General features: G+C 60.6%; 71 protein-coding genes and 1 pseudogene. 21 read left to right on the top strand and 51 right to left on the bottom strand.

The window, feature by feature from the left end:
- Positions 1 to 699 precede the first annotated feature (699 nt).
- From CR152_RS34615 to CR152_RS33550, 4 genes are read left to right on the top strand one after another with little or no spacing between them, the layout of a single operon-like run.
- Positions 700 to 1,071, top strand: coding sequence for a PAS domain-containing protein (locus CR152_RS34615; protein ID WP_229413883.1), 372 nt, complete (start codon positions 700 to 702; stop codon positions 1,069 to 1,071).
- Positions 1,044 to 1,550, top strand: a complete 507-nt coding sequence (locus CR152_RS32575) for a PAS domain-containing sensor histidine kinase (protein ID WP_229413882.1) — start codon at positions 1,044 to 1,046, stop codon at positions 1,548 to 1,550. The genes CR152_RS34615 and CR152_RS32575 overlap by 28 nt, the downstream gene beginning before the upstream one ends.
- A complete protein-coding gene (locus CR152_RS35150; protein ID WP_099883152.1) occupies positions 1,531 to 2,022 on the top strand; it encodes a sensor histidine kinase in 492 nt (163 codons plus the stop codon). Before CR152_RS32575 ends, CR152_RS35150 begins: the two co-directional genes overlap by 20 nt.
- The gene (locus CR152_RS33550; protein ID WP_157778908.1) at positions 2,000 to 2,365 is read left to right on the top strand and encodes a response regulator; all 366 of its coding nucleotides are present in this window, start codon (positions 2,000 to 2,002) and stop codon (positions 2,363 to 2,365) included. Before CR152_RS35150 ends, CR152_RS33550 begins: the two co-directional genes overlap by 23 nt.
- Before the next feature lie 260 nt (positions 2,366 to 2,625).
- Here the strand turns inward: CR152_RS33550 and CR152_RS32560 are convergent, their stop codons facing one another.
- The 4 genes from CR152_RS32560 to CR152_RS32550 form a co-directional block, all read right to left on the bottom strand.
- Positions 2,626 to 3,825 carry a sensor histidine kinase gene (locus CR152_RS32560; protein ID WP_099883144.1) on the bottom strand — a complete coding sequence of 400 codons (1,200 nt, stop codon included), beginning with the start codon at positions 3,823 to 3,825 and terminating at the stop codon, positions 2,626 to 2,628.
- Positions 3,826 to 5,711: 1,886 nt separating this feature from the next.
- Positions 5,712 to 6,776: a tyrosine-type recombinase/integrase gene (locus CR152_RS32555; RefSeq protein ID WP_157778907.1), complete on the bottom strand. Its 1,065-nt coding sequence runs from the start codon at positions 6,774 to 6,776 to the stop codon at positions 5,712 to 5,714.
- Between the two features lie 11 nt (positions 6,777 to 6,787).
- Positions 6,788 to 7,249, bottom strand: a complete 462-nt coding sequence (locus tag CR152_RS33545) for a hypothetical protein (protein ID WP_157778906.1) — start codon at positions 7,247 to 7,249, stop codon at positions 6,788 to 6,790.
- A gap of 455 nt (positions 7,250 to 7,704) precedes the next feature.
- Positions 7,705 to 8,649, bottom strand: coding sequence for an alpha/beta fold hydrolase (locus tag CR152_RS32550; protein ID WP_099883140.1), 945 nt, complete (start codon positions 8,647 to 8,649; stop codon positions 7,705 to 7,707).
- 172 nt (positions 8,650 to 8,821) lie between these two features.
- Between CR152_RS32550 and CR152_RS32545 the strand changes: the two genes are divergently transcribed.
- Positions 8,822 to 9,541, top strand: coding sequence for a helix-turn-helix transcriptional regulator (locus CR152_RS32545; protein WP_099883138.1), 720 nt, complete (start codon positions 8,822 to 8,824; stop codon positions 9,539 to 9,541).
- Between the two features lie 141 nt (positions 9,542 to 9,682).
- On the opposite strand, the gene CR152_RS32540 is transcribed toward CR152_RS32545, so the two are convergent.
- The 8 genes from CR152_RS32540 to CR152_RS32500 all read right to left on the bottom strand — a co-directional run bounded on the left by CR152_RS32540 (position 9,683) and on the right by CR152_RS32500 (position 13,479).
- On the bottom strand, positions 9,683 to 10,036 hold the full coding sequence (locus tag CR152_RS32540) for a hypothetical protein (RefSeq protein ID WP_099883136.1): 354 nt from the start codon (positions 10,034 to 10,036) through the stop codon (positions 9,683 to 9,685).
- Positions 10,023 to 10,583: a hypothetical protein gene (locus CR152_RS32535; protein WP_099883134.1), complete on the bottom strand. Its 561-nt coding sequence runs from the start codon at positions 10,581 to 10,583 to the stop codon at positions 10,023 to 10,025. Before CR152_RS32535 ends, CR152_RS32540 begins: the two co-directional genes overlap by 14 nt.
- Positions 10,583 to 10,846 carry a hypothetical protein gene (locus tag CR152_RS32530; RefSeq protein WP_208640328.1) on the bottom strand — a complete coding sequence of 88 codons (264 nt, stop codon included), beginning with the start codon at positions 10,844 to 10,846 and terminating at the stop codon, positions 10,583 to 10,585. The genes CR152_RS32535 and CR152_RS32530 overlap by 1 nt, the downstream gene beginning before the upstream one ends.
- A gap of 89 nt (positions 10,847 to 10,935) precedes the next feature.
- Positions 10,936 to 11,208, bottom strand: a complete 273-nt coding sequence (locus tag CR152_RS32525; RefSeq protein WP_099883130.1) for a helix-turn-helix domain-containing protein — start codon at positions 11,206 to 11,208, stop codon at positions 10,936 to 10,938.
- On the bottom strand, positions 11,205 to 12,152 hold the full coding sequence (locus CR152_RS32520) for a helix-turn-helix domain-containing protein (protein ID WP_099883128.1): 948 nt from the start codon (positions 12,150 to 12,152) through the stop codon (positions 11,205 to 11,207). Before CR152_RS32520 ends, CR152_RS32525 begins: the two co-directional genes overlap by 4 nt.
- Positions 12,153 to 12,471: 319 nt before the next feature.
- A complete protein-coding gene (locus CR152_RS32510; RefSeq protein ID WP_099883124.1) occupies positions 12,472 to 12,750 on the bottom strand; it encodes a hypothetical protein in 279 nt (92 codons plus the stop codon).
- Between the two features lie 142 nt (positions 12,751 to 12,892).
- Positions 12,893 to 13,186, bottom strand: a complete 294-nt coding sequence (locus tag CR152_RS32505; RefSeq protein WP_099883122.1) for a hypothetical protein — start codon at positions 13,184 to 13,186, stop codon at positions 12,893 to 12,895.
- Between the two features lie 65 nt (positions 13,187 to 13,251).
- On the bottom strand, positions 13,252 to 13,479 hold the full coding sequence (locus tag CR152_RS32500) for a YdaS family helix-turn-helix protein (RefSeq protein WP_099883120.1): 228 nt from the start codon (positions 13,477 to 13,479) through the stop codon (positions 13,252 to 13,254).
- Positions 13,480 to 13,585: 106 nt separating this feature from the next.
- On the opposite strand from CR152_RS32500, the gene CR152_RS32495 reads away from it, so the two are divergent.
- Positions 13,586 to 13,996: a helix-turn-helix domain-containing protein gene (locus tag CR152_RS32495; RefSeq protein ID WP_099883118.1), complete on the top strand. Its 411-nt coding sequence runs from the start codon at positions 13,586 to 13,588 to the stop codon at positions 13,994 to 13,996.
- On the opposite strand, the gene CR152_RS33540 is transcribed toward CR152_RS32495, so the two are convergent.
- Positions 13,967 to 14,215 (bottom strand): hypothetical protein, encoded by a 249-nt coding sequence (locus tag CR152_RS33540; RefSeq protein ID WP_157778903.1) that lies wholly within the window; start codon positions 14,213 to 14,215, stop codon positions 13,967 to 13,969. The two genes, CR152_RS32495 and CR152_RS33540, sit on opposite strands and share 30 nt — an antisense overlap.
- A gap of 395 nt (positions 14,216 to 14,610) precedes the next feature.
- Here CR152_RS33540 and CR152_RS32485 point away from each other — a divergent pair, with 395 nt between their 5' ends.
- Positions 14,611 to 15,747: a DUF4902 domain-containing protein gene (locus tag CR152_RS32485; RefSeq protein ID WP_167400017.1), complete on the top strand. Its 1,137-nt coding sequence runs from the start codon at positions 14,611 to 14,613 to the stop codon at positions 15,745 to 15,747.
- On the opposite strand, the gene CR152_RS32480 is transcribed toward CR152_RS32485, so the two are convergent.
- A complete protein-coding gene (locus tag CR152_RS32480) occupies positions 15,748 to 16,749 on the bottom strand; it encodes a response regulator (RefSeq protein WP_157778902.1) in 1,002 nt (333 codons plus the stop codon).
- A gap of 202 nt (positions 16,750 to 16,951) precedes the next feature.
- On the opposite strand from CR152_RS32480, the gene CR152_RS32475 reads away from it, so the two are divergent.
- The 6 genes from CR152_RS32475 to CR152_RS33530 all read left to right on the top strand — a co-directional run bounded on the left by CR152_RS32475 (position 16,952) and on the right by CR152_RS33530 (position 21,776).
- Positions 16,952 to 17,137: a hypothetical protein gene (locus CR152_RS32475; RefSeq protein ID WP_099883110.1), complete on the top strand. Its 186-nt coding sequence runs from the start codon at positions 16,952 to 16,954 to the stop codon at positions 17,135 to 17,137.
- Positions 17,138 to 17,496: 359 nt separating this feature from the next.
- Positions 17,497 to 17,733 carry a hypothetical protein gene (locus CR152_RS33535; RefSeq protein ID WP_157778901.1) on the top strand — a complete coding sequence of 79 codons (237 nt, stop codon included), beginning with the start codon at positions 17,497 to 17,499 and terminating at the stop codon, positions 17,731 to 17,733.
- Positions 17,696 to 18,241 (top strand): hypothetical protein, encoded by a 546-nt coding sequence (locus CR152_RS32465; RefSeq protein WP_157778900.1) that lies wholly within the window; start codon positions 17,696 to 17,698, stop codon positions 18,239 to 18,241. The genes CR152_RS33535 and CR152_RS32465 overlap by 38 nt, the downstream gene beginning before the upstream one ends.
- Before the next feature lie 111 nt (positions 18,242 to 18,352).
- Complete coding sequence (locus CR152_RS32460) at positions 18,353 to 19,411, top strand: ParA family protein (RefSeq protein ID WP_157778899.1); 1,059 nt, start codon at positions 18,353 to 18,355, stop codon at positions 19,409 to 19,411.
- Positions 19,408 to 20,469, top strand: coding sequence for a ParB/RepB/Spo0J family partition protein (locus CR152_RS32455; RefSeq protein WP_099883102.1), 1,062 nt, complete (start codon positions 19,408 to 19,410; stop codon positions 20,467 to 20,469). Before CR152_RS32460 ends, CR152_RS32455 begins: the two co-directional genes overlap by 4 nt.
- A gap of 482 nt (positions 20,470 to 20,951) precedes the next feature.
- Positions 20,952 to 21,776, top strand: coding sequence for a hypothetical protein (locus CR152_RS33530; RefSeq protein WP_208640327.1), 825 nt, complete (start codon positions 20,952 to 20,954; stop codon positions 21,774 to 21,776).
- A 20-nt stretch (positions 21,777 to 21,796) separates the two neighbouring features.
- Here CR152_RS33530 and CR152_RS32445 read toward each other — a convergent pair whose 3' ends face one another.
- Together CR152_RS32445 and CR152_RS32440 are read right to left on the bottom strand one after the other, a co-directional pair.
- Positions 21,797 to 22,831 carry a tyrosine-type recombinase/integrase gene (locus tag CR152_RS32445; protein WP_099883098.1) on the bottom strand — a complete coding sequence of 345 codons (1,035 nt, stop codon included), beginning with the start codon at positions 22,829 to 22,831 and terminating at the stop codon, positions 21,797 to 21,799.
- A gap of 150 nt (positions 22,832 to 22,981) precedes the next feature.
- Positions 22,982 to 23,941, bottom strand: a complete 960-nt coding sequence (locus CR152_RS32440) for a DNA-binding protein (RefSeq protein ID WP_099883096.1) — start codon at positions 23,939 to 23,941, stop codon at positions 22,982 to 22,984.
- Positions 23,942 to 24,212: 271 nt separating this feature from the next.
- Here CR152_RS32440 and CR152_RS33950 point away from each other — a divergent pair, with 271 nt between their 5' ends.
- Positions 24,213 to 24,929, top strand: coding sequence for a PEP-CTERM sorting domain-containing protein (locus tag CR152_RS33950; protein ID WP_208640326.1), 717 nt, complete (start codon positions 24,213 to 24,215; stop codon positions 24,927 to 24,929).
- A 349-nt stretch (positions 24,930 to 25,278) separates the two neighbouring features.
- On the opposite strand, the gene CR152_RS32430 is transcribed toward CR152_RS33950, so the two are convergent.
- The 7 genes from CR152_RS32430 to CR152_RS32400 form a co-directional block, all read right to left on the bottom strand.
- Entirely contained in the window at positions 25,279 to 25,710 is a 432-nt protein-coding gene (locus tag CR152_RS32430) for a hypothetical protein (protein WP_099883094.1), read from the bottom strand.
- A 253-nt stretch (positions 25,711 to 25,963) separates the two neighbouring features.
- Positions 25,964 to 27,484, bottom strand: a complete 1,521-nt coding sequence (gene tnpC / locus CR152_RS32425; protein ID WP_099880179.1) for an IS66 family transposase — start codon at positions 27,482 to 27,484, stop codon at positions 25,964 to 25,966.
- Between the two features lie 55 nt (positions 27,485 to 27,539).
- Complete coding sequence (gene tnpB, locus CR152_RS32420) at positions 27,540 to 27,881, bottom strand: IS66 family insertion sequence element accessory protein TnpB (RefSeq protein ID WP_099873748.1); 342 nt, start codon at positions 27,879 to 27,881, stop codon at positions 27,540 to 27,542.
- A complete protein-coding gene (gene tnpA / locus CR152_RS32415; protein ID WP_099873747.1) occupies positions 27,881 to 28,174 on the bottom strand; it encodes an IS66 family insertion sequence element accessory protein TnpA in 294 nt (97 codons plus the stop codon). The genes tnpB and tnpA overlap by 1 nt, the downstream gene beginning before the upstream one ends.
- A gap of 560 nt (positions 28,175 to 28,734) precedes the next feature.
- Positions 28,735 to 29,427, bottom strand: a complete 693-nt coding sequence (locus CR152_RS32410) for an IS6 family transposase (RefSeq protein WP_099883092.1) — start codon at positions 29,425 to 29,427, stop codon at positions 28,735 to 28,737.
- A 238-nt stretch (positions 29,428 to 29,665) separates the two neighbouring features.
- Positions 29,666 to 32,065 carry an RHS repeat-associated core domain-containing protein gene (locus CR152_RS32405; protein ID WP_099883090.1) on the bottom strand — a complete coding sequence of 800 codons (2,400 nt, stop codon included), beginning with the start codon at positions 32,063 to 32,065 and terminating at the stop codon, positions 29,666 to 29,668.
- Positions 32,062 to 34,770, bottom strand: a complete 2,709-nt coding sequence (locus CR152_RS32400) for a DUF6531 domain-containing protein (RefSeq protein ID WP_099883088.1) — start codon at positions 34,768 to 34,770, stop codon at positions 32,062 to 32,064. Before CR152_RS32400 ends, CR152_RS32405 begins: the two co-directional genes overlap by 4 nt.
- Positions 34,771 to 36,157: 1,387 nt before the next feature.
- Between CR152_RS32400 and CR152_RS32395 the strand changes: the two genes are divergently transcribed.
- Positions 36,158 to 37,210 (top strand): PDDEXK nuclease domain-containing protein, encoded by a 1,053-nt coding sequence (locus CR152_RS32395; protein ID WP_099883086.1) that lies wholly within the window; start codon positions 36,158 to 36,160, stop codon positions 37,208 to 37,210.
- 599 nt (positions 37,211 to 37,809) lie between these two features.
- Positions 37,810 to 38,118: an H-NS histone family protein gene (locus CR152_RS32390; protein WP_099883084.1), complete on the top strand. Its 309-nt coding sequence runs from the start codon at positions 37,810 to 37,812 to the stop codon at positions 38,116 to 38,118.
- A gap of 256 nt (positions 38,119 to 38,374) precedes the next feature.
- Here the strand turns inward: CR152_RS32390 and CR152_RS32385 are convergent, their stop codons facing one another.
- The 13 genes from CR152_RS32385 to CR152_RS32330 form a co-directional block, all read right to left on the bottom strand.
- Entirely contained in the window at positions 38,375 to 55,042 is a 16,668-nt protein-coding gene (locus tag CR152_RS32385) for a PLxRFG domain-containing protein (protein WP_099883082.1), read from the bottom strand.
- A 23-nt stretch (positions 55,043 to 55,065) separates the two neighbouring features.
- Positions 55,066 to 56,769: a hypothetical protein gene (locus tag CR152_RS32380; protein ID WP_157778897.1), complete on the bottom strand. Its 1,704-nt coding sequence runs from the start codon at positions 56,767 to 56,769 to the stop codon at positions 55,066 to 55,068.
- A gap of 11 nt (positions 56,770 to 56,780) precedes the next feature.
- Positions 56,781 to 57,359: a hypothetical protein gene (locus tag CR152_RS32375; RefSeq protein ID WP_099883078.1), complete on the bottom strand. Its 579-nt coding sequence runs from the start codon at positions 57,357 to 57,359 to the stop codon at positions 56,781 to 56,783.
- Between the two features lie 133 nt (positions 57,360 to 57,492).
- Positions 57,493 to 57,801 (bottom strand): AraC family ligand binding domain-containing protein, encoded by a 309-nt coding sequence (locus tag CR152_RS32370; protein WP_099883076.1) that lies wholly within the window; start codon positions 57,799 to 57,801, stop codon positions 57,493 to 57,495.
- Entirely contained in the window at positions 57,782 to 58,360 is a 579-nt protein-coding gene (locus CR152_RS32365; RefSeq protein ID WP_157778896.1) for an aspartyl/asparaginyl beta-hydroxylase domain-containing protein, read from the bottom strand. Before CR152_RS32365 ends, CR152_RS32370 begins: the two co-directional genes overlap by 20 nt.
- A gap of 143 nt (positions 58,361 to 58,503) precedes the next feature.
- Entirely contained in the window at positions 58,504 to 58,803 is a 300-nt protein-coding gene (locus tag CR152_RS32360; RefSeq protein WP_099883072.1) for a hypothetical protein, read from the bottom strand.
- Between the two features lie 234 nt (positions 58,804 to 59,037).
- The gene (locus CR152_RS33520; RefSeq protein WP_157778895.1) at positions 59,038 to 59,205 is read right to left on the bottom strand and encodes a hypothetical protein; all 168 of its coding nucleotides are present in this window, start codon (positions 59,203 to 59,205) and stop codon (positions 59,038 to 59,040) included.
- Positions 59,202 to 59,546: a hypothetical protein gene (locus CR152_RS32355; protein ID WP_099883071.1), complete on the bottom strand. Its 345-nt coding sequence runs from the start codon at positions 59,544 to 59,546 to the stop codon at positions 59,202 to 59,204. The genes CR152_RS33520 and CR152_RS32355 overlap by 4 nt, the downstream gene beginning before the upstream one ends.
- Positions 59,543 to 61,093 carry a phage tail tip fiber protein gene (locus CR152_RS32350; protein WP_099883069.1) on the bottom strand — a complete coding sequence of 517 codons (1,551 nt, stop codon included), beginning with the start codon at positions 61,091 to 61,093 and terminating at the stop codon, positions 59,543 to 59,545. The genes CR152_RS32355 and CR152_RS32350 overlap by 4 nt, the downstream gene beginning before the upstream one ends.
- Positions 61,094 to 62,854, bottom strand: coding sequence for a hypothetical protein (locus CR152_RS32345; protein WP_099883067.1), 1,761 nt, complete (start codon positions 62,852 to 62,854; stop codon positions 61,094 to 61,096).
- Positions 62,851 to 63,390: a hypothetical protein gene (locus CR152_RS32340; protein ID WP_099883065.1), complete on the bottom strand. Its 540-nt coding sequence runs from the start codon at positions 63,388 to 63,390 to the stop codon at positions 62,851 to 62,853. The genes CR152_RS32345 and CR152_RS32340 overlap by 4 nt, the downstream gene beginning before the upstream one ends.
- Entirely contained in the window at positions 63,387 to 63,917 is a 531-nt protein-coding gene (locus CR152_RS32335; protein ID WP_099883063.1) for a glycoside hydrolase family 19 protein, read from the bottom strand. Before CR152_RS32335 ends, CR152_RS32340 begins: the two co-directional genes overlap by 4 nt.
- Positions 63,914 to 64,342: a hypothetical protein gene (locus CR152_RS32330; protein WP_099883061.1), complete on the bottom strand. Its 429-nt coding sequence runs from the start codon at positions 64,340 to 64,342 to the stop codon at positions 63,914 to 63,916. The genes CR152_RS32335 and CR152_RS32330 overlap by 4 nt, the downstream gene beginning before the upstream one ends.
- 309 nt (positions 64,343 to 64,651) lie before the next feature.
- Between CR152_RS32330 and CR152_RS33515 the strand changes: the two genes are divergently transcribed.
- Entirely contained in the window at positions 64,652 to 66,364 is a 1,713-nt protein-coding gene (locus CR152_RS33515; protein WP_157778894.1) for a hypothetical protein, read from the top strand.
- 408 nt (positions 66,365 to 66,772) lie between these two features.
- Here the strand turns inward: CR152_RS33515 and CR152_RS32315 are convergent, their stop codons facing one another.
- Genes CR152_RS32315 through CR152_RS32290 form a run of 6 tightly spaced genes read right to left on the bottom strand, consistent with a single transcriptional unit; the run spans position 66,773 to position 71,682 of the window.
- The gene (locus CR152_RS32315) at positions 66,773 to 67,234 is read right to left on the bottom strand and encodes a hypothetical protein (RefSeq protein WP_099883055.1); all 462 of its coding nucleotides are present in this window, start codon (positions 67,232 to 67,234) and stop codon (positions 66,773 to 66,775) included.
- 7 nt (positions 67,235 to 67,241) lie between these two features.
- A complete protein-coding gene (locus CR152_RS32310) occupies positions 67,242 to 69,158 on the bottom strand; it encodes a WD40 repeat domain-containing protein (protein ID WP_099883053.1) in 1,917 nt (638 codons plus the stop codon).
- Positions 69,158 to 69,436 carry a phage fiber-tail adaptor protein gene (locus CR152_RS32305; protein ID WP_099883051.1) on the bottom strand — a complete coding sequence of 93 codons (279 nt, stop codon included), beginning with the start codon at positions 69,434 to 69,436 and terminating at the stop codon, positions 69,158 to 69,160. The genes CR152_RS32310 and CR152_RS32305 overlap by 1 nt, the downstream gene beginning before the upstream one ends.
- A complete protein-coding gene (locus tag CR152_RS32300; RefSeq protein ID WP_157778893.1) occupies positions 69,433 to 70,611 on the bottom strand; it encodes a hypothetical protein in 1,179 nt (392 codons plus the stop codon). Before CR152_RS32300 ends, CR152_RS32305 begins: the two co-directional genes overlap by 4 nt.
- Positions 70,612 to 70,620: 9 nt before the next feature.
- The gene (locus CR152_RS32295) at positions 70,621 to 71,031 is read right to left on the bottom strand and encodes a phage tail fiber protein (protein WP_099883047.1); all 411 of its coding nucleotides are present in this window, start codon (positions 71,029 to 71,031) and stop codon (positions 70,621 to 70,623) included.
- Positions 71,032 to 71,061: 30 nt separating this feature from the next.
- Positions 71,062 to 71,682, bottom strand: coding sequence for a phage adaptor protein (locus tag CR152_RS32290; RefSeq protein WP_307718612.1), 621 nt, complete (start codon positions 71,680 to 71,682; stop codon positions 71,062 to 71,064).
- Positions 71,683 to 72,045: 363 nt separating this feature from the next.
- On the opposite strand from CR152_RS32290, the gene CR152_RS32285 reads away from it, so the two are divergent.
- Positions 72,046 to 72,435 carry a response regulator gene (locus CR152_RS32285; RefSeq protein WP_099883043.1) on the top strand — a complete coding sequence of 130 codons (390 nt, stop codon included), beginning with the start codon at positions 72,046 to 72,048 and terminating at the stop codon, positions 72,433 to 72,435.
- 208 nt (positions 72,436 to 72,643) lie between these two features.
- Here the strand turns inward: CR152_RS32285 and CR152_RS32280 are convergent, their stop codons facing one another.
- From CR152_RS32280 to CR152_RS32235, 9 genes are all read right to left on the bottom strand, one after another.
- The gene (locus tag CR152_RS32280; protein ID WP_099883041.1) at positions 72,644 to 73,273 is read right to left on the bottom strand and encodes a hypothetical protein; all 630 of its coding nucleotides are present in this window, start codon (positions 73,271 to 73,273) and stop codon (positions 72,644 to 72,646) included.
- A 9-nt stretch (positions 73,274 to 73,282) separates the two neighbouring features.
- The gene (locus CR152_RS32275) at positions 73,283 to 73,636 is read right to left on the bottom strand and encodes a hypothetical protein (RefSeq protein WP_099883039.1); all 354 of its coding nucleotides are present in this window, start codon (positions 73,634 to 73,636) and stop codon (positions 73,283 to 73,285) included.
- A 73-nt stretch (positions 73,637 to 73,709) separates the two neighbouring features.
- Positions 73,710 to 74,711, bottom strand: coding sequence for a N4-gp56 family major capsid protein (locus CR152_RS32270; RefSeq protein ID WP_099883037.1), 1,002 nt, complete (start codon positions 74,709 to 74,711; stop codon positions 73,710 to 73,712).
- A 117-nt stretch (positions 74,712 to 74,828) separates the two neighbouring features.
- On the bottom strand, positions 74,829 to 75,632 hold the full coding sequence (locus CR152_RS32265) for a hypothetical protein (RefSeq protein ID WP_157778892.1): 804 nt from the start codon (positions 75,630 to 75,632) through the stop codon (positions 74,829 to 74,831).
- A 77-nt stretch (positions 75,633 to 75,709) separates the two neighbouring features.
- Complete coding sequence (locus tag CR152_RS32255) at positions 75,710 to 75,958, bottom strand: hypothetical protein (protein ID WP_157778891.1); 249 nt, start codon at positions 75,956 to 75,958, stop codon at positions 75,710 to 75,712.
- Entirely contained in the window at positions 75,955 to 78,207 is a 2,253-nt protein-coding gene (locus CR152_RS32250) for a portal protein (RefSeq protein ID WP_157778890.1), read from the bottom strand. The genes CR152_RS32255 and CR152_RS32250 overlap by 4 nt, the downstream gene beginning before the upstream one ends.
- Positions 78,208 to 78,662: 455 nt before the next feature.
- A complete protein-coding gene (locus tag CR152_RS32245; RefSeq protein ID WP_099883029.1) occupies positions 78,663 to 80,195 on the bottom strand; it encodes a terminase large subunit in 1,533 nt (510 codons plus the stop codon).
- Entirely contained in the window at positions 80,182 to 80,805 is a 624-nt protein-coding gene (locus CR152_RS32240) for a hypothetical protein (RefSeq protein WP_157778889.1), read from the bottom strand. Before CR152_RS32240 ends, CR152_RS32245 begins: the two co-directional genes overlap by 14 nt.
- A 5-nt stretch (positions 80,806 to 80,810) precedes the next feature.
- Positions 80,811 to 81,023 (bottom strand): hypothetical protein, encoded by a 213-nt coding sequence (locus CR152_RS32235; protein WP_157778888.1) that lies wholly within the window; start codon positions 81,021 to 81,023, stop codon positions 80,811 to 80,813.
- Between the two features lie 685 nt (positions 81,024 to 81,708).
- On the opposite strand from CR152_RS32235, the pseudogene CR152_RS34935 reads away from it, so the two are divergent.
- The 3 genes and pseudogenes from CR152_RS34935 to CR152_RS32220 all read left to right on the top strand — a co-directional run.
- Positions 81,709 to 82,497, top strand: a pseudogene (locus CR152_RS34935) (Calx-beta domain-containing protein); the annotation flags it as partial.
- Between the two features lie 1,834 nt (positions 82,498 to 84,331).
- Positions 84,332 to 86,152 carry an Ig-like domain-containing protein gene (locus tag CR152_RS33730; RefSeq protein ID WP_307718611.1) on the top strand — a complete coding sequence of 607 codons (1,821 nt, stop codon included), beginning with the start codon at positions 84,332 to 84,334 and terminating at the stop codon, positions 86,150 to 86,152.
- A gap of 6 nt (positions 86,153 to 86,158) precedes the next feature.
- A complete protein-coding gene (locus tag CR152_RS32220; RefSeq protein WP_099883023.1) occupies positions 86,159 to 86,836 on the top strand; it encodes an outer membrane protein in 678 nt (225 codons plus the stop codon).
- Positions 86,837 to 87,120: the final 284 nt, after the last annotated feature.

Raw genomic sequence — 87,120 nt, 5'->3', positions numbered from 1 at the left:
CGGCCGATTAACTGCCGCCAATTCTCCCCTGTCGCGTTGGGGGATCCGGCGGCGTGGCCGCCTGTGCTCAACACGGCCATGCGCATGGCCCTAGCTTCCCACCATCCCACTGTCATCTGGTGGGGCGCGGGCCTCATTCAGCTGCACAACCATGCCTATGGGCAATTGGCATCGCTCGTCCATTGGGCCGGGCCACCGTCAGGGAAGGTCGCGGCGCAAGTCGATGCGATCATGGCCGGCAGGGAGATGTCGGGCTGCGCGGACCGAACGGAGCTGTCCTCGGAAGATGACGTTCCCCATACCATCGTCTGGTCATACGCCTGCGCTGCCTTGCTCGATGAGCGGGCGTTGCGGGCGTTATGGCGGTTTGCGAGGACGTCACGGAGGCGCGCGCCGCCTCCGCCGCTAAAGCCATCCAGTACCTGCACTTGGCCGAAGACGCGGCGAGGGCGCGACGTGGCGCCGATGAGCTCAAAACGGCCCAGCTGCAGCGGCTGCAGATGATGTTCGGGCAGGCCCCGGGCTTCATGTGTATCCTCGATGGACCGGACCACGTTTTCGAGTTCGCCAACGCCGAGTTCTCACGCTTGGTGGGCGGGCGCGATCTGCGTTGGAAGTCGGCGCGCGAGGCGCTATCGGACTTGGAGGGACAAGGATTCTTTGAGAAGCTTGACGAGGTGTACCGATGGGAAATCCTTTGTGGCTCGCGACGTGCCGTTGTCAATCCGGCGCGAAGCCGGCGCACCACCCGAGGCCCTGTTTGTCGACTTCGTGTATCAGCCTCTGTTCGGCGCCGACGGTAGAACCACGGGCATTTTTGTCGAGGGTTTCGATGTCACTGAACGCCGCACCGCGATATCCGCCCGCGAGGCCAGCGAGGCCCGCTTGAAGCAGGGGATGCTCGCTGCGCGTATGGTCGTTTGGGACTGGGACTTGTTGACGGACAGGACGGTCTTTTCGACAACGCCGTCGCAGTGCTGGGCGGCGACTGGACGGATGTGGGTGCCGTTTGGCGCTCGGTCCACCCAGACGACTTGGCAAGTATGGCCGTCCGTCGAGACGCAGCCCTAGCCTCCTTGGGGACCTACGAGGATGTGATCCGTGTCAACCGCCTCGACAACGGAAACCTGATCTGGCTACAAGTACGCGGCACGGTGGTGGCGGGGAACGACGGCCGCCCGGCCCGCATCCAAGGCGTGTCGATCGACGTGACCGAGCGCAAGCGCGCCGAGGAGGCGTTGCGCTTCGCCGACCGCCGCAAAGACCAGTTCGTGGCGATGGTCGCTCACGAGTTGCGAAATCCCTTGGCGCCGATCATCTCGGCCGCCCAAATCTTAAAGGTCCGCAGCGCTGGTGACGCAAGCGCCCGCAAGGCTGCGGCAATCGTCGCGCGCCAAGCCGAGCACATGGCCAGCCTGATCAACGACGTGCTCGACGTCTCTCGCTTCAACACGGGCCTGATCGCCCTCGAATCCAGCCGATCGACCTGCGTCAAGTCTTGGCCGACGCCGTCGAGCAGGCCGCCCAACTATGGCCGCGCGCGGGCATAGCTTCGCCTTCGGGACCGAAGACGCGCCAGTTGTGGCGCGCGGCGACGCAAATCGGCTGGTGCAGGCAGTAGCGAATCTGCTTCAAAACGCGGCCAAGTTCACTCCACCGGGGGGGAGCGTGGAGCTTTCGATGGCATGTGATGGCGTCGCGGCGACGATAAGCGTGCGGGACAATGGCGTTGGCATCGAGCCGGCCCTGCTGCCGCATGTCTTCGAACTGTTTACGCAGGGCGAACGCTCGTCGGAGCGCGCGCATGGCGGCTTGGGGTGGGGCTTTCGCTCGTCAAGAGCTTGGTCAGCCTTCACGGAGGAACGGTGTCCGCCACAGCGCGGGGTCGCGCGCTGGGTCCACTTTCGTCATCGAACTGCCCTTGGCGGGTCCGCAGGACGTCGCTCCCGAGCCTCTCCCGGCATTCGCTCCGGCGGCCGCGGCCCGCGCGCTGGACATCTTGGTTATCGACGACCATTTTGACGCGGCGCGCATGCTGCGCATGGTGTTGGAGGAAGGCGGACATCGCGTGCGGGTCGAGTGGGATCCTTTCCGCGTTCTCGCGCGCGCCGCAGAGGAGGACATCGACGTTTTTCTGCTGGACATCGGGCTGCCGGGGATGGACGGCAATGAGCTAGCCCAGACGATCAGGGCCATTCCGCGCGCCGCGTCGGCCACCTTGGTGGCGGTGACCGGCCGAGGGAAGGAATACGGACGTGCAGCAGCCTTGGCGGCAGGCTTCGATCATTATTTCGTGAAGCCCGCCAATCTCGGGGAGCTCTTGGCGCTGCTCTCCGAGATCGCCCCGCGCTCTCGGCCGGGGTGAGCAGCCCCCTAGGCCCTCCCGCCTTTGTCCAAAGGCTGCGGGGCCAGCGCGGACTTGCGTCAGGCTGAGGATCCTTTTTTTGCGCCTCTCGAATGGTTAGGCTGAATAATTTGATTTTATAGTACCCGACAAAGGATCGGATGAAGTCCTGGTTTCCGCGCGTAATCCCACAGCGCCCTGACTCCGATTCAATTGGACGACGGCAAAGCAGCGGGTTGCACTAATGGCAAAACAATGAGAAAGACGGTGCAGGTGGCAGCTTAATCCTCATCCCGGACGATTGGGAGGATGAGGCGGAACCGACTGCCTTGGCCGGTTCCGCCGCTTGTAGCAATGATCAGACCGCCGTGCCTTTCGCAAATGTCCTTGGCGATAGCTAGGCCCAACCCAGCTCCAGCCCGTAGCCTATCCCTGTGGGTGGCGAACTGGGTGTAGGGCTTGAAGATCGTCTCGAGTTGTCCAGGCGCGATGCCGATGCCGCTGTCCTCGACCTCCGCCTCCATCAGCGTGCCGTCCACCTTTATTCGCAGTGCAATGCTGCCCCGCTTATCGGTGAACTCACTGGCGTTGAGAAGGACGTTGGCGAGCGCCTGCGAAACGCGCTCCGGGTCACAAAAGACCGTCTTGTCCCGCGCTTCGAAATCAACGCTGACATTTTGCCCTCGGGACTGGGCCTTTGCCGAAAGGGCGTCCAACGCCGTGTCGACTACTTTGGATAGAGGCACCGGTTTGAGGCGTAGCAAGATTCCGTTCTCGGCAAGGTTAGAAGCGTCCAAGAGATCACCGACAAATCGCGAAAGCAGTTTAACTTGGCGCTCGACGACTTCTGCCATCTTACAAATCTGCGAGTCGGTGGAAACCATTTTCATGGCGCCCGCAGCACTCAGGATGGGCGAAAGGGGATTGCGCAGCTCGTGGGCCAGCAAGGACAGAAAGGCATTCCGGTCATCGTCGGCGCGTCTGAGCTCCTCGGCCAGGCGCTCGCGTTCGGTAGTATCGATCAAAAAGCACAGCGCGCCCCCAACGCTGCCTTGGGGGCCCCGCGCAAGTTTGGGATGGGCCTCGACGCGCCGCCGCGACCCGTCTGGACGCTCCAGCCAAAGCTCCATGGCTTCTAGGTCGCGACCGCAGGCTACAGCTTGTGCCGCAGGGTAACTGGACCGAGACAATATACGCCCTTCGAGATCAAACATTGCATGAGCCCCACCCCATTGGCCAATTTCGTCCGGATTGGGAAGTCGGCCCCACAGCTCGGCGGCAGCGTCGTTATAACTGATCACTGCCCCCTGCAAGTCGCAACAAAACGCAGCAACCGGCAAACGCTTGATTAGGGGAATGCGAAGAGCCGCTCGCCGATCAGCGAATCTCCAAGGAAATATTTCACCCTTTTGCGGTGTCAAATTGAGAGGGTTGACGTTAGTCGAATCGTTCGCTGCCTCTAATGACTTGTGAGAAATCATAGTTTCCTCCTTGTATTCTTATAGTCCGCAGCGTTGATGTGCCAATGTAATCTAATCTAGAAATAATGCATGCCATTAATGGAAATTTATTCTAAATATTAAACTACAAAAAACTATGATCAACTGTCAGCGTCTTTCCTCCGTGCGTGTAGGTAATTGCCCACATAGTAATACTTACATTCATTATTTACGGACACTCAATGTCCTTGCGACATGTTGGCGAATATTCTGGTAAATTTCCTTTTCAGATTTCATTGAAGGCGATATAAGGGGAGGTTTAGCTGCTATCACTGTCACTTTTATAAGCTCTGTAGGTATCGCTCAAGCGTGGCCGTCGATATAGCGGCAAGAGAGAGTGAGCTTGGCGAATCGGCCCTTCGATCCCCGAGAATGCCGGCACGGGAGGGTCTTACAAGTGTTTGTTGGCGACGAAGCAGCGCTGGCTTCGTTCACAAGCCACAAAGCATCCGCATAACGTTAAATTATGCCCATGAAAAATATTTTTCCCAATTGCAAAACCACCAAAAAGTACTCTTATGAATTTTACGGGCACGTCAAACACTCTCGGGGCCACCCACTACGCGCAATTGCTCGCGGCGTTATTCAGGTCTGCGGGCGGGAAACCACATTTCGAGCGAATGCAGATGCTCCAAGGCGTTGTCTGGAGCATTGCGCAAAATCCCGAGCCCGAGCGATCAACAATTACAAATTTCGTGATGCTCGAGCTTTCGCAGGCTCAAGGGCGTGAGTTGGTATTTCTTATGGGGGGAGTCCGGCGGGAACGGCGCGCTCCCCCTTCCACCTATATTTGGTCACGTCGTTTAGCCGTTACGCGAAGAGCACCGACCAGCGAACGCCGGGCGACGGACCGTCACTAGCGACTTTGCGATACACAAGTTATTTGTTGCCAAGAATTAGCTTTTCAAATGATAACGTTTCAAAAATAATACTATTTAGCTGCGCGAATAGGTCCGCATCATTCACTGCTATTGGTTCGACTAATTCAACAATTTCTTGTATTTCGTAACTAACTATTGTCCCTGGCATCACTAGCGCTATTTGATGAAGGTTGTTTGCATTGACCTCGATGTAGTGGCTACTTGAACCCTTGAAAATACATATTACGCATCGTATTGTCATTTTTACTCCTTCTGTCAGCATTGCGCATGTGGCCCACCCAAGACTTATACGTAAAAACGAGTCGTTCGGATGACCCTGATGAGGCTGATCGTGTGCGGGAACGCCTACCAACGGCCGACCCCGCCGCCGCGTCAATGATCTAACGTGGAGGCATTTCTAGATCGATCAGCGGATTCCTCGCGCGAACGCCTCCAGTCGGGCCACGCAGGGTGCGGGGTCGAGCACGCCACCTGGGTCTGCCAGAGTTGGTAGTAACGGTTCGCCTCGCTAGCCTCTGCTGCGAGCTGTTGGGGAAGGCGGGCGATGGCGGCTTGCGCTGTCGAATAGTCGAGGTGAACGCCGTGAAGGTCTGGTACTTGCATAAGGGCAACACTTACATGAATCGGGGTGAGGTTACACAAAAAGGCCGGCGCAACTTTTCTGGTAACCTGCTTGTGTGTAACTTTTGGGGACCCTCAACAGGGCCTGAATTTTGGCCGAATGGCCTAGTCGCGAGCTGGTTCCGCAGCTACTCGGCGCGGCGTGGCGATGCGCGTGTAACTCGTTGATTTTTATAAGGATATTTGGCACTCGTGGCGCTGCGGAATGAACGACTGCGCACCCGTGGAACATGCCGGCCGGTGGCGCCGATCCGGTTGCATTTCGACGCTGGCCAGCCGTCGCAACCGGGCGCGAAACCGGCGATATGTCTTCGAGGCGACGAAGGGCCGCAGATTGATACTGAGGATTGGGTGTTGTCACGAGAGTCAAGCGCCGCTAGGGCCGGTTTTACGCCCGTCGCCCATTTTCCGCCCGCCATAGATCTTGTCCTCGATCCGGTCCTGCGCGCGGCTTGCGATGTCCATGTTCACTTCTAGGTAGCCCATCGTGGTCTTGGGGTCCTTGTGGCGCATGATGGCCTGTATGGTCTGAATGGGCGTGCCTTCCTCCGACATGAGCGTGGCACAGGTGCCGCGCAGGCGGTGGGGCGTGATGCCGGTGAGAGAGGTGGCGGCGTTGGCGCGACGCATCGCGTATCGGGCGAACCCATCCGGCAGCTCCCTGCCCTGCTTACCTGGCGCGATAAGGCCCTGCGGTCGTCGTTCGGGCGCCAGGTATGCAACCAGCCAGCGCGGCATCGGCACTGGGACCGCCTCTTTCCCCTTGGTGATGCCGGGCGTGAAAGTTCGCCGCTCCCAGTCGATCCACTCCCAGCAGGCGCTGGCCGCTTCCGACTCGCGCAGGCCCAGGCCGTACATTAGACGCACAGCGATGGCGACAGACGGCGAGCGCATGGTCGCCTTGTCGATTTCGGCCAGCCAGTCGTCGGTGGACGTGGTGGGCAAGGTGGCGCGCGGGATCTTCTGGACCGACAGCATGGGCACGTCCCACGGCAGCTTGGGAATGATCTTGCGCTTGACGGCCCAGTTCACCAGCAGCTTGAGCTTGCGCAGCCAGTGGTTCGCGGTGGCCGACTTGCGCGTGGCCAAGTGCGCGTTACGCGCTTTCTCGATGATCTCCGTGCCGAGATCGCTAATCAGCAGCTGGCCCAGCCCGTGAAGGTGCCGGCGCTTGAAAACGTCGATCCCGCGGCGATGCGACTTGCTGGCGATCGGCGCGCGCAGGTCCTCCCATTGCTCGATCAATTCCTCCAGCGTCGGGACCGGCTGCATGCCGCTCGCGAGCAGGACGGCATCGGCGTACGCCTTGGACATGATCGCGTGGGCGCGCTTGTGGTTCACCTCGTGGGTGGTGCGCTGGCGCCGCGCGCCACCGGCGAGCCGGAAGCGGTAGTGGTAATACTTGCCAACCTTGAACAGGGTGCTGGACATGCTGCCCCCGGTCAGGCTGGGGGGATGAACGAACCGAGCTTGTGCAGCATCGGCGCCGGCGGCGGTTCCGGTGACAGCGCCGGCGCCGGCGCGGCCATCGCTTCGTGGGCCTTCTTGATGCTGTGGCTCATGCTGTAGGCGGCGTGCCCAAAGCTTTTCACGTGGTAATAATAGGTACGCTCGCTGATGCCGAGCACGGCGGCCGCCTGCTTGGCCAGCGCGGCGTCGCCGACGTAATACGCCTTGAAAGCCAGGAACTTGCCCTTCCATTTCTTCATGTCGGCAAGCGTATGGATCGCCATGTTGAAATACTGCATGTCAGGGTGGTTGCGAGCGTTCGGCTCCTTCCCCACCTTGGCCGGCTGCAGGCGCCCAAGGGTCCCGCTGGTCGCCGGCCGCATGTAAAAACTGCGCGTCTCGCACCAGCGCACCCACTCGTCACAATATTCCGCTACTACATCCCGATTTTTCATCTGCCCTGCCTCCGTGGTCAATTCGCGGGGCAGTCTAAAGCCGGTTAATGATTAACTTAGATTTTTATCTTCAAGGGGCAAACACAAAATTTGGAAAAGTAGTACACCGAGCTCAAAAATTACAGCTGAGCATCTTGGGAGGTGAAGGAAATGGTCTAAAATACCCTTTCCGACAAACTGCTTTCGGCCAAGAGCCGCCATTCGCCAATAGCGGCCACTTGGGATGTGGAATGGTTAGTTCGCAAAGTGAAGGGAGACTGGCGATATGACTGACGCTGCGAAAAAGAGATGGTTTTGGCGGCGGCATTTGCGTTGATTTTAGTCGCCGCATACGCTCGTGGATTTCCTCAGCATAGGTATTCGTGCGCTTGACGGCGTACCGGTCACTGGTAGCTTTCGGCGTGCCATTTCGCCCTCCGGCTAGGCCAGAGAGCACCCTTGAACCGGCCCTACGATCAGGTTAAACTCTGCCGTGCCAGCCAATTCAATATCGCCTGGTTGGTTTCGTTTGGCTTTTCCTGCTGGATCCAGTGACCGCAATCCAGACTGATCACGTCCACGTTGGGCACGAACTCCGCCAGTCTTTCTGATTTAGGGACCACATCACGGTCCCCATAAATCATGAGCGTAGGTTGTTGGATGACAGGGTCCACATCCGCCAATAGGTGCCAGTTGCGGTCGAGATTCCTGTACCAGTTAATACTGCCCGTGAACCCAGTTTTTTCGAAGGCGGAGACGAAAACGGCTAACTCGCTATCGCTCATCAAAGGCTCGCCAAGTGGCGTTTCTGCTCTGGCCAGATTGATCATTGCCATGCCCGGCTCGGCCTCTTTCAGTGGCATGCTTTTCCGGTACAGATTGCGCAGGAACCGGAACGTATTCTCGTCCAATATAGCGTCCGCGACACCCGGCTTTCGATTGAAATGGACAAGGTAATAGTCGCTGCCCAAGATTTGCTCCAAGGCCTCGATCCAGGGTCTTTCGCCACGCTCCTGGTAAGGCAGGCTCAGATTTATCACTTTGTTTACGCGGTCCGGATAGAGCAGGGTCAAGCCCCAAACGACCATTGCACCCCAGTCATGACCAACGAAGGTCGCATTCTGGTATCCATAGTGATCGAGAAGAGCGACAAGATCGCCCGACAGATTTCGGATGTCGTAGTCCATCACTTCGGTCGGACAGGACGAGTTGCCGTAGCCCCGCTGGTTGGGGATGATGACATGGTAGCCCGCCGCGAGAAGGGCCGGAATTTGATGGCGCCAAGTGAAGGCGTGCTCTGGCCAGCCATGACAGAGAACAATGGGATCGCCACCGTTTTCGCGGCCTGCTTCAAAGACTTCCAGTACCACGCCATTGAGTGGAATAAACGTAGGCTTGGGAAAATTGTTTGTGGTTGACATTGGTATTTCCTTTATGTGATCGTCGCGGGTGAACAAGCGACTCATTCCGTTTTGGAGTGCCCGCTCTTCCCGCTCTAAAATTTAATGGGTGTGCGCGGCAATTTCGACGGCCATTGACATATTAAAATCCAATGGTGCCAAATACTGGCACCATTAAAAGGTAGGATGAGACATGAATCTTCGCCTTAGACATGACGCCATCGTACGCAGCCTTCGCCGCAACAGTACTTCGACAGTCGGAGCCTTGGCGGAGGAGATTGGCGTATCTAGGCGTACGGTGTTGCGTGACATCAGCGCGCTGCGCGATGAGGGCTTCGTCATATATTCCGAACCGGGTCGCGGCGGTGGCCTGCAACTTAATCTGCAATCGGTTCAGACCACGCCGCGCCTCTCGGTCGCCGAGGTGTTTGCGCTGCTGATCAGCGTCGCATCTATGCGAGCCGCCATGAATATACCTTTTTCAGGTCTTGCAGATGCCGGGCTGGCTAAGATTGAGCAGGCTCTGCCGTCCGACAACGTGCGCGACCTGCGCAGGTTTCTGGATTGCCTGTATGTCGGGCAGCTTTCACCACTGGTGGATATATCAAATATGGAAGCGATGGAGCCTGCCCTGCTGCCCGCGTTTGAGCAAGCTTTTCTCCAGCGGCTGCACCTAGGTTTCCAATATCGCGACGCAAAAGGGGGCGTAACCAGCCGCCTTGTCGAACCGCAAGCCATGCTAATCTTGCCTCCGCTCTGGTATTTAGTGGCTTGGGATCCCGCGCGCGAGGACTTCCGTCATTTTCGAATGGACCGGATCAGCAAACCGGAATGCATCTTGGGCACACCGTTTCGCCGACGGCGTGTGCTATTCGAAGATGGCGTCTCCCCGATTCGTGATTTTCCTCGTTGACCTAGTTCTGAGCACTGCTAGCTAGAGCAACAGTAGCCTAGCGTTTTCATTCACCAATGGCGGCTTTGGGGCGAAACCGGACGGTCGGACGGCGGTGCTGTCACCTTAACATGCTATTTTTTCGAATGCTGAGCTCGGCCCTTAAAGCGCGCGGCGCCAAGGAAACGCCGGCGAATAGCCGAGGAACAGGGGCTTGGCGAAGAAGTTGCGCACGCGCGGCGGGACGATCGAGCGCGGCGCTTCCGGTGCGTTCTCCTTTTCGAGCTGATGCCGGGCGCGTGTCGTCAGTTTGTACTTGATCCCCTCGCGGATCAGACAGCCGCGTTCGACTAGATCGCAGTAAAGCTCGACCATCTTGCAGTGGTCGATGCCGGCCGGGAGCTTGCGCGTGACGAAATCGCCATGCACCTCGGCGCCCTGGTAGATCGTCATTGGCCCCTTGAGGAATGCTTTCAGGATCTGCTCGCTGCGTGAATTTTTCTCAGGAAATTTCATGCCCAGCTCCTGCAGGCGCTCGCCGGTGGGTTTTGGCCGGTGTCTGGTGGACCTGGCCAGCGGCGATCCTTGCGGCGATCATCGTTTCGGCGGCGAACAGGTCTTCTCGAGTCGCAACGGCGCACTGCGCCTCGTGAATCGCCAGCGCATTGCTCACCGCGTCCATGCCCGGCCCGTCGAGCCGGTACTGGCCGGTCCTGGCGCCGCGTTTCGCCGCCCGCGCCATCGCCTCCAGGGCGGGTATCATTTCCGGAACGTACTCTTCGCCAATGCCCGTTTCGGCGAGACAGAGCGTTATGTTCATAGCCGTGCAGAGATAGACATACGACGTCTCGGTTGCATCGCCCAGCTTGATATCCTCGAATGCACGCCAATATTTTACGCAAACGAGGGTCGCCTCTTCCCCCTCGATCGGCAACGCATTCATCATGCGCATGTCATGCCGGGATACGCCGGCGGCGATCACCTGCAGGCCGCCGCCGACAGCACACTTTTTCTCGCGATACGCCTTGACGCGACGCTTCGGCGATCCGTGTTTGCTGGCCATTATGCGTGCTCCAGCAAAAATTCCTGCCGGCGTGCATTCGCGCGCTCAAGCGGTGCTACGTTCATTTTTTCGTCTTTCATTTTCGTAAGCAGTGCTGTTGCGGCCGCCCGCCCTATGGCCGCCTCCTGGTTGAGACGGTTTTCCATTTGCGCATAGGCCAGCTCGCGCTGACGCTGCACTTCCGCACGCAGTTTCGCCTTGAGTCCGGCCAGCGCCGTTTCGCCGTCCTCGCGCCTGACCTGGTCGTAAGCGACCTGGCGCACATGCTGCGGGGTGCCCGCCAAAAGGCGGACTCGGCAGCATTCCCGGTGGGCATTGAAGCGGCCCGACGGCGCCGCGCAGAACTCGCAGCTCACTTGGGCGGGGCGATGAGGAAGCTGCGAATCGTGGTGATCGACATGTCCGCTACGTCGTGGATGCGGATCATCATCGCCGCGCTCAACGCGACCTTGACGTTCCGGATATTGCTCACGATCGTCGGGGAGACGCCCAGTTCGCGCGACAGGGCGGCGTCGTTCTTGACGGCGAGCTTCGCCATGACAGTGTCGAGCAGCTCGCCAACGTTGTAGGCCGGGTTGTTGACGTCGATCGTCACGAATTTTCTATCGGTGGTGGTGGTGCTCATACGTCGTCCTCATCGGTGGTAGGTTGGTTTTTTCGTGCTCGTGATGCTTTCAAAATCGCTTTCATGCCGGCCACGGCACCGGCCGGCATTCCTTTTTTGGCGCGGGGAGGCGCCACGGTCGGATCGATGATTCCCACGCGGCTCTGGCGCGGTGGTGCCGGCGGGACCCCGCCGTTGTCGATCGCAGCCTGCACCCGGCCCTTGAACGCCAGGGAGGACTCGCCGGCTTGCGCCGGTTGCAGTCCCAGCCGCGCAGCTTCGGCCGCGACGCTGGCGTCCGACGCCCACCAAGCTTGGCTGGCCCGCGCGCCAGTCGCGCGTTCCGGACCTCGGGCATTGCGACACCAGTTGCGCCACGGGCCTTCCCATTCGAGCTTGACGCCACGGGAACCTGCCATCGGCACCCAGTGGTCCCGGAACGTCGCAGCCACCTCGCGAACATGGTCTTCGGTCCAATCTGGAAACTTCGCCAGCGCCCAGTCACCCCATGATTTCGGAAGTGCAAAATCTTTGGGCAAACGGGTACCGGTTGCCGTGTTCCGGTTAACTGATGATTCAATTGATGGTTTACTGGTGGTTATGGGTGCGAGATCTGCGGGGGTTTTTGGCAGAATCTGCGGGGGTGGGGGTGCAGATTTTGCGGGGGTTGGGTGCGGATTCTGCGGGGGTGCGGATTCTGCGGGGGCGTCGAAATGGGCCGAATAGATGTGGTAATTCGTGCTGCGGCCACGCCGCATTTCGCGCCGAAGGATGCCGAGCGCTTCCAAGGCCGTGATGTGGCCCTGAACGGTACGCTCGCCCATGCTGCATTTGTACGCTATCGTCGCGATCGACGGATAACACTCGCCCTGGTCGTTGGCGTTATCGCATAGCGCGATCAACACAAATTTCTGCCCCGACGGCAACGGCGACTTCCATGCTGCTGTCATTAAACTAATACTCATTTGAATCCTATGTGCTGCATCAGAACGGCGCGCCGCCCGCCATGGGTTCGATACGGTGTTGGCCACGCAGTCTCTGCTGGGCGACCTGGGCGACAAGTGCCGCCAAGAAGTCTGGGTTCACTCATCGGATGTCATTCGGCGCTACCGCCCGCCTGGGCCGCGCGAACGCACTGGACGCATTTGCCGTATTGGGCCAACTGCTTGGCAAACGCGTTCTTCCCGCAGGCGCATTTCTTCGGCCGCAGTACCGGCGCGGGCTTGGACGCCCGCGTACGCTCGCTGAACATGTCGGAGCCGATCCGACTTCCGACCGTCCACGTCACGCCGCTCTCCAGGTAATGGCGCCGCTTGTGCCGTTTGGCTTGATATGGCCAAGTGTTTTCAAGCGCTGCAGGGGCGCATACAGCTCGGGCGATTTGACGCCGAGTGCGTTGGCGATCTCGGCCACAGTGCGGCCGCCATGCGCGCGTACGTGCTCAAACGTCTTGCGCTCGATGTCGCTGGGCGGGCGCCGTCCCGCGCGCCGCGCAGGTTCATCAAGCACATGCCTGGCGTGCAGCGCAGCGTGCTGGGCCGCAAAGTGTTGAAATGCATTCATTCGGTCTTCTTTATTGGAGATCATGTTTCCAGTCACGCGGACAGACAGTAGGGGCGGCACAACGCCGCCCGCTCAAAATGCAGACTTGCGTACTTCTTGCCGGCGGACTCGATTAGGAGGTCAAATGCGGGGCACTAGGTTTTCATCGGTACTCGTCCGGTTGCAAGTAGACGATGGCGTCGACCGGCACGACCTTGAGTCCCGCGGCTGCGAGCAAGCGCGCGCAGTAATTGAGTTGCCCGCCCGATTTCGCACGAGAAATAGACGATTCGTGCATACCCATTCGTTCCGCGATAGCGGTAGCCGTTGCGTTATTGATAAAATGCAAGATTGTTGTGAAATTCTTGCGTGACTGGTCGGCAATTTCCGGGGATACTTGGGCCAGGTCGGAAAGTAAGCTCTTGCTGAACTCGGCATCGGACGGGTCGGTATCCATGACAGGACTGATTGGCATGGGGAAATCTTATGCTCTATGGATAAAAAATTGATAAAGTACCGGCGTTAGACAGAAACGAGAGGGCCGAAAAGATCGGGATCGAGCTGGGCGCGAGTAACTTTTCCACCAAGCGCAAGCGCAATAAGTTTGCATCCGACCTTCGACGGCTTGCCCGCCGCCATCCAGCGCTGGACGGCTTGGGGGGTGTGCTTGATGAGCCTGGCAAGCGCGGACTGCGTACCACACAGCCGCACTGCGAAGGCAATTCCAGTTTCCTCAACCTCAATCATCATTGCCTTAAATAAATTATTTTATAAAATATTACAGTTATTTTCCTTTTTTTACAATAATTTATTGTAATTAGTACTATTAAGAAACTATTTCGGTAAAAAGATCAAGATGACAAGAGCGGAAAAAGACGTCCAGGATCGCGCCAAGCGCCTTCGCGACGCGTTGCAGCGGAAAAATGGCGGCAACGCATCAGAACTTGCGCGCTACGCGAACATGGTCCCGCAATCCGTCTCCAAGTGGCTCAATGGAACGCAGTTTCCGCGAGACGAAGCTCTCAGATTGGTTGCAGAGTTTCTTAACGTGACTCCCGAATACCTCAAATTTGGCACGCCTACGATACGCCCACCGCCAACTGCAGATAGCCTTATCCTGATGTACGTGAAGCCGCTTGAAGCCAAGCTACTGACAAACTTTCGAGAGTCGACGGAGAAAGGCCAACAGCAGATGATGATCTCATCGACGCATGCCGAGAAGCTGCCTCCAGAAAAATTACCTGCAAAAGGTGCGGCTTCGGACTAGCCGCAATTGCCGTTCCGAAGTGGCGTGGGCCGCCGACAAGGCGGCGATGGTATCTTCGATGGCGAGCGAACGCGCGACGTTCAACAGATACGCTTTTGACGCGGTCGAGGCGGAGTCGAACAAACCCATCCAGGCATTGCGCGCCTGGTTGGACGAGGCGTTCTCGATAGGCACTTCTGGTAGTGGCAGGTTCAATTCAGCGGCGCTTAGGGTGGACATGGTATTAATCCGTTAACAATAATGTTACAACATGGAAACTGTAGTGACACTTTGCCAGAGCGTAGGGCTCATGGCAACCGAAGTTAACTATCACCTTTCGCCGAAGTAATAATTAACGTTTGACAGTAAACTGTCAGTCACAAGCTGAACAGCATATCAAATTATGAGATTGTCAATTGTTACATTTGGAAAATTTTTATTGCCGACAGACTAGCATGTCAAAATGCGGTGACGATGCGGTCTGTGTGAAGTAGCGCCTGCCGCTGCTGCCGGGCCTGGTACGGCCCCTCTCAACTTTGCCCAATAGCTAAGATTAACAATCTGCGCTACACTTGCCACCGCTTATTGCAATGCGGAATTAAATGGCTTGTAGCACCCCGTTTCCCGAAGTGAGAATGACCACGGCCCAGCTGCGCGCGGTCGCTCACCTCGCCACGACCATACAGGCCGACGAAACCTTGCTGCGCGAGATCCAGCGTATCGTCCCCGCCAAAGTCGCTGGCTTCAGCGAATGGCGCGGCCAACATGATCCCGAAGTGTGGGTCCGTTTCCACTGGTATTTTGATGAGGTACGCAACGATTTTGTCGTGCCGGCCCAGGGCGTAAGCACGAACATCGTCCTTGTTACCCCCTTCAAACACGATCTGTCCCGGTCCACTTTCTACCGCATGCTGATGCGCCGCCTTCGACGGCGGCTCGACTGGCAACCTTATGTGAAGCTCAACCCCGAAGCGCAGGGCGTGCGCGACGATCCGCAGCTGCCGCCCATGCGTGCCGCGTTACGGCCCATGCCGATTGCCATGCGGCCCGTCCACCGCGACGGAACCGCGACCTGGGGCAGAAAGACCGCGCGCGAACTGGCCTGCCTCCCGCCGGCGGACCAGTTCGCGCAGATCGCCAAGCTGGCCAGGCAGAAGTTCTCCTTCGACCAGACCCTCGCCTACGCCCGCTGCAAGGAAGATGCCTACATCTACGTGCTCGAAGAAAATCACCGGCCGGCCTGGCGCGAGGTGTATGCGACGGAAGAACTAGCGATGCGCGATCCACGCCTGCACATGCAGCGCGGCGCCCATACCTGGCACGCCGAGCAATGGCACGCCGAAGACCCGGCGTTCTGGACCGCAGCTATCGAACAAGGCATCGAGCACGGCTGGCTGATGACGTCCGACGATGGCCTGGCCACGCTTGTTCTGTCACGCAAGGGAGAAGCTGTCACGGAAAGGGAACTGCGCCTGATCGAGCCCAGTCTGATCGAGATTGCCCGGTTCGCGCATAGCATGATGCGGCACCAGCTGCGCGCGCCCGCCGACACCCAAACCGCCGCGGGCGCGGTTCTATCGGATATCGAGAGGACGATTCTGCTTCACATGCACGATGGCCTGCAGCGCAAGGAGATCGCCGACCGCATGAGGATGAGCCTGTCTGCATTGGACCGGCATATCAAGTCGTTCAAGGTCGAATTGAAAGCCAAGTCCAGCATCGATGCGATCAACAAGGCCCGGCTGCACGGCATGCTTCCCGTTACAGGGTAATCAGGCGCGATCGATGTGCTCGCGCAGGAACCTGGCGTGCGAATACGGTTCGCGCTTGCGATAGTGGTCGGGTAGATCGAACATCGCCCAGTAGTAGTCTTCCCTGCCCCGCGTGACCTGCGGTGGCTTGCAGTATTTCAGCGGGTCGCCTGGCAGATCGGGGGACCAGCATCCGTCGCCAGTATGGAAAAACGGCACCACGCGACGCTCACGCAGCGCGGCCGACAGCTCCGCCGGTGCCCCCTCCTCTTCAGCGATATCGGCGTGCCATTCAAGGCTTCTGGCGTTCATCATCGGGACGAGCGTGGGCGCTCCTTCTGCGTCAAAGAACAGAAAGCCGTGGGGATTGGTAAAAAGATAGTATTCAACGAATCCGTAGCGATCACACAGGCCCTGGACCATGGCGGCCGCAGCCGGGTCGCGCAAAAATCCAAACTCGTGGGCGTCCAGCTGACTGGCCTGGCTGCGTGATTGATCGAGGAAGTAGGTGTTCTGCAGAGCGTCGATGGCCGTCTCCAGCTGGTCGAGCGCATCGGGCTCCTGCTTGCGAATAAACCGATGGATGAGGCCGCGATTAAAGGCCGCCACGGCAAAGCTCGCGTCGGCGCGCGCAGTGAACATGATTTTCTTACAGGGCAGATCGGCGGCCGCCTCGCAAAACTCCAGCCCATCCATGTCCGGCATCGCGTAATCGATCACCACGACGGTGGGCAGCGAAAAACGCTTGGGATCGCCGACAAAGTGATAGATCCGCTCCAGGTCCGTTTCGGCGGTCGTGCCCCCTTCACCGCACTCATCTTCAAAGCCCAACAGTTGGGGTCCACCTAGGTCCACCCTGCTGAAAATATCCGACACCCAATCGAGCGCCGCGCGAGCCCGGTTGAAGGCGGTCGTCGCCAGGCTTTTTTCGAGGTGGAAATCCAGTATGGCCAGTGAAGAACGATCATCATCAATCACAACCGTCATTGTCGGATGACGGTAAAGCGGCAACTGGACTGGCATGCATGTCTCCTCGGACGGCTTTTCAGTATATAGCGGAATGAAGTTACAAAAAAGGCCAATGTTGGATAAGAGCATTTATCACGAATTCTCACATTTTTTGATGAAATAAAAAATTACAACAAACACGCTAAATTGCAATATTATGTTGCAAGTGCTGGCGACGAGCCGGCGCCATTTCCCCCAAAGCGCACCCCGGAGCCCTATGAAAGAACTCAACAACAATCGCACGCCGGATTTCTTCCTGCTGCCGTGCGCCCAGCCAATGGAACCATCAGTGAAACGTCATTACATCGCGGCCCTGGTCGTGCTCGTCTGCGCAGTCGTCTATCTCAACGTCGCGCACTCCTCGCCCGCCCCCCTCGGCTGCCGCGCCGAGCTGTCCCAGTAAGGCCCCACATGTCGCCTAACTATCGGGGTGTGCAAAAAATGTTCCAGAATGAAATCGATCCACTGTGGGGACGTATTGAACAGTTATTGAAGGAACACGACATCTGCGCTATCGCCGCGTTCGCCATCCCGCTTACGCCGAACACGGGCACGGTTGCCTGTACGCGACACCGAACAAGGACGGCACCATGCCCGCATCGCTGATGGCGGCCTACAAAGCCATCGATCCGACAGCCGTTATTACGCCATTGCCCTCTGACGACACGCCAGCGTAAAGGCTTTTGTCCGCACGAATCGCCACGCACGTCACGGCGCCGAACCTGGCCCTCTGATCTTGGCCCGCCCTACCAGATCGCGCACATGAAGACTACACCCGCATGCCGCCATGCCACCCATTGCGTGGCGTGCGCGAATTTTCCTGATGGCGCACAGATCCTGCGCGAGCTGCTTGCCATTGTCGGCAACGACGGCTATGCAATAACCGCCCTCACCCTGGGCGGCTACCGCAAGGATCTCGACGCCACCATCGCCAACTATCTCAACCTTTACACTCCACCACATGAACGACTTGATCACGCGCCTACGCCTCGCCAATGACCCGACCGCCAACGCGGCCGCCGACCACATCGCCGCGCTAACCGAGCGCATCGCGTCCCAACAAACCGTGATGGACCGCGCGGCAAGCATGCTTGTCGAAGCCATCGCATCCTCGAACGGGATCGATGAAGCGCAGGCCGAGGCGTGCATCAGCAGCATTCGCGGCCAGCTGGCCGAAGTCGGCAAAACGACCGCTGAACAGTACCTTGAGCTGATCTGCGACCGCGTCGCCGCCACGGCCGGCATCGGACCGCACATAGGATTCAATCCCCTCACTGCACTGGACCAGATCCGAGTTGTCTTGCATGCACAGCGGCGGAACGCGGAACGCCTTGAGTGGGCAATGTCGGTGCTGTGGACGCCGGCCGACAGCGAGAACGAGCCGCACCTGGTCGTGCGCACCAAAGGAACAAAGGCGATCATCCGGAAGTTCACGCGGGGCACAACCTGGCTCGATGCGGTCGACCAGCACCTCACCACCTGTAGTGCTCCGTACGCCACATTTTGAACAGCTCAGGCCTCTATTTTTATCAATGGACGATTTTTTCACAAAAGTACTTTGAAAACGTCCAACGTTAACGTTATGATCCTAAGCACAATAATTCAGCCTGGGCATAGCATGGCAATGGTTACTAGAACTTTTCAAGGCGTCAAAGCGAAATTAGCACTGGAACTTACGGGGTTTAATGGAACGCCGAAGATGTTCCGATCCAAATTTCGTGATGCTGACGATAACGTTCATGCACTATATAGTGCGCGACAAATTCGTGAGATTCGCATGAAGTTGCTGGATATCCACCCGGATCATCCCCGCCCCGTAAAACTTCCCCCTCTCATCGTTGACCGTACCGCGAAGGGCGGCGTCGGGAAGACAACGATTGCGGGCAATACCGGTACATGTCTGGCGCTGTCTGGTTACAAAGTTCTGCTGATAGACGGCGACCCTCAAGGCACGCTCACGGGGCTGTTCGGCATCAACCCACTGACCGAGAACATTACGCATGTTGGCGACTTAATGAAGCGAGCTGCGCGAAATGAGCCAACACGGATCTCAGATGCCGTGCGGCCCATCTACGAAGGAGGAATGCTCGATCTGATTCCTGCGGACATCACCATGGCCAACGACTCATGGCTGATTGGCACCTTGAACCGCGAACAAGCGTTTGTACGGCTACTTGAGGAAGAGGTCGCATTTTTTAGCCAATACGACGTGATCATTGTTGACTCTGCGCCAGGATCATCACTTCTGGCTACTACATTCATGCTGGCATGCAAGCTGCTGTTGGCTGTCGTCACACCAGAACCTCATTCCATAGCTGCTATGGACGTACTGGCGTCAAACGTACACGAAATCAACTCTGCATTCAAAAACCGAGATGCCAATTTGGAAGTACATATCGTTGTCAATAAATATAATCAGACCAAGAAGCCCCACAACGATATGCTCGCCACGCTGTTAGCGCAATACCCGAGCCGAATTAACGATGTCATCGTGCGCGACTTCGTCGGATTCTTACGCGAAGCCGATCCGAACAACACGAGCACAAACGGGACTGTGTTAGAGAAAGAGCCAAATTCTGTTGGTGCACGAGACATTATTGACCTAACAAAAACACTTATCAAACGATATGATATTCGTTTGGACTATCGCGTGGCTGGATCTGAGGCGACTGTATGAGCAATTCACGACCAGGTATTAAGGTTTCAGGACTGATCTCCAGCGGCAAAGTTTCCGCCAAAGAGGGGGTGCAGGAGTCTCGCGCTTTTGATGTTCCTACTAGCCTGCCTGATAGCGGAGAAATTGAACAGATTGCGGGCCAACGTCCTCACCTTCAAGTAGCCAGCTCAGCAAGTCCTATGCGATGGGAAGTGGTTATTGATGAGCTGCACGACGTTGACGTCGATCTTGTGTACGACAGCCCGTTCCAGACAGAAGAAGATTCCATTGGGCGTTACGACCCGGAGAGTATTGATGAATTGGCCCATACGATGGCCAATGCCGGTCAGCAAGAGCCAGTCGTGGTTCGTTGGGTGAACGGACGATTCGAGCTGATTGCAGGCCACCGGCGGATCAGAGCGGCAAGATCGATGGGCTGGACGAAAATCCGAGCTCGAATCGTCAAGCTGGACGATACCGCGGCGGAAAAGGGACTGATGGTCCACAACGAGGGACGTAAGGAAAACACCGATTACAAAAAGGCAAAGCTATACGCGCGCGCCAAAGCAAAAGGCTATGCCAGGACGCAGGATGAGCTCGCGCACATGTTTGCTACGAAGCAAGGCTCGGTTTCTAAGCGGCTTGCCATGCTGACCCTTCCAGAACCCATCCTAAAGATGCTTGACGCAAAGCCTGATCTGATTGGTATGGGAACAGCAAAAACAATACATGAGCTTGTCGAAGAACTTCCTGGGGAAATTGATCTTGTGGTGAAGGCGGTCGAGCGCATCAAGGAGCAAAACGCCCCGGAAAATTCGGTACGTGCATGGGTTGCGCAGATGGTCCAATCGCGAAACAAAGTGCATGAAAAAAAGCGAACTGACAGTAAGCCGAAAGTCATCACGGACCCGAGGAACAGACAGCTCTATACAGCGAAGCTCGAAGGCAGGGTAATTACACTGCGCGTCAGTGCGATGGAGCTTGATCCAGTAGAAGAGTTAGCGCTTATGGTCGAATATTTTCAGAATAAAGCGAATGCTATAGCCACTGCTACGTCCAAGCCGACGGAAGTTGAATAAGTGAATTCTTCTTTAAAATCAATAGGTTACAAATTATTCCACTGGAATAATTCGTATCAATACTGCCCAGTAGTGTTTTATGCAAGGATAGAATAAAGTGATTTTCTCTTTAAAATCAACAGGTTACAAAATATTCCACTGGAATATTTTGTGCCGCCTGCATTTCACAACGAGGCCTGCTATGAAAAAATAGCCTCCACAAACAAAAAACCCCAGCTTGCCGGCCGGGGTTTTTTGCTTTCTGAACTACAAATAATGCATTCGGGTGAATAAGAGCTGCGTGAGAACTCCATCTTAGCCCCCCTGAAATGCGACGTCAAACCATTTGTGGCCATATTGGTCCACGGAGAGCGCTCGTGCCTGCAATTACGCTAGATGATGTTGTAAAGCCATACCTTCACCTCCCTACCGCTATTCAAAGTGCCTTAATGAGGGTTGAAACTCACCCTACATTCCGCGCGCTGACGAAAAGTACCCTCTCAGTGCTCAAGGCCCTGGTCACCCGCGCATCCGCCACAAACGGGGCCGCGGTCATACGCGCTCGCGTGGACAGGATGGCCGACGAAGCGTGCGTCAGCTACAAAACGGTTCAGCGGGCCATGCGCACGTTCCGCGAATTCGAGTGGGTCCTTCCGGCAACGGAAGGCAGGTCGGAATACGGGGTCTTCGAGTCGAAGCGCTATGTCTTCACGCCAGGCTTGTGCGAGCTGATCGACTTGCCGACGAAGAGCAAACCGGCCCCAACTGTAGCCCAGGAGACAGAAATGTCCGACGGTGCTATATACGTTGATCTTAGTTTGAAAAAAGATCTACAGGAGATCTCGATCAAAAATCGAGAAGGGCAACCCCCAACCCTTCCTCCCACAGTGGCACGAATTCCAGAGGAAACCGGCATGCTGGCGACTGGTGTTTGCAAGCTGCTCGGGGTCGCTCGTCGCAACGACTACAAGCTCGAAGACGTGTACCTGGTCGCCAAGCGCTACCTCGATAAAATCGGTGCCAATGCCGCGCGATGCTATCGCTACCTGCACGCCATGCTGGTGAACCCGAAGAAGGTCGACTACGCCGGCAAAGCCGACCAGGAACGCCGCAAGTGCGAACCAGATCCAGCACATGAGCTGACCAACATCGCCAGGGCGTGCCGTTTCAAGCGCTACTACCACGTCAGCAACGGCATGCGCGTGCGGTTCTTCGACGGCACCGCGGAGGTGACTCGTGACAGCAATTGCGAACTGTATGCCGGCGAGCAAATGCAGGGCTTGTACAGGGGGATCGCCAACGGCAATTTGCGGGAAGTGGTCGAGTGATCCGGGTGCGCGCACGGCCGCTATCCGGCATCCGGAAGACGAATCGCGATTGTCGCGACGGTTTCCGCATGGCGCTCGGCGTCGTCCTTGTGCAGGTACCGCCCGGTGGTCTTGATCGAGGCATGGCGCGCATTGAGCTGGACGGTCTTGAGCGGTACGCCGCTGTTGGCCTGATGCGTGACGGACGAATGGCGCAGCCAGTGGGTCGACGCGCGCGACAAGCGGTCGGCGATCTCGATCAAGCCGGCTTGCACGGCCATGACGCGGGCGCGCTCGATGACGCTCTTGAGCGCGGCGGCGATCGCGTAATGGCTGGCGCCGCGCTGGGGGCCGCGGGTCGCCAGCACGAGCGACGTTGTGTCGCCAGGCGCCGGCAGCGCGGGCAGGCCGAACGCCTGGCGGTACTGGCGGAACTCGGCCAGGAGCGCCGGCGTCACCGGCACCTTCCCGCGCTTGCTGCCCTTACCAAGGACATGCAGCCACCACGCGCCGCTGTCGTCGCGGCGAATGCTGCGCATGTCCGCGCTGGCCAGCTCGCCCAGACGCGCCGCCGTCAGGTAATACGCCTGCACCAGGAAGCGCGCGCGCGCGCGGCGCAGCGCGGCGCCGGGCGTGTCGTCCTGCAGGACGTCGGCCGCGTCGAGCAGCAGAGATATCGCGGCCGGCGGCAGATGGCGCACGACCGCGTCGCCGCCGATGGCGCGCATGCCGGTGAGCAGCTGGGCCGGATTGGCGGCCAGGTACTCGGCCGCGTACCCCCAGCGAAACAGGCTCTTGATGACGGTCAGCGCCTGCAGCTGCGACACGTCGGCCAGCCGGCCGCAGAATGGCCGCCAGCGCGGGTCGACGCGCGGGAACCGCGTTGCGCTGATCCACTGGTCGGCCGGCTGCGGATCGGCGATGAAAGCGGCGAACGCCAGCAGGTCTTCGTAGCGGACGTCGACCAACTGTTTGCCGTGTGCGCGAATCCAGTACAGGAAGCGGTCGGCCTCCTTGCGGCAATTGCGTACGGTGCGCGGCGACAGGTTCGGCCGGCGCAGCCAAAGCGCGATCAACTCTTCATCGTTGGTGGCACGGGTCAGGGACCCAGAGGGGAGGGGAGGCGGGCCACCGGCGGCAAGCGGACGATGTGGCGCGTGCACGGCTGGAACGCTGTCGATGTCACCCCCTTGCGCGGGGAAGGGCAGGGGGATGGACACAGTTGTTTACTTCTTGGACGGCGGGGTCTTTGCGCGATGCTCGTCCTCATTGACGCGCTTGGCGGCATCCTGAGCGGCGAGCGCATCGGCACGAACCTGGCCGCGCAGCTCAGCCGCTTCCTCGCTGGCGCGTTTGGATTCATCGCGCGTGGCGGCGACCAGAGTCCGCGCTTGTTCCAGCTCGCGTGCCGCACTTTCGAACCGCGCCTGGCTGGCCTGCACAGCCAGGTTGGCCGATGCCAGCTCGCGCGCCGCTTGCTGCGCCATCCGCTCCAGTTCGGTGATGTGGCTGACAGCTGCTTGCTCGCGCGCCTCGATCTCGCCGGCGCGGCGCTCGCTCGCATCGAACCTGGCCGCCGCGACCGCCGCCGCTTGCTCGGCCACCACGCGGGCGGTGCGTTCGACGGCCAGTTCCTCGCGCACCGCGACGAGATCCGCTTCCAGCCGCGGCATCGCCTCGAGGCGCAACTGGGCCTTGGCCAACTCCGTACGCGCCGACTCGGCCGCCTTGCGTTCGCGTTCCATTTCGACCTGGCCGGCCTGCCAGTCGAGCTCTAATTGACCCGCCTTGCCCTGCACGGTAGCCAGGTCCACCTGCAGCGCCGTCAGCGCGTCGACCTGACGCTCGATCTCGGCAGCCTGGCGCTCGTTCTCGGTGGCGAGATCGGCCGCCTCCTGCTGCTGCTCAGCCAGCTCGATTTCCAGCGTGGCTTTTGCGCTGGACAGTTCCTGACCCATGAATTCAAGGATGGCGCGCTGTACGCCCGCCGGCAGGGTCAACGCGCTAGCGATCTTCTTTTCCCGATCCGCCCGCCATTGCTGCAACAGCTTGCTGATCGTGCCCAGGCTCCCCATGTTTCCCAGGCGCTCACGCACAGTGCGCAAGGCCGGCGTGGTTCCGGCCGCAACCATGGCGTCCGCAATGGCGGCTACTTGGGCCAGTGTGATGCTCGCTTCTCTACCCATCGATTGTTCCCCATTTGTGATGATACGATATGATACGAATGATATGATACGAATAATCGACAGGCAAGCGACTTTGCGTCTTTCTTGAGTCGCAAGTGTAGCCCGGTTTACCCGTGTTTCGGCGGGTTTATGAACGCGTGATTAGGGTACTAATCACGCGTTCAGTGGTTCAAGAAAATTTCCAATGTAATATATTACGGCGTAGGTCACTTGACTCTGCCAAGAGTAGATAGTTAAACTGACAATTTTGATTACCATTCAAGGAATGCCCATGCGCGCTTATCTCGTCACGATGTTCCTGGCCGGCGTTGCCACCAGCCAGGCGCACGCCAAACTGGTTACCTTCGACTACACCGCCGTGGTCGATAAAACCACCCGCTACGGGGCCAGCACCGGGTACGCCACCATCGACGTGCCTTCGATTTCCATCGATGGCAAGGAGATCGTGGCGGGTGACACGCAGCGCGGCTCGTTCACCATCGACCTCGATACACCAACCTATGACTGGCGGCCGGAGTATTCGACGGTTGAATACCGCGGATCGCTGAACAATATCGGCAGTGTAAGCGTGGACCGGAGCGGCTATAGCTTCGCCTCCGAAGGTTCCCTCTACGAGTCCGGTTTCAGCGTATCGAATCAGCCGTATGGCGACTCCTTCAGCTTTATGGGCAGCACGTACCGTAATGGCACGAGCGGGCACTACGGCAGCGAGTATATGCGGATCAGCCTGGGCGACACCAATGGCGATCTGCTGGCCACTGATGCGCCACCGCAGTTCCTGAACTTTGCGGCCGCCGAATGGTCGCAAATTCTCTACGGGTATTACCCGGACCAAAACGGCGACAGCCTGAGCACCTGGGGAACCCTGACTTCGCTCGCCGTGCGGCCGCCTTCCCCGGTACCGGAGCCTGCCAGCTACGCGATGCTGGCCGCCGGCCTGCTGACCGTGGGGGCGGTCGCACGGGCCAAAGCCCGTCGCAAGGGCTGAGGCTGGAACTCAGATAGATCGACCGCTGCGCCCCGGCGCCCGCCCTACTTGGTGGCCGTTTTCCGCTTTGCGCCCGTCTTGGCTAGAGCCGGTCCCGCTCCATCCTTGGCTTCCCCGCCTACGTTGAACACAACGTTACCAATGTCGGCAAAGACCTAAACCTCCCCTTCGGCGCGCCTGTGGGCAGCACCACCACTAGAATGTGGCAATTTATTTAGCAGGAGATCGAAAAATTATTCCTGCTAAACACGCAGCGTGAGTAACACACGCGCGGATAGGGATCTAATCACGCGTTCACGGACTTTCGGCACGGTCGTACAGGATATCAAGGCGATGCCGGAGAAGGTCTCTACAATTTCAGGTCGCCGTCTTGCTTGAACGCTTGTGCGTCCATCAGTACATCTATCAGACCCCGTACCAGCTTCCGGCTTTGCTGCGGCAAAGACCGTAGATCGTTGACCATGCTAACCATGCGCGCATCCGTACGGGAGTCTGGCGACATCGACGACATATTTCGGCACCGTTCACCCTCGCCGAAGCGCAGCCAGGCCGCATTCACACCCGTCCAATCCGCTAATACTTGTACGTTGCCCTGAGTCGGGATGGCTTGACCCAACAACCATTTACGCGCTGCGTGCAACGTCACTGTTGCCCCGCTAGCTCGAAGATTAAAGCCGCGGGCAACTTGTGCGGGAGAGCAGCATATTTCTGCGGACTTCATGGCGCTGACCAGGCGTTGCGCGAACAGCGTGCGCTCTTCATCGGCGATAGAACTTTTCATAATGAAAATTTACGCGTAAATTCCTAGTATAGAACTCATCGGTGCCGGGCGCCGTACTAGGGAGCTAATCACGCGTTCACGAACTTTCAGCACGGTCGGACAGGTTATCAAGGCGATGCCAGTGAAGGACTCTACAATTTCAGGTCGCCGTCTTGGTTGCACGCTTGTGCGTCCATCAGTACATTTATCAGCCCACGTACCAGTTCCCGGCTTTGCTGCGTAAGCAGCCAGCGGCCCCACCTTCCGTAAGCGCTTAGGCCTGTGTAGAGTTTGCGAACGGTAGCAGCGAGTCGATCCTGCTGTTCGGGCAGGTTGGAAGTTTTTCAAGTGTGTCGGCTAGCCAGCGCGCAGGATCGAGTCCATTCAGTTTGGCGGTCGCGAACAGGCTTTGGATGGCAGCGGCGCGGCGGCCGGCCCGTTCCGACCCGGCAAACAGCCAGTTCTTCTTGCCGATAGCGATCGGCCGTATCGCGTTCTCGACCGGGTTGTTATCGATGGGCAGGCTGCCCGAACTGGCGTAGCGCTGCAGCGCTGGCCAGCGTTTGAGGGCATGTTCAATGGCCTTGGCAGTGCCGCTGCCGGCGGCGACGCTGCGCTGCGTAGTCAGTAACCAGGTATGCATCTCGGCCAAGGCCGGGATGGCATGCTGCTCGCGCAAGGCGAGGCGCTGCGACGACGTCATGCCTGTTGTCTGCTGCTCGATGGCGTACAGCTGGGCGATACGGCGCAACGCTTCCTCAGCCACCGGACTGCCGCTGGCGGCGTGCACGTCGAAGAACTTGCGGCGGATGTGGGCCAGGCATGCGAGTTCGGTCGGACCCGTGGCAAACATTGCCTTGTAGCCGGCGTAGTCGTCGACCATCAGGTGACCGCGCCAGTCCTGCAGGAAGGCGCGCGCATGCGCGCCAGCACGACTCGTCCGGTAGTCAAACACGACCACTGACGGCCCGTCGTCGAGCGCGTTCGAACGGTAGGCCCACAGATAGGCGTGCTTGGTCTTGCCGCTGCCGGGATCAAGCTGGCGTACTGGTGTTTCGTCAGCATGCAGGCAACTTCGCTCCCTGAGCAGTTCGGCCAGCCGGTCGGCCAGCGGCTGCAGGGCCACGCCGATGCGGCCGATCCATTCGCCCAGCGTAGAGCGTGCCAGCGGCACGCCCTGGCGCGCGGCGATCTGTTCGATCCGGTATAGCGGCAGATGGTCCAAGTACTTGCAGACGGCGATCCACGCCAGCAGACCGACTGCAGCCAGGCCGCCGTCGATGACGGCCGACGGGATTGGCGCTGCCGTCACCGTTTCGCAAGGCCTGCAGGCGTACTGCGGCCTGATATGGCGATGCACGAAGAAGCGCGCCGGTTCCACGTCCAGCTGTTCGCTGACGTCCTCGCCGATCTTGACCAGGCCTGCGCCGCATTGCCCGCACTGGCACGATTCCGGCTCATGGCGGTGCTCGATGCGCGGCAGTTCCGGCGGCAGTGGCTGACGGCCGGCACGCTTGCGCGCTTGCTTGGTCGGCGCCTGACTGTGGAGTTCCTCGTCGATGGCGGCGAGGTCCATATCGACTGCCTCGTCAAATAGCATGCGCTGTTCGCCGACCAGCGCTTCGCTGGCCTTGCCGAAGCGGACCCGTTTGTAATAGGCCAGCTCGAACGTCAGCGCCTTGATCTTAAAGTCGTTCTCGGCCAGCTTCGTCCGCTGCTGTTCGAACAAGGCCCGCACCTGCGCCAGCATAGCTGGGTCGATGTTAGTGAGGGCAAGTTCGTTAAGCAGATCCATGGCTCGGTAGTTTACCGAGCATGGATAATGGTTACAAGCGAAACAGTTTACGTCCTCACAGGCGCCACTGCACCGGCGCTGTGGCCGACAAGCGCTGCCAGTCCACACCGGCCACCAACCACTGCCATTGCTCGGCACTCATCTGCCAACTTGCCTCGTCTGCCTGCGGCCAGACGAACTGGCCACGGTGCAGCCGGCGCAAGCACATCCAGACGCCGGTGCCGTCCCAGCACACCAGCTTCATGCGCGTCCGGCGGCGATTGGCAAACACGTAGGCCGTGCCGTCGCACGGCGCTCGCCCTAACGCCTGCTGCACGTGCAGGGAGAGTCCGTCGATGCCCGTGCGCATGTCCACCGCCGCCGTCGCCAGCCAGATCGTATCGGCCGACAGCTGCATCACAACGCACGCATCAATTCCGCCAGCCAACTGGCCCGCATATCGGTCGGCAAGCTCAAGGTCCAACCGTGCTCGTTGCGCAAGCTGATCGCAACCGCCACCGGACCCGCCTGTGCCACCCGCACCGGGAGCAGTGTAGGCATCGCTTCCCGCTTGGTCAAACGCCGTACCCAGTAGCCAACCTGGCGTACCGGAAAGCCTTGCTCGATTGCGTAGGCCCGCTGCGAAAGGCCGCTGGCCTGCCACTGCGCGACGCGCTCTTCCCATACCTTCTCACGTTCCGAATTTGACACTATCACCTCCTGAAAGAATGAGCGGATAGTTTGGCTTGGGCGATCAGGAATTCATAGGTGGAGGGGCCGGACGCTTACTTTGCTGCGGCAAAGACCGTAGATCATTGACCATGCTAACCATGCGCGCATCCGTAGGGGAGTCTGGCGACATCGCCGAAATACTTCGGCACCGTTCCCCTTCGCCAAATCTAAGCCAGGCCGCATTCACTCCCGTCCAATCCGCTAACACTTGTATGTTGCCCTGAGTCGGGATGGCTTGACCCAACAACCATTTACGCGCTGCGTGCGACGTGACTGTCGCCCCGCTAGCTCGAAGATTAAAGCCGCGGGCAACTTGTGTGGGAGAGCAGCATATTTCTACGGACTTCATGGCGCTAACCAGGCGTTGCCCGAACAGCGTTCGCTCGTCCTCGGCGGTAAGACTTTTCATTATAGAAATTTTTACGCGTAAATTCCTAGTATAGAACTCATCGGTACCTGGCGCCGCACTAGGAATGTAATCGGTTCTGTCGCATTGTTGATCAAACGATGGAATTTTCCCTGGAACGGCACTGTGGGCCTCAAACTGGACGGACCGGCCCTGTCAGCGTAAAAAATTGTTCGGCGAACGACATCGCATCGGCGTCGTCGATCTCGAACTGACCCTTGCGGATCATGTGCATCAGCTCGATTCCAGCGAGCACCGTGCCGGCGGACCGGACCGATTTGAAGTTGAGCATGGGCTTGGTCACCCGCTCGATGGCGCGATAGTCCTGCTCGACAATGTTGTTGAGGTATTTGACCTGGCGTACTACGATCGGGACGTCGCGGCCGGCGTTGATCGCATCGATCGCCGCCTTGTTGGCGCCGCTCTTGTTCATCGCGATCTTATCCGGATCGCCGTTCGCACCGATGGCCTTGTCGAAGAAGCGCTTCGCTGCGGCCATGTCGCGCTTGGCCGCCAGCAAGAAGTCGACGGTCTTGCCCTGATTGTCGACTGCGCGGTAGAGGTATTTCCAGACGCCCTTGACCTTGATGTAGGTCTCATCCATGTGCCAGCTGCAGCCGACCGGGCGCTTGTGTTTCCAGGCCATCTTCTCGATGAGCGGCAGGAAGCGAATCGCCCACCGGTTAATTGACGAATGGTCGAGCGACATGCCGCGCTCTTCCATCATTTCCTCGAGGTGCCGGTAGCGCAGCGGATAGCCGGCATACCAGCGGAGGCAGACGAGGATCACATCGATAGGAAAGCGCATCCCTTTGAAATTGAGCATGTCGATTCGTCCTGGGTTCGGGCGCCGCAGTTTACATGATTGCCCCGCCGACGTTCGCTAATGCGACAGAACCATAAATCAGTGCTGCCCTAGGCTGAGTTCCATATTAGCAGCATTATGATGAACACTACAAAACCGAAAATCCAATATCCGATTTTTTCATTTCTGGACATTTCGGCATATCTCTCGTCACGGGTTTTCGTCAACGATTCTTTTACCAATTGCCGCCACGTTTTTTTCATTTTTTTACCCAGCCATATGTCGCTGGCGAAACGCTAGCGCCTGGAGTGCCAACACCATACTCGAAAGAATAAGCACCGCCATAGGCGTGACTCATCCCTCCGCCCACTCCAATAAAAGGAGTCCCAACCGGAGCAAAATAGCCGATCTGATTGCCGGCCCCGCCTAAAAACGAATCGGTCTGGGCTCCGTCCACACCAGATCCAACGATGCTCCCCGCTACTGCGCAGAATCCCAGCTTACCACTTGGCGCAGGATAGCTCCTTAACAGGCTACCTTGCGCATAGACATTACCATTATGGAGATTCATCGCTACCCCACCAGACACAATATACAAGTTCGCCGACGCCGATACATAGTCGGGCCCACGGAGCGTGTCAGCGAGCTTCTCTGCGGTCACGTTCCATAGCTGCAGGACAGGGTTCTGCTTGGAATAAATCGAAAAGTCGTACGTGTAGTCAGCTAGCCCGGCAGGATCGATTGACGATACGGGATTTCCGCCGACATAGGCATAGGTATTAATGCCGCCCGCCAGTCCGATCGGATCGCTTTGGATGTACCGTCCCGTCTGCGGATCATAGTCCCTGTGGTAGTTGTGAAACAGATTCGTGCTTCGGTCGTAGTACTGGCCTGGCATGCGCAAGTTAAATGTAAAGGTACCTGATCCGTTGAAATATTCGGTCGGCGGTGTCAGCCCGAACGGATCACCGTTGTCCCAGCGCCAGACAATCTTGTTGTCGAGCGTGCGCGTGATCATCCGTGGCGATCCCAAATGATCCGGATGAATATGGAACACGTTAATCGCCGTGCTTTGGGCAGGTGCCGTTCCTGTCACTGTCTGCGTCAGCACTGCCACCGGCAGATTGCCCAGGTACACCGTCTCGCGCATCGCCTTGCCGTTGAGATAGCTGTACTCACCTACCAACTGTCCTTGCTCGTCATAGACGAATATACCACCACCGTAAGTCTGGAATACACGCTGATCCAGGCCGTTGAACAGCTGGTGGGTGGTGACGGCACCATTCTCGTTCCTGTACGGGCGGCCCCGGCCGCTATAGGTGACGACGTGCGTGCCACCCGTCATCAGATCACCCGCGCCGTTATAGAGATTCGTCTTTGCCGGCCCCGGGCCGGTGGTCGCGCTCAGCTTGTTGCTGAGCGGGTCGATGGTGTTCGTGTAGCTGTTCGCTCCGAACCCAGCCTTGACGCGGTTACCGCTGGCGTCGTAGGCGTAGGTCTGGCTGGTGCCGTTGCCATTGTAGCTGGTCAGGCGATTCAACTCGTCGTAGCCAAAGGTCTGGTTCAAGCTGGCAGGGCTGGGCGCCGTTCCTGTACCAGTATGGGTGTATCCCTTGATGCGGCTGGCGGCGTCGTAATTGACCGTGCGTACAACGCCGTTCGCCGAAGGGCTTCCCATCGTATAGCTGCTGATCCGGCCATCGAGGTCGTAGGTGCGCACATGCGCGTACTGGTTTGCTGGAACGCTATTGCCCCATGTCCAGCCGGTGGTGCCGCCAAACGGTGAGTAGGTGATATTGTTCAGCAAAACAATACTGCTGTTGATGTTGATGTTGGTGCCGGTACCATTGGCTGCCACTGGGTTCAGCGTGATGCTGGCGACCTGGCCCGCAGGGTTGTAGCCATAGTTAACGCGGTTCCCGCTCGGGTAGGTCACGCTCGCCAGCCGGCCGGCCGCATCGTACTCATAGGCAAGCGTATGCGTGTTGGTGTAGGTCCCCAAGCCGGTCGTGGTCTGGGCTTTGGTCGCTAGCCGCCCGAATGCGTCATAGGTATAGGTCGTATAACCCGATTCATCCGTCATCCGCGTTATTTTGCCAGCGGCAGTCGGTGTCAGCTTGGCGTCGCCGTCGTACTCGAACGTGGTTCCGACGGTGCCCGTATAGTCGATCCGGGTCAGGCGGTTGAGCGCATCATAAAAATAGGTATTCGTCTTACCGCGGCCGTCGATGCGCGTTTTCAGGTTGCCGGCGGCATCGTAGGTTGACTTGGTCAGGCCCGTGTCGGGGCTTCCCAGCTCGTTGCGGTTACCCAGTCCGTCAACGCCATAACGCGTCTCCAGGTTACGCGGATCGGTCACCGTCGCGACTTGGTCGATGCCGTCGTAACCATACTTGATGGTCGGGCGGGCGCCGTTAGTCAGCGGCTGTTCCACCTGTTTTACACGGTCGAGTGGATCGTAGGTGAGGTTCGTCACCCGTCCCAGCGGGTCGGTAATTTCCTTCAGATTGCCGACAAGGTCGTACTTGTAACTGGTGGCCGCTTCCGGCACCGACTGCGCCGATGCGACGGTGCCGGTATAGGCACCCAGCAGCGGGGTATACGTCATCACAACAATCAATGCGCCGGAAGTCAAACGGCTGAAAATACGGCGGGTCATCGTGCAGCTCCGGTTTGGCTCGTCAGACGGCCGGTTTTGTCATAGGTACGGGTAATCTGGCGCACAAGGTTGCCTTTGTGGTCGCGCACTTCTTCCTTGATCCTGTTGCCGGTGAGGTCGAGTGTATAAATGATGCTTTCGAGGCTCTCGTCACGGCCGCTGACGACCGAAGTGAGCCGGTGCGCCGCATCGTAGGTATACTTCGTCACGCTGTTGTCGGGAAACGTGACCATCTCGATCTGACCTGACGGCGTGTAGGCGTATGTGGTCGTCTGTGGGGGCTTATTTGCGTCTATGCCGCTTGATACGATTTTCGACTTGACCCATCCGCGCTCGGTGTAAGCCAGCTCTGTCGTAACGCCGTCAGGCGCGCGAATCGTGTGAACCCGGCCATGGTCGTCATAGCTCCCGTAAGTCGTCGCTTTGCCGACGGCGTTCGTTACTGTGATCAAGTCGCCCGTCTTCGAGTCATAGCCGTACTTGGTGACGTCGACGATGTCGCTACGCGGACCGGTCACGGTTGTCAATTGCCCTTTATCGTATGCGTATGCCCATTTCCGGACGCTTCCCGTCAGAGGCGCGTTCACTCCCTGCGCGCCCGTCAGGTCGGTGGTGGCCTGCTCGGTCTTGGTTATATTGCCGGTTTTGAAGTCGTACTGGTATTTCGTAATACGCTTGGGTTCGGCGATGGTCTCCGGCAGGCGGAATTCCGCGTGCCATTTGGTCGTGGTTTTACGTGCTGGCGAAGCAAGTGTCTGCGCGGCCAGCAGCGACGTACAATCGGCAGTTGACGCGCCTTCGACCCGCGCCGTTTCCAGATTGCGCCCGGCCTCATATTGGAAGCAGCTGTAGTTGCCGTTGAAATCCTTCGTCATGGTGACATTGCCGATGGCGTCATATTTACGTTGGGCGATCGAGCCGCACTCCACGCAGGGTGCGTAAATGTTGGTAGTTTTAGCAACCCCTTGCACATAATCCTTTTCAAAGTAGCTCACCGACGTCACCGGTTTTTCCTTCGGCCCCACATAGTGGGTCACAATTGCCAATGGCGGCCCCCCTGTATCAGGCTTAGCGACATAGGCGACCGTGACCTTGTCGATGTCTTCGCCGAGTTGCGAGGACGTCGCCCGCCCGGCGCAGTCGTACGTCCAGCTGATGTGGCGATCTTCATTTTCATCGACCAGGCCAGTCATCAGGTTTCTGAAAGCCGTGGGGCCAAAACCATTTCCGGTTGTTTTGGTCAGCAATTTGCATTCCGCGTCGTCATTGATCTGGATTTTGCTTGCCTCGTTATACCAGTACGTCTGGCTTTTTCCGTCAGGGTAAGTCACCTTGGTCAGATTGTTTGCCTTGCAGGCGACGCTGGCTTCATTGCCTGGAATGCAGCCACCCGATGCGCCGTCATATTCGTAGAGCGTGGACTTACCCGCAGGATCGATCATTTCGGCAATGCGGCCTTTCACGTCATACCTGAACTGGAGCTGGCGTCCCCAGTTGTTCGTCACACAAAGCAGGCGGCCGGCCGGAAGTACGTCATCCGGATGCACGTTGGCACAAGCGGGTGCGGCTGCTGGAAAATGACTGACGCTAGTGTTATTACTGACGCCGTCGCTATACGTGAATACTTGCTTGAGCCCGCTGCGTTCCGTTACGGACAACAGCAAACCTTTAGCGTCGAAACGTTCCGTGCGGTCATGCTGTGCACTGGTGAGTATCCACTCTTTTACGGCCAAATTGTCTCCCGCCATGACTGGCGACAGCCTGTCGCACACGTCGGGCGAACTGGTGTAATTGCCATTGGTGGAACGTGTGAACATCGTTTGCCTGCCGTCAGGATGGCTGACGGATACCCTGCTTGGAATCGGCTCATCGCTCTGGAAACCGGACGAGCAATCGAACGAGCCGTCTACCGGGGAACGCCAGCAAGTGCTTCCGTTAGAGTATTGTTTTTCAGGCCTGAGCGATTTGTTATACGAATGGGTCCAGCGCACGCCAAAGCCACGAACCACGTAGGGATCCGGATAGGTGGGCGCACTGTTATAGAAACGGCTCAGCGTCAGGCTACTCGCGCTCTGCGGGGCCTGGTAATCCGTGATGATGTGCCACATATTGCCTGTGGCTGGCTGAATCGGTTTGCCGACGGTCGGTCCGGGTGCTTCAGGACATCCAATGCCAATATTTTTTCCGTCCGCGTCCTTGTTTGACTCAGGTGTGAAATAGACGCATTTATCTTCCTCAGCGGAATAGCGATAGTTTTTCGCTGCGTGGCATACCAATCGCCAGCGCTTCATAGGCAAGGGATTAGGTTCTAATTTTATTGTCTCGACGCATACGCCATTTACCACACCATAGTAGTATGCGGATATCGACTTGTGTGAATAGCCGCGCATTGCATCGGCATCTACAATTTCAGCCCCGTAAATTGACGATGGGGGTGACACAAAATTTATTTTACAATAGTCTTTATTCACGTCCAGGGCTTTTACACGCGCGATCGCTGTTTTGATTGCGCCCGCCTCATCCAGGTCCTCACTTCCGCCAAAAATAGTATATTTATACGGACCAAAGGTGTCGGGTCTAGGCGTAGGCTCAGCGGCCCGCGCAGGGAGCGTGACACACAGGGAAATTGCCGTGATTAGTACGAAAAAAATGCGGTGGGGCGATAGCCGCGATAAAAACGGTGCGCCTGCGAAGGGAAAAGCCATGTCATACCTTTGATTTTTTAAAGTTGCAGAATTATCTCATGTTGCCTCAACAAATTTTAAAATTCGACAACAATTATGGCAAATTAATGTTGTTTAATTGAAACTTATATATGTTGACATTTTGCTTCGTTGCCATTTTTTGCCGGGTTGTGCCCAGCGCACGATGGAAATGCTTTTTGTGGATGGGGTGGGGCAGAACGGCGGGCCTGACAGGATAACTCGACGCTCGCTCAGGGGAATAAACAGCTGTCGTCGCGTTGCGGCCCACAGCGCGTCTGATCCGCTCTTACTTTTGATCCACCCATGCCCGACGGGGCGAGCGTTTGCGGCGGCTGCAGCCGGACCACCCGGCGCTTCGCGACTTGTACAAGTGCAGGGGCCACCAGCCGCATTTCTGCGATCCTCGTTTGTTGGACCAGCAGATAGACCAATACGCCCTGGCCAACCGCCACAGGTAGCTGATTCGACAGGGCCGCGTGCCCAGTATCGATGCACCGCGCCGCGGAACGCGCGAGCTGGGAGGCGCGTTGGCCTGTCCCCGCCTCGACAGAACACGCCTTGCCTCGGCGATGCCGGTTAGAACCTGATGTTTGGAGCCCTATCTATTTTCTTAAGGTGCCGGCGGATTATTGCGGCGCGTAAGCGCGCCATCCCACAACGCTGACCGCCACCATCCCTACAATCACCACAACCAGCACTCCACGGCGCGGGTTCGCTTCCAATGACATATACCAGATCTACGGCGCCACTCGTCAGCAGCATTTCAACGTACGGGCACCTCGAAAAACCCTCGTGAATCTGGCATGATATCGGTACCTCGACTCTGACGTAATTTTTCATGATCAAGACCAGTCTGTTTGCCGACTAAGAGCGCGAAGCCAAGCTGAACAAGCTCGGCGATGCACTCGTCGTGATGGAGCGGCATGTCGACTTTGCCGCCCTGGCTGTTTCGATAATATTGCAGAAGCGCTGAGTACTGCCCATCCACGCCAGGATGCAACCAGTAATACGAATGCAGCTGCCGTTCATGGAGATGAACGGCGCGTATGACATCATTTCGTCCGGATCAGGTAATACATGAGTATCAAATTTTTCGGGAATCAATCGCTCAAGTAACACAGGCCCGAGTCGAATTGAGCGAAAACGACTGGGCTACTATTGATCAGTCAATTAACACTGCAACTCGTGAGATTGCCGTTGGCGCCCCCAACCAATCGACTAACAAATATATTTGTTAGCCGGTTACCTGTGCGCGCATGAAAATGGGGCCATACACCCTTCCTAAGGCTTTACATGGTGCGTAGAGTTATTGCATGATGATTGTCATTGACAACAGGTTTGTGCTGAACGCGCTATATCGAGGAGCGAGCTCGTGGAACCGCAAGACATGCAAGCTGCAGCAGTGACAACCGGCTTGGCCGGCGACATCCGCGTCCTGATCGGCGAGGCACGGGCCGGACTGGCCAGTACGGTCAATTCGGCCCTGACCATGCTTTACTGGCGCATTGGCCGGCGCATACGCGCCGAGGTGCTTCAAGGGGAACGGGCAGGCTACGGCGAACAGATCGTCGCATTGCTGGCGGGCCAATTGGAAGCTGAGCACGGGCGCGGCTTCGGCGCCAAAAACTTGCGTCACATGCTGCGTTTTGGCGAGGTGTTCGAGGCCGAGGAGATTGTCTACGCACTGAGTAGACAATTGAGCTGGACCCATTTGCGCAGCCTGATCTACATCGACGATCCCCTCAAGCGGGAGTTCTACCTGGAGATGTGCCGCGACGAGGGCTGGAGCACGCGCACCTTGCAGGGCCGGCTCGATTCCATGCTGTTCGAGCGCACGGCTCTTTCGCGCAAGCCCGACGAATTGCTGACGAGCGAACTGGCGACCTTGCGCGATAAGGGGGTGCTCGGCCCGAACCTCGTGCTGAAGGACCCCTACGTGCTGGACTTTCTGGGGTTGCGCGATCACTACCTTGAAAAAGATCTCGAAGACGCCATCCTGCGCGAACTGGAAAATTTCCTGTTGGAGCTGGGAACCGGCTTCAGTTTTGTCGCCCGTCAAAAACGGCTGCAAATCGACAACAACGATTTTTACATCGACCTGCTGTTCTACAACCGCCGCTTGCGGCGCCTGGTCGCCATCGAACTCAAGCTTGGCGAATTCAAGGCGGCCGACAAAGGCCAGATGGAGCTCTATCTGCGGTGGCTAGCCAAACATGAACAAGAGCCGGGCGAAGCGCCGCCACTGGGCATTATCCTTTGCACAGGCAAGAACCGTGAACAGATAGAATTGCTGGAACTGGGGCAAAGCGGCATTCACGTCGCCGAGTACCTGACTGGCTTGCCGTCCCGGCAATTGCTAGAGCAAAAGCTGAATGAGGCGGTGGCGCTGTCGAGGGCGCGGCTGGAGAATCGGCCCAGCCCGGATCGGCTCGACCCGTAGTTCGCGCAACAGATGTTGAATTTTTGGGGAAGCGCTGTGGCCAAGCTTCCCAGGGCCGCCCGTTACGGAAAGAACGGCGGCCTGTCCTTTTCGCTTACGGTGCTGGCGGACCATCACGGTGCTTAATGGCGCAGCACACCACTACCCCAGCCACCACTGTTCCGACTATCACGGCAAACAGTACTCCACCATGGGGGCTTGCTTCCATGGCATGTACCAGATCGACTGCCGCACCACTCGTCAGCAGCATGTCAAAACACGTCGTTAAAAACTTAATTGGCCGCATACGCATTGCACTTTCTCCCAAATAGCCGCTGGGCGGAGTCCGGCCAGCACGGCACGCATCGCATGCCGCACTCCCTATTAGGTTGTCACGACTTGCGGATGGGGCTATTTTCGTCCTAATATATTTCTGCTTCCTCCGGGGCGGTTTCAAAAAAACCGCCTCCGCTTTATCCAGGCTGTGTGGGTAGCCGCCATGAAATTGAGTTATATCACGGATCGATTGTGCCAATTTGTTTAAAATTATTTTGACACGCCGGACGACTGGCGGTTATTGTTACAACAGTTTATTGTAAAAACTAACCAAACGGACCTCTATGAACTTGTCAAATTTATCTTTTGTTGAATTAAAAGCACTGTATGATCAAATCGCAGTCGAAATGAAAACGCGTGAAAGCAAAGCGATCGAGAACGCGCGCGCGGAAATTACCGCGATCGCGGCCCGTGTAGGCCTTCCACTCGGAGAGCTGATGGGCAAAGCCGGCAAGACGGAAGTCAAAAACAAGGCGGCGGTGAAATACCGTAACCCGGCCGATCCGAGCAATGAATGGACGGGCCGTGGGCGCTCTCCAGCTTGGGTAAAAGCTATGGCGGAAGCCGGTACGCTCGATAGCGCCAAGGTGTAATTCCACTACCGGCGAAATCCCTGTGGAACAAAAATTAAGTGCCGCCATCGAGCGGGTCAGCTATTTATTGCCCGGGGTTTATCCGATTCCGTAGACAGGCAGTTATTCTTTCTACCCATTAGCCTGACCGAAACCTATAGCCACCCGCAATCGCTGTTTTTGCGCTTCCGCCAGTTCCACTCCGAGTTGTGGGGGCGGATTCATTAAATCGAAAAGGCCCCAGATTTCAACCCGGGGCCTTTTCTTTAATACGCCGCTATTCGGCCCGCGTTTCCGCCAGCTCGCGCCGGACGGTCTGTCTCAGGGCGGCCGGCGCGGTCTTCTGCGTCCGGTTCAAAGCGTCCTGTCTCATCGCCTTTACGCGCTTGATGACGCCCGGCATGCTGACCCTGATCGGCGTCGCGGGATTTTTCGCATTCCAGTCGTCGCGCCAGGCGCGCGCCTCATCCACCCTCGCCATGTCGCCGTCGGCCAGGCCCTGCGCCCAGTGCTCGGCGATCTCCATCGAGCGCATGCGGTTCTGGCCCACCATGTTTAGGGCCTGGCCCTTGGCATCCTGGACGTCGGCGGTGCTGTTCGGCTGGAAGCCGATCATCTTCATCACCGCTTCGGCGCCACTGGTTTCGTTCACGTTGTAGCCGCGCGCGTCCCGGTAGGCGCCGGTGGCCAGCATGTCGGCTCCCTTGGCGACGTTGCGCACGGCCGCCGGCGTGATGTCGAGCACGGCGCCGGCCACGTCACCGCCCAGGAGCTTGCCGGCGCCGGTGAACGCGCGCTTGGCGACGTCGCCGGCAGGCCCGGTCAGCTCGCCCAGGTCGCGCGTGTACGAATCCTTCTTCGTCAGCAGCCCGGTACCGGGGATCAGGTTGCCCATCCCGAACCGGCCGGCGACGTCGATCGGCATGCCTGGCATGCTCGATACGCCTTTCAGCACGAAGTCGGCACCGCCCTGGCCAAGCGTATCGGTCAGGAACGCTTGCTTCGAGCGCTTGCTCGAAAAGTTGTAGCCGAGCCGCTGCAGGATGCCATCGATCGCGTCTTCAAGATCCTGCTCGAACGGCAGGCCGTCGGCGCCGCCCATCAGCAGCAGCACGGCCAGCATGTACAGCGCCGCGCGGCGCCCGGCCGCGCGCTCTTTCGAGCCAGGCGTGCCGGCGAATGCCATGCGCGACAGCAGCTCAAGGTAGCCGATCGAATACTGCTTGAACGTCAGCAGCAGCGAGCCGACCGCGCCGCGCGCCCACTGCGGCTTGTTGCCCGAATTGTAGGTGCCCTGCGTCTGCGCTACCGCCTCCTGGGCGAATCTGGCCGGATCTCCCAACCCTTCGGCCACGGCCGTGCGGTAGGCCGCGATAAAGGTAATGCGGCGGTTGGCCAGCTCGGCCATCGCAAACAGCTTGCCCCAGCCCAGCGTGACCTTTGCCATCGCATTGTTCAGGTGGGCCCGGGTGTTGCCGGCCTTGGTGCCGTCGCCGGCGCGCAGCGCGCCCTTGCCCGACGCCTGCGCCTGCAGGTAGTGGACCTCTTGCGGCGCGACGATCCCTTCCTCGATCGCCCATTGCATCGCGGCGTCGAGCTGCGCGTCGCCGGTCGCATCCTTGCCGGCGTCCTTCACGGCGGCCGCCAGGCGCGCCCCCGCTTTCGTCAGGCCCCCGAACTGGCTCAGGTAGGGCAAGGTCATTGTGAACGGCTGGGTAAGGTTGACCATCGCCGATGCCACCGAGCCGCCCAGGAACTGCGCGAACATCAGGCCGCCCAGCGGCGCGCCGGCGTCGGGATGACGGATATGCTCGCGCAGCTGCATGGCCGCGTCCGTCAATTCGCCCTGCTGTTTCGGGATCTCGGTGACGGCTTCATCGATCTCGCCCAGGTGCGCGTTGCCGGCGGTCAGGCGGGCGTTGCTGTAAATAAAACCGGCCAGCACCCGGCCGGCATCCTCTGAAAAGCCCGCGATACCCTTGCGCTGGATCATGCGCTTCATCGAGCTGCGGTTGTTCTTCGCCAGTTTCAGGTAGGTCTGATACACCTCCGTGCTGGCGGCGCTCGCCTGGCTGTCGAGCCTTACCATCGAGCCGAACAGCTCGATCGTCTCCGGAGAGACGCCGGCGAACAGCTTATAGGCGTCGGCCGAGACAGTGCCTTGCGACACCTGCGCGGCCGGATGCTCGGCGCGCATGTCGCGCGCCATCTTCGACGCCTCGTACTGCGTCTCGAACATGCCGAAGTACACCTGATCCTCGCCCTCCTGCACGTACACGGTGTGCTTGCCGAAGCGCGACAGCGGCGCGTAGCCGCGGTCCATCAGGTCGCGGCCCTTGTCCGACACGTTCATGATCTGCCTGGCCGTGTCGAGGTGCATGTCCATCTTTTCCGGGTCCAGCTTGGCCAGGGCAATAAAATGGTCGCGCAGCAGTGCGGCCGCTGCTGGCAGATCCGGCGCCGCCACGGCCTGCTCCAGCATGCCCTTGGCGTCCTTGCCGCCCAGTTTGACCATTTCGCTGATTGTCAGATTCGTGAGGCTCTTGTCGAGCGCCGCGCGGAACTGGCGGTACAGCACGACCTGGTCGGCCGACAGGCCGAACATCGACTGCAGCTCGGCATCGGTCCAGACCACGCCGGCGCGCAGTTGGCTATCCTTGAAGCGGCTGTCGATGATGGAATCGTAAACATCGAGCGGGTTGTGCTGCCAGGCGCGATTCTGCTGGTCGTCAATAATCCCCTTTTCCAGCAGGATGCGCGCCTTGTCGGCGGTCGACATCGCCTTTGCCTGCTCCTCAAGTGCATCGATCTTAACCGGCTTCCCGTGCGCATCGCGCGCCCAGGCCAGCGTGCCCTCGAAGATCGGCGCGCCGATCGCCTTGGTATCGGCGGCCGTCAGCGCCTTTTTGCGGTTTTTACCCACGATATCGGCCACGTTTTCCAGCTTTGGAAGCAGGGTCGGCGCCAGGTCGGCCGCCACCACGGCGTAGCGCGAAACGTCGCCCAGGAAGCGCTGCACGGCGCCATAGACAGCGGCGAAGGCCGGCTGGCGTTTTGCCAGGTTGTCCATCGTGCCGATCGACTTGTGCCACCAGCTCAGCTTACCCGTGCCGTTGAACAGGTCGCCGACGCGATAGTTCGCCGGTAGGCGCACCTCGGCGATGCTGTTGGCGGCGCTGGCCAGCGCGTCGCCCAGGCCGGCGCGGCTAAATGCGATGTCCGGGTTTCCTCCGTCGAACTCGCCCGAATTGCCGACGGCCGACTTGATCTGTTGCGGGTAAAGGGCCATGTACTCGTTCCCGTCACGCGACATGACGATCAAGCCATCGTGCCCCATGCCTTCAAGCGCGGCCGTGATCACGTCCGCCGCATTATCGTCGGCGCCGATGGCCTTGTTGATTTTTCGCTCACTGATCCCTAGTTCCCTCATCAGTTCGATGTTGGACGCTTCGTCATTGGCCTTGTCACGGAAGATAAACGGGCGTTGAAGGCTCAAGTACGCCGGCACGACATTGTCGCCTCCGTCATTATCGAGCCCGCTTTCCTCGGCGAATTCGCTTGCCCATGCCGGGTCGTGGGCGAAATAGATTCCGCGGCCGTACCAGCCAGCCGACGTGTTAAAGACACGAATGTCCGCGCTCGTGCCGTGGTAGACGACCAGCGGCGTGCCGTCGTCGTTGACCACTTTGCTGTCGCCAAACCATGCCTTGAACGCCGGCGAGTTGCCAGGCGCAGCGGCGCCGCTCGATGCCGCCTTGCCCTTGCGCAGCGCCGCGCGGCCGGCGCCCGCCCATGGGTCCGCCGGCGGGAAGTCGGTCGCGGTCCTGCGGAAAATCTGCTCGATCAGGGCGCGTGCCTCTTCATTCTTCATGCCGCGCCAGTAGGCGGCCGCCTCGGCCATGCCCATCCACTCGGCCAGGTTCGCCAGCCAGCGCTGTACGGCGCGTTCCACCTTGGCGCGTACGTCCATCCTCGTAAAAGCGCCGGCGTTCGGTTCGGCCAGCACCGCAAGCGCTTCGTCAATGCCGCGCGCGGTCGCGTGCTTCTGCCCGCCCTCCTTCACGGCTAGCTGGCCCTGCTCGGTCTTCACCCAGCGGTCTGCCTCGGCCCGGAAAGCGCCGTCGCGCTGGTAAAGCATGTTCATGCGGGTGATATACTCGTCGCTTGGAAGAAACCTTTGGAGTCCGTAGTGCATCATTTCGTGGAACAGCGTCCGCTGGACCTCCCGCAGGGTGGGCAGGGCGTCCCGGAACAGGTAGATGACGCCTTCGTACACCGCACCGGACACCCGCTCATCACGTGCGACACCCGGGAGGACGCCGAAAGCGCTGTCGCGGATACGGATCACGGGCTGGTGTTCAAATTTGCCAATGCGGTTTTCAACTTCTTTGGCTATCGCCTCGTCCGAAAGCCATTTCGCGCTCGGCAGTGCGACTGAGGATTCGCGCATGGCCCGGCTGACCACTGGCGCCGGCGCCGCGGCGTCGCGCGTGGCGTTGTTTTCCGCCCAGGTAGCGACCATGATGGCGCGCACGGCGTCGACGTCGCGCACCAGCGCGGCCACGTCGAAGCGCGAGCCGCGCAGGCTCTTGATCAGCTTGGCCGCCACTTCCATGAACTTGTAGGCCACGCTCCGGAACAGCGAGCGGTCGACCTTGGCCAGGTCGGACCAGAACACCGGGTCCAACCACATGCCGCCGTTGATATCGGCGATGACTTCGGCTTCGGCCTGATCCTCCGTGACATCCTGGAACCCGTTTGCCGCGAATTCGCGCGCCTGGCGGTCTTCCACGACCCCCTCTTTCAGGTAGGCGCGGATCTGCGTGCGCAGCTTGGCGCCCAGCTCCGGATTCGACTGTTCGAGCGCGTGCAGCGTTTCGTGGCCGGCGATCGCCAGTTCGGCATTGCGCATGCCTTCGGTGAGATAGGCGACGCCGTTGTAGGCCACACCCTCGAACTCCGCGTTCTTGCTCACGAAATTGACATCGATGCCCAGCGCCTTACCAACCTGGCGCGCCAGGGCGAACTGCGCGTTGGGAGCGGTGCGCAGCGCACGCACGGGCGCCATGTCGGCCTTGGCCAGCTCGCGGTTTAGCTGTTCCGTCGCCTTCATGGCGCGCAGGAAATCGACGCCGCTCAGGTCGAGCGGCGCGGCCGTGCCGGCATCGGCGCCGGCGGGAAGTGTTGGCACGGAAGAAACGCCATCGTCGCGGAAGTATTCCGCGTCGCGGCTATACAGCAGGCGCGCGAGCTGGGGGCTTACACGTTGTAGGAGCCGCTCTGAAACGTGATCCAGAACTTCTCGCCCTCCGTCTCGTCCAACCTCTTGTAAAACTGACTGGGTAAGAACCGCTCTCTTAATATCAGACACCCCAATCGGCGGCGTGTACTTTCCTCTTGCGGTTGGGAAGAAGACGTCAAAAGCGCTTCGTACCGATTCTGCAGCAGCGACAAAATCCGCGTCCGTGAAAGGTACTGCATCCACTCGGCCGACGTCCCGTGCGCCTTCATCAGCGCGGTCAGTTCCGCGTCCGGCAGTGCTTCCACCGTCGGCTGGTCCCAGCCCTTGCTCATCAGACCATTCTCCGAGATCGGATTGGTCAGCTCGTAGTGCCCCGGCAGATGCCCGAACGGGTGCGCGCTCGAAGCGGGCGCGGGCGAAGTTGTAGGTGACATCGGCGATCTCGGGGAAAAGGTGCAGGATGTTAGTGTAGGACGAAACCAGCATTTCCTGCAAGTTATGGGCATCGTCGCCCTCTTGCCAGTCGATGGGACGCACGTCGGCGCCGCCGGCGGTTCCGGTCGCCTCAACCTGGCGCGCATGCGGCGCCAGGTGCTTGGTGGTGCCATGGCGCAGCGCGGAGGAAATCATGTGCTCCGTGCGGCGGTACAGCGCCTTGTCGGACAGCCCAGCGGGGTCGCCAATGAAGACGTGGCCGGTATTGTGGGCGAGCGTGGCCACGGCCTGATAAACCACCGAGCCGGTGCGACCTTCCTTCCAGTTCGAGATATCGAGCCAGATTTCCTTGTTGCGGTTGTTGTGGTACACGCTGGCCTGCTCGCCGGTCGGCGACATAATGTGCCAGGCGCGGTCGACCGGCGCGGCCGCATCCTCCAGATCGCCCTCGCCAACGAACTCATCAACCGAAAGCGCCGGCGCCATGTCGGCCAGGATGCCGGCAAGGGTTTTGGCGTCGCTGTCCGGCATGCGGAAAGCGGCGTCGTCCGTCGCGATCTGCGAAAAGATGTTCACCAGCGGCGCATCCGTGTCGATGCGGGCCCGGCTAAACATCAAACCGTCCGGCGCCGGCGGCTCGTCCTGCGCGCCAGGGCTCGATGCAGCTTCCGCGGCCGTCATCCCGGCCGCATCGATCACGACCGGCACGGCAGGCGGCGCCATTCCTTCCAGGCGCAGTTCTTCCTCAAGGCGCTTGAGGTCGCCGTACTTTTCTGCCATCTCCTGTTGATACTCGAATGGCGCGCCGAATTTCTTGCGCAGACGAACAAGGTCCGTTTGGCCGGACGACAGCTTTGCCTTGGCCTTGGCCAAGTCCTGGCTGATGCTGTTGACCTGGTTCACGATTCGGCGTCCAAGCCCGACGGCATCGACGTTCTCGCCCATTGCGCTCGTGGTGGTGACAGTCAGCGGCAGGTCGCCCACGTGCACATACAGGGTAAATTCACCATTGAGCTTGCCGCCGAACGACTCGGCGTCGACGGTGATGGGCAGATCATCGCCCAGGGCGCCGATCTGCTGGTCACGCGCGGCCGGGCCGGTAATCGAATCCGCCGCCACCCGGTTGAACGCGTCCTTGACGGCCTGGCCGAACTCGCCCACCTTGTCGAACACGGCCTTCCCCACTTTGCCCGCAGTGAAGGTATAGATGCGTTCCCCGATGATCTTGAAGGCGGCGCTATAGTGGTTGATCACTTTGCCGGCATGTTCGACCTCCCATTGCGCCCCGCGCAATGCCGAGCGCACGCCGATCTGTTCGTTGGCGTGCGCCGCCTGCAGGCGCTCGAAGCGCTCGACCTCCTGTTTCAAGCCAGCCAGCTGGATTGCGCGCGGATCGCCAGACGCCACGGCCGCAGCCTGCTCGAACAGCGATGCCTCTCCCATATCGTCCATGCTGCGCAGCGTTTTATCGCCGGAAAACGCCTGGTCGATGAAGCGCTGCTTGCGCCCCACCATCTGCCACATGGTGGACTGGTAGGTACCCTTGGTGGTGTACCACTCGATCGTCACTTCCGCATTCTGGTTGCCCTGGCGGATAATGCGGCCGTGCGGCTGCTCGACGTCGGCCGGAAACCATGGCGGGTCCTGATAGTGCAGAACCGCCAGGCGTTTTTGCACATTCACGCCGGTGCCCATTTTCTTTGCCGAACCGATCAGCACGCGCAACTTGCCGCTGCGCATGTCCTTGAAGACCGCTTCCTTCTTGGCGTCGGTGTTGGCGTCGTCGAACCACGCGATCTGCTTGCGCGGGATTCCCCCGTCGGTCAGGCGCTTGGTGAAGGCGCCGCGCGCGTCGAAACCGCGGTTTCTTTGCGACTGCTCGCCGAAGCCCATGTTGTAGAACACGATCTGCGTGCTGCCCTTGATCGGCTCATCCTTGCCGTTCTTGTCCTGATAGACATTGTCCTTGCCGGCATGATAGGCCGCGGCCACCTTGTCGCCCATGAGGGTGATGATGCTGCCCTCTTCGCCGACGTTGCCGCCGAAAAAGCGCGGGTCGATGGCGGCGAAGCGGCCGTCGGTGATGATCGACACGACTGGGTCCGGGTTGTTCGGCTCCTCTTTCGTGGGCTTCCAGCGCTTCGATGTCTCGATGCGGGGGCCGAGCACGTTTTTCATGTAATGCTCAAGGTCCGCCCCCGACGTCACGATGTTCAGGTTTGGCTTGCCGCCGATCAAGTCCGGGCGCTTGACCAAGGCACCCAGGTGTTCTGACGTGAGCACGTCCATGAACTGGCGAACGCGGCTCATCAACTCGGGCACGTTGTCGAACTTGGCAAAGCGCTCGATCAACTCGTATTTACCCGCGGCGTTTGGTTCGAGCGCCGGCGTGACTTCGCCGAATTGGCGCGCCCAGGCGTCGAACGTGGCGATGCCTGCGCGGTCCATTTCTTCCGGCGCGAAGAAGCGCATGATCGTGTACAGCTCGCCCATGGTGTTCGTCACCGGGGTGCCCGATGCGAAGACCATGGCGCGGCCAGGGCGCTGCTGCTGCAGCCACCGTTTCTTGACGTACATGTCCAGCGCGCGTTTCGATCCGTTCGGGTCGATTCCCTTGATCTGCTGGGCGGTGTGGAAGTCGAGCTTGCGGAATACGTGCGCTTCGTCGGCGAAGATGAAATCGACCCCGATATCCTCGAATTTGAGCGTCGAGTCCTTGCCGCCTGCAGCGACGATCCGGTCGAAGCGCTGGGTGACCGCCTCGATCTGCTGTTCCAGCTGGCTGCGGCGCACGCGGGCGCCGTTGTCTTTGGCCGTTTCCGACAGTTCGATTTCCAGGTCGGCCAAAATCTCGTCGCGGATCGGCGCCACCGATTCTTCCTTGACGCCGATGCGCTGGAAGGCATCGTGAGTGATGATGACCGCGTCCGGGTTGTTCAGGGTTGCACTGGCGATGAAGGCTTTGCGGCGCTCGGCGGAAAAATTCTCGTCGTCGGCCACCATGATGTTCGCCAGAGGGTACAGCTCCATGAACTCGTTGGAAAATTGCTCGAGCATGTGGTTCGGAACCACGTACATAGGCTTGCTGATCAGGCCCAGGCGCTTTTGCTCCATGCCCGCGGCAATCATTTCGATGGTCTTGCCCGATCCGACGGCGTGCGCCAGGTAGGTGTCGCCCGTGTGGATGATGCGCGCGATACCGTTCTTCTGGTGCGGGTGCAGGGTATAGCGCATCGACACGCCCGGCAACGTCAGGTAGGCGCCGTCGAAGCGCCGCGGCGCGATGTTGTTGTAGCGCTTGTTGTACGACTCGACCAGCTCGCTTGCGCGCTCGGAGTCGGTCCAGATCCAGCCCTTGAACTTGTCCTTGATTTTCTTGCGCATTTCGTTGGCGGCCGTGGTCGCCTCGGCATCGGTCACGGTCTTGCCGTCGACCTTGAAGGTGACTTTGAGTGAACGGCTGTTCAGGGCCGATTCCAGCAGCTCGGACGGCGATCGGGCGCCGGTGCCGTATTCGGCGCCGGCGCGGCGCTCGCTGCGCAGATTGCCGCCGTCAACCTGCCACGTCTCGGTTTTCGGGTCAAAAGAAACGGCGCCGGCGCCGATCTCGGCCGCAAAGGCGTTGACGTGCTCCGCCGGAATCCAGGAAGCACCGAGTTTGGCGCTGATTTGCGACGGACCCAGTTTTTCCGGTTGCGCCGCCGTCAGGGCTTCGATGTTACGGGCCAGGCTCGCGTCCAGGCGCGCGGCATGCTCGGCTTCCTCCAGCTTGCTGACCACGTCGCCCGACAGGTACTCGTCGGCCAGCTGCCAGTCGCCGGCGGGCGCCCGATACACCTGATTGCCAAGCGCCTCGATCGCTTCGTCGCGCGACAGGCCGAGCCGGCGGCCCACGTCATCCAGATTCAGGTGGCCGGTTTCGTCCAGCGACACTGCCAGGGCGTCGCCAATAGTCTTGATGTCACGGCTGAGCGGCTTGCCGATCGTGCGGCCGAGCAGAAACGCCGATTTGACGATGTCGCCGGCTTCATTGATGGTTTCGAGCTGGGTCAGGATGGCCGAGTCGTAGTCCTCGCGGAAGCGCCGGCGGTTTTTAAACACGCGCGACTCGGTTTCCACCACATTGCCTTCCTCGTCGGTGGACTTGCGCACCTGGACCCGGAAATCATTGATCGGGCCATGCTCGGCGCGGAAGGCATCGTAGGCTTTGTTCAGCTTCTTCAGGGCCGCTTCCCACTTGCCGCCGGTGGACTGCGCCAGGCGCGCCTCGTTCACGAGGTCGCGGATGCCGACATAGCCTGCGAACCATGCCTTGTCGCTCTCGGTCATCTTCATGCCGGATGCGAGCGGGTGGCCAACACCGTTTTCCACGCGCATGATCGTGCCATCCTCGGCCAGATAGACGACGCCTTCACGCTTGACGCTCGGGTCAAAATCGACCTTGGCCGTCTCGCGGCGCACGCTCTCGGTCGACTGCGTTAAGACCGAATAGGCGTTTGCCGGCAGGCGCTCGACCGCGGCCGCGAATTTGGCATCCAGCTCCGCCGGCGTGTCGTCATAGGACACAACGGTGTACCTGGCCTCGCCGCGGCCATTGCTGTGGATCCGGCGGCCCATGTCGTCAACATTGCCGGACAGGCGGTTCTGCCCCAGCACCATCTCCGGATGCCTGGCAAAGTATTCATTGATGACCGTCGGGCCGTCCTTGGTGTCGACGGTAGCGACATTGGCCCACGGCTGGCCCGCTGGCGCCTCGCCCTCCAGGCGCTTGCGCAGGAAGATGACATCGGTTACGACCGACGTGCCGGCGTTGTCCTCGAAGGCGGTCGACGGCAGACGGATTGCGCCAAGCAGGTCGGCGCGCGCGGCCAGGTACTTGCGGGCCTTGTCGGTCTGCTTGTCCATGGTGCCCTTGCTGGTGACGAATGCGAGCAGACCGCCCGGCCGCACGCGGTCGATCGACTTGGCGAAGAAGAAGTCGTGCAGCATGAAGCCGTGCTTTTCGTAGTCCGGATCGGCAAAAATCTGCGTTTGCGAGAAGGGCGGGTTGCCGATGGCGACGTCGAAGTAGTCGCGCGGGAATTTCCGCTTGATGAAGTCATCGTGCAGCATGTTCTGCTCGGGCGACAGCAAACGCGCGATGAGCGCGGTCGGGCCGTCGAATTCGATACCGGTATAGCGCGACGTCTGACGCACGCTGTCGGGCATCAGCATCGAAAACGAACCGATTCCCATGCCCGGCTCGAATACCTTGCCGCCCGTGAAGCCGAGACGCTGCATTGCGCTCCACGTTGAACGAATGATGCCTTCGCTGGTGTAATGGGCATACTGGGACGATTGCAGGACCGAGCGCTGCCAGGCGGCCGGCAGCGCCTCCATGCGTTCCGCCAGGGCGCGCCAGCTGGCCTCGGCGATCAGGCCCGGCCAGATGAGGCGAGCGGGTTCTTGCAGCTTGGCGTGAGCGGGTGGGATCGGGAACAGCTTGTTGCGTATCGCGGAGGCGCCAAAGCCGACGTATTTCGCCAGCTGCTCCTGCTCGCTGGGGGTTGCCGGGCGGTTTTCACCCTCGATCTTGAGGGCCAGTTCAATCAGGTCGACGTTGCGCCCTGCGGTGTCAAGCCATGACCCTTCGCGGGTCAGGCCGCCTATGCCGGGACGGAAGTCGGCAGGAACTCGCTTGTCACCTCGCTCCACAGCGTCAGGCGCGCGGTCGGGAACTGGGTCAGCCCCTCGTCCGTGCCCCACGTCTGCGCTTGCATCATCTGTGACTTGATCTCGTCCTCGCGGCTCTCGAACGCTTCCAGCATCGCTTCGTCCAGCTCGGATGCGCGGCGGTCGAGCACCTCGGGTGACAGCGTCGCCTGCTGGTCGTTGTCCGTCAGCCACCGGCGAATCGATCGCAGGCGCACTTGTTGCAGTGGTGGAATCATTGGTTTGCTCTTTCGTTTCCGCAGGCGCGGGAGTGGGATCAGTATCGGTGTTTGCGTCTGATTTGGCAACTTCGGCACGCGGTATCGCTGCGGCGTGGACTGCCTGAGCGGCCAGCTCGGCCAGCTCAACGGCGGACAGATCGACCGGCATAAAGCGGTTGCGATCTCTGGTGCCCAGCTGGTTGGTTTGGGTGCCGATGCGCATCATGATGGAAACGCCCGACTTGGTGGTCGGCACGATGCCGCGCAGCATGCTCGCATTGATTTTCAGGTAGACGCCGTGTCCTTTTTCCGGATGGAAGATGGTCATAGAGACCTCGCCGGCGTCGGCCACACCGGATTTATTCACCTGGACGGCCTTGACCAGCCTGCCCTTGTCGTCCTTGTACGGAACGAATCCCTGCGCCTGTAGCGCGCTCGATACCTTGCGCAGGAAGTTTTGGGCATCTGCCAGGAACGCGTCTTTCATTCCACCCACAAGGCCGTAGTCGGTAGGCTCGTTGGTGCCGCCCTCGATCTCGGTCCAGCCGTTGATGTCGCTTACGCCCCAGTCGTTGCGTAGAATAATATCGGTGGAGCGCTTCGCTTTTGGCGCCGCTTTGACGGTGTCCTTGGCTGCGTCGATCTTGGGGGACGGATCGACGGCCGCCGGCGCTTGCACATCTGCCTTTGGGGCGGCGGCCGCCTCGAATCCCGCGAGGATCCGGGTGCGCAAGGCGCCGGCGAGTTCGGTCCAGGTGCTGTACTGGCCCTGCTCCGCATTGACCCCGCCAATGCCGTTATTCAGCAGAAGGTTGTAGCGGCCCTTGAAGGAAAGGTCCGCCCAGCGCTGCGAGCCGCGTTCTTCAGCCAGCTGGGCTTCCGACTTTACCGGCGCCGCCAGCGTGGGGAACTTGTCGATCTTCTGGCCCTGGCTGTTGATGTACCACATCGGCGCATCGAAATCGCCGTCCAGCGCTTCTCGCACCATCTTGCGCTCGTCGGCCGTCAGGTCCGCCCACGCCTTCTGCGCCAGGTCGCGGCGGTCAACGCGGCTCATGATCGCGCCGCGCTTGTATTCACGCGACGCTTCCCATTCGGCCTGCGCCTCCTTCTCGGTGTAGCTCTTGATGTCGGCCGGCCGGGCTGGCGTAACTTGCGATTCCGCCGGTGCTGTCGGCTTCGGCGCTTTTTTGCCCTTCTTGGGCAGCGGCGTTGGCTCCGGATCGGGCGCGCTGTTTTCTTCAATCAGGTTGGCGATCGCTGCGTTGGCCGCTTCGTCGTCCATATCCATGTAGTAGGAGTCCTCGACCGCGTTATTGATCTGGCCTTCGGTCACGCCGGCGTCCACTGCGCGCGCGATGAGGTCGCGGTCCAGGCGGTCGTATTTGTTAGCGATGGCCATGACGGGATTGTCATGCGCGTTGTTCGCCATGAAGAAGCCGTACGAGAACCCTTCGGGCGTCACACTGCGCGCGTTCTTCGTTGCCATGCTCTTGCCGCCGTACAGCTTGTGCATCTTGCTGCCCTCGGTCGGCTTGACCGGGGCGACGGGCAGATCGCCGTTAAAGCGGCCCCAAATGAGCGTTTTCTTGGTGTATGGGTCGCCCAGGTGGTTTGGGTCGAACGACAGACGCCATGCCGGCAGGCCGCCGAGACGTTCGATACGGCCGACAGGGTTCTCCAGAGCCCACACGGCCGGCTTGAAGTACTCGATGGTACGCAGGGTCTGGTGCACCAGCTTGACGCTGGCTACTGTGCGGCCATCCTCGTCCTTTGCGGCAAAGTGACGCGCACCGGACACCGCGAAGTCCGTGCACGGCGTCGCCGCCAGGATCGCATAGATGTCGAGCCCGTCGAAGTCGCCGAACCAGTCGCCGAAGAAGTCGGAAGAGAATTTATTGACGTCGCCGACATCCGGATCGGCCTGAATGTCGAAACGGTACACCTGATAGCCCGCCTCTTCCCAAGGTCGGGACCATTCGCCGGACAGGTCGAACAGCGACAGCACGACGCGCTTGCTGTTGACGCTCCGGATATCGTCGTTATCGCCCTGGTCCTGCACGCGCGCCTTCCACGCCTCGATCGTGACTCGCGCTTCGGCCGGCGTCATCCAGCCGTGCTCCTTGTGATACACCTTCGCCTTGTCGTTCAGGCGCACCACCTCGCCCTTGGCCGGCGGCTGGAAAATGTTGGTAACGGGGTGGTCCCCTTCCATCATTTCGGCTTGCGCACCGTTGAATTCCTCCACGATCTGCCCCAGTTCGCGGTCGTCCACGCCGATCTGCACGTGCTCGGGGGCCGTGGCGTTGGCGATCGGTCCGGCTGCGGGGGGATCGGCGGGAACCGCATCCTGGGCGGCTGGCTCAGGTGCCGCCTGCGGCGCGGGTACATTCAAGCGACGCGCGGCGATCTCCTTGTCGATCTTCGGCGCACGCGCCTGGCCGGCGAACACAATTTTCGCCTGCAGCAGCTGCTCGTCGGTCATCTCCCGAGTCGTCATCCGGTTCAATTCCTGCTTGCCCAGGAGCGGCGCGCCCTTGCGTTCCTCGGGCGTATTGCCGTAGGTATTCGGAAACTGCTTGCGCCAGAGTTCTTCAACGGAGGCGATCCCGTCGACCTGCTCGGGCGTGGCGCCCAGCAGCGTTGCTTCCGCCTGCATGTCTTCCACGGCACGAATACCCCGGCGCCGGGCGCTTTCCGCGAACGGGCGCCGGGTTTTTCCGGATGCGAGCCAGGTCTTGAAGACGGACGTGTCCGTTTCGGTGATGTGGCGGCCGCCTTTCCAGCCGGCGGCGTAGTTGGCTTCGTAGCCGTCGCGCGCGTCATCCAGGGAGTCGAACCCGAACATGACCTTGTGTTCATCGAACTTGCCCGATTTCGGGTGGATTTGGTCCACGACGAACACCTTGTCGCTGTCGGGGTTCGGGCCGATGAACGCGTCGACGTGATCCTTGTCGGCGCCCATGGTGCCGCGAATGTAGCCGTAGTGGTGCGCCATTTTGGCTTCCCAAGCGTTGCCCTGGCCGTCCACGCCCGAGCGGGTCGAGCCGGCCGGGTTCTCGATCGAGAGGTCCAGGCCGTGCAGTTTGACGCGGCCAAGCTTGTAGTTGCCCGCTTCTTTTTGCGCCGCGGTCGGCTGGGCCAGCTCGTTAAGCGGCGACGTGGCCGATTCATGGGCGGCGATGTCCAGGGTGGTTTTGGCGACGGTAGGCGCTTGGTCGGTGGTTAGCACCGGCGCGATCTCAGCCGCAGCCTGCGGCACAGCAGGCGTCTCCGCGATGGGCGCCGCGTCACGGGCCAGGCGGGCCATCACTTTCTGATAGTAGGCTTTTTGTGCGGTGCTCAGCTTGAAAACCTTGCTTGAGCCAGGCTTGTGTAGCATCGCGCCGTTGGCCGTTTTCAGGCGCATGCCGGCCGCGATCGCATCGTCGACGGCACGCGTATTCGTCGCGGCCGGTGCCGGCGCCGGTGCTAAACGCTCCGGAACGGCGTCGACCAGCTCGTTTGGCAGACTGGGGACCGGGGCGGTCGCATCGTCGATGTCCGCGTGATCGTCGGCGGTCAGGGCCGGGTTCACGTAGCCGTCGCGCTTGAGCGCGGCCAGGAAGGCAGGTTTCTTGTGCTCGGCCGGGATGGCGGCGTTGGCCAGCACCTCGGCGCGTAGCGCGGCGCGATTGGCAGCGGCGCGTTCGGCGCGCTCGTGCTCGATGATGGCGTTGGTGGTCAGTGCTTCCTGGGCTTCGCGCTCGGCGGCCGCCGAGCGCTGCGCGCGCGCTTCCTCTTCCAGCATCTCGGCGATCTGCCTTTCATCGGCCAGCGAGCGCGCCTCGGCGGCGGCCGCTTTGGCCGGCTCGAACTTGGCGTTGATTGCGGCTTCTTCCTCAGCCAGCAGGGCGGCAAACTCCGCCTGTTGATCCGCCGGAATCTCGGTGCGTGCCTTCCGCGCCTGCTTCAGCGAATTGAATTCCGCGATCTCGTCGGGGGTGAGGCGGCGTCCCGGCACCGCGGGTGCTGCGCTCACCTGGCCGTCTGCTCCCCTGACGCGCTGCGCCACCGAGCCGTGCCCGATAGCAATCAGTTCCGCCAGGCGGCCGTCGATCTGGCCCAGCGATGACGCATGAGCTGCCGCAGCTGGTGGCGTGGCGGCGGCCGTAGCGGCTTGTTGTTGTGCCAGCGCTGCCTGGCCGGCATTCGCCGCGCGCGACAGCGGCCCGGTATCTGGTAACCGCGTCGGAGCGGGAGCGGGTCCCGCGACTGGTGCAGGCGTTGGCGCGGCCGCCTGTCCCCCTTGCAGCGCGGCCATGCCGCCGCCCATGGCCATACCAGTGACAAGGCCGGTACCGGCTGCGTTGCTGACGCCCTTGGCCAAGTCTTCTTCGCCCATGGCGATATTGGTAAATACCTGCTCTTGCGCCGATTGCGGCATTTCCTCCAGCACGCCCTCGCTCAGCACGCCTTTGCCTACCCGGCCAGCAAGCGTGCTGCGCACCTCGGCACCGGCCGAACGGGTGGCGATCTGCGTGGCCGCGTCGCCCATGACTTTGCCTGCGCCGAGTCCGATCAGGGCGGTCCCCAGGCCGGCGCCAACTGCTGGCAAAGCGTAGTCGCTGTATTCCCGCCCCTCGGCCTGCGCCCGGTCGGCGATATTGCCGGCGGTCTGCGCACCTTCCGTCAGGGCGCCAGCGCCGATCAGCTTGGTCCCGGCGGCGTTGACCGCTTCGGCGGCCGCCTTCCTGCCGGCGCCGGTCGCCATGGCGGCCGCCGTCGCTTCGGCCGCGGATTTGCCGGCCGCCAGGCTGGCTGCGCTCGCGGCCGCGCCTTCGCCAGTGGCGAGCGCCGCGCGCGTCGCCACCTTGCGCGCCAGCGCGCCAGTGACGCCCATGCCGCCCAGCATGCCAGGTGCTGACTGGGCGATCGAGCCAAGAATCGCGCGCGGGTTTTTGACCGACTCGGCGATGGTCCCCACAAAACCATCGGCTTGGGCGACCTTCTCGTCGGATGCTTTTTGACTGTCGCTCAGGAACTCGCCCAGGAATTCATTGGTTCGTTTCGGGTCGTAGCCCGCCGCACGCATGCCCTTGCCGACCATGCCGCCCGTTGCCAAGCTGCCGAGCCCGACAACCGCCGAGCCCAGGTCGACCACGCCCTGTCCGAGTTTGATTCCCACGTCGCCGGCGGTGCGCACCAGCCCGGCCGATTCCGACGGCGCTGCCGGCGGCTGATAGCCCAGCTTGGCGGACAGTTCCGCCTTGTCCATTCCCGGGTAGTACATCGTGTGGACGGCATCCACGAACGCCGCGTCGTCGAGGGTGCCCAGTGCAGGGAGTTTCTTGCGTGCTTCGGTCAAACCAGTCATTGCGATCCTTGAATTAGTTGTAATTACATGCCGAGCGCTTCGAGCATTGCGGTTTTGTTGAGAGCCGGGCCGATGTTGTCTTCCACAACGGCGCGCGCAGCGTTCACGCGTTTTAGCGCGGCGTCAGTGGCGGCGATGTCGCCAGACGGGACTGTTGCATTCAGGACAAATTTCGCTTCCTGGTACTTTGCCGCCGCCGCTTCGAGGGTGGCCGCCTTCTCGATCGCAACCTGGTTCCACGCCGAGTTGCCAGAAGACATCCCGATCAGCTCCAAAAGCGGGCTCTGCTTCGGTGCCGCTGGCGCGCGCACGCCTGCAGGCGCCTTGAGGGCGGACGGTGCCGGACCCGTGGCCGCTGCAGGGGGAGCGGCAGCGGGCGCCGCGCCCTTGGCAGAGCCGTTCAGGTTGAGCGGGTCTGCCGCACCGCGCGCGTCGCCGAGCAAGTCGGAAACCTGCTGGTTAAGCATGGCTGAGCGCGTGTGCAGGCTCTTCGCGCCAAGGGACTCGGGCGCCCAGGTACCCTCCGCCTGCGACTTGGTCATCGCGGCCGAGATCTGGTCCTGATCTTTCAGCAAGCTCCCCAGCTGGGCGCGGGTGGCCGGGTTCATCGAGTCCACGCCCAGCAGGGCGGCGCGCTCGACAGTCGACAGCGCGCGGCCGAGCGCCTTTTCCTTGGCCTGGATCTGGCCGAGCGGCGTTGACTGCGTGTGCTGTTCCCGCGACATGTTGAGATGTGCCATTTGAATGGCGCGGCCGGCGGCGGAATCGCGAGCCTGTTGGGCACGCGCGGCCTTGTTGTCCTCGCGTGTCCCTTGGTAGTGTTCGCGCTGCATGGCGGCCTGCCCGGCCCGTGCGGACTGTGCCAGCTGCGTCTCGAAGTCGAGCAGCTGGTACCGGGCCTTGGCGACGTCCATCGTGACTTCGCTGCCGTCGCGGTTCCGGATCGTGACCATATGGGTGGGGTGTTCCTCGCCATTGATCTTGGTCGTACTCGCCTCACCTTTGACGATGCGCGCGCCTTTCATGGCGCCGGCGGCGTTGTACGCTTCCATCGCATCGCCGTAGCGCCCTTGCCCCATGAGCGACAACGCATCGGCAATGCCCTCGTTTTTCATCTTGCTCAGCAACCCCTTTTTTTGGGCCAGCTCTTCGAGCGTGAGGTCGCCCCGCGCATTCTTGCGACGGAGAAACGCGGTTTGCACCTCAAGCACGCTGTTGAAGTCGCCTTTGTGGATAGTTCCGGCCGGGGCGCCGATCGCGCCCATTTTCTTGGGCACTGGCGGTGTGGTCAGTGCCGCGGCTGCGGGCGCCAGATTCAGGGCGCCCGGATTCTTCACCATCGACGCCGGTCCGGCGGCCACGCCCGGCAGCAAGTCCGCCGGGGGCGCCATGGCCTTGTCGATTTCCGTCTGAATTTTGTCGGCCGGGGCCTGGCCCGGCGCCTCAGCCAAGCTTGCACCGCCCTGGGCAGCGTCGGCCTCGCTGGCGAGCTGTTCCCGGATTTCGGCCATGTCCTTCTTGTCGGCCGCTTTGATGCGGTCGACCTCGTTCCAGTCATAGCGCTGGCGGCTGCGTGCCTCTTCCTGAAACGCCGCGTCGCTGTCGGCGCGCTTGTCCGCTTTGGCGCGACGCGCTTCGGCGGCTGCGCGCTGCTCGTCTTCGGCGATGCGGCGCTGTCCGTCCTGATAGCCTTGAAATCCAGCGGCCATGCCGCTCCAATTTGTCATTGATCGATCCTTTAAAATGCGCCGGCTAATTCAGATGAGGACAGGCCGGTGCTCTGCATCGTGCCGGCGTTGTTGGATTCCCATTTGCTGTAGTCGCTGGTGCCGGTGCCGCCCCAGTTGACTTTCGAGAGGCCGTTTGCGATCCCGCTGACCATGTTCCCCACGCCGGCGGCCGTTTGGCCCGCTTGCGCCGACTGCTGGCCGGCGATGTTGCTGGCGGTCGCGGCAGCGCTGGCCAGGCCGCTCGACGCGTTCGAGACAAGCCCCTTGCCGATGCCGACCGCATCGAGCTTGCGGGCGAATGCCTTGTCCTTGATTCCGTCACGGGCCTTGTTTGCCGCCGCCGCGCCCATGGCGGCGCCTTTCAGTTCCATGCTCGTGCTGGCGGCCTGGGCGGCGGCGCTCGACGGGTCCAAGCCAGGCGTGCGGGCCATGCGCTCGCGCGCCATGCCCAGCTGGCTCGACACCGACGCCTGCGCGTCGCCGGCCGCCTTGTCGTACGCTTCCGGCGTGTCGGTATTCATGGCGTCCGCATAGACCGAGTGCTCCACCGGACGGGCGAAGTTCTTGTAGTCCTCGTACTGGTCCATGGCGATCTCCCCCTGATAGGCGTTCGCATCGATGGCCTTATTTGCGGATGCCGCCGCTTTCTTGCTGGCTCTGCTCGATGCGTTCGCGCCAATAAGTGCGCTTCCAATTGCTGCCGCTGCTGCCCATGGCATATCAAGCCTCCTTGATCAGGACGCTATCGACCTTGTCGGGGTCGGTGCCTTCGTGCGCATGCACGCAGAACCACACCGAGTCGGTGAGCGCCTCGATGTGGTGCACCTGCCCGGCACGGATCGTGATGCAGGTCGGCCCGACGTGCATTTCCTCGACACCGTCGATGGTCACGGTCACGGTGCCGCGTGCCAGAATGCTCAGGTGGTCGAAGTTATGCGAGTGCGTTTCGGCGTAGTGCCGGGCTGGCAGGGTCATCTCCTTGGCGTACTCGCGGCCGGAGAAATGATGCTTAATCTTCAAGTCGATCACGTTTCAGTTCCTTAAAGTTATCGGTTTTGATGCAGACGATCAGCGAAATCCGGTCTGCCTGGCTGTCGTTGGTCACGCTGTGCGTCACGCCGTTGTCGAACCAGTAGCAGTCGCCCGGACTGGCGACGATGTCGCCTTCGGGGAAGTGGAACAGGGCGCCCGGGTCGTTGCGCAGGGGGATGTAAAACTTGTCGTAGTAGTCGGCGTGCCAGCACTGGTCGATGTGGGGCTCGATGCGGCCGCCGGCGGGAATCTTCGTGATCAACACGCCGCCGAGTCGCTCGCCATGGACGTGGGCCATCAGCCCGAAGATAATCGGGGTCAGCTCGGGCAGCTCGGCGTAAGCCGGATACCAAACCGAATCGTGCTCATCGGTGAAACGGGGGCCCAGATTGGCGATGTCGTTGAAGCGGACCCAGATGTCCGTCATCGCCCGGTGCGGGGAATCGTAGGCGCTCGCACGTGCAGTGTGCAGGCCGAACAGGTGGGGTTTTGCCTCCAGCGCGGCGAGCAGCGCCGCGACCTCGATGCCTGTTGCGATGTGTTGAAAACTTGCCATTCGATTCCCCCGCTGTGATTGAGGCGGGATCATATGGCCGGTTTTCGGAAAACTTAGAATTTAGGTGGCGCGCTCTTAGCGGAAAAATCAAGCGTAAAAAGCCCCATGAAGGGGGCAACAATGGCAGTGCGATGTAGCGGTTTTTAGTACTTGCCCTTCGTTATAAGCCATGCAATACCTAAAACCACGACAAAAGCTCCGAACATGAAGAATCCGTGCCCCCACCATGCTCTGGTCACCTCTTCATACCCCCCAAACTGCGCGCCCGACCGCACTGACGGCATTAATGCGCAGTCACGAATTGCTGGGACTAAGGAGGGAGTAGAAAACGCCCCCATCCATACGCCAATCTTCCAGCCCCATTCCTGGAAAACGGCCAGGCACAATCCGGCCGACAGAGCGAGGAAACCAATAACCAAGAACAGTTCAGAATCGGAGCTCACTTAATTTCCTCAGTAATACCATTAATGAACCGGCAGAACGTGACGCCAACTACGACCAAGAGTGTCTCAGAGATCCAGACGGCACTTTCGTTGCTGTTGTTACTATTAGTTCGGTTCATGTATATTTCTCGATCATAATTCAGCCAAGAATTCTATACCAGGGCGGCGTGAGCAGAACGTTATTCCGACTGAAATAGGCAAATTTTCTATCGCACCCGCCAGCGGCTAAGGCCTTCACGGCTTGGGGTACCGCGCCTTTACCGCCTCGACTGCGGCGTTATATTCATCCATCTTGCCGCTCTGCCCCCGGCTTTGCCAGTACATCGCATCGGCCAGGTCGGCAAGTGGCGGATATGCCGCGCGGCGCAGCTGGTCAACGTCTTCATTGTGGTAAATGATCATGCCTGGATCTCAAAATGTGCATCAAGGAAAGGGAATGCCACTACCCGTACGCGGTACAGGCCCGGCAAGTTGAAGCTCAGCGTCGCGCGCCCTTCCCCGCATGGATAGGTCTTGTCGTTGATGATTACCTTGCACGGCATGGGCAACCGGGTCAGTTCGCGTTCGGCAAGCACAGCGGGGCTTTCCGGCCGCGCGTGCTTGTGCCCGTCGCGCACGTAGTGGGTCCGCCCGTCAATGTCCCCCACGAACACCCGGTCGCCCTGCAGGGAAAGCATCGATTCGGGCACGTCGCCATGGAACTGCACGCGGCCGTCTGCGTCATATTTCGCAAATGTAGTCATTTCATTACTCCAAGTAAGGTGACGGACCAGTCGCCGAGGTCGTAAGTGCCCTGGTGCCATTCGTTATTGAACGTGACCGTGAACGTGTGGTAGCCCTGGCTCAGCCGAACCCGGGCCGATGTCGCGTGCGACAACGCGAAGGTGTTGATGTTGGAATCGGACTGGTAGTGGAACTGGCGGCCGTCGACGTGCAGGATGACGCCGGTGTTTCCGCCAATGTTCCAGGCCGCCGCCTTCCAGGTGACGAGCGCAACGATGTCGACCTCGGCCGGGTAGTAGGCGGCGATCTGCCCCACCATGCGTGTCGTTCCGGCCGAGATCCCGCCGCTGCCTTGGCCCGACAGGTACAGCGGGACGGTGACGGAGTTGGGGCCGAGTTTGAACGTATCGACGGCCAGGTCGTCAATCTGCGCGCCGCCCACCACCTTTAAGGCCAGCTTGTCGCGCGAGATCGAGTACGCCCCCAGCTGATAGCCGGTGATGCTGCCTTGGGCGACCAGATCGCCGCGCACGGCGACGAGCCCGGTTCTGGCGTCGATCGCGAACGGCACGATTCCCGGCCGGCCAGGCGCGCCGACCGCGAAAGTATCGGCCAGCACAAGGAAGGACGATTTGGCCACGCCCCCCGTCGAAACGCTGGAATTGAGCGTGACGCCGGCGATATAGCCGTTCAGATCGAGCTTGACGCCCCACTTGCCCGACAGGCCTTGTACCTTGTCGTTCGTGAGGTTCACTTCCTGGCGCAGGGCCGCGTAGCTCTTGACCAAGCCGGTCGCCGGATCGGTGACGGTCGCCTGCAGCTGCTCGAACTTCGTCAGCGCGCTGCCTACCGGGTTGACGGCGATTTGGGTTCCCGTCTGGACCAGCGCCTGATTAAGACCCACGCGCGCCCACATGGTATTGATCGCGCTGGCCAGGGCGTTATCGTTGTTGGTGCGGGTGGTCAGTTCGTTCTGGACGCCGACAAAGGACTGATTGGTCCACGTAACGACCTGCTGCAGGTGCTGCGTCATCGCCTCGTTTTGCGTGGCGCGCACCTCGCGTTCTTCCTTGATCGCCGCGCCGGCCGCGCCGATAGACGATGTGAGCGTTTCCGTCGTCTTCGCGAGAGACAGGTTGGTTTCCTTGATGACCGTGTCCACGCGCGTGACCGCAGCGCCGCGTGCCTTGGCTTCCTGCTGCAGAAGCCACGCCGCGCTGCCGGGCACCGAGTCGGGCGCCTGGATGAGGGTGACGGCCGAGAACATGTTGATCCACGCCGGCGACGCCATGATTTTATCCTGCAGCTTTTCGGCTAGGTCGAACATGGGGCTGCCCGGCTTGCCCACTCCCTCGATGATCGGGCCGGCCAGCGACTTTGCCAGCTTTCCAGCGATGGACGGATCGTTTTGTAGGTCGCCCAAGGTCAGAAATGCCTCGTCGCCCGAACCGACGTCGCCGTTGCGCACCGCGATGCCGCTCGCCATGGCGCGCAGCACTTCGCGCGTTTGCGGGTCCTTGACGGCCAGGATGGATGCCGTTGAAATCGGAGGTACTGATACGGTCATTTAGATGTCCTTCAAGCCACGGATGGACGATGCCGCCCGTAGTCGTTTGAATCGGCCGGTGCCGGAAATCTCGAACTTCCACCTGTCGGAGGGCTCAAGGCCGGAATGGCCGTCGCGCGGTTCGGTAGGGAGATAGAAAATCGTCTCCCCGCTCCCGACGGTCTTGGTGTATCCCAGCTTGTCTTTCTGGTAGAACCGGATCGTGAAGTCGCCAGTGCATTCAACCTGGGCGACCGCCAGCGCGGCCGGCGCGGCAAGCACGATGTCGCCGGTCGCCCAGCGCAGGGGAAGCATGCTGCCGCCGCCGAACTGGCGCAGCGTCGTCCCACTGACGACGTACATCTGATCCGACGTCGTGAGGACGGCGGCGGTGCTGGCCACCAGCTGCGGCAAGTCGGTCATTTCCCCGCCCTCGGACAGGTCGATCATGAAGGGCACGAAGGCGCCGGTTTTGGAAAAGACGATCAACTTGCCGTCATAACGCGCAAACTGCATGCTGGCCAGGCCGGCGCCGCACCGCTCGCGCCACACCTCGCGCGTAAAAAAGCGATCGGACAGCGCCATGCTGGGGGAACTGCCTTCCACCGCCACGATGCCGTCGTGGCAGGCGTACAGCGCACGCCCGGCGATGCTGATTACCGACCACTTCGACGCGCCGGCGTGCGCGATATCGAGCGGGATTTCGGCCATCGCGTCCGGGCTGACCCCGGATATCAGCGACGGCTCGGCGACCGTCGTGACCAGCGCGCCGGCGGCGTGCAGGTGGGCACCGACGATCGTGTGCGGGACCGTGATCATGTAAGCCGGCGGCCATGACCAAGGGCGGTAAGCGTCGCTGAACCACAATTCGCGGCCCTTCCATGCGCACAGGATGCCGTTCCCGATGTTGAATAGGCCGGTAAGCTGCGGACTGGGAGGGTAGGCGTTCTCGCTTTGCAGGACCTCGTTCAGCGCGCCGGCGCCGGTCGTGTCGACCGTTTGCACCTTGCCTTCGGTGCCGCTGATGGTCTTCACAAAAAAGTATTCGTCGCTTGCCCCGCCTTGGCGGTACAGCCGCGCCCCGGTGATGGGCACGTAATCGGCGGTACCGTCGAACGTCACTTCGACCGTCACCTTGCTGTACGTGGTCACGCCGCTGACCGTGATCGCCTTCACCTCGATCATGGCCGCTTCGCTGGGCGGGCCCTGCTCCTGGTACACGTTGGCGTACGTGTAGGTGTAGGTGCGATTTTCCGTGCCGGTGACGACGGACGACTTGAAGGTTGCGTCGGCGGCCAACTGTGCGGCCGTCAGGCGCGCCTGGTAAGTATCCGCCGGCGTGGCCTCGACGGTGGCGATGGGCCCTTTTGGTGCAACCGGGTGCTCGACGTTGATGCGGGGCGGCGTGGTCGGCCGCGGCACGCCGACGCGAAAACTGGTCGATGGCGGCGCGCCGGCGATGGTGGCCAGCGAGATCGGCGTCACCCGGAAGTCGCTCGCGGTGGTGTAGTAAAGCCGGTCGCTGGCGGGGCCATTCTGCAGGGGGCTGATCACGGCGTCGACGTCCTCGGGCCACACGTAGAAGCGCAGCCCGTCGACGCTGAACACCGACCGCGCCACGATCGCCAGGTCGCGCAATTTGAAATCGCCGCGCAGCGAGCGCAGTTCGTTGTAGCCGAAGTCGATGTTTTCGGCGACCGCCGCGGCGTTGATCGGCAGGTCGGTCAGCGGCACGCGTGGAAGCAGACCGCCGAATTTGCGCAAGTTGATGGGCGGGGTCACTGGGGATCGTCCTTCACTGATAGTCCATTCGTTACGGCCTGCAGGTTGATATAGGCTTCGCGCAGTCCGATGGCCTGTTCGCGCCAGGCGAAACAGGATCGCGCGTTGTGGGCGTCTGCTTCGGCGATGTCAATAAGCGGAACGGCGGCGGGTTCGCGGTCAGCGTCGGCGGCAGGTCCGGCAGGCTCATTGGTCCAGGCGGCGTTGTAGTTGCGCACGAAGCCAGCGTTAACGCCATAAGCACGGCTATCAGCAGCCGATACATAAACAGGTACTTGCTTTTCAATTTCGTCACCTTTGACATAGATTTTTTCGATGCGGTCCCGATATTTCGTCTCGGTTTTCACCAGAACCTGGATTTGGGCCTTGGCCACCTTGACCACCTGGGCGGCCTGCTGCTCGATATAGGCGATATGGGCCTCTCCTGCCTTGCGTTCGCCGCGCAACTGGCCGAGCAAGAAGAGGCACCAGCACGCCGCCAGCAGCAGCAGGCAGCGGGCCCACACCGGAACAGGCGTCAGGAGCGCGCCCGTCATGCCAGCACCTTGCGCGCCGTGTTGAACAGGGCGAGGCGGTCGGCCAGACCGTTGATGCCGCCGTTGATGCGGCGCGTTACAGCGACCTGGTCGCCGGCGTCGGCCAGCTCGTTAAGCCCGTGTTCTTTCCAGAACCAGCCGGCCGAACGGCTGGCGCCCTCCGGTGTGACCAGCCAGGCCGAAATGCGCTCGACCGGAATGCCGAAGTAGGCGGCGCACGCCGCGTGGTTGACCGCACCCGTCACCTGCATGAACCCGTGCCCTTTCCACTTCTGGCCGTCGCCATCCGCCTCGGGGGTGTTACCCAGCCGGAAGGCCAGCCGGCCGGTATCGTAGGCGGCGCCGGACGCCCGTTCCTCGACATAGCGCAGGTGTGCCGATTCATGCCCCAGCTGGGAGATAAACGACGCCTGGCGTGCCGGCGTGGTGATGTCGAACTCGTTCATGGTCGCATTGAGCCAGCCAAGGTACTTGGCCGCGCGCGGCCGGGCAAAGGGAAGGATGCGCACCAGCTGGTCGAGCGTCATGGGCGACCTCGCGCGTTGTGGACGATCGCGGCCGCGTCGCGCGCCAGCTCGCCGATGTCCTTGTCTTCGCGGCGGCCGAACCAGCGCACGAACGCGCCCAGTACCCACCATGCCGGCAGGCCGGCCAGCACGAGCACGGGCGCCGCGATGAAGACCACGCCGAGCGCCGGATCGACGCCGTACATGATGGCGATGTCGCGCGCGGCCTCGAACAGGCCGGGCCACCATGAGCGCAGCGCCACGACCAGCAGCGGGCCGCACAAGGTGGAAAAAATGATGGTGGTGCCGATACGAAGGAAGGCTTCTTTGCGGGTCTTAGGCCACATGAACATGAATCCCAATGAAGTGGCGGCGGCGCTGGTGAGCAGCGGTACGCCGAAGAATTTGATAAGTGCGCCGGTTGCCGCGGTGGTTTCGACTGCCATGGGGTCCTTAAATAAAAACCCCGCCGAAGCGGGGTTGGGTGTCACGTTCCGGCGGAACGGGTACAGTGGTCCTTGTCGATCCGGTTTAGCAAGCGGTATAGAGTGCAGCCACAAAAGCGCCCTTGTTGCTGCCTCCGGAAAAGCCGTAAATATTGTCTCGTTGAGGTCTAGACCATCCGGCGACGATGTCTCACATGGGGCCGTATCGCCCCATGTGAGACTCGTAAAACATCCCAATGGCAGCGCCTCGCATGGGTATACCGATGCGGTACACTTCGAAAGCAGTGCAAACACAAACATGGAGATAGCATGATTCAAAATAGAAGCTGGAAAAAAGCGGAACAAACAGCCATTACCGCCCTTGGCGTCGGAATGTTATTGCTCGCAGGCAGCGGTGACTCATCGGCCGGTACTCCACAGGCGGTTCAGAAGCAGAGCAGCGAGAAAAAGCTGGCGACAGTCGCCAAGTCACCCTGGCCAGTATGGTCGGGCTTGGATTTCATCTACAATGAGCCCCCTCTTCAGGCCGCCCCAGCAACTGTCTTCGGCGTGTCGGAACTAACCCAGTCGGCAACCCATACTGTGTTTAGCGGAGTACATAGCCTGCCAACCGGCACCGAGCAAAATTACCGCATCGGCGTCTTCTTTCACGGCGATGTGTTCTATCTCCAGGGCGACGCTACGACTGTGATTGGGAACGGGACATTTAGGGTGACCGTGCCGCACGGCGTTGGCAGCGCCGACCGCGCGGTACTCATTATGTATCCGAGTACTTACAACCCCATGTCATCGCCTAACTGCAACCCTGCGGGGGGCTTCTGCAGCGGCCGCGTTACCCCGGCGACGAAGCTGCCACTACCCATCGATCCGGTCAGCCTGACCGCCTTCACGGCATCGTATTTTGGTGCACCCGTGACCTCGGCCGACCGCCAGATCGCAGGCTTGCAAAGCTTGATGAACACCCCGGTGATCACGGGCGGCCCTTACGGCAACGGCAAGCTGATCCGCAGCTTCCGCGACATGGATTCGGCCTTCCTGTACGACCAAGCACTTGCGGTGATCGCTTTCAGCTTGGCCGGCGATCGTGCAAACGCCGAACTGATCATCAACGCGATGGCCAAACTGCAGGGGCCATCTGGGGCGTGGATGTTTTCCTACCTCGCCGACGGCGAGGACGCCAACGCGCCGCTCGACATGCGCATTGCCGGATCGAACGCTTGGTTTGGCATAGCGTTGAATGCCTATCAAAAGGCCTTCACGAGTACGAAGTATCTGTCGATGTCGATCCGGCTGCATGACTACATGATCAATGAGTTGACCCCAATTTCAATCAATGGCAAGGTGCAATACGGCTTCCGCTTCGCGCCGACCGACTATGTCGCCGGTCGCAGCCGGATATTTGCGCTAGAGCATCAGCTCGACGCCTATGCCAGCTTCCACCAGTTCTACGCCTTGAACGGCGGTGCCAAATACACGACGGCGGCGACCAAAATGCGCAACATGTCAGAAGCCTTGTGGAACGGTACGCGCTTCCTTGCGGGCTTCGACGGTAACACCAATACGCTCAACAACAACGAGCGCTATCTGGATAATTATTCGTGGTCGGTGCTTGCACTGGGTAATCGCGGCAGCAGGAATCAAAACTTTGCCGGCGCTCTGCCTGCCATGTGCGATTACTTCCACGTACTGGGCAAGCTCGATTACCCGTCGCGTAAGGTGCGCGGCATTGTCGGCTTCTACGATTCCATCTACAACAACCCGGCACCGGTGTCGCAATTCGTGTGGAGCGAAGGCTCGCTCGGCGCCGTTATGGCGATGCGGCAAGGTGCAAGTACCATGACGTGTCAAGGAAACACGGCGGACGACATCTTGAAATCCATGAACTACATGGTCGACAAACTGCACGGAATGCCATACGCCACGCAAAACACCAATCCCGATTTCACCAGTTCGGGAAGCGTGGCAGGCACTGCATGGCTGTACTACGCCAACCGTGGCAGGAATCCGTACGCCCATTATTGATTCCCGTGACTCTGCCTGATGGCCGGGACGCTGCCTGCCTGTGCTGGTAGACGTCCCGCGCTATCGCCCCTCATCACCACTTACAGCTGGTCCCGCTGCAACACACGGGATCCGCGAGCGCATGCTGGCGGCAGGCTTGCCCATATGGGCCGTCATCTGCAGTTAGTGTGAGCCGACGGCGGTGAAACGCGAGCCGGCGCCGTCGGTTGCAAGTTCATTCGCAGATAGCGTGAGCATGACACCGCCGCCAGTTGCACTTAATTCGAGCCGAAACCCGCGTTGAATGCAAGCACGGTCGGTTTGAAATGCGAGTTATTACACCTACAAGGATCGCCCACAGCATGCGCACCACGGCAACCGCGTTTGCCGTCTGGCCCAGCAGCAGGAAGCCGAACAGGGTCAGGCGCTTCATTGCGGCCACTCCATCGTCGGCATCATGGCAAGCAGCGCGGCAATGGTCGGGTACTTCATTTCCCCGCTCAGGACCTGGCCCATAATCCCGTACGCCTTGGCGTTGCACGAATCCATCCAGATCGCGAAGACCGTCGCTTCCTTCTGGAAGGGTCCGGCATAGCCGGCACGCAGCGCACAGGTCAAACGGCTGTCATAGCCGCGTTCGGCCGCCTTGACATCGTATGAGGCTTCAAGTGCCGCGGTGTACTCGGCCTGCGTTGGCACGAGGATGCCGTCGGACTGGGGCGGACGCGCGGCCATGACATCCCAGCCATCGCCGTTCCAGCGTGCCACCTGCGTGCCGGTCAGGATGGGAGGGGGATGCGCGACCGAGCGCTCGGGCAGCGGTCCCATTTCGTCCACGGTCACGCTGCCGAGAAAAATCCCGTATTCATCGCGGATGTGCAAAGTGATCATCGTTTCCTTATGTCTTGATGTAATTTTTGAATCCCGCACCGGGCGAGGCCAGCGTGGGCACGACAAATTGGGTGGCCGCGTCATAGAGCACGCTGTAGACGGCCATGTAAGGCGCTTCATTCATCGACAACACGAAATACGCACCATCCTTCGTGTACGAGACATGCGACACCCAACCGCCCGGCAAAGGGTAGCTGGGCCATTTCGTGAGCGTTGTGCCTTCACGGGAATACATCGTGAGGAACGGGGTGTTGGTATGGCCGACAGCAAGCGTGCCGCCGTCCGGGCTCCAAGCGAGATGGCTACTCTGCCCTGTGGGCATCACCACCGGGTCAGGCAGTCTGGTGAATTTGTCCCCATCCCGGGCATAAAGCGCAAGAAAGCCGCCCGTGATCATTGAAACGGCCAATATGTTGCCGTCGGGACTGAATGCGGTGCCGTAGGTTCCCATCTGTCCTGGAAGGTTCGCTTCCGGTAACAGGACATAAGACTCACCATTCGGCGCGCGCTTGTAGAGCATCATCGGGTAAGTGCTTTGGCAAGCGACTACCAGATACATGCCGTCGGGGCTGAACGCGACGGAGTGGACGGTTCCTCCAGGCAGAGAAATCCCGATGCTACCGAAATAGCCGGTGCTGGCCTTACGGTAGAGGCGGAGCCACAGGCCGTTGACGTCGTCTCCGCACGCGATGAAATTGCCGTCGGGACTGAATGCGACCGCTTTCGATGTCGCCGAAGGATTCGCTGTCAAGAGGTTGGCCAGGGTAAAAACATCACCATCGCGCCTGTACATTGACAGAAACGGCGAAGCCGCCTGCGCCACCGCCATCAGGGTACCGTCCGCGCTAAAAGCGATTTTGTAAGTAAACCCGGTCGGTGGCTGGCTCAGGCCCAAGCGGGAGAACGTATCGCCGCTGCGCTTGAACATCAGCATATAGGGCGACGTCGACTGCGCGATGGCCACGTACTGCCCGTCAGGGCTGAATGCGCACCCTGCGCTCGTCGCGGCGGGGGGAGAAACTGGTGTCGCAAGCCTGACGATGCCGGCTGTGGCAGGTCCTATTGCGGCAGAAAGCGCGGGGTAGCTGCTTTTGAGGTACGGCTTTCCGTCGCACGGAAGCCAGTCGGGCGCCGCCATTTTGCGCACCGACGTCAGGAGATCGCCCGCGCCGTAGTTGCTCACGCTCACGCCCAGCGCAGCACGCGCGGCCGCAGCGTCGGCAGCGGTGATCAAAGCGGTACCCGTCGCGGTCTGTCCGGCCACGGCCTGGGCGGTGGCAACGACGCCGACCGGGCTTCCGCTGGCACGGGAGTAGTCCAGCATCGACCAGTTCCCGCCACCCGCCGAAAGCCATTCGGCGCAGTCGCCCCGCGCGGTGACGATATCGGCCCCAGTGGTCAGCACCATCGATACGGCGTTGTGGACCAACGTCGCGGCATCGGTAAAGACCATGCGCCGGCGCGCGCCAGGTGGGGCGGCATCGAACGCGGCGATGGACGCAATTCCGCTGACAAGCAGCGTGTTAGCCCCGGCGCTGGCGATCGCCATGGACGACGTTGCGACCACGGGCACGGGCGCCGCTTCGTTCAGCGGTCCCGTCAGCGCGCCCTGGTGCACTGGCAGGACGGCGCCGGCGGTGAGACGCAGGCTGACCGGGTCACCGGCATTGAACGCGCGCGGTGTGCTGCCTTCAACCTGCCGCTCCACGGTCAGCACATCGCCTGCACGGGCGGTGCACTTGACGATCTCCCAGTTCATTTCAATGGCGCCCAGGCGCTGAAAAAGCGTGATCAGAAAGTAATCGCCTTTGAGAGGATTGGGGAACAGCGCCCCCTCCCCGCCCTTGACCGTGATGCTGGTCGCGGCAGCGGTGATGCCGGCAGCGAGCACCGATTCGGCGTTGTTGGTAAAAAGCTGTGTCATCAATATTCCTTCACCTTGATCTTGAATTCGTCCTGCTTGATACGGCCGTCGTCCGTCTCGGCCGTGACCGTGACCTTGTAGGTCACGCCGTCCTCCCCGCCGGCGATCCACACCTTGAGCGCAAATGCGGACACGTTCTGGCGTGGCGACGTCAAGCCGGGTTTGTCGATCGTGACTTTGACCAAGTTGATGCCATCGCCGGGGGTGAGCCAGTCGTCGTACAGGATGTCGTAATCGAGCTTTTCGATTGGTTGCTTGGTAAAGGTGGCTAAGCTCATGTCGCCCTCATGGTGCGTAGTTCGGTGGAAATGCGCGCGCTGCGGATCTCCCGCGGGAGGAGCATGGTGCGGTTGGGCGGCGCCGCGACGGCGGCGTTCGTGGCAGGTTCGGCGTGCGCGCCAAAAGAAAGCGACGCGGTCGCCTCGCCCATGCAGATCCGCACCCCGTCGGCCAGCAGGTAACCTGTGAAATAGGCAGGCGCCTCGGCCATGCGATACGCCCATGGCATCGGCACTAGTTGACCCACGCCCGCCAAGATCGCGCCACCCTGGAGAGCCAGCCGGCTATAGGCCGCCAGGGTGCCGGTCGAATAAAACTCGCAGGCACCCTGCAAGGCAAGCCGCCCGTCGGCAACGCCGCCGAATTCGATCAGAACCGGCTTTGCCGCGCCCTGGATCGTGACCGTCGGCGTCACCGAACAAACCAGCCAGGCCGCAAAATCGGCTTGGCCCGGTTGAGTCAACGTCGGCTGGGCACTAAACGAGCTGGTGAACTCGGCCCGGCAGCCGTCCGACGAGCCGGCGGCGAACACCGTCAGCGCCGACGCCATGGTGGCGGCGCCGGCATGGATCTTGACCGAGTCGGTCGTTGCATTGAAGCTGGCCACCGTCGCCGCGACGCCCATGGCGGTGCGCAGCGCAGCGGCGGTGACGGTGAAGGCCGACGCGCCCGACGCGTAGCCGTCACGCTCTGTCGTACTCTGGCCGTTGCGCCTGACGCCCGCTTCGGCGTACAGGGAGAACGTGCTTACGCAAGTGGCCGCGTAGCCGATTGTCACCAGCGGATCGGCGCCCGAAACGAAGGCCGCGGTGGCGGTGGCCACACCTGGCCGGATGATCGTTCCGCTGGCGGTGAAGACGAAGGACGCGCTGCACAACACTTCCGTGTGCGCGGCGCGTGCGGTGAAAGCCGAGTAGCAGACGGCGCTTGCCGTCGTGGCCAGCACCCATTCGGCCGACCCATAGAATTCCGGCCGAAACAGTGCTTCGCCCATCGCGATGCGTACGCCGGCGGCGTGTTTCGGGGCGAGCCCGCCCATTGCGACAGCGCCCCCGTACTGTGTCCGGGTCGCATCCGCTGTCAGGGTCCCACCGGCCGCAAACAGCGCCGCACCGAGCACTACCCGCGATGCACTCCCGTTGACGGCCGCGCTGTTTAAGCCGAAGGAATTCATCGCGGGCGCTTAGTTCAGATTTCCGATGAGCGTGCCGGGCGCAAAAGACAGCACATCGCCTACTTGCAGCGTCTTTGAGGACAGCATCGGGGCAGAGAACAGCATGTTCCCTGCATTGAGGGCGTCAAAGACGGCGACGTGGGTCACGGTGATGGCCGCACCGGTCACCGCGGGGAAGGTGATCGAAGACGCGTTCGATACCTGTTGCCCGGCGCCGCCGGGTGCCGGCGCGGTAAATGCGCCGGTCAACTGGCGCGTGTACCACGTGCCGGACGCGATCTCGTTCAAGTTGCCCGCGTCGGTCGGGTCGGCTGTGCAGAGAGCGAGGCGCAACGCAGCGCTGGGCGGAGCGACGAAATTCGTACCGCGCAGCAGCGCGTTCAGTATCGCCGTTTCGGCGTAAACGGATAATCCAGCCATGGGAGGCTCCTATATGAATGTGAGGGGAAATCAGGTGGATGGAGCGGCCGGCGGCGCCTTGCCTTTGACAAGGGCGTTGAAGGCGCCCCGGTGCAGGGCCGCGAAGCCGGCGTTTTCTGGCGCGTACTCGCTATCCTTTTCGTAGGCGCGGTACATGAGGTAGTCGAGCAGCGCGCCGACGTAGCTGTCATCGAGCGAAATCGGATCGTTCAGAGTCAGCGCTGGCGGGATCGCCTCGTAGACCGCCGTCACTGCATTGCCGCCAGGTGAAGGGGGGAAGACATAAAAGGTCTTCGGGTCGTCCCCGGAAAAGCAGAAGTGCAGAACCTTTGCTTTGGCGCGCGCCGGCGAGTGCCAGTCGGGCACTTGGGCGTCGAGCGCTTTGCGGGCAATGCGCGTGACCGCGTGGCCGTTGGCATTGCGCGGCACATCCAGCAACGCCTTGCCGTCGATCGGCAAATGCTGCAAGGTACCGACGACGAGCGTCACCGGTGTGGTGCGCATGAAGATGGACGGGTTTATTAGCGCGGCCTCGCGCTGACCGTCGATCAGCCAGTCGAGCAATTCAGACTGGGGCCAGCGTGTGTGCTCATGATCTTGAAGCAGGCGTGAAGCGCGCTGGACTATAGCGCTAACTATTATGGTTGGCATAGCGATGTGTGGTGAATATGGAACGTATGTTTCATGAAGATGCGAAGAAGCGTATGCTGGAAGAAATGAATTTAGTAAAGACGTGTCAGATGGCAAGGTTGTTTTAACTGCAATATTGGCAATCTCTCTCTAAGGGCATTAATGAATTTGGATCAAGTTTTTGTAGAACTCGAAGCCTCAATCTTAAAAGTTGATAAAAATGCTCATAATTGCCACCTTCGAATTTTTGAACTTCGTCAAAAGCTAGATAAAGCTTACGATTCTGGCCAAATCACCTTGGAACAGTGGAGAAGCCTCACCGAACGGATAGTACTTTTACAGTAGTCTTCTCTAGGAAATTTGTGTTATTAATAAAAACTAAAAATGAATTCAAAGAGAGTTTTATTAATAGATGACAACGAAATCAACATGGATTTGATGATATTTGTCATGAATGTCTGGGGATTTTTAGTAATACCTGCATTAAACGGTCCCGCTGGGCTTGCGATCAGCAAATCTGAAATTCCTGACTTGATCATTTGTGATATTCAAATGCCGCATTTAGACGGTTTTCAAATCGTCCAGACTTTAAAGTCTGACCCTCAATATTCGTCCATCCCCATCATTGCTCTGACAGCAATGGCAATGATGGGCGACAAAGAAAATCTGCTTGCCGCTGGGTTCGACAGTTACCTTAGTAAGCCAGTTGAAATTGATGAGTTAAAAGGCGCATTAAGAAAACTCTTGCCTGGCTGGACCGATGCGACGGACTAGCTTTTTTAACCAAGGGTCCGTAGTCGCACACAACTCTTAGATGGACGGGTTACAGCGCGGCCTCGGGCTGTCTGCCGATCAGCCCGTCGAGCATTTCCGGCTGGGTCAGGCGTATGTACTCGTGGTCCTGCAGCAGACGGGCAGCGCGGCCGACAACGGCGCCCTGGCGATCGTGGTTGGCATGCGAATCCTTGCGCCCTGGAGGGTGTTAGCCGAAGGCGCGGGCCCGGACCTGCGTGGTGGTGCGACCGAACGAGCGCTCGGCGCGTATCCGCGCGGTGGTGCGCGCAATCTCGTAGTCCCGGGTGTAGAGGCCTGCCGCCGCGGGATTGGCGAACTCGTGCCCCGTTATCCGCATCAGACGTCCTACAACGCCCTGCCCTATCTCGAAGGCATAGTCGTCCAGCAGGACATCGGCGACTGTGTCGGCCGTGCGTGTGGGCTTGGTGGCCACCAGCAGCTTGATTGCCTGGGCGGCGTCGTGGGTCGGCGTGGCGTCGAGGGTAAAAACGTTCGCGGCCGCTTGCTGAATGCCCCACGGCTCCCCGGTTCGCTCCTGCAGCGACGCCATGTGCATGTCCCCGGTCTTAAAGACCCGTAGCGGCCGCGCGTAGTACGCCGCCTCAAGGATGGCCGTCGCCACTGTTCCGGACGGGGTATCGATGTCGTATTGCCGCTCCCCGCTGATCACATCGAGCGGATCGATTGCCACCTGGGCGACCGGCGCGTGCGTGCAGAGGTCGATGCAGATGTCACGGATATGCTGTTCAGCGAGCGGGTAGGAACAACCCGTCACGTAAGGCAGCACGTACGAAAAGAAGTCGGAGAGGTTCGCCATGGCGGCGGCTTACTTGCGCAGATGCTTGATGGTATAGCTAAAGCGCTGCACTTCGCGTTCGATCGTGGCGCCGTGCGCCCCGGCTTCGTACTCGGTCATCGTGGCGTTTTCCAGGATGGCGGACACTTCGACAGGCACAACGCACGGGACGCCGCGCGGCACGTTGAAGCCATGGCCGTTGAGGCTCAGGAAAACGGACTGGCGGCCGAGCTCTCCCACGCCGTTGGCGATCGTGACTTGAACCTTCTCGCCCGACAGATTGTCGCCATGGTCAACGACAGCGATGTCGATGCCCTTCTTGATTTCGACCGGCTTGGGCTCGTCATCGATGGTGGTAACGCTGGAGGTTTCTTTTGCTGCCATGGTGGTGCTCCTGAATTTGAGGGGAAATGCAAAACGCCCACCGAAGCGGGCGTTCATGTGCTGGCGGTGGGGGTTATGCGGTGACGGCGAACTCGCCGCGCACCATCCACTGGTCGTTGAGGATCACGGCGCCCTGCATCGCCTTCCACGCCACGCGACCGCGCTGCGCCAGCGGGTCCGAGTCGCTCGGCTTCGCGTTGACCACCATGGGAGTGAGCGCGAACATGCCCTTGAGCGCCACGACCGCATACGCGTTGGTTGCGATGTACAGCGCCGGGTAGACGTCGGCCTTCACGCCGGCCGTGGAAGTCATCAGGCCCTTGTCGCCGCCGGCATTGACGAAGGGGACGAAGATGGTCGAGGACAGGTAGCGGACATCTTCGACCTTGCCGATCTCGTTTTCGTACGGAGTCATCGAACCGTACTTCTCGATCGGCGCGAAGCACGACTTGCCGTCCGCGCCCAGCATGTTGCGTACGTCCGATTCCATGTCCGGGTGGATCAGGCCGATGTAGCTCTTGGCCACCGCTTCAGTGCCGAATGCCGCCGTCGACTTGACCACTTTGGTGATCGGCTCCGCGTTCTGGCGTTTCAGGGCCTTGACGATCTTGCGCTGTACCGCCAGCGAGATCGGCGCGACGACGTCCGCGCGGGTGGCGCCGTTGGAGTAGACCACGTTGGTACCGGCGCGCAGCACGCCGTAGCGCATGCGCTCGATCATCTGCGCGGCCTGTTCGCCCAGCAGGTCGATCGCTTCGTTCAGGACATTGTCCTCGTGCGTGTCTTCGATGATGTCGGTGATGGTGATCATCGAGCCGTACTGGGTCAGCATGCACGGCACGTCGGTCGATGCCATGGTCAGCGAGCCAGGCGTCACCCCTTCGACCAGCGCCGAAGGGGTGGTGTCGAGCGCCGAGTAGCGGCGGAAGACGATGGTCTTGGACGAGTTGGCGGGCAGGGTCTTGGCCTGGCCGAACTTTTCGAGGCACAGGTAAGGGATGGCGCGTTTCAGCAGTTGCTTGTTCGCGTACGCAGCGGTACGCGGCGAGATGTCGCCGTAAGTGGTATTGCCCATGGATTTTCCTAATGAGGGGGAATCGAAAGCGGCGAGTGCCGCGGAAATGCGTGGATCTGTTGGGGCGCCAACAGCAGCGTTCGCCAGTGAGAGCCGCACTGGCACGGGCCACCTTCTTTAGTGTTCGTTCCAGGCCGCCGCGAAGTCGTCATCGCCGGACGGCTCCTTCGGCAGGGTCAGGCCGCTCGACCGCACGCCTTCGGCGCCGTCGATTTCGCTGTCATCCACACCACCGCCCTTCGATGCCTTGTAGTCGGTGAGCATGTCGATGATTTCCTGGGTGCTGCCAGCGTCGATGACCTGCGCCAGGCGCGCTTGTTCGGCGGGCTCCTGGCCGTCCTTCCACGCGCTAAATTCAGGCGATTCAACGATGTCGGTAAAGTCTTCGTGCGCCGCCGCGATGGCCTTGAAGTGATTGGCGTTGCGCTCGCCCTGCAGGTGTTGGATGACTTCGTCAACCGTGCTTGACAGGGTTCCCAGGCCCTCGCCCACTTTGTCGGCGCACACCTTGGCAATGAGGCGCTTCATCAGGTCCACGAACTCAGGGCCGAAGTCGTCCGCCAGCGCCTTTTCGGGATCGTCGGTGCCATCGGTGGCGCCGGCGTCGGCGGCCGGGTCGGTGACGTCTTCGCTTTCCTGGCTCTCACCCACGCTGGACGTGTCGAGCGCCCCTTCCTCGGCCGCCAGCTCGGCCTCCTTGGCCTGCAGCTGCGCTTCGTCGCCGGGTGGCTCGGCAGCTGCGGGGCCCGCGTCGGATGCCGCCGCTGGGACGCCGGCGGGGTCCTCGGCCCCGGCCCCGGCTTCCTCGGCCAGGCCGAACGCCTCGTCCTCGCTCTGCGCCGACGGTTCGGCGTCGGCCGCGTCGAACTCGGCGGCGAATGCGGCCGCGTCCTCTGTCTGCTGTTTTGGGGTGGTTGGCATGTGGATCTCCTGTGGAATAGCTCAATTGGGCGAAAAAAAACCCGCTCGGGGCGGGTGGTGGACTGCGGCGGTGTGCTCTACACGCGGACTGACCGGTGCACGCTATTGGTGCGGAGCATGTCGCACAGGGCGTTCACCTGGGCCAGGGCTCCCTGTTTGAATGCGAGCTGGTCGACCTTGATGGTCGCAAGCTCGGCGTAATACTCGTCCGCCAGCGCATCGAGCAGGTCCAGCAAAATCATTGTCTCGGGCATTGCGCGGTATTCGAGCAGTGCGGCCGACCCGCTCGCGATCGCGACGCGGCGCTGTTCGGGGGCGCGCATCATTCGATTGCCGCGGTCTCGATGCCGGCGTGCTCGCCGACGTTGGCGCCGACCTGGCCGCCGCGCGGGTCACGCTGGGCGGCGAGCTGCTGCGGATCAGGAATCGCCGGCTGGGCGGCGCCAGGCGCCGCAGATCCTGGGGGAGTGGGCTGGCCGGGGGTGGAATCGACCCAACCGGCCGATTTCAAGATGGCGTCGCCCGCCGGCGCAATCTCCGGACGCTCCGTCGCCACGCCGGCAGCCTGCATGCCGGCATACGCCGCGTCGACGTTGGTCTTGGTGGCGATAGCGTTGATGCGCGTGACCTCGGCCGCCAGCTTGGCCACCTCTTGCGTCAGCTTCTCGGCCTCCAGCATGGCGACCTTCACTTGAAGGTCCTGCATCTGCTGCTGCTGGGCGACGGCGGCCTTGGCGGCGTCATTATTGCGCTCGGCCTCCACCTCGTCCTCGGTCTTGATGATGCTCGACAGGTCGTGCGCTTCCGCGCGCTGGCGAAGCAGTTCTTCGCGTTTGATGTACGGGGCGTCCTCGGGGGTGAGGGTCGCCGCGAAGTTGTCCAGCTGCTGCGCACGCACTTCCTTCGCCATCAGCGACGCTGTGCCGCGCGCCTTGATGTCGAAGTCGCCCTTGCAGCTGTTGTCCGGGTTGAACTGCATGTTCCACTTGTACAGGTCCGAAATGAACGGCCTGGTCACGCCCTCGTCGTAGTTCGTGATCAGGTCCTTCATCACGATCGAGGCGTTCGCCATGAGCATGGACATGCCCGAAGCGGTGCCGGCGGCGCCCTGAGTGGCGTTTTCCCCCTGCATGTAGCGTGGGATGGCCGTCACGTCGTCGGCGTTCTTCTTGAACATTTCGACAATGGGCAGCAGTTCTTCCAGCCCGTTCGGCACATTGAGCACCCTGATTGCCTGCTGGCCGGCGTCCTGGCCGGTGCGCTTCCATATCTTGAACGGGTACATGTCGTCCGCGTCCTCGGCCGGAGACAACAGGGCCATGTTCACCTCGATCTGTGGGCCTGCCGACAACGCCGCGTTGTCGAGCACCATGCGCGTGGCCGCGTTGACGGTGGTCTGGTCGTCCCGCATGATCGAGGCGAAGCCGTCGCCGAAGATGCTCGTCTCGTCCTTGTCGGCGTAATACAGGTGGTACGGGTAGGTCACGCCGTTGATCGGCTGCAGGGTGATCTTGATCACGTCCCCGTCCGGCAGCATCCAAACGTTCGAGAAAAACGTTTCGTGCATCCGGCCTGCGGGGACGTCCACGCCGGCCTGCGACAGCAGTTCGCCGCCGATCCAACCCCAGCGCTCCACCACCTCGTAGTTGCCGTCGTGATTGAGCTTGGCCGACTGGCGCTCGCCGATCTGTCGGATCTCATTGTCGTAGGCCCGCGAGGTTTGCGCCCCCTTGGGGTTGGCCAGGATGTAGGAGCGGATCTTGGCGCCGTTAAACGCCTTGCGCTTGGCCAGTTCGGCGAGCGCGCCGCGCGTCATGATGTGCTGCTCGAACACGTACGCACAGTCGGCCAGCTTGGTGGCGGACATATCCGGGTAAAACCGCCACAAGGGCACATAAGCGACGAAGGGCACGATATACGACTCGGTCTTCATCACCCAGTTTCCATTGACCTGGACAAACTTCTGGCGCGTCTTGCGCTCGACCAGCGGCGCCTTGAGCACGCCAGTGCCGTACAGGTGGCCGCTGTGCAGCACGTCCCTGGCCGTGCCTTTGTACTGGGCCTCGGCCAGCTGGTCGTCCATGACCTTCGTCATTTTGTCGGCGGCCATCTTGACCAGCTTGGCGATCGCGGCGTCCAGCTCGCGCTTCGCCGGCACCACACCCGTTTTCGCGACGATCTGACTGATCAGCTTGCGCTTGGTGTCGCGGTCGACGGAGGGGACGGCGGTCGGTTCGGCCGTCCAGTTGCGGTCCGACGTCGTCGGGAACAGCAGGTCGGCGACGCGCGCGTTGGCGGTTTTCACCTTCACGCGCGTCAGGCGCACAAACGCCCTGGACCGGTTCTTCCCGAACTTCGCTTCCACGTCCGGATCATAGAGTCCGCGATACTGGCGCAGGTCCATGAGCCAACGCTGTTCGGTTTCACGGCGGTCAACCACCGCCTGGGCGAACTCGGCCAGGAGCGTAATGCCCAGCGTGTCGAGCGCGATGTAGGCGGCGTCATCATCGCGCGCCATCCCCTCGGTTGCTGCCCGTACGTACTCTTCATGCGTTGTATCTACTACATCAGTCATTAGCGTACCCATAAAAAAAGCCCGCATATTTGCGGGCCGGCATGTACAGTTTTATTGATGCATTTTTCGTATAACCTGTCATAGCGCCTCAAAGTGGCGTTAGTAGGCATATAGCAACAACAAAAAGGGTTTAAACATATACTCGGATTAGGTAGTAGGTTCCACCGGGCCAATAGCGCTCCTTTCTAGCCGACGTTCGAAACGCATGTCAAGTAAATCCCGGGCTAACTGAGGATCAACCCCGCGCGCGCGCAGCATTAAAAACGCAGGTTCAAATCCTAAATTGCGCAGCAACCGAAATGCTTCGGTAATTACCGCACTTGTGGAGTCATCTGTGCGTCGATTTGTTGTCATTTATCGTTCCAAGGTAGTAGAGCGTCACCAGACGACGCCTGAAGTCTAACGCAGCGAGGTGGAATTTTATCACTGGTCCTACAAGCATTGTAATTTCGACTTCAATATCCTGCACGCGATGCTGCTCGCTGTTGCGGATGCACACTTCGATGGCCCGAATCGTCGCGTAGTGCGCGCGGCACGACCGCTTCAGCAAACGTCATCGCAATGGCATCGGCACCGTCTGGTGAGCGCATCTGCCGCTTCTTCATGTCCTCCTTGGCCTCGATCAGGCGCGCGCCGTTGGAGGACGTCTTGTAGCTCGGCGCTGAAATGTCGGCGATCATGGCGGCGTCGTTCGGTAGCCGGTTTGGGCCGTCCTCGATCCATTCCTTGAAGCGGTACCAGATTTCCGCGCGCTTGTTGGCGTACAGCTCCGGGTCATCGGCCCTTGCAGCAGAGTTCACGCCGATGACGGGCACGCCCAGCTCCTTGAGCCGGTCCACGATCCCCGAGCCGATCCCGATCTTGTCCACGAAAATGGCGTCGGGCTGCAAGTCGCGGTAATAGCCGGCCAGGATGCCGGCCACTTCCATCGGCCCCTTCTTCTCGTGGTACTCGATCCGGAAGATGGTGCGGCCGTGACGGAAGGCGATCGCCGTCCTGTCCGGTCCGTATTCCGCCGGGTCGCAGCCGATCACGAAGGCGCCGGTGCGTTCGCGGTAGGTGCTGTTGACGGCGGCCATGACGCTCGTCGGGCTGATAAGCGGGTCGGTCGTGGCCGAGCGGAACGCGAGTGCGGCGGTAGCCGGGTACTCCTGATCGAAAAGCCACTCGAAGCCCCGGCCATAGGTGATCACCTTGTTCTGGCGCCACGCCATCTGTTCCATGTCCAGCCGGTAGGCGTCCATGTACTTCTGATCGTCGGCCGTGACGATGAAATTTTCCGGCACTGTCGCGCGGTATTCGTCCTGCCAGAACCACGGCACGAAGATGGCGATGTACTCGCCGATCCCCGCCTCGGCGTCCTGCCACATGCTGTGGAAACCGCCGCCGGTGCCGTTGGCGGTCGATTCAATGATGATCTCGGTGTCGTCCAGATCGGCAATCGTGTTGCCCAGCCCGGCCATGTGCATCTGCGCGTTTTTCCAGAACGCGAATTCGGAGAGGTGGGCTACCTGGGCGGTGTTGCCCCGGCCGACGTCGGCGGTGCCGGCGGTTGCCAGCTTGTAGCCGCCGTCGAGCTTGTCGAAGACCAGCTCCTTCGAGTTCGTCGCGCTAGTCGAGGGGGCGAACGGGTTGTGCCCGTGATAGCGCTTGACCATCTTGAACAGATTGTCCGTCGCCTTCTGCTCGTGTGCCACGATGAAGGCGGATCGGCCGAAGTTGATAGACGAGATACAGTAGAAGCGCGCGCCAATGTATGTCGAAGCCCCCTGCTGCCGGCCTTTCAGGATGATCGCACGGACCTTGCCGATTTTCTTGCGCTGTTCCTCGATGCGCGCATGGATGTAGCGCTGCGCCCGATTGAACTTGAGCAGAACCTTCTTGCCGCCCTTGTCCAGCACGTACATGCACGTTTCGCAGTGCAGCTCGATATCGTCGCGCAGCGCTTCGATGGTGGCTTCGATATCGGCTTGGCTAGGCGCCGCCATTTTTCGCCATCACGCGCTTGATGACGTCCTCGACGCCGCTGCCGATCTCGTCTTCCTTCTTGTCGTCCAGCCCGAACGCCTGGCGTTCCATGGCGATGAGATTGCGCAAGGCGTCGGCCAGCGTCTTCATGGTGCCGGCGCGGGAATTGAGGGACATGACCTTCTCGAACAGCTCAAGGCGCTTGTTGACGCCCTTCTCGTCCGGTGCGCACAGCATTGCGGCCAGGTCGCGGAACAGGTCCGCGTGGTCCGTTTGCACCTCCAGTTCTTCGAGCAGCTGCATCGACAGGCGCCGGGCGCGCTGGATATCCGAGCGGTGCGACAGGATGATCTGCGACTGCATCGCCGCGTTGACCTCCACGATCTCGCGCTCGCGCGCTGGCGACAGCGGCTCGGCGGTGGCCGGCACGACAGATTGCTCGACAAGCGACGTCGCCTTCGCGCGGATCTTGACGCCCAGGTGCCGGCTGATGTTCATCTTGCCGAAGCGCTTGTCCATGGCCGCGCGCGAGAGGCCGTGCTCGACGGCCATTTGTTGCTTGGTCTTGATGCCGGCGCGCCAATCCTTTTCGACCAGATCCCAGTCGATGACCTTCTTTTCGTTCGCCATGGTGATCAACGCGCTTTCTGGTATTTGCCCTGCAGGGTGCCGATGGAGTCGACGCCGTCATGTCCCAAGGCCCAGCTGCGGGCGAACTCGACGTCCTCGAAGTCGTCCTCCGGAACTTGGGCGCGCAGCCAGGGCGCGGCGGCATTGCGCGCCTGGTAGATCGTTGGCTGGGCCTGCTCGGCCACTGGGTCCTGCTTGACGGGGGTTACTCGTGCCATCACGGACGCCCAAAAAAGAAGCCCCGCACGCATTGCTGCGCCGGGGCTGGTGCCTGACTGCTCAGGCAACGGTGGAAGGGAGATTGCTTCGGACATGAAAAAAGCCAGCGGGACGGGCGTCGCGCTGGCTTCATTCTGCTTGGTGCCCGGTGGCAGGCCCCGCCCTATCTGGACGGTGGCGTGCCCCGTGGCGGGCACGACGCCAGCGAGTCGCCAGGTGCGTCATGCCCGCCCGACGGCGAGACGATCCGACGACATCCCCTTGAAAGTGCCCGTGTTAAAGGCCCTTTTCGCAAGAGTCAGTTTTTCAGACTATCGAATTGGAGCGAATTTTACGGCGTTTCACGCAAGTTTCGCCATGTCTATTTTGCGCACAATTCGTTGCATACCGGATATTCATAAGCATTCCGGCAACACGCTTAGACTGCTGCGAACATTTTCATAGGTAGCAGGCCAATGTCGCGTTGTAACAACGTACTTTTGTACTCCACTAAAAGAGTCTACAGGTCACTATGAGTTTGCTTTGCCCAAGACGAGGACTCAAGGTATGCTCAAAAAACCGCCCAACTCCTCCCACTTTCGCGTTGTGCGCCTTATTCGCTCTATTCGCTCTATTCGTTCTTTCTCGTGCTGCTCCGCTGTTGGACCCTTGCACGATTGAATCATCCTTTTTGCGAGGTGCCTCGTGGCAGTGACTACCGTTTCCGTTTCATTCGCCAATGGATTTTTTGGCGATGCATCCAAGAGCAATGAGTCGTCTTCGACATCGTATCTGACGTCGCTCGGCTGGTCTAATGTGCAGTTCCAGCAGGCGACAAATAATGGCCAGTTCGGCGGTAGCCAAGGTAACGACTACTCCGGTACCATCATTGTTACGGATTCGCTAGGCGTAGAGCATCGCATTGATGGTGTCATCAATTGGCGCGCGCCCAGCGGCGCTGTGTCGACCGTCGTGTTTTATTCCACTGGCGCGTCGCATACACTGGCGAAAACTGGCGGAGGTACTGTAACGGTAGACCCGTGGACGGGGGCAAACAACGATCCCCACAGCTATATAGGCTTGACCTTCAATGGCCAGGCGTTGGTCATTGGCAATGACGGCAAGGTTAACGGCAATGCGGCCACCAACGGCCTGCTAGACTCGCTGAACACGTACCTAAACAACCAGCCACATTTGGTGATAGGGGATGCTGTCGTCAACGAAGCGGCCGGCACCGCAAGTGTAACGATCACGCTGGACACGATCACCGCTGATACTGTCACTGTTAAATACGCGACACAAAACGGCACCGCTAGCGCTGGAACAGACTATACGGCCGTTAATGGCTCGCTGACATTCCAGCCTGGCGAAACAAGCAAGACAATCCAAGTGCCGATCCTTGACAACAACGCCGTGGACGGCGCGCGCACGGCCGTAGTCGTGCTTACCGACAGCACGTTCGCTGCCATCACAGGCAACACGGGAGTCGTCACGATCAACGACAACGACGCCGCGCCCTATGTCGGCACCGTGGTGGCCGAGGACGCTGGGGCGCTAGGCTCCAACCCCGTCGACAGCACCGTTATCGAAGGCGGTTCGCTAGTCTTTACCGTCGTCATGAGCCGCACAGGCGGCGGTGAATTTACGTTGGCGACCGGTGGGACTGCGCTGCCGGCCGAGTATGGCACGTTGCTGTTCAGCGACGGCGTTACCTGGAAGAACGGTAGTCCAGGCAGCGGCATCGTCGTCGTACCGAACAACGTCGGCAGCTTCAAGATCACGATCACCACGGTCGACGACAGCGACATCGAAAACGCCGAAACGCTCTTGCTGACGGTCGGCGGCATCAACGCGACGGGGACGATCACCGACAACGACAGCCAGAGCGTCACCACCGTAATCGCCGAGGATGCGCTCAACATCGGGGCCAATCCCATCGACAGCAGCGTGGCAGAGGGCGCTGCGCTGCGCTTTACCGTCACTCTCTACGGCGTTAGCCCTGTCTCGAGCGAATATGCGCTAACCTTTGGCGGCACGGCCACCGGCAGCGACCTAGCGATGCTCACCTTTAGCAATGGGGTCGCCTGGAAGAATGGGGACGCCAACAGTGGCATCGTCGTGGTTCCCGCCGGCGTGGTCGACTTCCAGGCGCTGCTGACAACCAATAACGATACCGTCATCGAAGACACGGAAACGGTTATATTGACGGTGGGCAGCGTCAGCGCCACCGGGACCATCACGGACAACGACAGCCAGAGCGTGACGACCGTCATCGCCGAGGACAGTGGCCACTTAGGCCAGCAGCCGGTAGACAATACGGTTGTTGAAGGTGTGGCCCTAGTCTACACGGTAGCGCTGAACGGGGTCAGCTCGACACCCACCGAGCACGCACTGTCAGTTGGCGGCACGGCCGCGCCAGCCGACCTAAACACCTTTGTATTTAGCGACGGCGTCGGGTGGAAGAACAGCGATCCGGGTACCGGCACAGTGATCGTGCCGGCCAACGTGGCCGGCTTTACAATAACCGTACCGACCGTGGACGACGTAATAATCGAAAGTGCGGAAAGCGTCACGCTGACGGTGGGCGGCGTCGGCGCCAGTGGCACTATCACGGACAGCGACAGTCCGAGCGTGACGACCGTCGTCGCCGAGGACAGCGGCCACTCGGGCCAGCAGCCGATTGACAGCGCAGTCGTCGAAGGTGTGGCGCTCGTCTACACGGTAACCCTAAATGGTGCCAGCCCAGCAGTCGTCGAGCACGCGCTGTCGGTTGGCGGTACAGCCGCACCGGGCGACCTGGGCAATTTCGTATTCAGCAACGGCGTGGCGTGGAAGAACGGCGACCCTGATACCGGCACCGTCGTCGTACCGGCCAACGTGGCTGGCTTCACAATTACGGCCTCCACCATAGACGACAGCGTCCTCGAGCCGGCGGAAACTCTGGTGCTGACAGTCGGCGGCGTGATGGCCACCGGTACGATCACGGACAATGACGCGCTGGCGGTCGCTAGCGTCAGCGCCGAGGATGCAGCCCACCAAGGCGCCGACCCGGCCGACCGAACCGTCGTCGAGGGCAACGCGCTGGTGTATACCGTTGCGCTGAACAGCACGAGCCTTGTACCGACGGAATTCGGATTGGCCGCTGCAGGCACCGGCAGCGCGGCCGATCTGGGCGCCTTTGGGTTCAGCGCGGGCGTAACATGGAAAAACGGTGATCCAACCACTCACATGATCATCGTGCCGGCTGGAGTGGCGGTGTTTACGATCACCGTCGCCACTGTGGACGACGTGCTAGTCGAGCAGGCCGAGAGCCTCGTACTTGCCGTCGGTGGCATCACGGCTGCGGGGACCATCGAAGACAACGACGTCACGCCGACGCCGACCCCACCCACGCCAACACCAACACCCACGCCAACACCCAACACCAACACCCACCCAACACCCAACACCACGCCAACACCCACGCCAACACCCACGCCAACACCAACACCCCACGCCAACACCAACACCAACACCCACGCCAACACCAACACCCACGCCGCCGGCACTACCCGTGCTGGACACGTCGCTCGACCCTACGTCCGACAATGGGTCCAGCAACACCGATTCCGTTACCAGCGTGCTTGCACCGGAATTCACCGTATCTGCCGGAACCCTGCTGACGGTTGGCGGCAGCGTGCGTCTGCTGGCGCCCTCCGGCACCGTGATCGGCACGACCGCCGTTACCGCCGACGCCATTAGCAGCGGCAAGATCAACGTGGGGCCAGGTCAGTTGGACGACGGCGTCTACACGTTCACAGCACAGGTGCTGGACGCGAATGGCAAAGTGCTCGGTTCTGCACCGGTGTCAGTCAAGATCGTCACGGATCTCGATGGGGTGATGCCGTCGATTGAGCTCGCTGCTAACGGCGGTGACTACAACCGCGACGGTGTGCTGGACTGGCAACAGAATTCCGTCGCGCAGATGCCTCTGAAGTCATTAGCCGACTTTGCCCTGGGCAAGGACGCAGCCGCGTCGTCGTTCGGTGCCATCCTGTCCGGTTCGGTCGGAACGACCAACGGCGTCGTCGCGCTGACGCCCGGAGCGCAACTAAAGGATCTCAGCATCACGGCGCAACCGGCGCCGCTGGCGGCAAACTTCCGGGCCGTCTCTCCTGTCTTCAACTTCTCCGTGACGGCGGAAGAAGGCGTAAACAGCCTGCCAGATGGGGACGCCGTTCAAGCCGGCTTGCAAACGCGGGTTGTCATCGAGCTGGCACAGTTCGGCGCGCTGGCGAACGACTTCCAGAAATTCGATAAGGTCACGCAAAGCTGGTACAGCTTCTTGGACGATCAAGACCTGAGCACCTGGGACGATGGCGCTACGTTGCTTGACGTGAACGGCGACGGCCGCATCGATCGTATCGTACTTACCTTGACAGAGGGTGCCAAAGGCGACGAGGACGGTCTTGTCAACGGGACTATAGTCGACCCGGGTCTGCTCGCGTTTGACACGAGGCCCGTCGGCCAGGTGTACAGCATAAAGCTGGCCGGCGACGATCGCTATTACACGGCCGATGCCATCGAGGCGGCGCAAAAGGCGGCGCTGCCCGGCAGCGTCTTCGAGGGCGTGCGCTTCGACGAGATCGATGCCACGAAGGGTGGGCGGCCTCTGGCGACGTATTTTCAGCCGTTCACGCAGGACTACACGTACGCAGCCAGCGGCCAGCCTCTGCCATATGCCTGCTACGATGCCGTGACGGGCGCAGCGGGGTTCAATGCAGCCGCCGCGGGTAGCAAAAACGGCGTCGATTTCCACCTATACCAAGATATCAATGGTAATACACAGCTGACCACTGCAGCCGAAGCGGCAACGCTAAACCTGGTGGCACAAGGATTCACGGACCGGGGCGCCAGGTTTAGCGCGACTACCGAGCATGCGTTTGCGTTCGATGCGGAAGGCTACCTGATCGCCAACCAGGACAATGCGTCCGTACAGTTGCTGGTGCAGAAACTGGCCATGATGTACGGCGCCACTACGGCAGCTGGGTTTGTCGATGCCGTTGAACAGAATTACCTGCAACAGGTGCAGTTGGTAGGGGTGGCGCATGGCGCGGCCGCCACAGCTGCCGATCTCAACGCCGTGTACGGCACCCATTTCACTCTATGAGGTTTCATGACAAAACGAGACACTGGACGTTACATCACCCTGGCTACCGCGCTGGCGGCCAGCTCTTTGGTGTTGGCACCGGCGCTGGCTGCGGTCGACGAGGCGCCAGCGAATTACTGGGGCGGGCACCTCGGTGCCAACATGCTGCAGGAATGGAATGCCAGCGTGGATTTCGGATTCGGCACGCCGATCGACGGGCGGGCCGATCTGAAGCGGGGTGTGCATGGTGGAATGCAGGTGGGGCGCCAGTCCGGTCACGGCCGCTATGAGCTGGAGTACGAGCGCGGACGCATTCGCGTGCAGCGGCTGACGCTTGAGCCGCTGAGCAAGGCAGTAGACGGTAGCGGCCACTACGATGCCATATTCGCCAACGCCTACCGGACAGACCGGCTCGGCACCGCGCTGGACAGCTTTGTTGGCGGCGGGATAGGCTGGGGCCGCGTCAAGCTACCGCAACTGAATCTGGGCGACACGTGCGCGTGCTTCGGCCCTGCATCGAAAAGCGGTTTCGCTTGGCAGTTACGGGCCGGCCTTACTTACCGCATGTCCGCTACCGACAGTATTGCGCTGCAATATTCTTGGCTGCAGCTGCCACGGCCCTATCGGGACGGGGCACCTTCCGTAAAATATGAGCGCCGGCGTCTTGGCGCATTTACACTAGGCTACCTACACAATTTTCGCTGATCGGAAATTATGTCAAATGAGTCAACATGAACGCTGCGTGCATGGCATTTCATGCCGCGATGAGACCGATTTGCGAAGTGCCACCTGGTGCTGAGGAAAAACGGGGGCACAATGGCTGTCGAGTGTTATTGGCTTGGGTATAATGGGACCCGAAGACCACCGTCGGCGCGGCCTTCCGGTGCGAGCCCAACCCTGGCCTCGCGCTACCCAGAGTTCCAACACGGCTGCCGGGCCGGCCCCATACGGAAGCGCATGCCGCACGGATCCCATTTCATCGAACAATG

Source organism: Massilia violaceinigra (assembly GCF_002752675.1).
In the GTDB taxonomy this organism is placed as follows: domain Bacteria; phylum Pseudomonadota; class Gammaproteobacteria; order Burkholderiales; family Burkholderiaceae_D; genus Telluria_A; species Telluria_A violaceinigra.
Note: the sequence above shows the minus strand (reverse complement) of the source record. Positions and strands in the feature narration are given on the sequence as shown.

Excerpts from the sequence above, each read along its gene's own strand:
- CR152_RS32575 (WP_229413882.1), top strand. The coding sequence starts at position 1,044 with ATGGCCGTCCGTCGAGACGCAGCCCTAGCCTCCTTGGGGACCTACGAG.
- CR152_RS35150 (WP_099883152.1), top strand. The coding sequence starts at position 1,531 with ATGGCCGCGCGCGGGCATAGCTTCGCCTTCGGGACCGAAGACGCGCCA.
- CR152_RS32560 (WP_099883144.1), bottom strand. The coding sequence starts at position 3,825 with ATGATTTCTCACAAGTCATTAGAGGCAGCGAACGATTCGACTAACGTC.
- CR152_RS32555 (WP_157778907.1), bottom strand. The coding sequence starts at position 6,776 with ATGTCCAGCACCCTGTTCAAGGTTGGCAAGTATTACCACTACCGCTTC.
- CR152_RS33545 (WP_157778906.1), bottom strand. The coding sequence starts at position 7,249 with ATGAAAAATCGGGATGTAGTAGCGGAATATTGTGACGAGTGGGTGCGC.
- CR152_RS32550 (WP_099883140.1), bottom strand. The coding sequence starts at position 8,649 with ATGTCAACCACAAACAATTTTCCCAAGCCTACGTTTATTCCACTCAAT.
- CR152_RS32545 (WP_099883138.1), top strand. The coding sequence starts at position 8,822 with ATGAATCTTCGCCTTAGACATGACGCCATCGTACGCAGCCTTCGCCGC.
- CR152_RS32540 (WP_099883136.1), bottom strand. The coding sequence starts at position 10,036 with ATGAAATTTCCTGAGAAAAATTCACGCAGCGAGCAGATCCTGAAAGCA.
- CR152_RS32535 (WP_099883134.1), bottom strand. The coding sequence starts at position 10,583 with ATGGCCAGCAAACACGGATCGCCGAAGCGTCGCGTCAAGGCGTATCGC.
- CR152_RS32525 (WP_099883130.1), bottom strand. The coding sequence starts at position 11,208 with ATGAGCACCACCACCACCGATAGAAAATTCGTGACGATCGACGTCAAC.
- CR152_RS32520 (WP_099883128.1), bottom strand. The coding sequence starts at position 12,152 with ATGAGTATTAGTTTAATGACAGCAGCATGGAAGTCGCCGTTGCCGTCG.
- CR152_RS32510 (WP_099883124.1), bottom strand. The coding sequence starts at position 12,750 with ATGAATGCATTTCAACACTTTGCGGCCCAGCACGCTGCGCTGCACGCC.
- CR152_RS32505 (WP_099883122.1), bottom strand. The coding sequence starts at position 13,186 with ATGGATACCGACCCGTCCGATGCCGAGTTCAGCAAGAGCTTACTTTCC.
- CR152_RS32500 (WP_099883120.1), bottom strand. The coding sequence starts at position 13,479 with ATGATGATTGAGGTTGAGGAAACTGGAATTGCCTTCGCAGTGCGGCTG.
- CR152_RS32495 (WP_099883118.1), top strand. The coding sequence starts at position 13,586 with ATGACAAGAGCGGAAAAAGACGTCCAGGATCGCGCCAAGCGCCTTCGC.
- CR152_RS33540 (WP_157778903.1), bottom strand. The coding sequence starts at position 14,215 with ATGTCCACCCTAAGCGCCGCTGAATTGAACCTGCCACTACCAGAAGTG.
- CR152_RS32485 (WP_167400017.1), top strand. The coding sequence starts at position 14,611 with ATGACCACGGCCCAGCTGCGCGCGGTCGCTCACCTCGCCACGACCATA.
- CR152_RS32480 (WP_157778902.1), bottom strand. The coding sequence starts at position 16,749 with ATGCCAGTCCAGTTGCCGCTTTACCGTCATCCGACAATGACGGTTGTG.
- CR152_RS32475 (WP_099883110.1), top strand. The coding sequence starts at position 16,952 with ATGAAAGAACTCAACAACAATCGCACGCCGGATTTCTTCCTGCTGCCG.
- CR152_RS33535 (WP_157778901.1), top strand. The coding sequence starts at position 17,497 with ATGAAGACTACACCCGCATGCCGCCATGCCACCCATTGCGTGGCGTGC.
- CR152_RS32465 (WP_157778900.1), top strand. The coding sequence starts at position 17,696 with ATGAACGACTTGATCACGCGCCTACGCCTCGCCAATGACCCGACCGCC.
- CR152_RS32460 (WP_157778899.1), top strand. The coding sequence starts at position 18,353 with ATGGCAATGGTTACTAGAACTTTTCAAGGCGTCAAAGCGAAATTAGCA.
- CR152_RS32455 (WP_099883102.1), top strand. The coding sequence starts at position 19,408 with ATGAGCAATTCACGACCAGGTATTAAGGTTTCAGGACTGATCTCCAGC.
- CR152_RS32440 (WP_099883096.1), bottom strand. The coding sequence starts at position 23,941 with ATGGGTAGAGAAGCGAGCATCACACTGGCCCAAGTAGCCGCCATTGCG.
- CR152_RS33950 (WP_208640326.1), top strand. The coding sequence starts at position 24,213 with ATGCGCGCTTATCTCGTCACGATGTTCCTGGCCGGCGTTGCCACCAGC.
- CR152_RS32430 (WP_099883094.1), bottom strand. The coding sequence starts at position 25,710 with ATGAAAAGTTCTATCGCCGATGAAGAGCGCACGCTGTTCGCGCAACGC.
- tnpC (WP_099880179.1), bottom strand. The coding sequence starts at position 27,484 with ATGGATCTGCTTAACGAACTTGCCCTCACTAACATCGACCCAGCTATG.
- tnpB (WP_099873748.1), bottom strand. The coding sequence starts at position 27,881 with ATGCAGCTGTCGGCCGATACGATCTGGCTGGCGACGGCGGCGGTGGAC.
- CR152_RS32410 (WP_099883092.1), bottom strand. The coding sequence starts at position 29,427 with ATGCTCAATTTCAAAGGGATGCGCTTTCCTATCGATGTGATCCTCGTC.
- CR152_RS32405 (WP_099883090.1), bottom strand. The coding sequence starts at position 32,065 with ATGACCCGCCGTATTTTCAGCCGTTTGACTTCCGGCGCATTGATTGTT.
- CR152_RS32400 (WP_099883088.1), bottom strand. The coding sequence starts at position 34,770 with ATGGCTTTTCCCTTCGCAGGCGCACCGTTTTTATCGCGGCTATCGCCC.
- CR152_RS32395 (WP_099883086.1), top strand. The coding sequence starts at position 36,158 with ATGCAAGCTGCAGCAGTGACAACCGGCTTGGCCGGCGACATCCGCGTC.
- CR152_RS32390 (WP_099883084.1), top strand. The coding sequence starts at position 37,810 with ATGAACTTGTCAAATTTATCTTTTGTTGAATTAAAAGCACTGTATGAT.
- CR152_RS32385 (WP_099883082.1), bottom strand. The coding sequence starts at position 55,042 with ATGACTGGTTTGACCGAAGCACGCAAGAAACTCCCTGCACTGGGCACC.
- CR152_RS32380 (WP_157778897.1), bottom strand. The coding sequence starts at position 56,769 with ATGACAAATTGGAGCGGCATGGCCGCTGGATTTCAAGGCTATCAGGAC.
- CR152_RS32375 (WP_099883078.1), bottom strand. The coding sequence starts at position 57,359 with ATGGACCAGTACGAGGACTACAAGAACTTCGCCCGTCCGGTGGAGCAC.
- CR152_RS32365 (WP_157778896.1), bottom strand. The coding sequence starts at position 58,360 with ATGGCAAGTTTTCAACACATCGCAACAGGCATCGAGGTCGCGGCGCTG.
- CR152_RS33520 (WP_157778895.1), bottom strand. The coding sequence starts at position 59,205 with ATGATCATTTACCACAATGAAGACGTTGACCAGCTGCGCCGCGCGGCA.
- CR152_RS32355 (WP_099883071.1), bottom strand. The coding sequence starts at position 59,546 with ATGACTACATTTGCGAAATATGACGCAGACGGCCGCGTGCAGTTCCAT.
- CR152_RS32350 (WP_099883069.1), bottom strand. The coding sequence starts at position 61,093 with ATGACCGTATCAGTACCTCCGATTTCAACGGCATCCATCCTGGCCGTC.
- CR152_RS32340 (WP_099883065.1), bottom strand. The coding sequence starts at position 63,390 with ATGACGGGCGCGCTCCTGACGCCTGTTCCGGTGTGGGCCCGCTGCCTG.
- CR152_RS32335 (WP_099883063.1), bottom strand. The coding sequence starts at position 63,917 with ATGACGCTCGACCAGCTGGTGCGCATCCTTCCCTTTGCCCGGCCGCGC.
- CR152_RS32330 (WP_099883061.1), bottom strand. The coding sequence starts at position 64,342 with ATGGCAGTCGAAACCACCGCGGCAACCGGCGCACTTATCAAATTCTTC.
- CR152_RS33515 (WP_157778894.1), top strand. The coding sequence starts at position 64,652 with ATGATTCAAAATAGAAGCTGGAAAAAAGCGGAACAAACAGCCATTACC.
- CR152_RS32315 (WP_099883055.1), bottom strand. The coding sequence starts at position 67,234 with ATGATCACTTTGCACATCCGCGATGAATACGGGATTTTTCTCGGCAGC.
- CR152_RS32310 (WP_099883053.1), bottom strand. The coding sequence starts at position 69,158 with ATGACACAGCTTTTTACCAACAACGCCGAATCGGTGCTCGCTGCCGGC.
- CR152_RS32305 (WP_099883051.1), bottom strand. The coding sequence starts at position 69,436 with ATGAGCTTAGCCACCTTTACCAAGCAACCAATCGAAAAGCTCGATTAC.
- CR152_RS32300 (WP_157778893.1), bottom strand. The coding sequence starts at position 70,611 with ATGAATTCCTTCGGCTTAAACAGCGCGGCCGTCAACGGGAGTGCATCG.
- CR152_RS32295 (WP_099883047.1), bottom strand. The coding sequence starts at position 71,031 with ATGGCTGGATTATCCGTTTACGCCGAAACGGCGATACTGAACGCGCTG.
- CR152_RS32290 (WP_307718612.1), bottom strand. The coding sequence starts at position 71,682 with ATGCCAACCATAATAGTTAGCGCTATAGTCCAGCGCGCTTCACGCCTG.
- CR152_RS32285 (WP_099883043.1), top strand. The coding sequence starts at position 72,046 with ATGAATTCAAAGAGAGTTTTATTAATAGATGACAACGAAATCAACATG.
- CR152_RS32280 (WP_099883041.1), bottom strand. The coding sequence starts at position 73,273 with ATGGCGAACCTCTCCGACTTCTTTTCGTACGTGCTGCCTTACGTGACG.
- CR152_RS32275 (WP_099883039.1), bottom strand. The coding sequence starts at position 73,636 with ATGGCAGCAAAAGAAACCTCCAGCGTTACCACCATCGATGACGAGCCC.
- CR152_RS32270 (WP_099883037.1), bottom strand. The coding sequence starts at position 74,711 with ATGGGCAATACCACTTACGGCGACATCTCGCCGCGTACCGCTGCGTAC.
- CR152_RS32265 (WP_157778892.1), bottom strand. The coding sequence starts at position 75,632 with ATGCCAACCACCCCAAAACAGCAGACAGAGGACGCGGCCGCATTCGCC.
- CR152_RS32255 (WP_157778891.1), bottom strand. The coding sequence starts at position 75,958 with ATGATGCGCGCCCCCGAACAGCGCCGCGTCGCGATCGCGAGCGGGTCG.
- CR152_RS32250 (WP_157778890.1), bottom strand. The coding sequence starts at position 78,207 with ATGACTGATGTAGTAGATACAACGCATGAAGAGTACGTACGGGCAGCA.
- CR152_RS32245 (WP_099883029.1), bottom strand. The coding sequence starts at position 80,195 with ATGGCGGCGCCTAGCCAAGCCGATATCGAAGCCACCATCGAAGCGCTG.
- CR152_RS32240 (WP_157778889.1), bottom strand. The coding sequence starts at position 80,805 with ATGGCGAACGAAAAGAAGGTCATCGACTGGGATCTGGTCGAAAAGGAT.
- CR152_RS32235 (WP_157778888.1), bottom strand. The coding sequence starts at position 81,023 with ATGGCACGAGTAACCCCCGTCAAGCAGGACCCAGTGGCCGAGCAGGCC.
- CR152_RS32220 (WP_099883023.1), top strand. The coding sequence starts at position 86,159 with ATGACAAAACGAGACACTGGACGTTACATCACCCTGGCTACCGCGCTG.